Origin of the sequence: Gramella sp. MT6, from assembly GCF_019357415.1 — a bacterium.
Lineage (GTDB): Bacteria > Bacteroidota > Bacteroidia > Flavobacteriales > Flavobacteriaceae > Christiangramia.
In genome coordinates this window covers 1,153,429-1,268,771 of the sequence record NZ_CP048410.1, presented here as the reverse complement: position 1 = coordinate 1,268,771, position 115,343 = coordinate 1,153,429, and the positions used below count along the sequence as shown (strand labels likewise).

General features: G+C 38.4%; 99 protein-coding genes and 1 tRNA gene (2 of these 100 only partly in view). 41 read left to right on the top strand and 59 right to left on the bottom strand.

The window, feature by feature from the left end:
- The 4 genes from G3I01_RS05770 to G3I01_RS05755 form a co-directional block, all read left to right on the top strand.
- Positions 1–179, top strand: partial view of a succinate dehydrogenase/fumarate reductase iron-sulfur subunit gene (locus tag G3I01_RS05770; RefSeq protein ID WP_219551945.1) — the 3' end only. It extends 565 nt beyond the left edge of the window; the window shows 179 of its 744 coding nt (coding positions 566–744); its start codon lies off the left edge, out of view; its stop codon occupies positions 177–179.
- An 85-nt stretch (positions 180–264) separates the two neighbouring features.
- Positions 265–1,416, top strand: a complete 1,152-nt coding sequence (locus G3I01_RS05765; protein ID WP_219551943.1) for a methionine aminotransferase — start codon at positions 265–267, stop codon at positions 1,414–1,416.
- The gene (pdeM, locus tag G3I01_RS05760) at positions 1,417–2,052 is read left to right on the top strand and encodes a ligase-associated DNA damage response endonuclease PdeM (protein WP_219551941.1); all 636 of its coding nucleotides are present in this window, start codon (positions 1,417–1,419) and stop codon (positions 2,050–2,052) included.
- A 10-nt stretch (positions 2,053–2,062) separates the two neighbouring features.
- Positions 2,063–2,860 carry a tryptophan-rich sensory protein gene (locus G3I01_RS05755; RefSeq protein ID WP_219551939.1) on the top strand — a complete coding sequence of 266 codons (798 nt, stop codon included), beginning with the start codon at positions 2,063–2,065 and terminating at the stop codon, positions 2,858–2,860.
- On the opposite strand, the gene G3I01_RS05750 is transcribed toward G3I01_RS05755, so the two are convergent.
- On the bottom strand, positions 2,857–4,212 hold the full coding sequence (locus G3I01_RS05750; RefSeq protein WP_219551937.1) for an NAD(P)/FAD-dependent oxidoreductase: 1,356 nt from the start codon (positions 4,210–4,212) through the stop codon (positions 2,857–2,859). The two genes, G3I01_RS05755 and G3I01_RS05750, sit on opposite strands and share 4 nt — an antisense overlap.
- A 144-nt stretch (positions 4,213–4,356) precedes the next feature.
- On the opposite strand from G3I01_RS05750, the gene mfd reads away from it, so the two are divergent.
- Positions 4,357–7,737: a transcription-repair coupling factor gene (gene mfd, locus G3I01_RS05745; RefSeq protein ID WP_219552776.1), complete on the top strand. Its 3,381-nt coding sequence runs from the start codon at positions 4,357–4,359 to the stop codon at positions 7,735–7,737.
- A gap of 145 nt (positions 7,738–7,882) precedes the next feature.
- Here the strand turns inward: mfd and G3I01_RS05740 are convergent, their stop codons facing one another.
- Together G3I01_RS05740 and G3I01_RS05735 are read right to left on the bottom strand one after the other, a co-directional pair.
- The gene (locus tag G3I01_RS05740) at positions 7,883–9,262 is read right to left on the bottom strand and encodes a DUF5689 domain-containing protein (RefSeq protein WP_219551935.1); all 1,380 of its coding nucleotides are present in this window, start codon (positions 9,260–9,262) and stop codon (positions 7,883–7,885) included.
- An 11-nt stretch (positions 9,263–9,273) separates the two neighbouring features.
- Positions 9,274–12,099: a TonB-dependent receptor gene (locus G3I01_RS05735; protein ID WP_219551933.1), complete on the bottom strand. Its 2,826-nt coding sequence runs from the start codon at positions 12,097–12,099 to the stop codon at positions 9,274–9,276.
- A 175-nt stretch (positions 12,100–12,274) separates the two neighbouring features.
- Between G3I01_RS05735 and G3I01_RS05730 the strand changes: the two genes are divergently transcribed.
- On the top strand, positions 12,275–13,261 hold the full coding sequence (locus G3I01_RS05730) for an endonuclease/exonuclease/phosphatase family protein (RefSeq protein WP_219551931.1): 987 nt from the start codon (positions 12,275–12,277) through the stop codon (positions 13,259–13,261).
- A 71-nt stretch (positions 13,262–13,332) separates the two neighbouring features.
- On the opposite strand, the gene G3I01_RS05725 is transcribed toward G3I01_RS05730, so the two are convergent.
- The 13 genes from G3I01_RS05725 to uvrC all read right to left on the bottom strand — a co-directional run bounded on the left by G3I01_RS05725 (position 13,333) and on the right by uvrC (position 34,569).
- Positions 13,333–13,773 (bottom strand): hypothetical protein, encoded by a 441-nt coding sequence (locus G3I01_RS05725; protein WP_219551929.1) that lies wholly within the window; start codon positions 13,771–13,773, stop codon positions 13,333–13,335.
- Positions 13,774–13,821: 48 nt separating this feature from the next.
- A complete protein-coding gene (locus G3I01_RS05720) occupies positions 13,822–15,459 on the bottom strand; it encodes an Ig-like domain-containing protein (RefSeq protein ID WP_219551927.1) in 1,638 nt (545 codons plus the stop codon).
- Between the two features lie 110 nt (positions 15,460–15,569).
- Positions 15,570–17,285: a hypothetical protein gene (locus G3I01_RS05715; protein WP_219551925.1), complete on the bottom strand. Its 1,716-nt coding sequence runs from the start codon at positions 17,283–17,285 to the stop codon at positions 15,570–15,572.
- A 10-nt stretch (positions 17,286–17,295) separates the two neighbouring features.
- Positions 17,296–19,830 carry a TonB-dependent receptor gene (locus G3I01_RS05710; protein ID WP_219551923.1) on the bottom strand — a complete coding sequence of 845 codons (2,535 nt, stop codon included), beginning with the start codon at positions 19,828–19,830 and terminating at the stop codon, positions 17,296–17,298.
- A gap of 295 nt (positions 19,831–20,125) precedes the next feature.
- Positions 20,126–22,858 carry a TonB-dependent receptor gene (locus G3I01_RS05705; protein ID WP_219551921.1) on the bottom strand — a complete coding sequence of 911 codons (2,733 nt, stop codon included), beginning with the start codon at positions 22,856–22,858 and terminating at the stop codon, positions 20,126–20,128.
- Between the two features lie 175 nt (positions 22,859–23,033).
- Positions 23,034–24,668: a glucose-6-phosphate isomerase gene (pgi, locus tag G3I01_RS05700; RefSeq protein WP_219551919.1), complete on the bottom strand. Its 1,635-nt coding sequence runs from the start codon at positions 24,666–24,668 to the stop codon at positions 23,034–23,036.
- The gene (locus G3I01_RS05695; protein ID WP_219551917.1) at positions 24,669–25,904 is read right to left on the bottom strand and encodes a peptidoglycan DD-metalloendopeptidase family protein; all 1,236 of its coding nucleotides are present in this window, start codon (positions 25,902–25,904) and stop codon (positions 24,669–24,671) included.
- An 11-nt stretch (positions 25,905–25,915) separates the two neighbouring features.
- Positions 25,916–26,875 carry a tryptophan 2,3-dioxygenase family protein gene (locus G3I01_RS05690; protein WP_219551915.1) on the bottom strand — a complete coding sequence of 320 codons (960 nt, stop codon included), beginning with the start codon at positions 26,873–26,875 and terminating at the stop codon, positions 25,916–25,918.
- 2 nt (positions 26,876–26,877) lie between these two features.
- Positions 26,878–27,654 (bottom strand): DUF3108 domain-containing protein, encoded by a 777-nt coding sequence (locus G3I01_RS05685; RefSeq protein ID WP_219552775.1) that lies wholly within the window; start codon positions 27,652–27,654, stop codon positions 26,878–26,880.
- Between the two features lie 301 nt (positions 27,655–27,955).
- Positions 27,956–29,098, bottom strand: coding sequence for a 4-hydroxyphenylpyruvate dioxygenase (gene hppD / locus G3I01_RS05680; protein ID WP_219551914.1), 1,143 nt, complete (start codon positions 29,096–29,098; stop codon positions 27,956–27,958).
- Positions 29,099–29,202: 104 nt separating this feature from the next.
- Positions 29,203–30,375, bottom strand: coding sequence for a homogentisate 1,2-dioxygenase (locus G3I01_RS05675; RefSeq protein WP_219551912.1), 1,173 nt, complete (start codon positions 30,373–30,375; stop codon positions 29,203–29,205).
- A gap of 171 nt (positions 30,376–30,546) precedes the next feature.
- Positions 30,547–32,775, bottom strand: a complete 2,229-nt coding sequence (locus G3I01_RS05670; protein ID WP_219551910.1) for a patatin-like phospholipase family protein — start codon at positions 32,773–32,775, stop codon at positions 30,547–30,549.
- Complete coding sequence (gene uvrC, locus G3I01_RS05665) at positions 32,776–34,569, bottom strand: excinuclease ABC subunit UvrC (protein ID WP_219551908.1); 1,794 nt, start codon at positions 34,567–34,569, stop codon at positions 32,776–32,778.
- Between the two features lie 154 nt (positions 34,570–34,723).
- Here uvrC and G3I01_RS05660 point away from each other — a divergent pair, with 154 nt between their 5' ends.
- The 6 genes from G3I01_RS05660 to G3I01_RS05635 are packed head-to-tail and all read left to right on the top strand — an operon-like array spanning position 34,724 to position 39,512.
- Complete coding sequence (locus tag G3I01_RS05660; RefSeq protein ID WP_219551906.1) at positions 34,724–35,176, top strand: RimK/LysX family protein; 453 nt, start codon at positions 34,724–34,726, stop codon at positions 35,174–35,176.
- Entirely contained in the window at positions 35,145–36,017 is an 873-nt protein-coding gene (gene rimK, locus G3I01_RS05655; RefSeq protein WP_108171058.1) for a 30S ribosomal protein S6--L-glutamate ligase, read from the top strand. Before G3I01_RS05660 ends, rimK begins: the two co-directional genes overlap by 32 nt.
- A 3-nt stretch (positions 36,018–36,020) precedes the next feature.
- Complete coding sequence (locus G3I01_RS05650) at positions 36,021–37,022, top strand: succinylglutamate desuccinylase/aspartoacylase family protein (protein ID WP_219551904.1); 1,002 nt, start codon at positions 36,021–36,023, stop codon at positions 37,020–37,022.
- Positions 37,003–37,575 carry a 5-formyltetrahydrofolate cyclo-ligase gene (locus G3I01_RS05645; RefSeq protein ID WP_219551902.1) on the top strand — a complete coding sequence of 191 codons (573 nt, stop codon included), beginning with the start codon at positions 37,003–37,005 and terminating at the stop codon, positions 37,573–37,575. The genes G3I01_RS05650 and G3I01_RS05645 overlap by 20 nt, the downstream gene beginning before the upstream one ends.
- Positions 37,576–37,628: 53 nt before the next feature.
- Entirely contained in the window at positions 37,629–39,083 is a 1,455-nt protein-coding gene (locus G3I01_RS05640) for a PAS domain-containing protein (RefSeq protein ID WP_219551900.1), read from the top strand.
- A 12-nt stretch (positions 39,084–39,095) separates the two neighbouring features.
- Complete coding sequence (locus G3I01_RS05635; protein ID WP_219551898.1) at positions 39,096–39,512, top strand: response regulator; 417 nt, start codon at positions 39,096–39,098, stop codon at positions 39,510–39,512.
- Here G3I01_RS05635 and G3I01_RS05630 read toward each other — a convergent pair.
- The 7 genes from G3I01_RS05630 to gdhA form a co-directional block, all read right to left on the bottom strand.
- Complete coding sequence (locus G3I01_RS05630) at positions 39,509–40,132, bottom strand: lipoprotein signal peptidase (protein ID WP_219551896.1); 624 nt, start codon at positions 40,130–40,132, stop codon at positions 39,509–39,511. The two genes, G3I01_RS05635 and G3I01_RS05630, sit on opposite strands and share 4 nt — an antisense overlap.
- Positions 40,133–40,175: 43 nt before the next feature.
- Positions 40,176–40,751 (bottom strand): hypothetical protein, encoded by a 576-nt coding sequence (locus tag G3I01_RS05625; protein ID WP_219551894.1) that lies wholly within the window; start codon positions 40,749–40,751, stop codon positions 40,176–40,178.
- Between the two features lie 120 nt (positions 40,752–40,871).
- The gene (locus G3I01_RS05620; protein WP_108171052.1) at positions 40,872–41,255 is read right to left on the bottom strand and encodes a TraR/DksA C4-type zinc finger protein; all 384 of its coding nucleotides are present in this window, start codon (positions 41,253–41,255) and stop codon (positions 40,872–40,874) included.
- Between the two features lie 3 nt (positions 41,256–41,258).
- Positions 41,259–44,660, bottom strand: coding sequence for an isoleucine--tRNA ligase (ileS, locus tag G3I01_RS05615; protein ID WP_219551892.1), 3,402 nt, complete (start codon positions 44,658–44,660; stop codon positions 41,259–41,261).
- Positions 44,661–44,799: 139 nt separating this feature from the next.
- Positions 44,800–47,199 (bottom strand): TonB-dependent receptor, encoded by a 2,400-nt coding sequence (locus tag G3I01_RS05610; RefSeq protein ID WP_219551890.1) that lies wholly within the window; start codon positions 47,197–47,199, stop codon positions 44,800–44,802.
- The gene (gene recO, locus G3I01_RS05605; protein WP_219551888.1) at positions 47,200–47,919 is read right to left on the bottom strand and encodes a DNA repair protein RecO; all 720 of its coding nucleotides are present in this window, start codon (positions 47,917–47,919) and stop codon (positions 47,200–47,202) included.
- 77 nt (positions 47,920–47,996) lie between these two features.
- Positions 47,997–49,340, bottom strand: a complete 1,344-nt coding sequence (gene gdhA / locus G3I01_RS05600) for an NADP-specific glutamate dehydrogenase (RefSeq protein ID WP_219551886.1) — start codon at positions 49,338–49,340, stop codon at positions 47,997–47,999.
- A 199-nt stretch (positions 49,341–49,539) separates the two neighbouring features.
- Between gdhA and G3I01_RS05595 the strand changes: the two genes are divergently transcribed.
- Complete coding sequence (locus G3I01_RS05595; RefSeq protein ID WP_219551884.1) at positions 49,540–50,313, top strand: glutamate dehydrogenase; 774 nt, start codon at positions 49,540–49,542, stop codon at positions 50,311–50,313.
- Here the strand turns inward: G3I01_RS05595 and pncA are convergent.
- Genes pncA through G3I01_RS05575 form a run of 4 tightly spaced genes read right to left on the bottom strand, consistent with a single transcriptional unit; the run spans position 50,310 to position 53,328 of the window.
- Positions 50,310–50,924: a bifunctional nicotinamidase/pyrazinamidase gene (gene pncA, locus G3I01_RS05590; RefSeq protein ID WP_219551882.1), complete on the bottom strand. Its 615-nt coding sequence runs from the start codon at positions 50,922–50,924 to the stop codon at positions 50,310–50,312. The two genes, G3I01_RS05595 and pncA, sit on opposite strands and share 4 nt — an antisense overlap.
- On the bottom strand, positions 50,921–52,333 hold the full coding sequence (locus G3I01_RS05585; RefSeq protein ID WP_219551880.1) for a nicotinate phosphoribosyltransferase: 1,413 nt from the start codon (positions 52,331–52,333) through the stop codon (positions 50,921–50,923). The genes pncA and G3I01_RS05585 overlap by 4 nt, the downstream gene beginning before the upstream one ends.
- 14 nt (positions 52,334–52,347) lie before the next feature.
- The gene (locus G3I01_RS05580) at positions 52,348–52,884 is read right to left on the bottom strand and encodes a macro domain-containing protein (RefSeq protein ID WP_219551878.1); all 537 of its coding nucleotides are present in this window, start codon (positions 52,882–52,884) and stop codon (positions 52,348–52,350) included.
- 57 nt (positions 52,885–52,941) lie between these two features.
- A complete protein-coding gene (locus tag G3I01_RS05575; protein WP_219551876.1) occupies positions 52,942–53,328 on the bottom strand; it encodes a hypothetical protein in 387 nt (128 codons plus the stop codon).
- A gap of 407 nt (positions 53,329–53,735) precedes the next feature.
- Between G3I01_RS05575 and G3I01_RS05570 the strand changes: the two genes are divergently transcribed.
- The gene (locus G3I01_RS05570; protein WP_219551874.1) at positions 53,736–54,326 is read left to right on the top strand and encodes a peroxiredoxin family protein; all 591 of its coding nucleotides are present in this window, start codon (positions 53,736–53,738) and stop codon (positions 54,324–54,326) included.
- Entirely contained in the window at positions 54,313–54,759 is a 447-nt protein-coding gene (locus tag G3I01_RS05565) for a protein-disulfide reductase DsbD domain-containing protein (RefSeq protein WP_219551872.1), read from the top strand. The genes G3I01_RS05570 and G3I01_RS05565 overlap by 14 nt, the downstream gene beginning before the upstream one ends.
- 47 nt (positions 54,760–54,806) lie before the next feature.
- Here G3I01_RS05565 and G3I01_RS05560 read toward each other — a convergent pair whose 3' ends face one another.
- Complete coding sequence (locus tag G3I01_RS05560; protein ID WP_219551870.1) at positions 54,807–57,050, bottom strand: inorganic phosphate transporter; 2,244 nt, start codon at positions 57,048–57,050, stop codon at positions 54,807–54,809.
- Positions 57,051–57,120: 70 nt separating this feature from the next.
- Positions 57,121–58,326: a porin gene (locus tag G3I01_RS05555; protein WP_219551868.1), complete on the bottom strand. Its 1,206-nt coding sequence runs from the start codon at positions 58,324–58,326 to the stop codon at positions 57,121–57,123.
- Positions 58,327–58,844: 518 nt separating this feature from the next.
- Here G3I01_RS05555 and G3I01_RS05550 point away from each other — a divergent pair.
- Positions 58,845–60,053: a site-specific integrase gene (locus tag G3I01_RS05550; RefSeq protein ID WP_219551866.1), complete on the top strand. Its 1,209-nt coding sequence runs from the start codon at positions 58,845–58,847 to the stop codon at positions 60,051–60,053.
- Positions 60,054–60,169: 116 nt separating this feature from the next.
- On the opposite strand, the gene G3I01_RS05545 is transcribed toward G3I01_RS05550, so the two are convergent.
- Positions 60,170–61,534 (bottom strand): AAA family ATPase, encoded by a 1,365-nt coding sequence (locus tag G3I01_RS05545; RefSeq protein WP_219551864.1) that lies wholly within the window; start codon positions 61,532–61,534, stop codon positions 60,170–60,172.
- Positions 61,535–61,890: 356 nt separating this feature from the next.
- Between G3I01_RS05545 and G3I01_RS05540 the strand changes: the two genes are divergently transcribed.
- From G3I01_RS05540 to G3I01_RS05530, 3 genes are all read left to right on the top strand, one after another.
- Positions 61,891–63,432 (top strand): SulP family inorganic anion transporter, encoded by a 1,542-nt coding sequence (locus tag G3I01_RS05540; protein ID WP_219551862.1) that lies wholly within the window; start codon positions 61,891–61,893, stop codon positions 63,430–63,432.
- A 443-nt stretch (positions 63,433–63,875) separates the two neighbouring features.
- A complete protein-coding gene (locus G3I01_RS05535) occupies positions 63,876–64,511 on the top strand; it encodes a class I SAM-dependent methyltransferase (RefSeq protein ID WP_219551861.1) in 636 nt (211 codons plus the stop codon).
- A complete protein-coding gene (locus G3I01_RS05530) occupies positions 64,512–65,714 on the top strand; it encodes an MFS transporter (RefSeq protein WP_219551859.1) in 1,203 nt (400 codons plus the stop codon).
- A gap of 413 nt (positions 65,715–66,127) precedes the next feature.
- Here the strand turns inward: G3I01_RS05530 and G3I01_RS05525 are convergent, their stop codons facing one another.
- The 10 genes from G3I01_RS05525 to rseP form a co-directional block, all read right to left on the bottom strand.
- A complete protein-coding gene (locus tag G3I01_RS05525; RefSeq protein ID WP_219551857.1) occupies positions 66,128–66,442 on the bottom strand; it encodes a DUF6730 family protein in 315 nt (104 codons plus the stop codon).
- A gap of 12 nt (positions 66,443–66,454) precedes the next feature.
- On the bottom strand, positions 66,455–67,321 hold the full coding sequence (locus G3I01_RS05520) for a relaxase/mobilization nuclease domain-containing protein (protein WP_219551855.1): 867 nt from the start codon (positions 67,319–67,321) through the stop codon (positions 66,455–66,457).
- Positions 67,318–67,614, bottom strand: coding sequence for a mobilization protein MbpA (gene mbpA, locus G3I01_RS05515; RefSeq protein WP_219551853.1), 297 nt, complete (start codon positions 67,612–67,614; stop codon positions 67,318–67,320). The genes G3I01_RS05520 and mbpA overlap by 4 nt, the downstream gene beginning before the upstream one ends.
- A 119-nt stretch (positions 67,615–67,733) precedes the next feature.
- Positions 67,734–68,606, bottom strand: coding sequence for a toprim domain-containing protein (locus G3I01_RS05510; RefSeq protein WP_219551851.1), 873 nt, complete (start codon positions 68,604–68,606; stop codon positions 67,734–67,736).
- 273 nt (positions 68,607–68,879) lie between these two features.
- Positions 68,880–70,082 carry a primase-helicase family protein gene (locus G3I01_RS05505; protein WP_219551849.1) on the bottom strand — a complete coding sequence of 401 codons (1,203 nt, stop codon included), beginning with the start codon at positions 70,080–70,082 and terminating at the stop codon, positions 68,880–68,882.
- Positions 70,083–70,118: 36 nt separating this feature from the next.
- Positions 70,119–70,409, bottom strand: coding sequence for a helix-turn-helix domain-containing protein (locus G3I01_RS05500; RefSeq protein ID WP_219551847.1), 291 nt, complete (start codon positions 70,407–70,409; stop codon positions 70,119–70,121).
- A 124-nt stretch (positions 70,410–70,533) separates the two neighbouring features.
- Positions 70,534–71,208: a hypothetical protein gene (locus G3I01_RS05495; RefSeq protein WP_219551845.1), complete on the bottom strand. Its 675-nt coding sequence runs from the start codon at positions 71,206–71,208 to the stop codon at positions 70,534–70,536.
- Between the two features lie 189 nt (positions 71,209–71,397).
- Positions 71,398–72,477: a PAS domain-containing sensor histidine kinase gene (locus G3I01_RS05490; protein WP_257710800.1), complete on the bottom strand. Its 1,080-nt coding sequence runs from the start codon at positions 72,475–72,477 to the stop codon at positions 71,398–71,400.
- Positions 72,478–72,621: 144 nt separating this feature from the next.
- Positions 72,622–72,695 (bottom strand) — tRNA-Asn (locus tag G3I01_RS05485).
- A 233-nt stretch (positions 72,696–72,928) separates the two neighbouring features.
- Positions 72,929–74,245: an RIP metalloprotease RseP gene (rseP, locus tag G3I01_RS05480; protein WP_219551843.1), complete on the bottom strand. Its 1,317-nt coding sequence runs from the start codon at positions 74,243–74,245 to the stop codon at positions 72,929–72,931.
- A gap of 153 nt (positions 74,246–74,398) precedes the next feature.
- Here rseP and G3I01_RS05475 point away from each other — a divergent pair, with 153 nt between their 5' ends.
- From G3I01_RS05475 to G3I01_RS05460, 4 genes are all read left to right on the top strand, one after another.
- Positions 74,399–75,070 (top strand): SCO family protein, encoded by a 672-nt coding sequence (locus G3I01_RS05475; protein ID WP_219551841.1) that lies wholly within the window; start codon positions 74,399–74,401, stop codon positions 75,068–75,070.
- 75 nt (positions 75,071–75,145) lie between these two features.
- A complete protein-coding gene (locus G3I01_RS05470) occupies positions 75,146–75,376 on the top strand; it encodes a FeoA family protein (protein ID WP_011711045.1) in 231 nt (76 codons plus the stop codon).
- A gap of 1 nt (position 75,377) precedes the next feature.
- Entirely contained in the window at positions 75,378–77,480 is a 2,103-nt protein-coding gene (gene feoB / locus G3I01_RS05465) for a ferrous iron transport protein B (RefSeq protein ID WP_219551840.1), read from the top strand.
- Positions 77,481–77,512: 32 nt separating this feature from the next.
- The gene (locus G3I01_RS05460) at positions 77,513–77,662 is read left to right on the top strand and encodes a hypothetical protein (protein WP_219551838.1); all 150 of its coding nucleotides are present in this window, start codon (positions 77,513–77,515) and stop codon (positions 77,660–77,662) included.
- Here G3I01_RS05460 and G3I01_RS05455 read toward each other — a convergent pair whose 3' ends face one another.
- The 3 genes from G3I01_RS05455 to G3I01_RS05445 are packed head-to-tail and all read right to left on the bottom strand — an operon-like array spanning position 77,663 to position 79,646.
- Complete coding sequence (locus tag G3I01_RS05455; RefSeq protein WP_219551836.1) at positions 77,663–78,124, bottom strand: hypothetical protein; 462 nt, start codon at positions 78,122–78,124, stop codon at positions 77,663–77,665. It abuts the gene before it with no gap.
- Positions 78,125–78,166: 42 nt separating this feature from the next.
- A complete protein-coding gene (locus G3I01_RS05450; protein WP_219551834.1) occupies positions 78,167–78,988 on the bottom strand; it encodes a ZIP family metal transporter in 822 nt (273 codons plus the stop codon).
- A 1-nt stretch (position 78,989) separates the two neighbouring features.
- Positions 78,990–79,646 (bottom strand): metal-dependent transcriptional regulator, encoded by a 657-nt coding sequence (locus G3I01_RS05445; RefSeq protein WP_219551832.1) that lies wholly within the window; start codon positions 79,644–79,646, stop codon positions 78,990–78,992.
- 102 nt (positions 79,647–79,748) lie between these two features.
- Here G3I01_RS05445 and G3I01_RS05440 point away from each other — a divergent pair, with 102 nt between their 5' ends.
- Positions 79,749–82,106 carry a TonB-dependent receptor gene (locus G3I01_RS05440; protein ID WP_219551830.1) on the top strand — a complete coding sequence of 786 codons (2,358 nt, stop codon included), beginning with the start codon at positions 79,749–79,751 and terminating at the stop codon, positions 82,104–82,106.
- Positions 82,107–82,116: 10 nt separating this feature from the next.
- Entirely contained in the window at positions 82,117–82,584 is a 468-nt protein-coding gene (locus G3I01_RS05435; protein ID WP_219551828.1) for a thioredoxin family protein, read from the top strand.
- A gap of 37 nt (positions 82,585–82,621) precedes the next feature.
- On the opposite strand, the gene G3I01_RS05430 is transcribed toward G3I01_RS05435, so the two are convergent.
- On the bottom strand, positions 82,622–83,356 hold the full coding sequence (locus G3I01_RS05430) for a TerB family tellurite resistance protein (RefSeq protein WP_219551826.1): 735 nt from the start codon (positions 83,354–83,356) through the stop codon (positions 82,622–82,624).
- A 183-nt stretch (positions 83,357–83,539) separates the two neighbouring features.
- On the opposite strand from G3I01_RS05430, the gene G3I01_RS05425 reads away from it, so the two are divergent.
- The 3 genes from G3I01_RS05425 (at position 83,540) to G3I01_RS05415 (ending at position 85,436) form a co-directional block, all read left to right on the top strand.
- Positions 83,540–83,950 (top strand): BrxA/BrxB family bacilliredoxin, encoded by a 411-nt coding sequence (locus tag G3I01_RS05425; RefSeq protein WP_219551824.1) that lies wholly within the window; start codon positions 83,540–83,542, stop codon positions 83,948–83,950.
- Positions 83,951–84,041: 91 nt separating this feature from the next.
- Positions 84,042–84,773 carry a lysophospholipid acyltransferase family protein gene (locus G3I01_RS05420; protein WP_219551822.1) on the top strand — a complete coding sequence of 244 codons (732 nt, stop codon included), beginning with the start codon at positions 84,042–84,044 and terminating at the stop codon, positions 84,771–84,773.
- Between the two features lie 9 nt (positions 84,774–84,782).
- Complete coding sequence (locus G3I01_RS05415) at positions 84,783–85,436, top strand: HD domain-containing protein (RefSeq protein ID WP_219551820.1); 654 nt, start codon at positions 84,783–84,785, stop codon at positions 85,434–85,436.
- Between the two features lie 52 nt (positions 85,437–85,488).
- Here the strand turns inward: G3I01_RS05415 and G3I01_RS05410 are convergent, their stop codons facing one another.
- The 15 genes from G3I01_RS05410 to G3I01_RS05340 all read right to left on the bottom strand — a co-directional run bounded on the left by G3I01_RS05410 (position 85,489) and on the right by G3I01_RS05340 (position 104,062).
- Complete coding sequence (locus G3I01_RS05410) at positions 85,489–87,786, bottom strand: S9 family peptidase (RefSeq protein ID WP_219551818.1); 2,298 nt, start codon at positions 87,784–87,786, stop codon at positions 85,489–85,491.
- A gap of 118 nt (positions 87,787–87,904) precedes the next feature.
- Entirely contained in the window at positions 87,905–88,324 is a 420-nt protein-coding gene (locus G3I01_RS05405) for a hypothetical protein (protein ID WP_219551816.1), read from the bottom strand.
- A gap of 212 nt (positions 88,325–88,536) precedes the next feature.
- Positions 88,537–90,234 carry an AraC family transcriptional regulator gene (locus G3I01_RS05400; protein ID WP_219551814.1) on the bottom strand — a complete coding sequence of 566 codons (1,698 nt, stop codon included), beginning with the start codon at positions 90,232–90,234 and terminating at the stop codon, positions 88,537–88,539.
- A gap of 67 nt (positions 90,235–90,301) precedes the next feature.
- On the bottom strand, positions 90,302–91,084 hold the full coding sequence (locus G3I01_RS05395; protein ID WP_219551812.1) for a DNA-formamidopyrimidine glycosylase family protein: 783 nt from the start codon (positions 91,082–91,084) through the stop codon (positions 90,302–90,304).
- A gap of 94 nt (positions 91,085–91,178) precedes the next feature.
- Positions 91,179–91,850, bottom strand: a complete 672-nt coding sequence (locus G3I01_RS05390) for a hypothetical protein (RefSeq protein ID WP_219551810.1) — start codon at positions 91,848–91,850, stop codon at positions 91,179–91,181.
- The gene (locus G3I01_RS05385) at positions 91,825–92,712 is read right to left on the bottom strand and encodes a hypothetical protein (protein ID WP_219551808.1); all 888 of its coding nucleotides are present in this window, start codon (positions 92,710–92,712) and stop codon (positions 91,825–91,827) included. Before G3I01_RS05385 ends, G3I01_RS05390 begins: the two co-directional genes overlap by 26 nt.
- A gap of 60 nt (positions 92,713–92,772) precedes the next feature.
- On the bottom strand, positions 92,773–93,846 hold the full coding sequence (locus G3I01_RS05380; protein ID WP_219551806.1) for a PA0069 family radical SAM protein: 1,074 nt from the start codon (positions 93,844–93,846) through the stop codon (positions 92,773–92,775).
- Between the two features lie 155 nt (positions 93,847–94,001).
- A complete protein-coding gene (locus G3I01_RS05375; protein WP_219551804.1) occupies positions 94,002–94,784 on the bottom strand; it encodes an enoyl-CoA hydratase-related protein in 783 nt (260 codons plus the stop codon).
- 5 nt (positions 94,785–94,789) lie between these two features.
- Positions 94,790–96,244 carry an ATP-binding protein gene (locus G3I01_RS05370; protein WP_219551802.1) on the bottom strand — a complete coding sequence of 485 codons (1,455 nt, stop codon included), beginning with the start codon at positions 96,242–96,244 and terminating at the stop codon, positions 94,790–94,792.
- 41 nt (positions 96,245–96,285) lie between these two features.
- The gene (locus G3I01_RS05365) at positions 96,286–96,834 is read right to left on the bottom strand and encodes a CopD family protein (RefSeq protein ID WP_219551800.1); all 549 of its coding nucleotides are present in this window, start codon (positions 96,832–96,834) and stop codon (positions 96,286–96,288) included.
- Positions 96,834–99,935, bottom strand: coding sequence for a glycosyl hydrolase (locus tag G3I01_RS05360; protein ID WP_219551798.1), 3,102 nt, complete (start codon positions 99,933–99,935; stop codon positions 96,834–96,836). Before G3I01_RS05360 ends, G3I01_RS05365 begins: the two co-directional genes overlap by 1 nt.
- A gap of 58 nt (positions 99,936–99,993) precedes the next feature.
- Positions 99,994–101,334, bottom strand: a complete 1,341-nt coding sequence (locus G3I01_RS05355) for an MATE family efflux transporter (protein ID WP_219552773.1) — start codon at positions 101,332–101,334, stop codon at positions 99,994–99,996.
- A complete protein-coding gene (gene hemH / locus G3I01_RS05350; RefSeq protein WP_219551796.1) occupies positions 101,334–102,368 on the bottom strand; it encodes a ferrochelatase in 1,035 nt (344 codons plus the stop codon). The genes G3I01_RS05355 and hemH overlap by 1 nt, the downstream gene beginning before the upstream one ends.
- An 86-nt stretch (positions 102,369–102,454) precedes the next feature.
- Positions 102,455–103,165, bottom strand: a complete 711-nt coding sequence (locus G3I01_RS05345) for a ThuA domain-containing protein (protein ID WP_219551794.1) — start codon at positions 103,163–103,165, stop codon at positions 102,455–102,457.
- A 6-nt stretch (positions 103,166–103,171) separates the two neighbouring features.
- Positions 103,172–104,062, bottom strand: coding sequence for an AraC family transcriptional regulator (locus G3I01_RS05340; RefSeq protein WP_219551791.1), 891 nt, complete (start codon positions 104,060–104,062; stop codon positions 103,172–103,174).
- 202 nt (positions 104,063–104,264) lie between these two features.
- On the opposite strand from G3I01_RS05340, the gene hemA reads away from it, so the two are divergent.
- The 13 genes from hemA to G3I01_RS05275 form a co-directional block, all read left to right on the top strand.
- Entirely contained in the window at positions 104,265–105,521 is a 1,257-nt protein-coding gene (gene hemA, locus G3I01_RS05335; protein ID WP_219551789.1) for a glutamyl-tRNA reductase, read from the top strand.
- Entirely contained in the window at positions 105,518–106,435 is a 918-nt protein-coding gene (hemC, locus tag G3I01_RS05330) for a hydroxymethylbilane synthase (RefSeq protein WP_219551787.1), read from the top strand. The genes hemA and hemC overlap by 4 nt, the downstream gene beginning before the upstream one ends.
- A gap of 3 nt (positions 106,436–106,438) precedes the next feature.
- Positions 106,439–107,089 carry a uroporphyrinogen-III synthase gene (locus tag G3I01_RS05325; protein WP_219551785.1) on the top strand — a complete coding sequence of 217 codons (651 nt, stop codon included), beginning with the start codon at positions 106,439–106,441 and terminating at the stop codon, positions 107,087–107,089.
- Between the two features lie 13 nt (positions 107,090–107,102).
- Positions 107,103–108,137 carry a uroporphyrinogen decarboxylase gene (gene hemE / locus G3I01_RS05320; RefSeq protein ID WP_219551783.1) on the top strand — a complete coding sequence of 345 codons (1,035 nt, stop codon included), beginning with the start codon at positions 107,103–107,105 and terminating at the stop codon, positions 108,135–108,137.
- On the top strand, positions 108,134–108,529 hold the full coding sequence (locus G3I01_RS05315; protein ID WP_219551781.1) for a hypothetical protein: 396 nt from the start codon (positions 108,134–108,136) through the stop codon (positions 108,527–108,529). Before hemE ends, G3I01_RS05315 begins: the two co-directional genes overlap by 4 nt.
- The gene (gene hemF / locus G3I01_RS05310; protein ID WP_219551779.1) at positions 108,529–109,431 is read left to right on the top strand and encodes an oxygen-dependent coproporphyrinogen oxidase; all 903 of its coding nucleotides are present in this window, start codon (positions 108,529–108,531) and stop codon (positions 109,429–109,431) included. The genes G3I01_RS05315 and hemF overlap by 1 nt, the downstream gene beginning before the upstream one ends.
- On the top strand, positions 109,422–110,411 hold the full coding sequence (locus G3I01_RS05305) for a DUF4421 domain-containing protein (protein WP_219551777.1): 990 nt from the start codon (positions 109,422–109,424) through the stop codon (positions 110,409–110,411). Before hemF ends, G3I01_RS05305 begins: the two co-directional genes overlap by 10 nt.
- Positions 110,412–110,416: 5 nt before the next feature.
- Positions 110,417–111,406: a porphobilinogen synthase gene (gene hemB, locus G3I01_RS05300; protein WP_219551775.1), complete on the top strand. Its 990-nt coding sequence runs from the start codon at positions 110,417–110,419 to the stop codon at positions 111,404–111,406.
- Between the two features lie 62 nt (positions 111,407–111,468).
- Positions 111,469–111,825: a hypothetical protein gene (locus G3I01_RS05295; protein WP_219551773.1), complete on the top strand. Its 357-nt coding sequence runs from the start codon at positions 111,469–111,471 to the stop codon at positions 111,823–111,825.
- A 90-nt stretch (positions 111,826–111,915) separates the two neighbouring features.
- A complete protein-coding gene (locus tag G3I01_RS05290; protein ID WP_219551771.1) occupies positions 111,916–112,392 on the top strand; it encodes a hypothetical protein in 477 nt (158 codons plus the stop codon).
- Positions 112,393–112,522: 130 nt separating this feature from the next.
- Complete coding sequence (locus tag G3I01_RS05285) at positions 112,523–113,692, top strand: CNNM domain-containing protein (RefSeq protein ID WP_219551769.1); 1,170 nt, start codon at positions 112,523–112,525, stop codon at positions 113,690–113,692.
- Entirely contained in the window at positions 113,673–114,143 is a 471-nt protein-coding gene (locus G3I01_RS05280; protein ID WP_219551767.1) for a methylated-DNA--[protein]-cysteine S-methyltransferase, read from the top strand. The genes G3I01_RS05285 and G3I01_RS05280 overlap by 20 nt, the downstream gene beginning before the upstream one ends.
- Positions 114,144–114,205: 62 nt before the next feature.
- On the top strand, positions 114,206–115,343 hold the 5' portion of the coding sequence (locus tag G3I01_RS05275) for a serine hydrolase (RefSeq protein WP_219551765.1). It continues 11 nt past the right edge of the window; 1,138 of the gene's 1,149 nt are visible here — the first part of the coding sequence; the start codon lies at positions 114,206–114,208; its stop codon lies beyond the right edge, outside the window.

The following is a 115,343-nucleotide window of genomic DNA, read 5'->3' as shown; positions in this document are numbered from 1 at the left end:
TACCGCAAGGAGAAGTTGAAGCAGACCGAAGAGTTTTACAAATGGTAGAGCAAATGGATAAGGAAGGTTTTGGTAACTGTACCAACACTGGAGCATGTGAAATTGAATGCCCTAAAGGAATTTCTTTAGAGAACATCGCAAGAATGAACAGGGAATACCTAAAAGCGAGTATTAAGTAATTAACACTTGTTTATTAACATATACCTCATCCCGGACTTTGCAGTCCGGGATTTTTTATGCAACTTATTTAAAAATTAACCAATATTGGAAAACACTACCCATAAGTCTAAATTACCCGGAATTAAGACTAGTATTTTCTCAATCATGAGTAAAATGGCTAATGATTATAATGCCATAAATCTCTCCCAGGGATTCCCGAATTTTGAAACAGATAAGGCTTTAAAAAAGCTTGTGACCAAGGCAATGAATGATGGTCACAACCAATATCCTCCCGGCCCTGGCGTAAAAATATTACGAGAGCAGATCTCTAAAAAAATAGTATCATTATATGGTAAGACTTACGATCCAGACACAGAGATAACCATTACCTGTGGAGCTACCCAGGCGTTATATTCGGCGATCACGGCCTTTGTGCATAGAGATGATGAGGTGATCGTGCTTAAACCTGCCTACGACAGTTACGAACCAACTATTAAACAAAATGGAGGTATTCCAGTTCAGATCCAGTTAAAAGGAGAGGATTTTAAAGTTGATTGGGAAGAGGTTGGGTCGGCAGTAAGTTCTGCTACTAAAATGATCATTATTAACACTCCGCACAATCCTTCCGGAAAAATACTTACCGAAAGGGATATGCAAGAATTGCAGAAAATCCTTTCAGGAACAAAAATCATACTATTAAGCGACGAGGTTTATGAACATCTTATTTTTGATGGCAAAACCCATGAGAGTGCTTCCAGGTATCCAAAATTAGCCGAGAGAGCTATTGTTTGCGCATCCTTCGGCAAGACATTTCACAATACAGGCTGGAAAACGGGTTATTGCGTCGCCCCGGCTTCATTAATGAAGGAGGTAAGAAAAATACACGAGATCGCGGTCTTTTCAGTGAATCATCCAATGCAGGTTGCCTATGCCGAATACTTAAAGGATCCTGAACACTATCTCGAACTTTCAAAATTCTATCAGAACAAACGAGATCTTTTCTTAAATTTAATCAAAGATTCCAGGTTCAGTTATACCCCCTCTGACGGAACTTATTACCAGATATTAAATTTTTCTGCGATCACAGATGAGTATGATGTTGATTTCGCAGTAAGACTATTAAAGGAAGAAGGACTAGCCTCTATCCCAGTTTCTGTCTTCAATATAAACGAGAAAGATAACAGCCAGCTTAGATTTTGTTTTGCAAAAACTGACGAAACATTAGAAAAAGCTGCAGAAATACTTTGTAAGCTATAGATGAACTTAAATATTAAGATCCGGGAACAGGACTTCGTATTACATCCATATGGGGCTGCATACTGGCCAGAACAGGAAGTTTTACTCGTAGCCGATGTACATTTGGGGAAAGTATCCCATTTCAGAAAACACGGGAGTGCGGTTCCGTTAAAAGCGACTTCAGAGAATTTCATAAAACTGGATCAGCTGCGAAAAGAATTCGACCCGGAACATATCGTTTTTCTGGGAGATCTTTTCCATAGTTCCATGAACCTGGAGTGGAATATGTTTGAAGAATGGATTGCCAGTATAGATAACCGTGTTCATTTGATCGTTGGGAATCACGATATCATATCTCCTTTAAAATATCAAACTCTTGGTATCAGTATTTTTCCCGAAGTTAAAGTATCTGGATTCCATTTAACCCACCACCCTACTGAAACACCAGGTCATTTCAATATTTGTGGTCATATTCATCCAGGAATTAAAATGAAAGGTGCCGGAAAACAGTCTTTAAAACTCCCATGCTTTTTTAGAAGCAGCAATCAAATGATCTTACCTGCGTTTGGAGAGTTTACAGGCAATTACATTATGGAACCTGAAGAAGGAGATCGTGTTTTTGCTATTACGGGCAAAGAAGTTATTCTGATAAATTAAATCTCTACAGATGGTAAAAAGACTGGCCGTTCTCAATTTTCTATCAGTGATCATTGCTATTCTAACAAATTTCTATGCGCAAACCGGTAGAATAAATAACACGACCATTGGAGAATTAAGTAAAAAGTATTCCAACCTTTTTACCCCTGCTGATTATGCTTTTTCTATTTGGGGATTGATCTATATAGGATTACTTTCCTTTTCTGGATTCATGCTTCATCAGGCTTTTACCAACGGGAAATACACCGAATTTATAAACAAAACATCATTTTGGTTCATAATCGCTAATATCGGGACAAGCCTATGGGTCGTGGCATGGCTATACGAATATACTGGTCTTTCGGTCGCCATCATGTTCCTTATTCTGGCAAAACTACTCAAGATAGTTCTAAACAATGATATGGAACTATGGGATGCTCCTTTTAATATTATTGCTTTTTACTGGTGGCCAATATGCCTTTATTCTGGTTGGATAAGCGTGGCCAGTATAGCAAATATGGCGTCCTGGCTTACCTTGATAGGTTGGGATGGAGCTATATTTTCTGAAGTTGACTGGACGGTGATCATGATAGGGGTCGCTGTGATAATAAACCTTTTAATGATACATCTTCGCAATATGCGTGAATTCGCATTGGTAGGAGTCTGGGCTCTTGCCGCAATTTACGTAAGACATCAGGGAACCGAAGAATTTATCGCTAAAACAGCTTTAGCAGGAGCTATTCTTTTATTTCTGAATATTTCTTACCACGGATTTATAAACCGAAAAGAAAACCCCATGTACCGCTTTATTCACGGGAAGAAAAGCTAGACCATTGCTTTTATATCGCTCCCCCAGCTAGGATAAGAAAAGATCATACCTTTCAGGATTTCACAAGGTAATTTACCACACATGGCCATCACGAACATGTTGATCATTTCGCCTGCTTCTGGCCCTACTAAATGAGCGCCTAAAACAAGTCCGCTATCTTTATCAACTAGAATCTTATAGGCATAATAGGGATCATTGATCCTTTTGGCATTGAACCATTTTGGCGCCAGTTTCTGCTCTACTTTAAAATTATAGCCTTTTTCCTTCGCTTCCTTTTCGTTAATTCCTACTGAAGCCAGATTAGGAAGTGTAAAAACTACCGATGGTTGTGGCGGAAAATCAACCTTTTTAGCTCTGTCTTTATTCAAAATATTGGTCGCAACAACACGTGCTTCCTGGGAAGACAACGGAGTTAGAGGTAAACCTTCACTGGCCGAGACATCTCCACAGGCATATACATTCTTATTTCCTGGGTTCTGTAAATTCTCATTAACTGTGATTCCCCTCTTAGTATATTCTACATTCCCTTTCTCAAGGTCCAAATCTTCTATTGACGGAACTCTACCGGCAGCATTCACGACCAGTTTTGCCTTTATTTGCACTTTTTTTCCTTTTCTGTCTGCCGTAACTCTATAATTAGTTTGCAGCTTCTCAACTTTGGTCACTTCCGCATCAAAAATGAATTTTATACCAATATCTTCTGATGCATCCTGTATATGCTTCACCATATCTTCATCGAAATTATTCAATGCCCTGGATTCTCCATCGATGACCGTAACGTCCACCCCGCATCTTGCGGCAATATGGGCAAATTCCATCCCAATATAACCTGCTCCGATGAATATCATACTTTCAGGAAGCTCTTCCAGTTCAAGAAAATCATCACTGATAATAGGAAGATCACGTCCGTGAATAGGCAATTCAAAAGCCTTATTTCCAGTAGCGATCACGATCTTTTTTGCAGTAACTGTTTTTCCTTCGACTGAAAGTGTAGTTTCATCAAGGAATTTTGGTGATTGATGATACATTTTAATACCAAGCTTCTCCATATCTTTTTCTGTGGCAGCCGGTACCGCACTGGTAAATGTTTTCTTGAACTCCATCAGATCTTTCCAACTGAATTCTGGCATTTGCGTAATGCCGTGTCCCTTCATTTTTTCAGCTCTATCCAGGATTTCGGTGAGTCCAACTAAAACTTTCTTAGGATCACAACCACGGTTTGCACAGGTACCACCATATTCTCGATTATCGGCAATTGCCACCTTCAAACCTTCAGCAACACACTCCTTAGCAACACTTTTACCAGCCGTCCCGGTACCTATCACAAAAACATCAAATTCCTCAAATCCCATAATTCCTATTGATTTTAGGTGAAAGTAGCCAAGTTTGAACGCATTTTGCGTTAGAAAAATGGTAAAAAACAACAAATGCTATTTAATCGTTAAAAATCAATTAACTGGTTGTAAGGCAATTTGGAGGAAATTATCTTTGCGGTAATGAGTACAAGTCTTATCGCCCAAAATTTCGCACAGTCCCCTCAACAAAAGGAACTGCGAAAAGCTATTGCCGCTTCTGAAAAAAATCGCTCTAATATTCATCTTAAAGGTCTTGTAGGTTCAGCCCTATCCTTTGTAGCAGCAGATGCTTTTAAGGAGTCTGATCACCCTTTCCTGATGATCTTTAATGATAAGGAAGAAGCCGCATATTATCTAAACGACCTGGAACAATTAGTTGGCGAAAAGAATGTGCTTTTCTATCCCGGAAGCTACCGCAGGCCTTATCAGATCGAAGAGACCGATAATGCAAATGTTCTTTTACGGGCGGAAGTACTTAACCGGATTAACTCCAGGAAGAAGCCGGCCTTGATCGTCACCTATCCCGAAGCTTTATTCGAAAAGGTGGTGACCAGAAAAGAACTTGACCGTAGTACCTTAAAAATTGCCATTGGCGATGAGTTATCCATTGATTTTGTAAATGAAGTGCTTTTTGAATACCAGTTCAAAAGGGTGGATTTTGTTACTGAGCCGGGAGAATTTTCGGTTCGCGGTGGAATTATAGATGTGTTTTCTTTCAGCCATGATGAGCCTTACCGGATAGAATTTTTTGGAGATGAAGTAGACAGTATCAGGACCTTTGATGTGGAAACTCAGCTTTCCACAGATAAAAAGAAGAAGATCTCAGTCATGCCGAATGTGGAAAACAAACATTTGGACGAAGTAAGGGAAAGCTTTTTAAAATATATTTCAGAGAAGACCATTGTCTTTATCAAGAACCTGGATCTGCTTGCGGCACAGGCCGACAAGCTATTCAAAAAAGCCGAAGACGCATTCAGACAACTTTCTGAAGACATTAAGCATAGTGAACCTAAAGAACTGTTTTGTAATGGCGAGCTTATCAAAAAGCAATTGTTGGATTTTTCTTCAGTGGAACTTAGTACCCAGGCATTTTTTAAAGCAGACAGGTTTATAGAATTCAACACTAAACCTCAGCCTTCTTTCAATAAGCAATTTGATCTTCTAATAGAAAATCTTATTGAAAACCAGGAAGCCGGTTACACCAATTTTATTTGCTGCGTAAGCGAGCAGCAGGCAAAGCGTTTCCACGATATTTTTGAAGATCAGGAGAAAGAAGTAGAATATCAAACCCCGGTATTTTCGATGTTCCAGGGTTTTATTGATGAGAACTCGAAAACCGTTTGCTATACAGACCACCAGATCTTTGAGCGTTATCATAAGTTCCACCTTAAAAATGGTTACGCCAAGAAACAGGCGATCACTCTAAAGGAATTAACCAATCTTGAAGTTGGTGACTACGTGACCCATATTGATCACGGAATTGGTAAATTTGGCGGACTACAAAAGATCGATGTTGAAGGCAAAAAACAGGAAGCCATTAAACTGATTTATGGCGAACGGGATATTTTATACCTCAGCATTCATTCTCTTCATAAGATCTCCAAATTCAACGGAAAGGACGGAAAACCTCCCAAGATCTATAAACTGGGAAGTAACGCCTGGAAAAATCTTAAAAAGAAAACCAAGGCCCGGGTCAAACATATCGCTTATGACCTTATAAAGCTTTATGCCAGACGAAGAATGGAAAAAGGATTTAAGTATGATCCAGATTCCTATTTACAACATGAGCTGGAAGCTTCTTTCATGTATGAAGATACGCCAGATCAGAGCTCTGCAACTGCAGCAGTGAAGGCCGATATGGAAAATGAAAGACCCATGGACCGCCTGGTTTGTGGAGATGTCGGTTTTGGAAAAACTGAAATTGCCATAAGAGCTGCTTTTAAAGCTGTAGATAATAATAAACAGGTTGCAATACTTGTACCTACGACTATCCTCGCTTTTCAGCATCATCAGACCTTTTCTGAAAGACTGAAAGATTTCCCGGTAAGGATAGATTATTTAAACCGTTTCAGAACAGCAAAAGAACGTAAAGAAACACTAGCAGATCTGGAGGCAGGAAAGGTTGACATCATCATTGGAACGCATCAACTGGTGAGCAAATCGGTGAAATTCAAGGATCTTGGATTGCTCATCGTAGATGAAGAGCAGAAATTTGGAGTTGCGGTTAAGGACAAGCTGAAAACTATCAAGGAGAACGTGGACACCTTGACACTAACAGCTACTCCTATTCCAAGAACGCTCCAATTCAGTTTGATGGCGGCACGTGACCTTTCCACTATCACCACTCCTCCACCCAATCGTTATCCTATAGAAAGTCATGTGATACGATTTTCAGAAGAGACCATCAGGGATGCGATCTCGTACGAAATTCAGCGTGGAGGCCAGGTTTTCTTTATCCATAACCGGGTAGAGAATATCAAGGAAGTCGCCGGAATGATACAGCGCCTGGTACCGGATGCTAAAATTGGCGTGGGTCATGGGCAGATGGAAGGTAAAAAACTGGAGAAACTAATGTTGAGCTTCATCAATGGTGAGTTTGATGTATTAGTATCCACAACTATTGTTGAAAGTGGTTTAGATGTTTCAGAAGCGAATACGATATTTATAAATAACGCTAATAACTTCGGACTGTCTGACCTTCACCAGATGCGGGGCCGTGTAGGTCGAAGCAATAAAAAGGCCTTCTGTTATTTTATAACGCCACCTTATTCGGCCATGACCGAAGATGCCAGAAAGCGAATTACCGCCCTGGAACAATTTTCAGAATTAGGCAGCGGATTTAATATCGCAATGAAAGATCTCGAAATTCGTGGTGCAGGTGACCTTTTAGGAGGAGAACAAAGCGGATTCATCAATGACATTGGGTTCGACACTTATCAAAAGATCCTGAACGAGGCTATAGAGGAATTGAAGGAAAATGAATTCCGTGATCTTTATGCCGAAACCGAAGACCTGGAACATAAGGATTTCGTCAAGGATACCCAGATAGACACAGATTTCGAACTCTTATTCCCTGATGATTACATAAATAATATTACCGAAAGGCTTAATCTTTATACCAAACTGAATGAGCTTAAAACCGAGGAGGAGCTTCAGAAATTCGAAGCAGAATTGGTCGATAGGTTTGGTGAGTTACCTACTCGGGCGGTTGATCTGCTGAATTCAGTAAGAATAAAATGGATCGCTGCGAAAATTGGTTTGGAGCGTGTTATCATGAAGAAGAACAAGTTTGTAGGTTATTTTATTTCTGACCAAAAATCCAGGTTCTATCAGACCAATAATTTCACAAAGGTGCTGCAATATGTGCAAACGCACAGGCAGAACTGCACGATGAAAGAAAAAGAAACCCGAAACGGCTTAAAGCTACTTTTAACCTTTGACAGGATCACCTCTGTAGAAAAAGCTCTGAAGGTGCTGGAACCACTTGATTTTAGAGAGAAGAAGGAAGAGGTTGTGAGTTAAAAATTCACTTGGGTAATGAAATTGTGATCGGACCCTTCCGTCAGGCTGCGCCTGAAACCTTCCCTAAAATTTTAGGGAAGGAGCTTTTTTAAATACACCATTTCTGTATATGAGGGGTGTCCGCAAGATGGGGTGATCCGTTTTATTATTCTCCAATCACCCTTATATTATCCAGATCATAGGTAGTAGTTTTATCTGGGGCGGCTCCCAAGTACCTGAAACCAATCCACACCTCCCCTTCCAGGCAGGAAATATCGATCTTTGATTCCCTGAAAATGTTAGAATTTGCACCCGAAGGACCTAAAGGAATATTTGCATCCAGCTCAGTCCAATGAGTAGTTCGTGGATCTCCAGTGAAGTCTGAAGTAATAAAGACCTTCATAAAAAGTCCGTTATCATAGGACGAAAGCATATCAAAGATCAAAACTTCCATATTGGTTTCATCCAGATTGATCTCTGGAGTAACGAGCCAGGCTTCCAATGGACTTTCAATAGTATTGTAGGCCGAAATTCTCAGGACCCTGTTGCCCGCAGATAAGGTAGGTGCAAATTTCTTTTCTCCCCCGCTCACATTAATATTGGTCCAGCCACGAGAGTTCAAAGTGGTATTGGAAGTCACTCCATCGAAGTTTTCTTCCAGCAAGATTTCAGTACCTCCAATCAAATTATTTCCGCAATCAAGGTAGATAGGGTCACAGCGCTCCTCATACATCTTCAAAGCATCTGGAGTATTAATAACCACAACATAATGCTCATCATAAAAATCACGGGTTAGTATACCTTCAATACTGCCACTACCAGTTGGCAACAGTAAAGACTTAAAATCTGAAAATGTACTGGTACTTAAGATTGAAGTGGATCCTGTTTCGCAACTTATGAGTTGTCTTTTACCATCATATTGATCTACTGTATTAGAAGCAAAAGAATATAGATTATCTGTCCTTACCAGATTCGGATCGAACTGGACATTAGTTATTTTAATATATAGGTTCTTTAACTCTTCAGAGAAATCATCAATATTCACTGAAAGTGGTTTGATATCCTTTTTCACCTCCGTCCTAAAAACATGATCCTGGATAAGAGCATTTGGAATTGCCACGACATCGCCAAGATTCTGAATTCCCAATTGTAAAACACCATTATTAAAACCGAGACTTAAACCATCTAGTTTCACCAAAACTTTTCTGCCAATATCAAAAGTTTCATAGAGCGAATTATCATCTAAAAGGATCTGGATTCCTGAAGTGGGATCTTCAGGCTTATCCTGTAAAATAATTTCTTTATAAAAATTACCACCGGCATCACTTGAGATCACATAGCCTTCAAACCACGTTTCTGAATTCTGAAAGGTGTAAATCTGTCCGGTAACTGGATCAAAATTTCCTTTAACAGCCATTATCGAGGTGAGGTCACCTGTAATAGTAATATCTGGAATGCTGATATCTGGAGAATCATAATCATCTGTCTTCACGCAAGAACAAAGTAGTAAGACTATTACAATCATCAGTAAAGATCTATTCTTCATAACTAATCAAATTAAAATCTAAGGCTCAGATTCCCGAAAAAGCTGGTGCCGTAACCAAGCCAGTATTTATTTCCAAAAACCGGCATATCTCTATCCATATCCTCCCTCAAAGTTCTGTAATTCGAATTTCGAGCCTGCTCAAATCCTCCCGATTTATATTCCTTATCCAGAAGGTTATTTATACTCACGAAAAATCCCAGGTATTTATCTTTGATTCTCCATGACTTCCCTCCAACCACATTCACCAGGAAATAACTATCAAATTGTTCCTGCTTTAGTAGTTCCCGAGCAATCTCTTCGTCATATTCAAGCAAGGGAAATCCGTCATAATCTGTCTGAAAATTTGAAGTTCTACTAAGTGGATTAACATCTATAAATCCATGAGAAAAGTAATTCAAGGTACTGCCAAACCACCAATATTGAGGATCTCGGTATTCAAACCCAAATTGTGCAGCTCTTTGAGGGCCACCGGCCAGGTAGTAATCTTTTAAATAGGCCTTCCCATAATCTTTGGGACCGGAAAATGATGCCGAACTCAAATACAAAGAAGGATTATTTGCATAGGTAAATTGACCTAATGAAGCCACTGCCTTCAGTTTTATAGTAGAAGTTACCTGGTATTCACTCCCAAATTCCAAACCGAATAATTGTTTATCTATATCTGCAAGCACCTCCTGGACAAATGCCGCCGTATTTTCATTTCCCAAGTCTGCCAAACCATTGCTGAAATAATAAGATACTTCAGCGGCATTATTGATCTTAGTTAAATAGCCGGTTAAACGTAAATTGAACTTTGAAGATCGATATCTATAGCTTAGATCTGAAGTCTGGATGATCTCTTCTTCGCTATCTCTCACTATCTCATTATTCTGTCTAGGGTTCACGAATACATTTCTAAAACCGGGTGGCTTGTTAAAATAGCCAAGATTGAATTCAATATTCTGCCTGCCTGAAAATTTATAGATTAGGCCAGATTTTAATCCAAAATCGAGAAAATCTATTATTTCACTCTCCCCCAGCGAATTTTCAGAAAAGATCCCATTCTGGTATTTCCCTTCTCGTTGATATTGAATTGATCCAATTTTACCGGTAAGGCTCAATTCCACTCTTTTAAAATAATATTGCGCCTGGAGAAAGGCTTCGGCAAGATTAGAATTAACCTCATAACTATATTTATAAACATCTCCTGTTTCAACTAATCTGTTAGGATTCAAAAGGTCAGACTGGCTGGCAAGTATCAAAGGAGTGCCGGAGATCTCTTCCGCGAAAACATCTATATCCAGGAAATTATTTCCTCCGAAATTATCTTTGATACGCGCGAAATTTTCACTTTTAAAGGCACTATATCTAATTCCTGAATTGATCTTAAAATTATCCTGCAACTTCCAGTTCAGAATTATGTTTGCACTGAGTTGATCATCCTGATTTACATCCTCTGCCAAAGCATAGATGGAATTTGTTCCATTTTGAGAAGCAGTATGGTTTGCGAAGTATAATTGTTGCCAATCCAGCTGTCCATTTTCAACAAGATCATTTTGTGAGCGAAAGGCAGCTTCAAAATTTTCTGATCCATCGAACCGCAAATAATAACTGGGTAGCTTTTGATAATAAGCTGGATCGGGATTGGCTCCACCGCCAAGGTAAACCTGTTGACCGTCTAGCTCTACTGAAGTGGTCCCGCCATAATCTATCCTGGAATTGGTTACTTCACCAAACTGATAAGAAATATTGGTGTTGATATCAATATTTTCAGAAACCTGCCAGAAGTGATTCAGCATCAAAACAGGCTCCTTGATCTCCCTTATCCTGGAATTACGAATTTCTCCTTCCTGGTAACCCCAATACGGATTATATTTCCGGCCTTTTAGATCCAGTACTTCTTGGGTAAGCGGAGAAGATTTACCTCGAGTAACCGGCGTATAAAATCCGGTGAAATTAAGAGAATGCCGATCATTTACTTTTTTCTCGACAGAAGCAAAAAAGGAATTTGAATCATATAAAGTACCGTCAATATACCCCTCTTCGGCATAACGCCTTGCTATAGAAAATGCATAAAACCATCCATTCCCCTTTTCCCCGGAAGCGTAAGTTGCCATGATCCTTCCGGAATAAGACCTATTGGAACCTGCAAATGAAACTCTCGAACCCTGTTGATATTTTGAGGCCCGCATAAGGATATTAGAGGTCCCGCCCAAACCTCCAAAACCATATTCCATAGGGGCAATGCCATTGGTAAAAACCTGATTTCGCTGCACATCATTTAGTCCGCCCCAGTTGCTCCATTGTGGGCGACCGTCATAAAGCTTGTTCATTTCCACTCCGTTAATGAGCAACTTCCCATATTCGGAACCTAAACCCCGGACTCTGAAGAATGTCTGGCTAAAATCGAAAGCGGCAGCATTGAGATAAACATCCCTTGTGGATTGTAGCAGCCCTGAGATATTGTCGAATTCACCTTCTTCAGAAAGGATCTCAGATTCGGAAAGACTTATCGTAGACTGCTGACTTCTTTCATAGAACTCATCTGGCCGTAGTAAGATATCACCCAGATCTTTATTTTCAGAAGTTATTTTTAGCGGTAAGCGTTTGGTAATATATCCCGCCCTGCTAACCACCAGAATTATTTCATCAGACCCAGTTTTTTCTACCCCAATGGAAAAAGTTCCATCGGTATTGGTCAGGGTTTCAAGAAATGAACCCTGAATTGCAATTTTAACCTGTGGTAAGGGCACATCGGTGATTGCGTCTACTAACCTGCCCTGTATGGCCGGTTGCTGGGAACTCATTTTCAAACTTATTAGCATGAAGATGAAAACCCAGAAAATCGAAATTTTCATTTAGTGCCTTCTCATCGAAATGTAATATAATGTTAGTCAATTATATTATAACTAACAAAATATCAGTACTTTAAACTTCTTTATTCCCGACAATATTTTGAAGCTACACCTTATACCGATAATATTAGTTTTTAACCTGATCCTCTATTCCGGCAATGGCGTATATTGTCAGAATATGAAAGATTACCAGATCGAAACCGTAGCTTTCTACAACGTAGAGAACCTCTTTGATACCGTAGACGATACTTTGACCTTTGATGATGATAGGACAGCGCTAGGAAAAGATCGTTGGACAGAGGATCGTTATTCAAGAAAAATAGAAAATATCGCAAGGGTACTTTCAGAGATTGGGAAAGATGAAGCAGGAAACACTCCGCTAATTATTGGATTGTGTGAGATCGAGAACAGGTTGGTGCTGGAAGACCTAATCTCTCATGAATACCTGGCAGAATACAATTATGGAATTATTCACTTCGATTCTCCAGATGAACGAGGTATCGATGTAGCCCTGTTATATCGAAAATCAGGATTTACCCCCCTGAATTCGCAACCCAGGAAATTAATGATCTATGATGCCGATAAGCGGGATTACACCCGGGACCAATTAGTTGTAAGCGGATTGATGCATGGTGAAGAGATCCATTTTATAGTAAACCACTGGCCATCTCGGTCTGGTGGTGAAGCTAAAAGCAGTTATAAGCGTGAGAAGGCAGCAATACTGAATAAAAAGATCATAGATTCGCTGTATAGGCAGGATCCAAATGCGCGCATCATTGGAATGGGAGATTTTAACGATGATCCTACCAATAAAAGCTTTAAAAAGTTCTTACAAACCAAACCGGAAATTTCCGAATTGAAGGAAAGAGAACTATATAATCCTATGGAAATAATGCTCAAAAACGGAAAAGGCACCCTTGCTTATCGCGATTCCTGGAATCTTTTTGATCAATTCTATCTTTCTCAAAGCCTGGTTTCGAGAAATTTTGAAGGTTTTCAGCTTTATAAAGCCGGAATATTCAATCCTCCGTATGTAATAACCCAAACCGGACAGTATAGAGGCTATCCTTTCAGAACTTATGGCAGTTCAGGCTATGAGCCAGGGTATAGTGATCATTTTCCGGTCTACCTGTTCCTGATCCGGGAAGTTAAGAACGACCAATAAAAAAAGCCTCCATTTGATCGGAGGCTTTATTACATTCAGAATATCACATTTGGATATCGCTCAAAATTTTTCTAATTGAACCAGGCTGCCCATGGAATTCTTGAAAGCATAGCTATCAAAGCGAATCCATAAAAAATAGCCAGCATTTTGAATTTAGGCCTTGAGGTAAGTTTCTTTTTATGTTTGGAATACCCCATTGTGATCAAGACAATCGCAATAATCATAATTAAAGGATGCTCTACATTATATAGTCTTAACACTGAATCTTTCATAACTCCACCCATTCCTTCTTCGGCCCACATCTTAAAATACGGAGTGGTAAAGTAAAGAACGATTCCTATTAGCAGTTGAATATGCGAAACGATCAGTGTAAAAAGGGCTAACCTGAAATTGGTAGCTGAATACTCCTTGTTGGTAGCAAATCCAATGATCGCATTAAAACTCGATATCAATAACATGAACAGCACCAGGTATGCCCAATAAGAGTGAATGAATTGAACTGTTTCGTACATAGTAATAGTGTTTTTAAGTAATGGCTAAAATACTAAATGTATTTCTTTTTACTCCCATCTGTTTTCAGCATCCTCACCGCCCCAGATAAGGGTTGCAAGAAATGGATTATCGATAAAAGGATTTCTATTACCCTGTGCCGCTTCAATTACATTATTACGTTGCATTTCAAATTCTGAAACCGGGTCTTCTATATTCCATTCAAGGAACAGGTCAAGGTTACCTACGGTAGCAAAATCTTCACCATATCTCAGGTTCACGTACATTACCATCCTGGCAACATCTCCTCTCCAGTCGTCTCCTGGGAACCATGAATTATCATCTACAAGTTTATATTCTCCACTACCATCGGTAAAAGGGAAGTTCAATCTTTCAGAATTGATATTGACATCTGCCGCCCTCATATGGTGCATATCGTTCTTAGCTTCTTCTGAATTAAGTCTGGACTGGGGATAAATATGCTCGGTATTAAAGGTTTCTCCTGCATTAAGATCTCCAACCTGAATTTCATCTTCGGGTCTGCTTTCTCCTGAATACATCAGGATTACATTATCTGGATTATCAAGGTCCTCATCTGCATCATAAAGATAATCATGCCTCTGATAATATTCAAGAAGGTTAGTATGCTGGGTTGTTGTAAAGCTAGATAATTCCTGATATAAAAGTTCAGGATCCTGGGTAAAAGTTACCTCCGCATAATAATCTGATAAGCTGGCAGGCACATTAAAACTTACCGGTTCTACAATACTTACAGTGATCGTTGCTGTTACACAAGTAGCTTCAGCGTCATCGTCGCATAAGGTATAGGTAAAGGTATCGTCTCCCTCAAATCCAGCGGCTGGCCTGTAGGTGATCGTCCCATCTCCATTAAGCTCTGCAGTTCCAGAAGTCCCGGCAAGATCTATGGAAGTTATTTCTGCATCATCTATAGCGTCATCATTATTCAGCATTTTATCTATCACAACCTCTGTAGTTGTGGTAGTGATCACAACGGTATCATCGTTAGCTACCGGTGCTCCCTCATCTACTACAGTCATATTGATCGTAGCCGTTGAGCAGGTGGGTGTTTCATCTGAATCACATATAGTATATGTGAAAGAATCTTCTCCGCTAAAACCTTCATTAGGTGTATAACTGATGGTTCCATCCTCATTAAGGATCACGGTGGCGTTCCCGCTTTCAGAAGTAACTTCAGTAGCCACGGCACCATCTACAAGTTCATCATTATCAAGATAATTTCTGATCGTAAGATCCTGGTCTTCATCAATGCTATAGGAATCGTTATTAGCTACCGGATCACCAGCATCTGTAACCGTAAGTGTAACCACTGCCGTAGAACATCTACTGTCATCGCCAGGAACACAAAGGTCATATGAGAAACTATCTTCTCCAATGAAATCTGCTGGAGGATCATAAGTAAGACTTCCATCTCGATTATCGGTGATCGTACCACCTTCCTGAGTTTCGGCATCAAAATCACTAACCCTGGAGTTGTCTACTATATTATCATTGCTTGTTAGATCACTCAGGGAAATTTTAAGCTCCTGGTTCTCTCTTGCATTAAATGAATCGTTCACGGCTTCAGGATTGCTCACACCTGGAGTTGGATCTGGTTTTGGCGCCGGGTTCTCATCTGAACTACAACTTAAAAGGACAGCGAAAAGGGCTAGATAAATAATTTTTTTCATGGTAGATTTTTGTATCAGGAGTGCAAATATCATATAAATCAATGAATTAAAAAACCTCTTACCCATAGGATAAGAGGTTTTTAGAATAATCAATTATGTTTGATCATTATTTAGAAACGAACCCATTCACCACCTTCTTTAATAAGACTAATGTCTTCAGTAGTGTTAGATCCATTATAAATATCGAATGTAAGTACATACTTCTGTCCTTCTGGTGCACTTGGAGCAATCTCGTTAAGGAATGCCTGCATTGCCAGAAGAATTGAATCGTCACTCCAGTAAGCAGAAGCTCCCGGTCTACGATCGAAGTTAGAATAACGCTCCATACTGGCGATCTGAGTAGAAAGATCTGCATTTCCGCTCAATGCTTCAGCAATAATTCCGTAATCTGGTCCGGCAAGAGTGTACTTGATAGTGTTATCTGGAACCCACATTCCGTCTTCATAACCAAACTGAAGTGTTTCAGAAGTTACAGTTGGAATAGCCATCCACGATCCATTCTGGAATACATAGTTCACATATTCAGTTACAGTAGCTTCGCCATTATAAAACTTATAACCAACCGCTTTGTATTCACCTTCAACGGCGTAAGGAAATTCTCTACCTAAGAAAATACCGATCTTAGAAAGTGCTTCTTCCTCATCACCAAAGTTGCTAAAACGCTGACCGAATTCTTCTGTATAGCTATTTTCAGGTAGCATATAAGGCTCATCCCAGTCTCCGTTAGTATAAGCAAATACAGTAGTTTCTTCGATTGTAGAAACTGAAGCATCAGCATCGATCACATAATCATCACCACTTAATACCACGTTGGTGATAGCGGTGCTTACAGATCCATTGTAAATCGCATAAGAAACAACGAATTTGCTTCCGTCTGCAGCATCTGGATATGCAGTTTTCAGGGTGAAGTTGATAGCCTCAAGAAGCATATCTTCACTCCAGTAGTTATCGCTGGTAGATCTTACATCAAAAGATCCAAATTGAGCAGCATTTCCAGCTGGTCCAGGATATTCATCTGCGAATTCTTCACCAACAGCATCATAATCTGCATCAGAGAATTCGTAAGCCATTCCACCAACAGCAACATATGCATTCCCGTCAAACTGAACGGTCATACTCTCAGTTCCTGAACTACCATCGTAAATAGCATAGCTCACATTGTATTTTTGACCAGCAACATCTCCAAACTCTTCAGAGATAACTGCTCCAAGAGCTTCTACGATCATATCGTTGCTCCAGTATGCATCTCTATCGTCTCTTCTATCGAAGTTGCTGTATTGAGCAGCACTAGAAGCAGGCTCTGGATATACATCCCCAAGTTCATCACCAATCACATCAAAATCATCTGCAGTTAAGGTATAAGCAATCTCTTCTGCAAGGATGTTGTAAGTAAGCTCGATATATTCTCCTTCTTGTACCTGAGGGTACTTTTCATCTAGAAAATCGATAACTTCTCCTCTACCAGTAAAATAATCTGTCGAAAGATCTATTAAAGCATAGTCTGAAGAAGCTACAGTATATGATTCTATTCTTAAAGGATTGAATAGATCAAATCCTACGTTAAGGATAGATCCAGCTCCATAAGTTGGAAAAAGATCTGAAAGAAGCGTTGGAACTAATGTTCTTGCATCTTCTTCTGAACTGAAATTATTGAAGTCCAATCCCAGGTCTTCATAATCATCTTCAGTCAACACATAATCTGCCTGAGCGACTGCCAGTTGATTATCCAGCTCATTGTCAATTTCGTCATGAATGTCATCAAGAGGGTTACAGCTAACTACAACCAGCCCTAATAACATCAATAAAAGGTTAAAAGACTTTTTCATTATTATTTTTTTAGAAATTAAGTTTTGCTCCTACAGTGTAAGTTCTTCCGAAACCATACCATACCAATGCAGTACGTGCATCGTTTCCTAAACCATTCTGAGCGTTAGCAATATATTCTGTACCTGTAATGTTGTAAACATTCGCGTTCAAGGCAGTATCAAAACCAGCTACCGAGAAGTCATACGAAAGACCTACATCAAGAGTTCCGAAATCTGGAACCTGCCATACTTCAGGAGCCTCAGGATTAGTTCTGCTTACTGGATCGAAGTCAGAATAAAAGTCTCCAAAGAAGTTGTAATTAGCTCTAAGTCTCATATCTGCAAGGAATTCGTAATCTACACCAAGACCAGCAGTAGTTTGTGGAGTACCACCTACTTTAGTATCTCCAATATAAAGATTTATTTCATCTACAAGGTTCTGTTCCTCGTCAAATATCTGAACTCCAGTTACATCGTCTGCCCAAGTATAGTCTCCTAGGGAAGCGAAACCTGTAATGCTAAGTTCTTCGAAAGGACGGTATTCAAAATCTACCTCGATACCCTGGTGAAGTGCATTTACTCCAAGTATGTTTGCTACACCAAGTGAACCATCAGGATTGTTATAGCTATAAGTAAGAGATCTATCATTCCAGTTAGTTCTATATGCATTCACATTAGCTCTCCACTTGTCTGTTCTGAAAGTATATCCAACTTCAGCACTAAAGATCTTCTGGTTCTTAGCATCAGAGTTTATATCATTCTGGAAGTTAAGAAATACCGCATCAAAGAAAGGAGCTTTCTCGAAGTACCCAATATTGGCAAATACACCACTACTTCTAGTGAAGTTATAGTTAGCACCACCTTTTACCTGATATCCAAAGAAGTTCACGTAATCTGTTTCCTGTAATGGATCTGAATCTGTGTAGTTGAAATAATCGATACGCTTATAAGAAGTGTTAGAAGCGGCAAGAGAGATAAATGCATCAAAATCTGACTTTGTATACTCTGCCTGAAGGAATCCACCTTCCCAAAGTACGATACCGTCATTCCAGTAGCTGATCTTATCTCCAACCTGTGCAAGGTTTACCGGATCGTTTGCATTAGAATCATCATACCAGTACTGACCTCCTAAAAGATCTGTTACTTCCTGGAAGTGCTTACCTTTGTAGTATCTAAGATCGATACCTGCAAGTAATTCGATGTCTTCAGTGATATCTGTAGAAAGAGTAGATAAAGCTCCAAACCAGTTATGGTCGTTTCTAGAAGCTCTAAGGATAGTTTCAGATCCCTGAGCACCATTCGCGATATTTTCATCTACGATAAGATCAAGATTTACAGGCTGTAAATATCCATCTCTGTATTCAGAATCAAGACCGAACTTGTTTGTTCCGGCCCATCCGCCACCTCCACCAGTACCGAATGAAGCATAAACGGCAGTAGATAAAAGTGTATTTTCATTTATATCCCAGTAGTGGTTAAGTGACATTTGTGGCTTGTGGTAGAAGTTATCTTCAATGTGAGTAACCTGACCATTTAAGTAACCCCAGTCACCGTTGAATTTAATTCCTCTATCACTTTCACGGTAAGTCTCGATCAAATATCTGTTTTGACGTTGTCCGTGTCTTTGTGGAGCACCAAAAGCAGTAAAAGAAAGCTCATGGTTTTCTCCAAATTCCTTCGCAATGTTCACGAAGTAGTTATATCCAATAAATTCAGTTCCGTCAACATATCCATCACCAACAGTTCTTGAGGCAGAAACTGTAGCAGCAAGACCATTTTCTGTTCTACCAGTAGAAACGGTAGCTCCAAATTTAGTATAACCATCATTACCTGTTGCAGCATAAATGTTTCCACCTTTTTCAGCATCAGTAGACTTAGTTACGATGTTTACAGTACCACCAATAGATGGAACGGCAACTTTCGCAGCACCAAGACCTCTTTGTGTTTGCATAGTTCTGGTTACGTCTGAAAGACCAGCCCAGTTACTCCAGTAAACACGACCGTTTTCCATGTCGTTCACAGGAACACCGTTGATCATAACAGCAATATTCTCACCTTCAAAACCTCTCATACGAAGTTCAGCATCACCAAAACCACCCCCGGCTTTGTTAGCATATACTCCTGGAGTAGATTTTAGCACTTCAGGAAATTCCTGGTTACCAATCTTAGTTTCGATCTCTGCAGCACTTATTGTAGAAACAGCTACCGGTGTCTTACGGTCTATCGCAAGAGAGAAGCTAGTTACAACAACCTCATCCAATGCGTCTGCATCTGGGCTAAGGATTATACTTCCTAAATCTTTAGATCCTCCAGTAATGGAGAATTTTACTGTTTTTGTTTCATAACCTACGAAACTGATCTCAATAGACCCTTCAGCTTCAGATACTGTAAGACTAAAGTTTCCATTAAAATCTGTCATGGTACCATTGCTTGTGCCAGAAACTTTAACATTGGCACCCGGCAGTGGGCCATCCATTTCAGAATCTATAACTTTTCCAGTTATAGTTCCTTGAGCAAAAATTGTAGCAGATGTAAGGAACATCGCTAGCAGTAATAATTTCCTCATGTTTTAATTGTTTGTGTTTGATTAAAATTCGGTGCAAAAAAACACAATTCTTACATAACTAGCATTATCTAAGTGTTAAGAGTTTTAACTTATTACCTATGAATCTTGCCAAAATTCAAGGAATTTAGGACGGAAAGGCTAAAATAATCCTACAAAATTATTGTTAATCAGCTGAATATCAATTTTTAAGGAAGACCAAGTCCTATCAACAAGAGATTTAATAACAATTATTAAAAAAAATAAAAAAAGCTCCGGATTTCACCGGAGCTTCTTTTTAATTATCTGGAAATTAGGTCTAGAACCTAAAAGCTACACTTGCATTCCAGGTTCTTCCCCATCCAAAGAAAACGTTATTATTAACATTCACTCCGTCATAGGTTGTATCCTCCGGACCTGCAAGGATATTAGTATTGGATTCAGAAATATAAATATTATCTGTCACGTTATTCACGTTCAATCTAAAGCTCAATCTGTTATCTCCTAAATCAAGACCATAAGAAGCTCCAAGGTCTAAAAGACCGTAAGAAGGAACTTCAAACACTTCGAAATCTGGATCGTTCAGGGCATCTGTAGCATCGAAATCTGCATATAGATTATCTGCATATCTATAAGTTGCATCAACACTTAAATTATCGAGGATCTGATAATCTGCACCTAAACTAGCAGTTAATTGTGCAGCATTCCCAACTTTAACTCCGTCAAGATTAAGCACAGCATCGTCAACTCCAGGAATCGGGTTCTGGTTTTCATCAAAATATGAAGCTACCACATCGTCCTTATATTCCCAATCACCTATAGAAAGCATACCATTCCATCTGAATTTATCTCCAACTCTACCATAGAAGTCGAATTCAAATCCTTTATGAACCTGTGTAATACCAAGTAAGTTCGCTGTTCCTCTAATTTCATTTGGCGTATCCTCAAAGAAGGTTGCTGCATCAGACTCGAATCTATCAGCCCATGATGTTCTATAGATATTCACATTAGCATTGAAGTACTGAGAACGGAAACCATAACCTAATTCAATTCCAAAAACCTGTTCGTTAGTTAAATTCGGATTTAAAGTATTACCAAAGTTGATATAAACAGCATCGAATAATGGTTGTTTTGAATAGTAACCAACATTCCCGAATACGTTATGTTTCTCGTCTATATTATAGTTCATACCCCCTTTAATATTCCCACCAAGGATGTTCTCCCAGTCGGTTTCCTGAGTAGCAGGAGGTTCGTTAAAGTATTCTATTCTTTTGAATCCCTGGTTAGACAATGATCCCTGGATAAAAGCAGAGATCTGATCTCCAGCGTATTCTAACTGGCCAAAAACACCAGCCCATCTTACCAATCCATCATTATAATAGTCGATCTTCTCCTCATCGTCTATACTCTTGAATACATTCAAAGTATTACCTATGGTAGGCTCGTAAGTTTCATTAAGGAACCTGGTTGGATTATTGCTATCTGCAGTTGAAAGATAAGTATCTGCACCCATAAGGTCTACTAATCTACGGTAATGGAAACCTCTATAAGATCTTAGATCTGCTCCAAGGTCTAAAGTAATTTTATCTGTAAGTTCAGTTTCGAAGTTGGAGATAACACCAAACCAGTTGTGAGAGTTTACAGAAGAACGTTGTGAAATCCCATTTTCACCAGAACGATCCCCGTTTCCAGTATTTACAAACTGCCCCTGGTACTGGCCTTCACCAGAATATGGTTGTCTTGGGTCTCCAAAAGCAGGAACATCCTGACCAGAGTTCCATGCAAAAATATCATCCATAGGAATTAAACCATCTTCAGTTAATGGAAGGGCAAACGATTGTCTACCATTGATCCTACCAATAGAACCTATAGAACCACCCCTACCAAAAGAAGCATATGCGGTTGTAGATAATTTTGAAAGACTGGTTATATCCCATTCCCAGCTAAGAGAAGCTACAGGTTTATGATAGAAGTTACCAGCGAAAGTAAATTCTTCCCCGTTTCTGTATCCGTAGTCAAGATTGTATTTTTCATTTGGCTCACCATTTTCTCCATAGGCAAGGTAGCTTGAAAGTCTTGTGAATGCACCTCTTTGATTATGTTGCTGTGGAGCACCCGTAAGCATGAAGTTAAAGTCATGATCTTCATTTGCCTTATAACCAACGCCTATGAAGTAGTTATAGCCTTCAAATTCGGTTCCGTTCACATAACCATCTCCAGCTGTTCTGCTGAATAAAAATGATCCAGACCATCCATTATCATTAAGTCCGGTGTTGTAAGAAGCAACTGTTTTTAAGTAATTATCGTTACCAAAACTAGCTTTTACAAAACCACCTTCTTTTCTTTCTGCTGAACGAGTTACCACGTTAATAGTACCACCTACAGACGAAACGGCAAGTTTAGAAGAACCTAAACCTCTTTGTACCTGTACCGCTGAAGCCACATCGCTAAGACCAGCCCAGTTACTCCAGTATACCTGTCCGTTTTCCATGTCGTTCACAGGAATACCGTTAATCATCACGGCAGAGTTCTGAGTATCAAAACCTCGAATGGTAATACGCGAATCTCCAAATCCACCACCTTGTTTAGTAGCATAAATTGATGGAGTAGTATTAAGGATCTCAGGAAATTCCTGGTTCCCCAGTTTCTCCTGGATCTCTGTAGAACGAATAGTAGAAACAGCCACAGGAGTCTGGCGATCCTTGGCAAGGTCTACTACACCTGTGATCACAACTTCAGATAAGGCATTTGCATCTGGAGTTAAAACTATCTGACCTAAGTCCTGAGTTTGACCATTAGAAACATTGAACTTTACAGTTTTGGTCTGATAACCTACAAAGCTAATTCTAATTTGACCTGTAGCATCTTCAACGTCAAGGCTGAAATTCCCATCAAAATCGGTCATAGCACCTTGTTGAGTACCAACTACCAAAACATTTGCTCCCGGTAAAGGACCATCCATTTCGGAATCCAATACCGTACCGGTAACCGTTCCCTGGGCAAAAATCGAAGTGGTTGCTAGCAGCATCACTAAAAATAGAAACTTTCTCATTTTGAAAAATTTGTTGTTTGCTTTAAAATTTTTGCAAAAAAAGTCAATTCTGGAATTTAAATAAATTCACAAATGTTAATATTAAAAAATTTAACAAGCCGCTTTTTCAAAATGAGATATAAAAAAACAAGCCCTTGATTACAAGGGCTTTATAAGTGGCATATTGAAACTTGCACTATTTCTCCAGATAATATTTCAGAAGATTTTTAGTGGAAGAATCATGCTCATCGACCGTATTTGTTGCGAATTCTGAAAGTATCTTAGTAGCCAATTGCTTTCCTAATTCCACACCCCATTGATCATAACTAAAAATATTCCAGATCACTCCCTGCACAAAAATCTTGTGCTCATATAAGGCGATAAGTTTCCCCATACTCTCTGGAGTCAGTTTTTCAATAAGAATTGTATTTGTAGGATTATTCCCCTCAAAAACCTTAAAAGGACTGATTCTGTCTATCTCATCCTGACTCAATCCCTTAGACTTCAGCTCATGTTCTACCTCTCCAGATGTTTTACCGTTCAATAAAGCCTCAGTTTGTGCAAAGTAATTAGCCATCAACTGGTCCTGGTGAACTTTATCATCGAAAAGAGATTTCTTGAATCCAATAAAGTCTGCCGGAATTAATTTTGTTCCCTGGTGGATAAGTTGGAAAAATGCATGCTGCGAATTAGTTCCAGGCTCTCCCCAGATGATCGTTCCGGTTTCATAAGAAACTTTTTCACCATTGCGATCCACACTTTTACCATTACTCTCCATGATCGCTTGCTGAAGATAAGATGGAAACTTGCTCAGGTATTGAGAATAAGGGATCACCGCTTCGCTTTCTGCATCAAAAAAGTTGTTATACCAAATCGTTAACAGGGCTAACTGGACCGGCATGTTTTCCTTGAATGGAGTTGACTTGAAATGATCATCCATCTTTCTTGCTCCCTCTAGCAAAGAAGCAAAATTGTTATATCCTATCGCCAGGCTAATAGAAAGACCTACTGCACTCCATAATGAAAATCGGCCTCCAACCCAATCCCACATTGGGAATATATTTTCAGGATCTATCCCGAAAGCTTCTACCTTCTCCAGGTTGGTGGATACTGCAACGAAATGTTTGGAAACTTCATTTTCAGGCGCAGATTTCAGGAACCATTCCCTCACGGTGGTAGCATTACTCAATGTTTCCATTGTAGTAAAGGTTTTTGAAACTATAACGAATAAGGTGGTTTCTGGATTAAGATCTTTTATTGTTTCATGAACATGGTCACCGTCTACATTAGAAATAAAATGAATTTTAAGATGATTCTTATAAAATTCAAGACTTTCAGTAACCATATCAGGACCAAGGTCTGAACCGCCAATACCAATATTTACCACATCGGTAAATGCCTTCCCGGTATATCCCTTTCTGGTACCATTAATTACCTCATCACAAAAAGCACGAATATTTTCTTTCACTTCCTGAACTTCAGGAACCACATTCTCACCTCTAACCTTAATATTGGCGTCCTTACCTGCTCTCAATGCTGTATGTAAAACCGGACGGTTTTCTGTCTGGTTAATGGCCTCTCCAGAAAAATAACTTTCTATGGCCTCATCGAGTTTACATTCCTCAGCCAGTTTTAAGAGGAGATCTCTTGTATCTTCAGTAATCCTGTTCTTGCTTAGGTCTACATAGAAATCTTCCCACTTAAGAGTGAAATTATTTGCACGATCTTCGTCTTTAGCGAACATATCGCGCATATGTTCATTTTCAATCTTTTTATAGTGATCTTTTAATTCGCTCCATGCGCCTGTAGTGGTTGGATTGATATTTTTCATCTAAATATTTTTGTACGGTATTTCTTCAAGTTCTTCCTTCAAAGGTTCGATATATGCAAAATATTCATCCTTTAGGTTGTCTTCTATATGCTTTGCAGATGGTAGATTTTGACGATATGGATCTACCTGTCTTCCATTAACCCAGAATCTATAGCAAACATGCGGCCCGGTAGCTAAGCCAGTACTACCAACATATCCAATGACATCTCCCTGTTTTACCGTTTCTCCATTTCTCACCGCCCTTTTGGTCATGTGAAGATACTGTGTAGTATACTTACTGTTATGGCGTATTTTCACGTAATTCCCGTTACCCGAAGTATAACTTGAAGCGATGACCGTACCATTAGCGGTACTTACAATTGGAGTCCCGTAGTCTGCAGCATAATCTGTTCCCAGATGTGCTTTCCACCTCTTTTGAACCGGGTGAAAACGTCTTTTGGTATATCTTGATGAAATCCTAGAATAATTCAGTGGTGCTTTTAAAAAGAAGCTCTGCAAAGCTTTTGCCTCTTCATCATAGAAACTTGGTTTGCCTGAAATTGTATCATTCAAATAATTGAAGGCGTAGAAAGGCTTATCTGAATGTTTGAAAACCGCAGCATCAACTTTTTCTACACCTACAAAAACAGTATCATCTATATATTTCTCATGATAGATCATTTTGAACTGATCTCCCTTCTGAAGTTTAAAGAAATCGATGCTCCACTGGTAAATATTAGATAGTTCATATACCAGTAGATTACTTAACCCCTGTGCCTGCATAGATTCAGAAAGTGACGAAACGATCACTCCGGAAACTTCTCTTCGCTTTACGGTCACCGGTCTCTTTTTGGTTTCAGCATAGATACTATCACCTATAGAGACAACAGTGTAATTGATCTTATCATTTTCGTAGATAAAGTACTGAGGAGTCTTTGCTGAATCCTTAGCCTTAAGGATCATATATTTTTTACCGGCAGTAATTCGTGCAGGATTAAAAGTGTCTTTCACCTTATTGGAAATTTCAAAGACTTTTCCATGGCCAACACCATTTTTATCCATGATATAACCAAAACTGTCTCCAGCTTCGATCGTATCCTTTACCACTTCAAAATCATTTAGAACAAAACCATATTCCTTTTCAACCGGAGGTAACTTTTTTTCTTTAACCTCTTCGTTAACAGCCTGGTCTTTTTCCTCATCATTGCAGGCAACAAAAGCCAGCATCAACATTAACAGTAAGCCTAGTTTCTTCAATTTTTTTCTTTTTATTTTTCTGTATTAAACGTATGGTTCACCCATTGTTTGCCCCAATCTTGTTTTTCTTCCTCTGTCCATAGGTCTGGGAAGAAAGATATTCTTTGAAAACTTGGAGGAAGAAATTTTTTCCAGTTGGTACCTCCAGTCGCTTTCACGGTTGTTTTGTCTTTGCTCAAATATCTGTAGGCCGCCCCCATATGCATTAAAAGCCAATTGATATTTACATTTACATCAAGATTACGCATAGCTTTCACAAGGTCTTCATTATTGCGATCATCTTCATGCATCTTTAAGTAACGATGATATATAGTATTTCCATATACTCCATTAGCGATCCTTAAGAACCGGGGAGTATATCTCTTTTCGAATTGTTTTAAAGTGAGTGTTTTTTCACCGGTTTCCAAATCTATTCCGCCTTTTTTCCAGTAGATATTTTCGTAAAGTTCCTCTGGAGTGTTCCTCTCAGAAAAATTCTCACGGATATCTGAGGAAACAAGATTTTCCAGCGGGGTAGAATATAATTCTATCATTCTGAATTGTGCCGATTGAAATCCGCTCGCAGGAAGCAAAGCCATCCTGAACTTCAGGAACTGCTCTCTTTCCATTCCCTTGATCATCACGTCAAATGAATCTATCAAGATCCTGAAATAGCGATTTATTCTATTTAGCTTTTCAATAAAGTATGAAGCCGTTAAAGTAGCACTTTCTATGATCTGTTTTTGCTCATGGATAATGAGTTTGAAATACAGTTCGGTGATCTGATGATAAGTAATGAAGATCATTTCATCAGGAAAATGTGTATTGGTTTTTTGCAGACTTAAAAGAGTGTCTACCTCTATATAATCCCAATAGGATAAATATCGGTCGTAAAGAAGACCATCCAAATAGGACCCCATATCCTGACCCGAATTTTTAAACTTTTCTTCAAGTTTTATGATTCGTTCCGCGATCTCGGGTTTTATCTCCATGCTTAATTCATTATGATGCTAAACTGATGTTTGAGACCTTTATAAGCATCCAGATCTGCGTCCAGTGATCCAACTGCCAGATCTGCTTCGATCTTTACAGGAATTTTATTCTTATCATCACTAACCCAAAAAGTTAGACTTTCCTTTTCCTTAAATACACGACCCGCTAATACATAGGGTCTGAATTTAAGTGTTGCCAGCTTTCCGAATTTAGTTTTGATCACTTCCCTGCCTAGAAATACGAGTTTAAAATCGAGATTTTCATCATCGATGAACATGTTAAGGCGCATCTCTTTACCCGGCTTCAAACCATCAGTGTCAATTTGGTTGCGAATATAATAAAATGCCGATAACATATCGTGCACATTATTGGGTACCGAGTAGCTTTGCCGCTGATTATTTTCCTTATTATGAACATGAGCTTTGTTTTCGTCGTGATCAAAGTCTATTTCGAGATCTTTAGTATAACCACCCTCATTTATTTTTCTGATGAATTTGTAGGGTTTACCTGTCCTTTTATCTATATAGGTCTGATAATCATCATCAACCTTAAAAAAAAGGCTAAGGAGTCCGGTAGATTTACCTTTTCCTTTAATATGGTAAACCGGTTTGTTACCCAATTTAGTCTCGTCAACTTCAAGAGTTGCATAGCTGGCATTGAAAATACCGTAATGAATGCGAAATTTAAACCATTCGCCTTCTTCGAAAGCTTGCTGAGAATATAACTGGGCGGTACCAACCAGACAGAAAAGAATGGTAATTGCAAAGAGTTTTTTCATCATAATTTGTTACTAAGTATCAGTATTTCTGGGATTAATACCCTAATTACAATTACTATTCCAAAAGTATTAAAACAAAAAACCCCATCAAATTAATGACGGGGAATTTTATCTTATTAACCAACTAAAACTTAAATTATGAAAAAAATTTAAATATGATTTTTGGTAACCACTCCAAAAATGCGGTGCAAAAGTCTGATATTTCTACCTTACCCACAACAGCATAATTAAGTTTAACTAAAAATTTATTTAATTATCAATATTTCAATTTTTACACCTAAGTTTTAGCAATTTTTTAATCCTAATTTAATGTACCTCGTAAATCCTGCTCTCTTTCTATAGCCTCAAAAAGAGCTTTAAAGTTCCCTTTTCCAAAAGATTGAGCTCCTTTTCTCTGAATTATCTCAAAAAACATGGTTGGCCTGTCTAAAACAGGTTTTGTGAAGATCTGTAAAAGATAACCTTCATCATCCCTGTCTACCAAAACACCAAGTTCTTTTAAAGGCTCAAGATCCTCGTCGATCTCGCCTACCCTGTCTAAAAGATCATCATAATAGGTTTCTGGAACATACAGAAATTCTACTCCACGATCTCTTAACTGGGTAACGGTTTCGATAATATTATCTGTAGCCAAGGCGATATGCTGTACTCCTGCTCCATTATAGAAGTCTATATATTCCTCGATCTGTGATTTTTTCTTTCCTTCTGCAGGTTCATTAATAGGGAATTTAATACGACCATTCCCGTTACTCATCACCTTACTCATAAGAGCAGTGTAGTCTGTAGAAATATCTTTATCATCGAATGATACCAATTGCGCGAATCCCATCACTTTTCCGTAGAACTCAACCCATTTATTCATTTCATTCCATCCAACGTTTCCAACCATATGGTCAATGAATTTCAAACCTGTATCTGTAGATTTAGCTTTGGTATGATAAGCCCTGTAACCAGGTAAAAAAGGACCTTCGTACTCCCCTCTTTCAATAAAAAGGTGAATGGTTTCACCATATGTATGGATTCCGGAAATTACTGCCTTCCCGTTACTATCTTCGATCTCGTAAGGCTCAACATATGATTTCGCGCCCCTTTTGGTGGTCTCTTCATAACTTTTACGGGCATCGTCTACCCAAAGAGCAACAAACTTAACGCCGTCGCCGTGCTTGTTGATATGCTCATTGATCTCACCATCCTTTTCTAAAGGAGAAGTAAGAACTATTCGAATTTTTCCCTGTTGTAATACATAGGAAACACTGTCTTTTTTCCCGGTTTCCAGCCCAGCATAAGCTACCGGCTGAAATCCCCATGCATGCTGATAATAATATGCCGCCTGCTTGGCGTTTCCAACGTATAGTTCAACGAAATCTGTTCCAAGAATTGGTAGAAAATCCTCTGCTTCAGGAACTACTTTCTCTAAATTTAATGATGTGTTATCTGTAGACATTTTGTTTTAAGTTTTTTAGGATTATTGATATTGTAAAAAATTGAGGTTTAGTTTCAAAATTTTACCACATCGCTCTATCCTGTGCTGATAAATCTTCTTTCATCTTATTCTCTATCTTCTTCCTCCAACCATGATTTATGGTAAGTTTCATCTGCAATCTCCATGGCATCTTCAGTAAGCATCAAAGGCTTAAAAGTATCTACCATTACTGCCAGCTCTTCAGTCTCCACCTGGCCTATACTTCTTTCCACAGCACCTGGGTGTGGTCCATGAGGGATACCCGCCGGGTGAAGTGAAATATGACCGGCTTCGATGTCATTCCTGCTCATAAAATCTCCATCAACATAATATAAAACCTCATCGCTGTCTATATTACTATGGCTATATGGAGCCGGGATACTTTCTGGATGATAATCATATTTTCTCGGGCAGAAACTACAAACCACAAAGGCATCAGTTTCAAAGGTTTGATGCACAGGTGGCGGCTGATGTACCCTACCTGTTATGGGTTCAAAATCATGAATTGAAAAGGCATATGGATAATTATAGCCGTCATATCCAACCACATCAAAAGGATGGGTCGCATAAACCATATCAAAGATCTCCCCTTTTTTCTTGATCTTAATAAGGAAATCACCTCTTTCATCGTTAGTTTCCAGTTCATGAGGCTGCCTTAAATCACGCTCACAGAATGGTGAATGTTCCAATAACTGCCCAAACCAATTCCGGTACCTTTTCGGCGTGTAAATTGGTCTTCTGGACTCAACGATAAAAAGTCGGTTATTTTCATCGTCAAAATCTATTTTATAGATGGTCCCTCTTGGGATCAATAAATAGTCTCCATATTTAAAATCCAGATTTCCTAAATGAGTACGCAGCTTTCCGCTTCCTTTATGAATAAAAAGAAGTTCGTCTGCATCAGCATTTTTATAAAAATAATCCTGGGTAGAACCCTGGGGAGAAGCCAGGACTATATCGCAATCTGAGTTAGTAAGTACTGGCTTACGACTTTGCAGATAATCTGGATGTGGCGTTACCTGAAAACCCTTTAATCTATATGATTTCAGGTTATTCTCAATAGCTATCTTAGGTCTCGCATCATATTTTCCCTTGATCTCCTTGACCTGGGTTGGACGATGTTCATGGTATAAATTAGAAGACATTCCATCAAAACCGATGGTGCCAAAAAGTTGCTCATAATAAAGGCTACCGTCTGGCTTCCTGAATATCGTATGACGCTTATGTGGAATTTTACCTAGTTTATGATAAAAAGGCATAATTTTTAGTTTTTGAATCGATCAGAATCCATGAAATCTTTAAGATATTAGGATTTTTTCGACTTTATTTTTCGATTTATACAAATATCATGAAAATTTAGCGAAACATTCTTAAAAGTAGACTAAAAACAAGGCCCTGGATGATCAAATTACTAAAATCACTTAACATCTTTAAAACCAGAATCCAAGGCTAAAAAACCAGTAACTTTCCCCTACTTCAGGGGAATAGGTATATTTTACTTCCATAGGCCCCATAAATGTTTCAAGGCCATATCCTAAAGCATACCCGGTATAGTCTGGCCATGTGAACCAGTTACCGGTTGTATACAACCTATCTTCTACATTAGCGATATTAGCACTGGCGATAATATGGTTTTTACGGGCTATCTGATAATCAAATTCAAATAGAGCCTGAATATAACTATCTCCACTGAGGCTTAAAAAGTCGTAACCATAAAATGGTTTGACATTGTTTATAAAATCATTCCCATAGCCGCCGAGAAAAAAATCTAAAACCTCGGTACCGTCATTCCCTATTTTAAAACCTGTTTCCGTAGAAATTCGTGCGCTAAATCTATTGAATGGCGTTACAGCATACCCAATAGCTCCCTGCGCGATTGAAAATTCAGCAAAATTATTATTATAATCACTTGAGTACAGGTAAACATGAAAGTCACCATTGAAACTCACCCCTTTAGTTGGGAAATACTTATTATCGTAGGAGTCATATTTTAAATAACCAAACGCACTGGCGTAATGACTATTATCGAATATCAACTCATTATTCCGATTGCTAAAATCATTAAAACTGGTACTGCTAAATTTTAAATACTTATGCTCCAGCCCCGCACCGATAGAAAAAACCTGTTGAAATAAAGTTTCAGCATATAGCTGATTCGTTACATCCTCAAAATTGACTTCAAGTTCAGCAATGGAAGAAGGTGTATCGTCGCCTTCAATCCTTCTTATGCTATTAAGGTTTATGTACTTTTCAAAAGTATTATATCTTGAGTTCAAGCCTACGCTCCAGTAATAACCCTTATCCAGATAATAATTGAAATTATACCTGAGGTTATCTCCAACAATAAGATCTATAGATGCGACGTCATTGGTAAAAAGCAAACTCTTCCTAGTAAGGTTCACCAGGGCACTGCTCTTATATAGTTCGTCATAATGCAAACCCAACCTTAAAAGCATTTTGTTTTCACTCTCCTCGATTTGCATGGCGAGGATATAATTCCCATTCTCATCCTTCGGAATCAATTGGTAATTTATCCTGTCGAAGTTTCCCGTAGCCGAAAGGTTATTGATACCAATATTAAGATCCTCGAAATTATAAGGTTCATCGTAATCCAGCTTGAGCTTACCCTGCACATATGCCCTGGGATAGGTGTTGTTTCCTTCCAGGGTTAATCCACTAATATTGAACGTATCAATCTTCCTTACTTTTTCGCGATGAAAACCATCTTCAGTTTTCTCGGCCAGTTCCTTTAACTGAGGTAATTTTCTTGAGGCAGCTACCTTACCAGAATCTATGATCGCGTGACCATCTTCAAAGGACATTACTGAAAATGGAGAAATATCTGGTTTTATATAAATGTCGGTCATAGGGATCTTTTCCTTCATATCTCCAATCGTCCTGAAATTGCTGATCTGCGACATGATCTCAAAAACACTTCTCAATTTATCGCGTTTCACCAGGGTGTCCTGCACGTCTACCCCAATTATAATATCGGCTCCCCTGCGTTTTAATTCCTCCACTGGGTAATTATTAGCCACTCCACCATCTGTTAACAACTGGTCATCAATTTTGATCGGACTTAAAATAGTAGGGATCGCACCACTCGCAGAGATCGCCTTAGCGAGGGAACCGCTATCCAGGATCACAGCCTCTCCCGTTTCAACATTGGCGGCTACACAGAAAAAAGGGATCTGTAATTCGCTAAAATCGTTCACATCACTTACATGCATGGTAAGCCTGGACATAAGGTTATAGATATTCTGTCCTTTAAACAGACCTGTAGGAAATGAAATATCGAAATTGTCAAAAGGTAAGGTTATGGCATATTTTTCCGAATCCTCCTTTTCATAAAAAGTCTTGGCCCTTCTTGGAATATCATCCTGAATAAGGATATCGAAATTGGTCTGATTGAAGATCGAATCCAGCTCATTCGCGGTATATCCTGAAGCATATAATCCACCGATAATGGCACCCATACTGGTCCCTCCAATATAATCGATCTTAATACCTTCTTCTTCCAGTATCTTTAGCACCCCGATATGCGCCAGCCCTTTTGCTCCCCCTCCACTTAGCACAAGCCCAACTTTAGGTTTATCATTATCCTGACAGAACCCAATAAATGTTGAGAGGAAGAATAAAAAAGCTAAAAATTTACGCATTTATCCGGTGTGGTAATGGTTAAAAATTATTCCTGCCTTAGAAGCTCCAATTACTTCTGACAGGTCCTTTTTTGAAGCCTCCTTGACCCTTTTCAGGGACCTGAAATGCTTAAGCAATTCAACAACTGTTTTCTCACCAATCCCTTCTATCGACTCCAGTTCTGTATTAAGCGCTGTTTTACTTCTTTTATTGCGATGAAAGGTAATACCAAATCTGTGAGCCTCATTTCTTAACTGCTGAATAACCTTTAATGTTTCAGACTTTTTATCAAGATAAAGCGGAATAGGATCTTCAGGATAAAAGATCTCTTCCAGCCTTTTAGCAATACCTATAATAGCGATCTTCCCCCTAAGGCCAAGATCATCCAGAGCTTTAACACCGCTTGATAACTGACCTTTTCCTCCATCTACAATAATTAGTTGCGGGAGTTCCTCACCTTCATTGAGAAGCCTACGGTATCTTCTAAAAACAACTTCTTCCATAGAGGCAAAATCATCTGGGCCTTCCACGGTCTTAATATTAAATTTACGATATTCTTTCTTACTTGGCTTACCGTTCTTGAAAACAACGCAGGCGGCCACAGGATTTGTACCCTGGATGTTCGAATTGTCGAAGCATTCTATATGTCTCGGTTCTTTACTCAGCCTCAAGTCCTCCTTCATCTGTGCCATAACCCTGTTCACATGCCTGTCTGGGTCTACGATCTTCATTTGTTTGAACCTTTCCTGACGGAAATATTTTGCATTCCTCTCAGAAAGTTCCACGATCTTCTTTTTATCTCCGAGTTTAGGGACTGTTATCTTTACATCTTCTCCTACATCTACTTTAAAGGGAACGAAAATTTCTTTTGAATTAGAACTGAAGCGCTGACGGATCTCCACTATAGCCAGTTCCAGAAGTTCCCGGTCGCTTTCGTCCAGCTTCTTTTTCATCTCGATCGTATGAGAACGAATAATCGCTCCATGGGAAAGCTGAAGGAAATTCACATAACCATAACCTTCGTCGGTAACCACTGAAAATACATCGACATTATTGATCTTTGGATTTACCACGGTAGATTTAGACTGGTAATTCTCCAGTACATCGATCTTGTTCTTGATACGCTGCGCGTCTTCGAATTCCATATTTTCAGCATGCTCCTTCATCTGATTTCTAAAACGCTGCAGGGAATCTTTAAAATTTCCCTTAACGATCTGCCGGATTGCTTCAATATTGTTGTTATACTCTTCTTCAGACTGAAGAGCTTCACATGGGCCTTTACAATTCCCCAGATGGTATTCTAAACACAGCTTATATTTACCATTCCTGATTTTATCTTCAGCCAGATCGTAATTACAAGTCCTTAATTTATAAAGACCTTTAATAAGGTCTAGTAAAGTATTCACAGTTTTAAAACTGGTAAAGGGTCCGTAATATTCACTACCATCCTTGATCAATCTCCTGGTAGGAAAAACTCTGGGAAAACGTTCATTTTTAATACATATCCACGGATAGGTCTTATCATCTTTCAGCATCACATTAAAGCGAGGCTGAAGCTTTTTAATAAGGTTATTCTCCAGTAAAAGCGCATCAGTTTCAGAAGAAACCACGATATGCCTAATCTCATGTATCTTTTTCACCATCACCCCAATGCGATGGCTATCGTGATTTTTGTTGAAATAAGAAGTGACCCTTTTTTTAAGGTTTTTAGCTTTACCCACATACAGTATTTTCCCGTTCTTATCGTAATATTGATAAACTCCCGGGCTGTTGGGCAAAGTTTTTAACTGAACGTCCAAAGCAGGTTTTTCCATTAGTTCAAATTTAAACATAAAAAACCGCCAGCTAAATCTTTTTCAAGATGCCTGCTAAATTTTAAGAATATCTTAGAAAGGGATTGAAAAGTTGGATAATCTTTGCTTTACTTTGCAGTACCAAAGGTCTTAAGCCTTTTTAGTATATTGCAATATGGAAAAAATAGTGATCGGCAGGTTTGATAAAGCAGATTTCCCGGCTTTACAGCTTAACGACATTGCCATAAAAATTGATACCGGAGCCTATACTTCCTCTATTCATTGTGATAATATTATTGAAAAAGACGATGCAATACATTGTACTTTTTTAGATGATGAACATCCGCTTTACAACGGAAAAGAGTTTGTTTTCGATGATTATGATATCGTATTTGTTAGAAGCAGCAATGGGATTATCCAGAAAAGGTATCAGGTTCAGTCAAATATTAAATTGTTCGGGAAAATCTTTAAAATCTCATTATCTCTTTCCTCCAGGCAGGAAATGAGATTTCCGGTTTTAATTGGAAGAAAGTTTTTAACAAAAAAATTTATAGTGGACACAGAATTGATCGATGTGTCTTATAACAAAAAGCTAGATGAAGATACGAATTCTATCAAGAAACCCTAGACTATACTCAACAAGCAGATTGGTCGAAGCGGCTAAGAAAAGACATCATGAAGTAGAAGTGATAGATCCTATAAAATGTGATCTCATCATTGAAAAGAAAAAACCCACTATTTATTATAAAGGTCACTGGCTGGAAGAAACCGATGCGGTTATTCCCAGAATCGGAGCGTCAGTGACATTTTTTGGTACGGCCGTGGTAAGACAATTTGAAATGATGGGAACTTTTACCACTACAGAATCTCAGGCACTGGTTAGAAGTCGTGACAAGTTAAGAAGCCTACAGATCCTATCCAGAGCAAGATTAGGATTACCAAAAACAGTTTTTACGAATTACTCTAAAGATGTGACCGAGATTCTCGAGCATGTTGGTGGAGCCCCGGTTATCATCAAATTACTAGAAGGAACCCAGGGCCTTGGAGTGGTACTTGCCGAAACTCAGAATGCGGCAGAATCTGTAATCGAAGCATTCAATGGTTTACAGGCCAGGGTGATCGTTCAGGAATTCATTAAAGAAGCCGGTGGTGCAGATATTAGAGCATTCGTGGTAGATGGGCAGGTAGTTGGAGCGATGAAAAGGCAGGGGAAAGAAGGAGAATTCAGGTCCAACCTGCACAGAGGTGGATCTGCTTCGGTCATCCAACTAACAGACGAAGAAGAAAATGCTGCGATTAAAGCCGCTAAGGCAATGTCGCTTGGGGTAGCCGGTGTAGATATGCTGCAAAGTAGCCGTGGACCACTTATCCTTGAAGTGAACAGCTCTCCGGGACTGGAAGGAATAGAAGAAGCTACTGGAAAAGATATTGCAAAAACCATCATTAGATATATTGAACGAAACGTATAGTATATGCCTCGTATAGACAAGAACAATGTTCTTGAAATTTTAGGTGAAAAAGTACTACCCGGAAAGGGAGCAACCATAAATTTTAATATGGCTAAGCTCTACACCACTACTTCGGTAGAAGTTCCGGTTATCATTGAACGTTCTAAAAAACCGGGTCCGGTAGTGCTTTTAACCGCCGGTATCCATGGAGATGAGATCAACGGTGTGGAGATCGTTAGGCAGATCATTTCTAAAGGGGTAAATAAACCCCGAATTGGTACGGTGATCTGTATTCCTATCGTGAATATCTTTGGGTTTTTGAACATGGCAAGAGAATTTCCCGATGGTCGTGATCTAAACCGGGTATTTCCTGGAACCAAGCATGGTTCGCTGGCCAGCCGATTTGCTTACCAATTCGTAAAGAAGATCTTACCAATAGCAGATTTTTGTCTGGATTTTCATACCGGTGGAGCCGCAAGGTTCAACGCGCCGCAGATAAGGGTAAAAAAAGGAGATGAGCAGAGTATAAAATATGCCAGGATCTTTAACGCGCCTTTTACCATTCATTCCAAAACGATCACAAAATCATTCAGGGAAACCTGTTCAAAATTAGGGATACCCGTTTTACTGTTTGAAGGTGGTAAATCTTTAGACAGCAATAAGGATATCGCCAAGTATGGGGTTGATGGTGCTATGAGAATTTTAAGCCATCTAGATATGCTGAATCCTAAATTTGACTATCCAGATGTAAAAAAAGAAACCGTAGTAATTGCTTCCAGTTCATGGTTAAGGGCGAAATACAGCGGATTACTGCATGTTAAGATCCCTTGTGGCAAACATGTTACCAAAGGAGAATATATCGCTACCATTACAGACCCATACGGTAAATTCAGCCATAAAATAAAATCCCCCAGTGAAGGTTATGTGATCAACATCAATGAATCTCCTATCGTTTACCAGGGAGACGCTATTTTTCATATTTCTATGCAACCAAAGACCGAAGATCATGAACAAGGCACAGCTTAGAAAGAAATTCAAGGATCTGAGACTGGAACTAAAAGATGCTGAAATTGAAAAAATGAGCCTCGAGATCGCGAACAGGTCATTGGAATTGCCGGTTTGGGACTACAGATATTACCATATTTTCCTAAGTATTCCTGAGCAAAAAGAAGTAGATACAGAGTTTTTACTGCATATTCTGCAGGGTAAGGATAAAGAAGTGATCATTCCAAAAACCGATCATAAAACTGGAGGTCTTTTGAATTTTCTGTTGACAGATCAAACCGTGATCAAGAAGAATAGGTGGAATATCCCTGAACCACAGGATGGGATTGAAGTTCCCAGTGAAAAATTAGATGTAGTTTTCATCCCGCTTCTGGCTTTCGACAAATCCGGTCATCGCATAGGTTATGGCAAAGGATTCTATGATAAATTCCTGGCGGGTTGTAAACCTGAGGTAATAAAGATCGGACTTTCATTTTTTAAGCCGGTGGAAGAAATAAAGGAAATTTTTAGCAGCGATATCCCTCTGGATTATTGTGTCACCCCAGATAAAATTTATGAATTCGGCACAAAATAATTTTTGTAATGATAAGGTTATTACGTTATTTTTAACCTGAACAAATCACTTTGATGCTCAACGACCTACAGTTAAATAGCATACTGGAAGATTTTGATATAGCCTATTGGAAAATAAATCTTTTTTCCAAAGAGATATCCTGGTCTGAGCACTTCAACATTCTGGTTGGAAAACCGCAAATTGAAGAAGATAGATTTGAGTTCTTCATAAATCATATACTGCATCCAGATTACCGCTATGATTTTAGAATACACTTCGAAAAACTTATCAAAGAGAACGAGCCTTTTAGCTTTGAAATAAAGCTAAAGCTTGAGAATGGTAAATATCGCTGGTTCGAATGTAAGAACCAGAAAACAAGGAATTCTGAATTTCGGGAAACCGCGGTGCTCTTATTTGTGAATATTCACCAAAGTAAAAGAGATCAATATACCATTGAAGAAAATTTCTTTTACTACCGGGAAACGGCCGAGATGACCTCTACCGGTGGCTGGTATGTAGATACCGTAAACAAAAATATTTACTGGGATGATGTTTCCCTGAAGATCGTTGAATGCCCCCGCGATTTTCAACCGGCTTATGAAGACCGCATGAAATTCTATGCCAAGGAACATCATAACCGCATGCGCAATGCATTTGATAAGTGCGAAAATTTCGGCATACCTTTTAAACTGGAGCTCAAAATGGTCTCCTTTCAGCATCGTGAATTCTGGGTGCGATTAACCGGAAAACCCGTTTATAATGATGAGCAGGAAGTGGTTGGTATCCGCGGAGTCCTCCAGAACATAGATGAGAATAAGAACAACGAGCTTAATCTTCAGAATTCTTTAGATATCATTGCGACCCAAAATTCAAGATTATTCAATTTTGCACATATTGTTTCTCACCATTTAAGATCCCATAGCAGTAATCTAAGCCTCATTGTAGAGCTGTTGAGAGAATCTAAGACCGATAGGGACAAGTTTGATCTTCTGGCTAATGTCGAAGATGTCTCAGACAATCTTGATTCGGCTATTTCGAGATTGAATAATATTGTTAGTATCCAAACTTCCTTGAAAAAAGAACCTGTTCTAATCAGGTTTGAGGAAGCCCTTGAGATCGTTTTAGCATCGATCTCTTCGTTGATTAATCGAGAAAATGCAAAAATCGTCGCTGAATTTCAGGATTTGAAAGAAATTCGCTATATACCTGAATATCTTGAAAGTATTTTACTAAATTTAATCACGAATGCTATCCGGTATAGACAACCGGGGCGTAAACCAGTCATTTTTATTCAGACCTATGTCGAGAACGATAAAGAGTTTTTAGAAGTTAGCGACAATGGACTGGGAATAGACCTCGACGAGTATGGTGATAAGATGTTTGGAATGTATAAAACGTTTCATCCAAGTAATCCAGAGGCTAAAGGGATTGGTTTGTTCATAACCAAAAATCAGGTAGAAGCCCTTGGAGGGACCATATCTGTTAGCAGTACCCTAAACATTGGGACAACCTTTAAAATAAAATTCTAGATTCTATTTATTATGGGGCAAAAAGTAGAACTAGCGTGTATCATAGACGACGATAAGATATACGTGAACTTAGTAAAGAAGATCATAGAGATCAAAAAGCTTTCTGAGAACTTACTCATTTACAAGAACGGGAAAGAAGCACTGGATTACTTCAAGGAAATCATGCAAAATGTAACCGACGAAGATAAACTTCCAGACATTATTTTCCTGGATCTCAACATGCCCGTAATGGATGGTTGGGAATTTTTAAATGAATTTATCAAGATAAAGAACAATCTTAGCAAGAAGATCACCTTATATGTGGTTAGTTCTTCAATAGATCCACGCGATCTGGAAAGAGCAAAATCTTTTAATCTTGTTACAGATTATCTCATCAAACCTATCGAGCTGAAAAAATTCGAAAAGATATTCGATAGAACAGCTGCCTAATCTTTTTTCTTTTCAGGTTTATTTTCTTTTGGGAAAGCTCTTTTACTGAAGAGTAGCAACATCGCCACACCTACACTTATCGCAGAATCGGCTATATTGAATACCGGTTCAAAGAAAGTAAAGTACTTTCCTCCCCAAAATGGTATCCACTCTGGCAAATAACCTTTCCACAGAGGGAAATAAAGCATATCTACGACCTTTCCATGAAAAAGTGAGCTATAGCCTCCACCTTCGGGTAAAAAGCTTGCTACCTGCCCGTAACTTTCATTAAAAATAACTCCGTAAAAGACCGAGTCTATAATATTCCCGAAAGCTCCTGCGAAGATCAAAGCGATAGAAGTAATAAGGATCCTGGAACCGTTCTTTCTAACGGAATCCCAAAGCCAGTATCCAATCCCCACGATCGCTGCCAGGCGAAATAAAGTTAACGCCAGCTTGCCATATTCTCCCGGAATTTTAGTACCCCAGGCCATTCCTTCATTTTCAACAAAAAGAATCCTGAACCAGTCGAAGACTTCGATCTCTTCTCCTAAGGCGAAATTGGTTTTGATATATAATTTTGAAATCTGATCGATTAAAAGAATCAGTATAATAAGGAATCCGGCTTTTTTAAGGGACATGAATCAACTTTGTTTGAAAACGGGTCAAAAATACTAATATTATTTAGTTTTTACGCACCTTAATATTTCCGTCTATACTCTTAAGTCTTAACGGATTTCGGCCCGGCAGGAAATCTGGTATTTCCACAGTTCCATTCCGGCTTTCAGCTTCTATAAGGCCTGAAGAGGTTTCAACCGTAATATGTCCGGAATAGGTATTGATCACTGCATTTCCTGAAAAATCAGATAGATTGCAATAACCCTGTTTAAGATCTGCGTAAAAGGATTTGAAATCTCCATTTGCTTCTACCGAAGCGATATTAGAGCTAATAACGATCTCCAATCCTTCAGGAACCTCTAATTCTATTTCCAGGGAAAATACCTTATGAGCACTGAGCTTATCATATCCCCCGGTAAGTATTTCAGGATATTGAGTGCTTATATTTATAACTTCATTCAGCTGTTCCGTTTTTAAGATAATATCATCAAAATACTCTCCTTCTGAATGCGTATTAATACTGATCTGTGAAGTTTTGGTGGATTTGATCTTTATATGATAAACCTCATCAGTGTTTATCTGGATCTTTTTTACTCCTTCAGCATTAATGATCTCCCGGGTATTTTTTTGAGCATGACTCATACCGGTTATTATCACTATAAAAACTAATAAAAAATTCTTCAGCATCACCATTCTTATATCCAACAAAAAAACGTCCAAAAAGCAAATTCTGGACGTTTAATTTATAATTATGCTTTGCTACTATCGCTGCATGTTCTTTGCCTCGATACTTAAAGTAGCATGCGGCACTAAAAGCAATCTTTCTTTAGCAATAAGTTTACCAGTTACACGGCAAATTCCATAGGTTTTGTTTTCAATGCGCAACAACGCATTCTTAAGGTCTCTAATAAACTTCTCCTGGCGGATCGCTAACTGGGAATTCGCTTCTTTGCTCATGGTCTCACTACCCTCTTCAAATGCCTTGAATGTAGGTGAAGTATCATCTGTACCGTTATTACCATCATTCTTATAGGCGCTTTGATAAATTTCAAGTTGTTCCTGAGCCTTTTCAATCTTCTTCTTAATCAGAGTTTTGAACTCTGCCAAATCAGCGTCGCTGTAACGTTCTTTTACTTCTGTAGACATGGCTTAATGTTTTTTAATAAACAATCTGGTGGCAACTTCATCAAATTCGACTTCAGCACCTTCATTTACCACCTCTACGAATTCGAGCTTCGCAGTTAATGTTTCGTTTTTAATATAAGTTATATTATCGTTCACAGCATCCTCGATAATGCCGTCTTTTTGTAGGGTAACGTCAATCGTATCAGTCACTTCGTAGCCTGAATCCTTTCGGAGGTTCTGGATCCTGTTAACCAGCTCTCTGGCAACACCTTCCTTTTTCAACTCCGGACTAATACTAACGTCCAGGGCTACTGTCAAGCCACCATTGCTGGCAACTAACCATCCTTCGATGTCCTGAGAAGATATCTCAACCTCCTCAAGGTTCAATTTAACTAAATTTTCGCTAATTTCTACCTCTATCTCGCCTTCACGCTCGATTTTAGAAATGTCTTCTGCCGTGAATTCGTTTATCTTGCTGACAATCAGTTTTATATCCTTACCAAATCTTGGGCCAAGAACTCTAAAATTAGGCTTGATTTGTTTTACAAGTAAACCTGATGCATCATCGATTAGCTCGATCTCTTTGACATTTACTTCAGACTTAATTAGGTCTTCCACCGCTTTTATCTCCTGCTTCTGCTCCTCGTCAAGTACCGGAATCATTATCCTTTGCAGAGGTTGACGCACTTTGATCATCTCCTTTTTACGAAGCGAAAGTACCAAAGAAGAAATCGTTTGGGCTTTCTCCATCTTTCTCTCCAAAGATTTATCCACAAATTTTGGTTCATAAACCGGGAAATCTGAGGTATGCACAGATTCCGACTTATCTTTTCCAGTGGCAGCATTAAGGTCGCGGAACAACCTGTCCATAAAGAAAGGTGCTACCGGGGCTCCTAATTTAGCAACGGTTTCCAGACAGGTGTAAAGGGTTTGATAGGCAGAGATCTTATCCTGCTCATAATCACCTTTCCAGAATCTTCTTCTGCTTAATCTTACAAACCAATTACTAAGGTTTTCCTGAACAAATTCTGAAATTGCCCTGGTCGCTTTGGTAGGTTCATAATCTGCATAGAACTTATCCACTTTTTCAATAAGCGAATGTAATTCTGAAAGTATCCATCTATCTATTTCAGGTCTTTGCTCTAAGGCAATATCGTCTTCAGCATAGCTAAATTCATCAATGTTCGCATACAGCGTAAAAAATGAATAAGTATTATATAGGGTTCCGAAGAATTTACGTTGAACTTCTCCAATTCCCTCAATATCGAACTTGAGGTTATCCCATGGATTCGCATTAGAGATCATGTACCAGCGAGTCGCATCTGGACCATAAACCGCAAGGGTCTCAAACGGATCTACCGCATTACCCAAACGCTTGGACATTTTCTGCCCGTTCTTATCTAATACAAGACCGTTAGAAACTACATTTTTATAGGCAACATCATCAAAGATCATCGTTGCGATCGCATGAAGTGTATAGAACCATCCACGTGTCTGGTCTACACCTTCCGCGATAAAGTCAGCCTTACGCCATTTATCTTCTACTTTTTCCTTGTTCTCAAAAGGATAATGCCATTGTGAATAAGGCATAGAACCAGAATCGAACCATACGTCGATAAGATCTGCCTCACGCTTCATTGCTTTTCCGGAATCTGAAACCAGGGTAATACCATCTACCACGTTCTTGTGAAGATCTACTTTTTCGTAATTCTCCTCGCTCATATTACCTGGCTCAAAGTCTTCGAAAATATCTTTCTCAAGAACTCCCGCATCAACAGCTTTGGCCATTTCTTCCTTAAGCTGGGCTATAGAACCAATTACCTTTACCTCTGTTCCATCTTCGGTTCTCCAGATAGGTAATGGGATTCCCCAATACCTGCTTCGGCTTAGGTTCCAGTCATTAGCATTAGCGAGCCAGTTACCAAAACGTCCTTCTCCGGTCGATTTTGGTTTCCAGTTAATGGTCTGGTTCAGCTCATGCATTCTATCCTTGAATTCGGTCACTTTAATGAACCATGAATCCAGCGGATAATATAATATTGGTTTATCTGTTCTCCAGCAATTTGGATAGCTGTGAACATATTTTTCAACTTTGAATGCTCTGTTTTCTTCTTTTAATTTGATCGCAAGTTCAACATCTACAGATTTCTCTGGAGCCTGTCCTTCGTCATAATATTCATTCTTCACATACTTCCCGGCCAATTCACCCATTTCTGGTCTGAATTTACCCTGAAGATCTACAAGAGGAACCAAATTTCCATTCTCATCCTTCACCAACATTGGCGGCACTTCGGGAGTTGCCTGTTTTGCAACCAGGGCATCATCTGCACCAAAGGTTGGCGCGGTATGCACGATACCGGTACCATCTTCAGTCGTGACAAAATCTCCGGAAATTATTCTGAAGGCATTTTCAGGATTATCGTTTGGCTGGGCATATGGTAATAATTGCTCATATTTAACCCCAACAATATCCTTTCCTGAAAAGCTTTCACCTATCAGGTAAGGGATCTTCTTATCTTCTTTTGAATAAGAATTAAGATCTTCCTCAGATTCTGCTTTTCTGAATTTTTTATCGAATTGCTTTTCAGCAAGTTCCTTCGCTACAATGATAGTAATTGGCTCGAAGGTATACTGGTTATATGTTTTTACGGTAACGTAATCTATTTTAGGACCAACGGTTAAAGCGGTATTCGAAGGCAACGTCCATGGAGTTGTGGTCCATGCGATAAAGAACAAATTCGGGATATCCTTTAGAAAATCCGGAAGTGTTTCTTCCTTTACCTTGAACATTGCAGTTACCGTAGTATCGGTCACGTCCTGATAAGTTCCTGGCTGATTCAACTCATGCGAGCTCAATCCCGTTCCGGCTTTTGGTGAATAAGGCTGAATGGTATAGCCTTTATAGATAAGATCTTTCTTATAGATCTCTGAAAGCAGCCACCAAACCGTTTCCATATATTTGGATTTGTAGGTTATATATGGATCTTCCATATCTACCCAGTAACCCATCTTTTGAGTAAGATCGTTCCAGACATCGGTATAACGCATCACCGCATTTTTACAGGCTTCGTTATATTTCTCGATGCTTATTTTGGTTCCGATATCCTCTTTGGTAATTCCAAGTTCCTTCTCTACTCCTAACTCCACAGGAAGCCCATGAGTATCCCATCCAGCTTTACGCTTTACCTGGAATCCCTTTTGAGTTTTATATCGGCAAAAAATATCTTTTATGGCACGAGCCATTACGTGGTGAATTCCCGGTAGACCATTGGCTGAAGGCGGACCTTCAAAAAATATAAATGGTTCTTTACCTTCACGTGTAGACACGCTCTTTTCGAAAATATCATTTTCTTCCCAATAATTGAGGATTTCTTCTGCCACCTTAGGCAGGTCAAGACCTTTGTATTCAGGGAACCTTCTGCTCATTTTCTCCTTTTTTCAAATGATGTGCGAAAATAAGGATTTTTAACAAAAGATGATATTATTCTAAGGTAAAATACACGTGTTATTATTCTTATGGAAAAACTTAAAAAGCTGAAACTTAAATGCTTTTAATAAACCAAGATTAAAAAGTATAGGATAATGCGATGATCAAATTCCTTCCGGCAGCTGCTATCCCTGATGAATAGGTACGATATCGCTGGTCTGTAATATTCTCTACAGAAACAGTGGCCAGCCACTTCGAACTGAATTCATACTGCCCGGTTAGATTCAGAGTATACCAAGATGGGGAATATGGATTTCCATTTTCATCGAGGGCATATAAATAGGGTTTACCCTGTTCGCCAGGAGCAAGATCCTCAAAATCGAATTGACCATTATACTCAGTAAAAAGATCAAATTTCAATCGCCTTTTGTGCCAGATCAAATGCGTATTTCCAAACATAGGTGCAGCGTGTCTTAAAGGTACATACTCGCCACCTTCGTTTTCCTCTCCATGGGTATAACTAAATTGGGATTTAAGCCTTAATGCCACAGAAAAATCTACTTCCAGTCCCGCTTCAATCCCATAAACATAGGCATTGGCAGCGTTCTGAATTGCCTGTACCCTGCTTGGCTCGCCCTGGTATTCAATTTCTGTTACTCCATTCAGGTCATAGTCCCTTCTTACCATGGCATTATCCAGATAAGTATAATAACCCGTAAGGGCCAAACGGATATTATCATCAAAATTGAAATCGGCTCCAAGTTCAGCATTATAGGCGTATTCCGATTTTAGGTCTGGATTAGGAACCACTACAGATCCCGGTTCAGAATCAAAGATCTTCCCAACATCATCGATATTTGGAGCTCTAAATGCTGTTGAAAGGCCAAGCCTCCAGCCTACAAAATCATTCTGTCTCCAGTTTAGACCAAGACTTCCAGTGAGCGCCCCCGTACTGATATCTGCCCTGTCAAAAGGAAAATCATAGAACCTGTCATCAAAACTGGCATCTACCAAAATATGATTATACCTGATCCCAGATTGTAATGAAAATTTTTCGTTGAGTTTCCACTGGTAACTGGTATAAACCGCCATGGATTGCCATGTAGACCCATCGGGATACCTGCTGGCCGTTTCACCATTTTCTGAAGTCTGAATATTCCTGAAACTACCTTCAGAACTAACATTATTCAGCACATATTCAAACCCGTAAAATAATTTACTTTGAGACAAGCCTTTCTCAAAATCCAGGTTTGCGGAATAGGCATCTACATTTTCTTCAGTTGTAAATAATATATTTTCACCAAAATCCCGGTCATTTCTGCTTTCACCAAAGAATTGATAAGCGCCGGTAAACTGGACCTTATCATAAAATTCTGAATCGCTGCGGTGATTAACCTTCAGGTTTCCCAGGAACCATTTCTGAGGTCCGTAATACCATTCTGCCGCACGAAGAACCCCATCTCTTTTTCTAGATAACCTATCAAAGCGTGGAAAATCTGAAGTTTCTGAATATATAAGTCCCAGGTTTAGATCCCAGTCTTTAGATGGCATGAATTTTATCTTTTGAAGCAGGTTCAACTGCTCATATCCTGTTGGTTTTTGAACCAAGGGATCTTCATTTTGCAGCATCACATCAACACCATCCTGCCGGGCAGCATAATCTGGCCTTAAATAATCATCTGAGCCGTGCTCTCCCATTTTAAGGTCACCGAAATCTGAATAGGTCACACCTGAGACAAACGCCCAGCTATCCCTACCTATATTAAGATCTGCATGTACCGTGTTCTCATTATTCGCAGTTGCAAAGCGGGTATAAATATTTCCCGAAAAAGAGGTTCCTTCCTTAAAACTGAATTTCGGCTTTAAAGTGTAGAAATTCATAACTCCTCCAATCGCGTCACTCCCATAAACCACAGATCCAGGACCTAGTATAACCTCGGCTGCCTCTACCATCATAGGATCTACCGATATCACATTTTGAAGGTTCCCACTTCTGAATATAGCTGAATTCATCCTCACCCCATCCACGGTGAGAAGTAACCTGTTCGTTGAAAAACCCCTTATCATGGGACTCCCACCGCCAAGCTGACTTTTTTGAACAAATACCTGCCCCGTACTTTCTAGCAGGTCTGCGGATGTTTGCGGGCTGGCAAGTTGAATTTCTGAAGGGGTGATACTCACGATCTTTTGTGGGATCTCATCCTTTTTAAGTTTGAAACGAGCCACCGAAAGGGTTATTTGCTCTAATTGATTTTCACTAGAATGAAGCAATACGATATTCGAATTATTCTGAATTTCTCTTTTCCTGCGATAAGCCTCGATATAGGAATCTGAATTGAAAATGATGACCTCGGTATCTGAAAATCCCGAAATATCAGCTTTTCCAGAGCTATTTGTAATTGTAGATACAGATTTGTCATTATTGTAAATAGCTACCTCACCTATTGGTTCGCCAGAATTATTATCCAGAACGGTGATTTCCTGGGCATATGTTATTGAGAAAATAAAAAGAAATAGTGAAAGTAATTTTAATCGCATTTAGCCAAAAATTTCATTTAATATACTTAAAGACTTTGGTTTACGGAATCCTTCGATATGGAGTTCATAATACAACAAGAGCATATTAAGAAATTCATTTCGGGAGGTCTGGTTCATTTTTATTTGATGCAAGGTATCAAAATCGGTGCCCAGAAGACTTTTTAGCAAATCTACATTTTTACCTTCTATACAATAATCATTCGTTGGGATTTCCTGAAAAACACCGTCCAGCAAATTGAAGACAGGCAAATCTTTCATTCCAATTTCCGGCTGAAACCCGAGGTATCGCGTAAGATTCAGTAAAAATAGGAGATGAAAATTTGCAAATTTATCGGTCAGGTCCAAAAAGTGAAAACTATATTCCAGGTAATTGAAAAGCGGTTCATTATTTTCTTCCTCGTGAATGGAATTTCGTAACATTTCGGCCAAAAACATGGTCATTGCCTGTTTCACCGGGTGAGTATGCAGAGTTTGATAATTGCCAATTACCTTCGCTTCTCTCAAATATTCCATCTTACCGGTGCCGCGATGATTCGCAACGATCTCAAGCTGGGTGAGACTTTGAAACATGGATGCCTTAAATTTTCCCTTTTTCGATTTCAGCACACCTTTGAGCATATAGGTAAACAGACCATCAGATAAAGTATAAGCTTTCACTATCAGATCTGCCTCCCCATATTTTAAAGCACTAATAATGATCGCTTTGGTCTGGATGAGCATTCAGGAAAATTTGGGGTGAATTTATAAAAAAAGCCGCTTTTAAAAAGCGGCTCTTTGTAATTATATATAATTGATCTTTAAACTACACCCTGAGAAAGCATCGCATCGGCAACTTTTACAAAACCTGCAATATTTGCTCCCTTCACGTAATCTACAAAACCATCTTCTTCTTTTCCATACTCCACACATTTTTCATGAATATTGTTCATGATCTCATGAAGCTTTTTATCAACTTCTTCAGCAGTCCAGCTATATCTCATAGAGTTCTGAGACATTTCTAATCCTGAGGTAGCAACACCACCGGCATTTGAAGCTTTTCCGGGAGAGAAAAGAATTTTTTCTTTATGGAATACAGCGATTGCCTCTGGAGTACATGGCATATTAGCACCTTCTCCAACACAAATACATCCATTCTTCACTAATGTTTTTGCATCTTCTTCTTCCAGCTCATTCTGAGTTGCACATGGAAGTGCTACATCACATTTAATTCCCCAAGGAGTTTTACCTTCATGATATTCTGCTGAAGAATACTCATCAACATATTCGCTGATTCTTCCTCTCTTCTCATTCTTTAACTCCATAATGAACTGAAGTTTCTCAGCATCTATCCCGTCCTTGTCATAAATGAAACCTCCGGAATCTGACATGGTAACTACTTTAGCTCCTAACTGGGTCGCTTTTTCAACAGCATACTGGGCAACGTTACCTGCGCCAGAAACAACTACTGTCTTACCCTCAAGATTTTCATCTCTGGTTTTCAGCATATTTTGCGCAAAGTATACATTACCGTAACCGGTCGCTTCAGGTCTAATTAAAGAACCACCATAAGAAAGTCCTTTTCCGGTTAGAATTCCAGTAAATTCATTCTGGATCCTTTTATACTGTCCGAATAAATAACCTATTTCACGAGCACCTACACCGATATCCCCTGCAGGAACATCACAGTCTGCGCCAATATGTCTTTGAAGTTCTGTCATAAAACTCTGGCAGAATCTCATTACTTCATTATCTGATTTTCCTTTAGGATCGAAATCTGATCCACCTTTACCTCCACCCATTGGCAGCGTGGTAAGGCTGTTCTTAAATACCTGCTCAAAAGCAAGGAATTTAAGGATACTAAGATTTACTGAAGGGTGGAAACGCAAACCGCCTTTATAAGGTCCAATCGCCGAGTTCATCTGGATACGAAAACCGCGGTTCACTTGAATATCTCCATTATCATCTAGCCATGGCACTCTGAACATCACGACTCTCTCTGGTTCTACCATGCGCTCGAGAAGCATTTTGTTCTGGTATTTTTTATTTTTTTCTATAAAAGGGATTACCGTTTCTGCAACTTCATGAACCGCTTGCATAAATTCTGGTTCATTCTGGTTTCTGGTTGACACCTTTTCCAGGAAATTTTTGATGTTTTTTTCCATAATGACTGGCGCTATTATTAAATTATAAAAATTAGGTCCAAATTACGCTGCAAATATAAATATTCTTTAATGATTAAAAGTTTCATTCTGTCATTTGATATAAAATTAACTTTTATATGAAAAGCCCTATAATACTAAGTTCAATTAAAATTCCGTTATTGTATTTTGCTATATTTGCCTACACTGCTAGTCAACCCTCATGATTAAAACCAGAGCAATAATTATTATTACTTTGCTTCTCTCGCTTTGGTCGGGCAAGGCTTATAGTCAATTATATGTCTCACATGAAGTAGGTGTTATTACCGGCCCTGCAGGTTTCTTTACAGATTATGGAGAAAGATGGAATGTGAGAAATAACCTGGAAAATGAAGGTTTTGGAGTTGGACTGGTGTATTATGCTAATTTGGCTTACAAGCCCTATTGCAATTGTAAACCTACCAACCTATTTTTTAGAAAACACTTTAGAATTCGCGCCGAGATCGACTATATGCGTTCTAATTTAGACCATTTTGGACCTGTAGCTTCCAAAAATACTGAAGGAGGAAGACAACTAAGAGCGATGCACGGGAACACCGAACTCTACCAGGGTGGCCTGGCGCTGGAGTATCATTTCTTCGGAATAAAGGAAGCCAGGGATTTTGCTGTTCTTTTCGCTCCGTTCCTAAGCCTTGGAGCAAATTATGTTTATTATAATCCCGATGCCTATTCAGAACTTGGGCCTTTAGACGACCCTAAAGTGTTGTTCAATACCTTTGAAGATGGGATTTTTCTTGAAAGCGGAAGTACTTTTTCTATTAGTGGAAGTGCCGGAGTAAGGTACAGGCTGGGCAGACAGAATGACCTGCAGCTAGAAGCCAGGGCAATTTATTATGATTCAGACAAGATTGATGGGCTTGATGTACAGGGGCCCCAGAATAAATTCAATGATTTTGTTCTCTGGTTCAACCTGGGCTATATTTTATATCTTAATTAAGTTAATGAGAGTTCGGTAGATTTGATCACCTTTCCTCCTTTTCTCAAAATATCAATTCTGGCCTTTTCATATTCATCATTATTCAATGCCCTTGTTGCGTCTTCGATCAAAATCGATTTAAATCCTTCTCCCAAAGCGTCTATGATCGAAAAATAAACACAGTATTCCGCTGCGAGACCAGCAAAATACAGCTCTTCAACTTTCTTTTCTTTAAGATATCCGCTAAGACCGGTAGATTTTAAATGCGCGTTATCGTAAAAGCCACTGTAACTATCTATTTTCTTATTAGTTCCCTTTCTGAAAATCGCCTCGATCCTAGAAGTGTTCAGGTCTGGATGAAACTCTGCTCCTTGAGTATTCTGTATACAATGTTCTGGCCACATCACCTGGTCCAATCCATCTAACTTAATGGCTTCGAATTCCTTTTTACCTTCATGAGAGGATGCAAAACTAGCGTGACCGGTAGGATGCCAATCCTGGGTGGCGATCACCAGATCAAATTTTTCTTCCAACCTGTTTATTAATGGCACAATTTCATCTCCTTTGGGTACGGCAAGCGCGCCACCAGGCATAAAATCATTCTGAACATCTATAAGTACAAGTACTTTCATTTCAATTTTTGTTTTGAAGACCTAATAAGCTTTTCCCTTTCATCCCTTAGTCTTTCACTAATTCCAATTTTATAGATATGCGGATTATTGAATCTCTTATATTCTATAGGCAATTCTGAAAGACGGGTTAAACTATATTCTGAAATTTCTTTCAGACTCCTTTTATTTATAAGCATTTCACCATTTTCCATTACTTTTTGAAGTAAAGGTTCCTGATGAAAACTTTCAACTTTCATAGATTTATATGGCTCAAAAGGATGAAACATTTCAGAGATTTTTCTCTCCTCAAATAAACCAATGGCATCTGCACCAATGCATTTTCCATGATCATCTTTCATCCTGAAAACCTGCTTTTTATGCGGAAGCGTTACCTTAAAGATACTTTCAGAGATCTTGATCCTGGGTTTCCCATTGGAATAAGCAAGTTTATACACCCCATCCAGGGCGCCATCTGGATCCCCGGTAACGAGATTAGTCCCGACTCCAAAAATATCTATAGGAGCCTGTTGTTCCAATAAACTTTTAATCACATGCTCATCCAGTTGATTAGAGGCTGCGATCTGCACATAATCGAGGCCTGCTTCATCTAAAAGCTTTCGACTCTCTTTAGCGAAATAGGAGAGGTCGCCACTATCAAGCCTTATTGCTAATAACTTTTCTCCTCTCGCCTCCATTTCTTTAGCAACTTTAATAGCATTAGGAACACCACTCTTCAAAGTATTATAAGTGTCAACCAGTAACACACATCCATCTGGTCTTCCTTCAGCAAAATCACGGAAAGCTTCCAGCTCATCATCATAACTTTGAATAAAAGAATGGGCCATAGTTCCCGAAACCGGAATATCGAAAATCTTACCTGCCATAACATTACTGGTCCCATCGAAGCCTCCTACTACTGCTGCACGCGAAGCATAGAACCCACCAGTTGCCTGAGCTCTTCTAAGGCCAAAATCCAGCAAAGTGGCATCACCTGCAACCAATCTTATCCTACTTGCTTTCGTGGCAATTAAGGTTTGAAAATTAAGCAGGTTCAGGAGGATAGTTTCTATGATCTGGGCTTCAATAATATTCGCCTTCACCTGAAGAACGGGCCGGGTGGGAAAAACCACATCTCCTTCGCTGGCAGAATAGATCGTTCCCCTGAAACGAAAATCCCTTAGGTATTTTATAAAATCATCTTCAAATCCCTGTTTTTTCAAGAATTCAAGATCATTATCTGTAAACCTTAATTCTGAAATTGTTTTCAAAAGGTCTTCCAAACCTGAAAAAACAGCATACCCACCATCGTATGGAAGTTTCCTAAAATAATAATCGAATATCGCATTATGATCTCTATGACCCTTTTTAAAGTATACCTGGGCCATAGAAAGTTGGTACTGGTCTGTATAAGTAGCAGAAAAATTATTCATGGAATTGGAATTGGTTAGCTATCGCTTATCTCCTTTAATTTAGTTGTATATAGCTGGAGATCCTGGTCATTGAACACTACAAATTTAATCTTTTTGAGATGCTCGAGTTGCGGCAGTTCTCCTAAAACTGTATTAAAAACAACCTCTACGGCGAGATCTGGAGGATAACCGAAGATTCCCGTGGAGATTCCCGGAAAACCGATGGAAACGAGTTTTTCCTTTTCAGCTAGTCGTAAACTGTTCCTGTAGCAGGAAGCTAACAATTCCTTTTCAGGTTTATCACGACCATATACAGGACCCAGGCAATGGATCACCTTTTTATTAGGAAGATTATAAGCATTAGTAATTACAGCTTCTCCAGGATAAATGGGAGCAAGTGGTTTGCATTCTTTATAAAGTCCTTGGCCGGCTTTCTGATGAATTGCACCGGCAACTCCTCCACCCGGGGCAAGTTGAGCATTGGCTGCATTCACTACAACCTCGAGATCTGGCTGATCTGTAATATCGCCTTTAGAGACCTCTATTTGAATATTTTGATCGTTGTAAACCATACTTTTTAGGTATAATTTACGCAATATTCAAAAGAAGGGAAAAATATTAACCCGGTATTAATCTTTCAGATCTTCGGAGATCGAGATCTGGTACATTTCGCCATCGGTTGGATCCAATAATTTCGAACTTTGCAGTTCAATGGTATTTCCGTTTTGAACCCATGGGATTTCTTCAGAAGCATTTTCAGCATCATAGCCGGTAAACCAGGCAAAATCTATATCCTGATAATATGAAGTTACTTTAAGATTGTAGACCTCATTTTTCTTATCCCATTCTATAAGAAATTCACTATCGTTTGGGATAGGCTCAGCGGTGTTAGGGTCACCGTTATCAGAAATGTAAATTGTAGTCATTTCTCCAGGTTTGAACCATAAATAGGTGTTATCCCATTTATCTCCATAGCTAGCCGGATTCACCAGAGCCACAGGATTACATCCTGTCATTGATAAGAAAAAGACTACAAAAAAAATCAACTTTAAAATTCGACCAAAAAAACGGCCATTAAAAAGTGTTGGGGCAAATTTGTATTCAGAGAATACATTCTTTATTAATGTCATTTCTATTTTTCGATATAGTAGGCTAGATCGTAATAGATTATTGGGGCAGCGCGAAAATATATTTCTTAAACCCCGTAGAAAAACATAAGCCAACCTTTTCTATATACTCCTCAAAAAACTCGACAAACGACCTAAAAATGAACTTTTTAAGCGTAAGAACCTTACGATGTTAATTTCAGTTAAAACAACATAGTAGACGTAATTTTGCTAGTAATATTCCCATGAAAAATTATTTAATATTAAATTTATAATAATCTGTTTTTCAGACATTCAACCTATTAAATTTATGTTTTATGAACGCAAGATTAGAACTAAGAAGGTTGGCAGTTTTAATTATTTTCAACCTGATTTTAAGTTTCAGTTTTTCTAAGGAAATTTATGCTCAAACTGAAAAGGATGAAAAAGAAACCTCTGAAATAGACTACAAAAAAGAGGCGCCAGATTTTGAATTACCAAATCTTGAAGGAGAAATAGTTAAACTACAGGATTATAACGATAAAATACTTGTACTACATATTGCTACGACCTGGTGTCCTTTCTGTAACGCCGAAGCTCCGCATTTAGAAAAACTATATCAGGAATATAAAAGTAAGGGAGTTGAAGTATTAATTATCGACGTAAAAGAATCAAAAGAACTGGTAGAACAGCAACTAAAAAACAAACACAATCTGTCTTTTCCCATCCTGTTAGATACAGATGGCAGCGTTGCCGCAAGTTTCGCCCCGGAGAATATTCTTCCAGACCTGGCACGAGATGAAGTTATGCTTGCTTCCAATCTTATCATAGACCAAGAAGGTAAGATTAGGTTCATGTCCCTGCTGGATTCTAAGAATTTTGATGCTAAACTCCTTGACCTTAAAGCAAAACTCAATGAGCTTTTATAAGCTAATATTCATTACCTCTATATTCATTGCAGTACAAAACGATTTTGTGGTTCTGAAAAATGAAGAGACCACAATTAGTTCAAATAAAGATTATACCGAAGTCATATTATTATTTACCATAAAACCTGGATATCATATTCAAAGCAATAAAGAAGTACCAGAGAACATCATACCAACAAGTATATACTTTGAAACCTCCGAATCCTACACCATTTCACTACAGGAGCTCATTGTACCAGTTTACGACACCGTAGTTTTAGATGAAACCCCTCATATGGTGATCAGTGATGAATTCCAGGCTAAAGTGCATTTGAAAGCCTTAAATTCAGAAACTTCAGGTTCCAATTTATTAAAAGGAATACTTACCTACCAGGCCTGCGATGATAAAAAATGCTATTTTCCCAGGGAATTGAAATTTGACATTAGTATATAAAAAAACCACCTCCAATGAGGTGGCTTTTTAATTTATCTATTAATTGATTATACCTTTTTGTAGCTGGAATTATATTCTTCCATCAGGTTCATAATAGCATTCATCAATTCTTTAGTTTCAAGCAGAATGTTGAAGTATAGCGTCGTGTTCTTAGGACTGGATTCTTCTGTTCTGGTTCTTGAAACCTGTTTTTCTATCTTATCATTGATACTTTTAAGAATCTCTGCTTTAGAATCTACAATATCACTTATATATTCAAATCTCTTATCTGTAAATATCCGGTCGATCTTACCTAATAGATCACTTAAAGTATCATCGATCTCCTTAAGATCTGTAATTTGATTATATCTAAGCGGCTTATGGTTATTGTTGATATGCTTGTAGCTCTTTTTAGAAATATATTCCAGAGACTGAGCGATATCGGTTAAATGACCAAGTATCGTAATATAAAAACTACTTCCTCTTACACTTGTCTCATCAAGACTTTTGATAAAGAAGAAAATATGATCACGAAGGTCCTCAATTTCAGCCTCAAGCTTATCTACACCTTTCTTACTCTTTTTAAGTTTCTTTTTATCCTGTTTTGCCAGACCGGTCAATACATCTGAATAGATCTTATTAGACCTGGAAACAACGTTAGAAATATTTTCTGCACTTTCGGCAATAATTCCCTGTACGGTCTTACTTTCAGATTTTTTTAGTCCGGACTTATCTGCTTTCGCGATCGCCTTGTTCTTATGAGAAATATAGTTTCTCACCAAAAGTCCTATAGCTACTAATAATAGAATTGCTATCGCAGGTCCCTTTCCAAGGAAGATGATATAGGTAAGGATCCCGGCAGCGGTAAAAGCACTAAAAGCTGTAAAGAACCATCCACCAATCACGTTCAGTACACCAGCAACTCTATAGACTGCACTTTCTCTTCCCCAGGCTTTATCTGCCAGGGAAGTACCCATAGCCACCATAAAGGTTACATAGGTAGTTGATAATGGTAGTTTGTATGAGGTCGCGATAGATATCAGAACTCCGGCAACGGTAAGGTTAATAGAAGCTCTTATCATATCAAAAGCCGGTTGTTCTTCAGCCTTATCTCCAACCAGAATATCATCTGGTTTTTCAAAGCTCTTACTGATCCTCTTTTTTGTTCCAACAGGAAGGATATGTCTTAACCCATCTGCAAGTTTCGTACTTCCGGCAACTACTGCTCTGGAAAGCATATTAGGATCGAACTTTTCTGTTCCGTGACCTTGTCTTGAAAGACCAATTTCAGTTTCAGCAACACTTCTTGCTTTTTTAGAGAACCATAGGGTTAAAACCATAACACCTCCTGAGATAAATAACAGGATAGGTTCTGCCGGTACTTTCTCTCTCAGAACTTCCATAGAGAACGCAGATGCCGCCTGTCCAGATGCAGCCCATGCTTCATAAGAATGGTAAGCTGCCATTGGCACCCCGATAAAGTTCACCAGGTCATTTCCGGAAAAAGCGAGGGCAAGACCAAAGGTTCCGATTGCGATAACTATAATAAGGATACTTTTCTTGAAGATCTTCATGAACAACCATGAGAACAAGGTCCAGAAAACAAAGCTTACTCCTATTACGGCATAAACCTGGCTGGAAAGTATGTCTTTAAAGCTGTCATAATAAGGAGTTCCTTTAAGACCTTTAAAGAAAATAAAGTAACCTATAGCAGTTAAACAAACTCCACCAAAAATGGCTCCAAAATTTTTCACTTTCTTTTCATATTCAAATGAAAAAACCAATCTTGAAAGCCACTGTACAAGGGCACCTATAGTAAAGGCGATGATTACCGAGAGGAATATCCCCGAGATAATTTCACCTGCTTTGTCTGTATTAATATACCCCGCAAGGTTTGAAAGCGTTTCCGTATCTGAGGCACTTATTTTTATCAAGGCCATAACCACGGCTGCCCCCAGTAATTCAAATACAATGGATACCGTCGTAGAGGTTGGCATTCCAAGGGTATTAAAAAAGTCCAGCAAGAGAATATCGGTGATCATGACGGCCATAAAAATGATCATGATTTCATCGAAATAGAACTGACCTGGCATAAAGATCCCTTTACGCGCCACTTCCATCATTCCACTGGAGAATACTGCTCCAAAGAAAATACCCAGACTGGCCACGATCATAATGGTCTTAAATGAGATCGCTTTGGAACCAATAGCTGAGTTCAAAAAGTTTACAGCATCATTACTAACTCCAACCACCAGATCGGCGATGGCAAGAACCACTAATGCTACTAACATCAACAAATAAATATTTTCCATTTTTTATGTTTAAAAAGCGGTGCAAGTATCCAATCAAATTAAGGATTTACTGTTACCAAATTGTTAATTTTTAAAAGTGAAAATCAAAACCAGCTCTAAAAGCTATATAATCGTTAATATCGTCCTGTAAGGCATAGGTCAGATCTGCCTGAATCTTTAATTTATGCCCCACAATATATTTAGAACCTCCCAGAGTATATTCTTTTCTGCTCAATAAATTTGTTATTTCTTCAAAATCGTTGGTAGAATATCGCGCAGCGATCTCATAATTATTTTTGAAAACGTAACCTGCCTGTATGTTGAATGCGTCTCCTACAGCAACAACATAATCTGGAAGATTGGTCTCACCCTCTCTTATTGCCAGAGGTTCATCTGCGTCCCTGTTAGCATATTCAGCCTGCATAGACCAGCCATTATATTTAAAAACGGCATCCAGGAACAATGTGGTTATTTCTGTTTGATATAAAGTACCATCTTCCTGGATCATATATTCACCCAGGTTACTTCTTGTTTTTACCGCATCATCGTTAAAATCATAAACTGCACCCAACATCAGTTTTGGGGTCTGTTCTCTTACAAGGTCTGACTGAACATAATCTCCTTTATTAATGAATTCACCGAAAGGTAATAATTCAAGTCTACCGGTATACTGCAAACCACCAAGATTACCAACAGTAATATTTCTCCCCTCACCCTGGGAAAGGGCCAGTTTCTCTTTGATCACGAAGTTCTCCCCGATATTTATCTTGTGGTGAAGCTGCAATCCTATATCACGGTCTATATTGAATCTGCTATTCAGGATAGAACGATCTATGAACTGAAGATTGGCGGAAGAAACTACACGTTCGACGTTTCCGGGAAGCTTGGTCTGCCCTGCCCATAGTTCGAAATTCTCGTAGAAATTCCATTTAAGAACTGCATCAAGGATATATCTTGGAGAATTCCTAGTAAATTCACTGGCACCAGAAATATCATTATTAGATAATCCTAATTCGATCTTGTATTTAAGTTTTGGAGTAAGTGCCCAACCATCAAATTTCAATCTGGCTCTTCTAATAAGAAACGCCTGCTCTGGATCTTCAAAGTTTTCACCATCATAATCCCACGAGGTATGTGACCTAAACTGAATCCTTGGGGCAAATTTCACACTGAAAGAACTGTCTTTAGCCGTGAAATTGATCAATCCTTTACCGAATTTCGTATCGCTAATCTCCTGTGAATACAGGTTAAAAGAAGTCAAAACACACACAAATACTGCGCAAATCGCATTTTTCATCAAAATCGTTTTATTAAGTTTTTGTCGCCGGCAAAGAAACGACTCCAAGGTTAACTTAATGTTTCCAAACAGTTAAGACTACGGCAAGTTTTAAGTGAAAAAAAAGGGCCGTCCTGTAGACAGCCCTTACACACTATACTAATCAAGTCGACAAAAACTTAAACGATTTTAAGTGTGTATCATAAAGACAACAAATAAAACCCACAAGTTTAAACTTTGCATCAACGGTATATTAAATAAAAATTAAGGATTCCCTTTTCTGAAGGGACATTTGAGAGGACTCACCTAAATACAAAAAAGCCATTCGAAAAACGAATGGCTTTTTTTGCTCCTCCTCTTGGGCTCGAACCAAGGACCCTCTGATTAACAGCCGCTAAAATGGTGTTTCAGATAATTTCATTTAGCTTCTTATATATTGATTATCAGTATTTTATAACTTTTCCCTTGTCATTTAGTTTTACAATATTTACCTTTATTTGCCCATTTGTTGTACCTATGTTGTACCCAATTTAAGCCGCATGATTACTATAAAAATTGTACAGAGAACAAAGAAATTAACCGATGGGTTGTACCCAATCTTCTTACGTGTTACCAAAGATCGGCAAACTAAATATTATAAAACCCCATTTAGCTCAGAGATTTCCAATTGGTCGGCCTCCACAGGAACCTTTAACAAAAAGACGAAAAATCATTTTCAGTATAATCGGTTACTGGTAAAAATAAAGGATCGGGCATACCATGTCGCCTCGGAAATTGAAGTTCAAAATCCTGATTATACTCTTGAAGATTTTGATAAGCTTTATAGAATTACCTTCAATCCGATAAAAAATGATGTCTTTGCCTTTTTTGACGAAATAGTTCAGGAAATGACCTATGCCGGCCGTGTAGGAAATGCGAAGTCTTATAAAGACACCAAGACATCCGTACAGATTTTTCATAGAAGCAAAAAACTTAGTTTTCGCGAAGTGAATTCTACCTTTTTAAGCAAATATGATGCGTTTCTAAGATCTAGAGGTGGAACCGACGGAGGTGTTGGCGTAAAGATGAGAGCTATTAGGGCATTATTCAACAAAGCAATAGAGCGTGGCATTGTTAAAGAAAGTTTATACCCCTTTAAAAAATATAAAATTTCAGGTTTGAGAGGTAAAGGTTTTAAACGTGCATTGGATTTTGAAGAAATAATGCGCATTGTTAATGTAGATTTGAGCAATCATCCCCATTTAGTTGATACCAGAAATTATTTTGTTTTCAGTTTTTATACCAGAGGAATGAACTTTGCCGACATGATGGGTCTGGAATGGAAAGATGTGGAAAAAAATGTTATCTATTACACCAGGGCTAAAACCAAAGGAAATTTCTCAATTGCCATTATGCCTCCAGTTAGAGAGATTCTTGACTATTACCGAATTAATGGGTATGGGAATAAATATGTATTTCCACTTCTGTATCGTGAAAACTATACTCCTACCCAACTTGCCGATCGAAAACATAAAATGTTAGGGATCTACAATAAAAATCTAAAGGAACTAGCTACAATTTGTGAGATCACAAAAAATGTTAGCAGTTATGTGGCCCGGCATAGTTTTGCTAATTGCCTGAAACAAAAAGGGGTGGCTACCGATGTAATTAGCGAATCATTAGGACATCAAAACCTAACCGTAACCCAGGCTTATTTAAAAGAATTGGATACTCAGGTTGTAGATAGCGCTCTGGAAGTCCTGTTATAATTCTCGATGTGATTAGCGTATCTAGGGGACATAAAAAAAATCTCTCCAATTCACAGGATTATCTAATAGAATTAGATGATTCCATATTGGATGATGCAAGTGAACTGTTGCTCTAATCACTGAGTTAAACTATAATTTTTCACGAAGTAGTCTACATATTTTGGAAGTTGTGTACCCAGGTAATAAGGTAAATTCATCAATAAATAAGGTGTTCCATCCTGGGTTTTATCTTCTTCAATTTTAAAGTTTCCTCCATATACGCGTATTGTATAAGGGTGGTTTGCCCTTATGGTAAATTGGTGTAAAGATTTTAAAGTGCCTTTTGCTCCGGATTTTATTTCTATGGGAATCACTTTGTCCTCAAAGGGATATACCAAATCAACTTCTGAAGATGCCTGATTTTTCTCCCTTACCCAGAAATTTGGTTTTGCGTTTGTTATGGTATTCAATGAAATCAACTCCTGAGTAATTAAATGTGGAATTATAGCTCCTTTAAAGGAGTTGCTTAGATCTTCCATTCCCAACATTTGCCCTTGAATTCCAAGGGCGTGATTTATCAATCCCGTGTCCAGAAACTGAAGCCTGGGAGACTTTTTTAAATTTGATTTTATAGGATTCTCTGTATCTGTAGTAGGATAAATAAGCTGAATTATTTTGGCATCATCTAAATTGCGCATAGCTTCCCCAACTTCTCTTGATCTATAGTTGGAATTTCCAAAATTCTGAAATTTGATACGTTCATCTACATATAAATGAGCTACTTCCATGATATGTTTTATTACACGCCTTTCTGTAGCATTCGAAGTGTATTTTTCCACATCATTTCTATAAGTACTCCAAATGCTTTCATAGACCTTAGGCAGGTCGGCCAAACTTTTGGTTTTTAGATCTGCTTTCACCACTTCTGGCATACCACCTATAATAGCATATCTATGAAATAGATCCATTAAAGTAGTATGAGCATAAGGCTTTATTGGAATAGTATTTAGTTGGTCTAATGCTGTTTCGTGTTCTAAAGCTTTTAAATATTCAGCAAAATTCAGCGGATAGAGATATAAATATTCAATACGCCCTACGGGAAAACTTTTTACATCTTTAATGGCAAACTCAAGCAAAGAACCAGCAGCAATAATATGTAATTGGGGTTTATCCTCGTAAAAATATCGTAGTAATTGGATAGCTTTGGGCAGCTCCTGAATTTCATCTATAAATAAAAGGGTGTCGCTTAATTCCCGCACAGATATATTATTAGTCAGGAACAGCGCTTCGACAATTGTTTCAACATCATCATGTTCTTCAAATACCCTTCTATCTGCAGACTTCTCCAAATTTAAAAAAATAGAATTCTTATATTTTTTTGCAAAATCTTTAACTAATGTAGTTTTACCTACTTGTCTCGCGCCTCTAATTACCAAGGGCTTCTTGTCCGAATTTTTTTTCCAATTCTCTAGATGCCCACTTATATGTCTATGGAAATTCATCTTTTTTTGTTATATAATAAGGGTAAATATATATTTATTTTGTAATATAATAAGGGTTATTTATAATTCATTTTGTGATAAAATAAGCGTATTAAGGTCCAAAAATTAGTTTTATTTAATTTTAAAGGATTTTGGCCAGTCTCTTGACTTCTTTTCAAAAAACTATCTATTAATTTTCTTATTCCAAAAGAAAAATTAATTTTGCAGCTCCTATATGAGAAAAGTAATTTCCTATACTACTTTTAAACTTACTCCGCCTTGATAAAATAAGGCCGGATTTTTCCTCATTATCCCCTCTTTCTTTTTTATACCTGTAGACCAGGTTTATACTTTTATAAATTCTTATTAATTTTCTTATGAAGAGATATTTAAATCTTTTCGATTTTTCACAAAAAGTCGATTATAAAACAGAAATCCTCGCCGGCTTAACTGTAGCTCTGGCATTAATTCCTGAAGCTGTCGCTTTTGCATTAATTGCTGGGCTTTCCCCGCTGACAGGTTTATATGCAGCTTTTGTTATGGGACTTGTTACCGCAATTTTAGGAGGTCGCCCCGGAATGATCTCGGGTGCTACCGGTGCAGTTGCCGTCGTGATTGTTGGTACGGCACTTATGCATGGACCAGAGTATGTTTTTGCTACGGTAATTTTAGCAGGGATTATCCAAATACTTGCTGGAGTTTTTCGACTGGGTAAACTGATGAGGCTGGTACCCCACCCTGTAATTTTCGGATTTGTAAATGGGCTGGCGGTGATCATTTTTATGTCCCAGTTAGGACAATTTAAAGTTTTAAACGACGCAGGAGAACAGGTGTGGATGGAAGGAACCCAACTATACTATATGTTGGGGCTCGTTCTCATTACTATGTTAATTATATGGGGTCTGCCCAAATTAACTAAAGTAGTTCCAGCCACTCTGGTTGCGGTTTTGGTGACTTTTGGAATAGTGTTATTGGCAGGAATCGACACGAAAACGGTAGGCGATGTAGCCTCCATTCAGGGAGGATTTCCTCCTTTTCATATTCCCATGGTTCCCATCAATTTTGAAACATTGAGGATCATTGTACCCCCTGCAATTATCATGGCAGGTGTTGGCCTTATAGAAAGTCTCTTAACCCTTAACATAATTGATGAGATCACTGAAACCCGCGGAAGGAGTAATAAGGAATGTGTAGCCCAGGGTTCGGCAAATATTCTTTCGGGAGTTTTCTCAGGAATGGGTGGATGTGCAATGCTTGGGCAGAGTTTAATAAACGTTTCTTCGGGAGCCAGGGCTCGATTGTCTGGAATAACTGCAGCAATAATGTTACTGGTTTTTGTAATGTTTGGTGCTGGGTTAATAGAAAAAGTGCCCATGGCTGCTTTGACCGGCCTTATGATTATGGTTGCAATTGGTACATTTGAATGGGCCAGCCTTAAAACTTTAAATAAAATGCCAAAATCAGATATTATGGTTATGGTATTGGTTACGGTAGTTACAGTGATCCTGCATAATCTAGCGTTGGCGGTGCTTGTAGGTGTCATTATTGCTGCGCTTGTTTTTGCCTGGGACAATGCAAAAAGGATTCGTGCACGCAAACATGTTGATGAAGATGGGATAAAACATTATGAAATTTATGGTCCCTTATTTTTTGGTTCAACAACTATGTTTAACGACAAATTTGATGTGCTTAATGACCCAGAAGAAGTCGTGGTTGATTTTCGAGAAAGCCGTATTGTTGATATGTCAGCCATTGAAGCTGTCAATAAATTAACAGAGCGCTATAAAAAACAGGGTAAAAAATTGCATTTAAGACATTTAAGCACTGACTGTAGAAAACTTCTTTCTGATGCCGACGCTATTATTGATGTAAATATATTAGAAGATCCAACTTATAAGGTGGTAACAGACAAGTTTTAAAAAATTCCGCGCCAAAGGATTGTTGGAATTTAAAAAAAGAATTTGTTCTGAATTTGAGTGAATAAGGGAGATTGTAATCAGATCCTAAGTAATAATTGGATCCGGGACATTTAGCCATCTAAAATCCTTTAAAAGTCCTTCAATATTCATTCGCAGCATAGCTCCAACATTCCGTAGCCTTGATAAAAATTCTGCTTATTCTTAAGTATTATCCAGTCAAATTTAATCGAAAGAAATTAGGAAAATTAGATAGAACATGGTTATAAAGAATTATTTAATATCTAGTCTTCAATTATTAGAAAGGTTACTAAAATCTTATGGTAAGATATGCTGTGTACGCTGCAATTCAAAACTTAGCATTTGGCAGTTAGTATATGATCCAGGAACATCGTTATGTCTTAACTGTAAATTGAGACCTATATATAATAGATTAAAGTAATGCTATGGAAAGTGACTGTCCACTTTGCCAAAGTTCTGGGAAACTATTCTTCAGAAATAAGTCGCATACATATTTGAAATGTACCTATTGTTTTGGCATTTATATGTGTGCCGATCAGCTGCCAAAACCTGAAGAAGAAATAGTTCGGTATCTCAATCACAATAATGATGTAAATGATGTCAAGTATCAAAATTTTGTTTCACCTATAGTTCATTCGATTTTTCAGGATTTTAAACCTAATTCTTCAAATGGCTTGGATTATGGCGCAGGTACCGGCCCAGTGATTACAAAAATTTTAAATGACCACAATTATAAAATTACTATCTATGACCCTTTTTTTGCAAATAACAAAGGCTTATTAAATCACACCTATGACTATGTAGTTTCCTGTGAAGTAATTGAACATTTCCACAATCCTTCTGAAGAATTTAAAAAATTATATAAAATGCTGATAAAAGGAGGCAAATTATACTGTATGACCCATTTATATAATTCTGAAATTCAATTTGAGAATTGGTATTATAAAAATGACCCTACGCATGTTTTCTTTTATTCTCAAGAAACCATGGATCATATAAAATCTAATTTCCGGTTTACAGATGTTTTCATTAAGGATCGATTAATAATATTTACAAAATAGATGTTCAAAGAGTTCTTTTTATTTTTTAAAAATAATTTTAGAGAAGTGCGATTTGGCTGGACCCTTACCCTTCTCTCCAGTTTTGGCCAAACGTTCTTAATTTCTTTATACGTTCCAGAAATCATTAAAATATTTGGTATTTCGGAAGGGTATTTCGGAGGGATTTACGCTATCGCTACAGTAGTAGCATCTTTTCTTCTAATTTCCTTAGGTCACCTGATTGATCATAAACCTACCAAAAATGTAACCTTTTACACAATATTTGGACTGGCATTATCCACAGCATTTCTAGGGTTCTCAGAAATACATATATCAATATTGTTGGTTGCTTTAATTGGCTTGCGTTTAACAGGTCAGGGGCTTTTAAGCCATATTAGTCAAACGATACTATCCAGAAGGTTCAACCGCGACCGCGGAAAAGCCTTAAGTATAGCAACAACAGGTTATTCTATTGGTGAAGCTTTATTTCCTATTATAATATCCAGTTTATTATTATGGTCCAATCTTAAAACTACCACCCTGCTCTGTGCAGCTTTCCTTATATTTTACTTAATGAGGTTGTTTTTTCTGGATACCAGAAAATTCGATAATGATCTTAATTTAGAGAAAAAGGTAGCCGGCAAATTTTTGCTGAAAGGCTTTAAAAATATAATAACTGAACGGAAATTCCTTGTAATCATGCCCGCAAGTTTTGCACTTAGTTTTACATCTACGGCCTTTTTCTTTTATCAATACGTTTTTGCCGAAAAATTAAACTGGTCAATTACCTTATATGCATCATTTTTCATGGTATATGCAGTAACACGATTTTTTATGAGTTTTGTGGGCGGATTTTTGGTCGACAGATTTTCAGCCGAAAAGGTTTTTAAATTTTATCTTATTCCTATGGCAATTGGTCTCATCCCTATGATATTTAATGATAGTATCATAGCGGCGTTATTTTTTCTTCTAATGGCAGGTGTAACCACAGGTTTGGCCGGCACCGTAAAAACTTCCTTGATTGCTGAAATATATGGAACAGCTCAATTAGGCGCTATAAGAAGTTTCTTTAATATGTTTATGGTTTTAAGTACTGCTATAGGGCCTTTATTCATTGGGATTATGATAGATACAGGCTTTAGTTTTCACTATATAGTATTGGCATTATGCTCATTAATTTTTATTGCCGTTTTAAATTGTCAAAGAACAATTAATAAAATATAGTAACTCATGCTTGAGCGTCACTTTTATTTATTAGCAAAACATTTCAATTAGAACAATTTGTAGACTTAAATTTTCAGTCCCCAAATCTACCATAACTAAACTTGCGCGAGGTTCCTATGCTGTTTTTATAGTGTTCCGTAGATAAACGTTAAATAAAAACAGCATAGGGCGCAATTACCTATTTAAATTTCCAAACTAGTTACAAGCATCCTTATTCAACCTCGGTTTAGAAACTGCTATAATCAACAACAAATACCTAAATTAGATTTTATTTGCAACTAATTAAAAAGTAGCTGCTTTCCCCATCCAAATTTTTCCCTCAATATCGCTCCTCACAAAAACATGGAGTGTATTGAGGGAAAAATATTAATCCAATCTGTAGTTCATACTCTCCATACTCTTTTTTTGAGATTCTAGAGAAATATAAAATACATCAATAGAAAAAGTAGGATTATGATAATGCCTCCAAAAAGTAAAAGAATATACTTGGGAATTAGTATAGCCCCTTGTAGTTTCCCATTGATTTCCTTCAAAGTATCGATTTTCAAATCATTTTCTTCTTTCTGATCTTTAAGAAAATCGTTCAGGTGTTTATCCAAAACTTCAGTGGTGATTGGTATACTCATATTTTCAAGCTCTTTTGAATATTCCTTAAGTTGAAGAATCGCTGCTTTAAAATCGGTCATCTCATCGGTCATCAGCTCCATGATCTCATCTAACTTTTTCATAACTTAAACTGTTTAAATTCCTATTCCATTATCCAGTCCTCTTTTGAGCACCTGTTTTATTAAATCCTTAGCAATTTTACCGGCCATATTTGTACTAAGCTGTACCGTCTTATTCATTAGGTTCAACGTATTGGGGACTTCTTTCAGTCTGGTTAATTTTTTATTCTGGCAGATTTCGGTTATCAGTTTCCCACCCGTCATCGAACGGTGGATCTCACTCCCTTTCAGGTTAGCTCCTTTATACTCAAACCGGAACCCTTGTAATTGGTTGGATTTATTTATAGAAGGAATTACCTGTACCTTACAAGACTTCATTTTATTGATATATTCATCTAGTGATTTAGGCCGGGTTTCCATAACTTTATTATTGATATGACTAATGGCCAATCGCTGCCAGTTAAATTCTTTTAGTTTTTCCTGTTGTACATCTCGAACCCTGGTAAGTCCCAGCTCTTTTGCAACATTGTCGGCGGCGAGCTGACTTCGTTTGCCTATAAAACTGTCATTATAGGCTTTCCCATCAAAACCGATCCTGTTCACATATACATGAACATGGGTATGTTCCTTATCCCGATGAACAAAAGCGATAGCCTGCCTGTTTTTTAATTCCATTTCTTTAAGAAATCTGCTGGTAATCTCTTTCAGTTGGGCTTTGCTCATTTCCTGTCCATCTTTAACGGTGGGACTTAGTATAAAACTCAGCGTATTTTGAGTACAGCGTTCATTTTGCGACTGGATGATCTTAAACTCCTCGGTGATCTCTTTCGGGGTTTCTCCGGCAAGGTGGTCTCTAAATACCACTTCGGCCTCTTTCTCCTGGTTCCATCCATAATCTATAGAGGCTCCAGTGCTTGCTATGGAATGTCCTTTCCCGATCATTTTTTGAAGCTTTTTAAATGGTTCCTGATTTCTTCAGCTAATTGCTGTACTTCCTTCGAAAGTTTGGGATTGCTTTTTTTAAACATATTGCTGATCCGGCTAAAGTTGTTTTTATATTGAACCAGCAGCTGATAGCATTCTAATTGCTCTGGGGTAATGCGTTCGACCATATTAATTTTAAAAGCAGTAGCTCTAAGATATTCTGAAAGGGAAATTCCAGCCCTGACCGCTCTTTTTTTGAGCAGCTTTTTCTCGTAGATCGAGCAGCGTATCTGGATGTATTCCCGTTTCATTTTCCTATTTTAAATCTTTGCAACCTCCGGGCGCAAAGCAAGATTGTCATGACAATGACACATCTTGCTTTGCCCTTTAAACTGAAATTTTACATTAGACATTACTACTTATCCACTTATCATTTTTTCCAACTTCCTTCATTGATCAATTTTTCATTGATATCCACATAGCCCGAATAAGAATCACTACAATCCATCACATTATCAAATTGTTCTAAAAGTGAACTAGTAGCCTTTTGACCTGCGGAGTCATTATCCAGATAGAGTAAAATCCGTTTATATTTCGGAATCAAAGTTTCGATTCTCCTAATAAAAGCCAGGGAATTTAAAATAATGCAGTCCGAATTTTGTACTAAGTCTTCATCGATTGTAGCAAGGGATAGAAAATCAAACATCCCTTCTATAATAAGTAACTGATTGGAGCCTCTTTCAATCAGAGAAAAAGATTTAGGACTACTTGAATTTTTATAATATTTATTTCGCAGTTCCCAGCCTCCCCGGTGGTTTTGAAGTCCAATGGCAAAAAATCGTTTTGTTGTAAAGCCATACCAAATCTGTCTGCAGTATTTTCTACCGATCTCAAAAGGTATATTCCGTGAGTTTAGATACTCAATTAAACCCTGCAGGTAGATAGCTTCAACATGCAGGATTCGAATTTGTGTTCGCTTCAACCGATCTTCAGTTCTTAGAGGGCTAAAAGAAAAAGCAGTCATATCGTTCTTTAAATATTCCAGCGCTTTCTTTATGGTGCAGGATTTCATTGCCATAATAAGGTCTATGATGGAACCACCTTTTCCCATTCCGAAGTCATACCACAGGTTCTTGTGCAGAGAGACGCTAAAAGAGGCTTGCGTTTCTGACCGTAGGGGACTCAGAAACCAAGCTTCTTTTTCCGTTGTCCTGCTGGGAAAGTGCCCTAATTTTGCAAGCGTTTTTACGATGCAAATATTACGGGCTTTTTCCCAGCTTTTTGATGTTTCCCAATTTTCCATTTTTTACTGTTTTTGCTTCAAATTCCATCAAATCCAACCAAATCTCAGCATCGTTTTATTTTTGATGACAGAGTGATGACAAAACGATGTGGGGCAAAACCCTTGCTATCATTGGGTTATTTTATTATCTATCATCATTCATCAAAAAAAGAATAAATAATAAAAGTATATTCTAAGAGGGTTTGTTTACGGTTCTAGTTTAATCGGGAATAATCCCTCCTAAAGCCCCCTGAATAAACAGCTTTTAAGGGTCATCATTTACGCATCAATTCATCACTTTATATCTTCCCTGAAATGCTGTAATAAGAATGATTTTTTAACCGTGTAATAGCGTCCTTTGCCATCGATAAGTCCGAGCCCACCCTCCTGCCACATATATATTTTTTGATATTTCAGAGAATTGTCTTGATTGGTGAGCTTCCAATCTTTCTTTAATATCTGGCGCAATTGGGTTAAATCAGTTTTCACCCGGGTTTTATTCAAAATCTGCAAGGCATCCAGAGGACAAATAGCCACTTCCTCAAGGTCAAATGTTTCCATAGCATCCAGTATCATGTTTGCTAATTCCTTTTCCACCCGGTTCCGGTTATTTTGCATCAGGTTCTCCAGTGCATTGGTTCTTATCTCTCTAGGGGTAAACCACATTCTGGTTGTATGAGTTGTAGCTAATTCCCGCTGCTGCAAGTAATTTAAAAAAGCAGGAATTTCTGCTCTCAGATGGTCTAAAAAATGAGTTTCTTCTTTTTGTAGGGATGGAATCTTCAATACCCAAAAGCGTGTTTCTTCGTTATCAATCTTAATAAAGTTATCTTCATTATTACTACAGAGAATAAACTTGCCAAAGAATTCCACCTCCCTCTTGTCTTTACCTTTAGCCTCAAGTTTATTAAAGTCAGTTGTACTTAGGTATTTAATTCGTTCGGTCAATTCCTCCCTATTAAATAGAACTTCGTCAATACAGATAAGGAGTTTATGCGTCCAATCTGCATTAAACTGACTGCTAAAACTATCATTGGTTAGATATGTGAGGTTATTTTCAAAAATAGCTTTGAGCCATTTTAGAAAAGTAGTTTTTCCAGTAACTCGTTCTTTAGAAACCAGGCATAGTATGGGTAACATCTGGATAGGCTTTGTGTATAAGAGTTGCAGGTAATCAAGGCCTAATTCGAATTGGTTACCGAAAATGTGTTTAACGAACTGCAGTGAAAAATCCACTTTACCGCTATTTGGCAAAATGGATAAGGGATTATAAGTATTATAAAAACCATAGTGTACCTGTTTAAAATCCAGATGACTTGGGATACAGGTAAAGCCTTCATATTTTTTAATACTTCCAACAAAACCTTTACCATGATCCTGTCGTAAGGTCTCAATATTCCAGGGAATTAAAACTTCATTGAAATTCCCGGAAATTGTAGGCATCACTACTATTTTATAGTAACTCGTACCTACACGGATATAGGATGAATTTTTCATCAGCATATTTTTTAAAGTTGAGTAAAAAGCAAGCGCTTACTTGCGGTTCTTCAATAAGTTCTTGTTGAATTGATCCTCCAAATAGGTATCGGATAGGTCCGGCTCTCCAAGGAGCCAGGCATCGATCTTCTCCTTATCAAAAAACTTCTGACGAATGTTCGGGTTGTTCCCCATTGGGATCAGCTTTAAATGGGTAAGCTTATAGATCTTACTTTTGGAGAGACCCGTATATTGAGCCAGGTCTTCCACGTTCATTACTTTTTTAGTGTGGGAAAGCAGAACTTTGATATCTGCAAGTAAATCCACAACTTCTTTATGCTCATTCATAACTGTATGGTTAAAATTAAAAATGAGTAAAAGGCCTTTTACATTTTTGTACAGAACAAACTTAGGAAAGCAAATACCTATAAATCAATAGAATAATTTAAATAAGAAGGAAATTATGCTATAATTATTCTTTAGCTAGCATCTGCCGGATGAATTTTCGCTGGTTTCTGGAATTTATTTTTTCCTGGTCGTTTTTCCAGATGGAAAAACTGGTTTTTAAAGTGTTTTCTTTGAGCGGTTCGTTGTTCATTAAAAAGGAATTCATTAATAGTTGGAAAAAATCACGTTTCCTTTCTCCGGAGAAATCTTGAATTCCACCAACTAACAATTCATCAAATAAAACAAACAGTATTCTGTGGTTTGCGGAATCCCCACTTTTATTCCCAACGGTGAAATTGATTTTCTCCTGAACCTTTCGCCCTTTAAGTAACCTATAGAATTGCTCTTTAGCGTTTTTATTAAGATTGATGTATTCAAATCTTATCCGGTATTTATTAATAGGTTCCACCTTAAAATTATGCCGATCGGTTTCTAGGTGTTTATCTGATTCATAGAATATGGCCAGCCAAACTAAAACTACCGCCAGCACTATAAGAAGAATTAAAAAATAGACATAACCCTCTATTATAGTTTTGATACCAAAAATCAAACTGAAACTTAAAACGAAAAGTATGAAGAAAGAAAGAATAAAAAGGATCAGATTAGTAGCACTCCCCTCAATTCTATCCTCAATGAAAAAATTTATTCTAGCTCTTAACCTAGCAAGTGCTTTTCCAGATTCAAGAATAAATTTTTCCATGGTTAGTGATTCTTCAGGTTATTAAATTAACCAAAAGAAAATAAATGTGAAATTATAACAGTGCTGAAGTACCCTATTGTAAAATCTTAAATTCTTAACCGAAGTTATTCTAGACTTTTATTTAGGTGCGTATTAATATTTCCAAGGGACAAAAATTGATAATTGCCAGCCGAAGTTTTGCGTTATTCCTTAATCTTTGAAACATAAGATAAAAGTAGTCCCAACGCCTATTTTGCTCACAACGTCAATATCACCTCCTAAGCTATTCATATAACTTTTTACCAGATACAGCCCAATACCCTTGCTGTCGTTATTATCTGTAAACGTCTGGTGCAATTGAAATAGTCCTTTCTCACTTTTCTCCATATCGAAACCAATTCCGTTATCTAAAAAATGAATTTGAGAACCGACTTCATTTCTTTTGGAAATAATTGATATTCTAGGTGGAATTCCTGGTTTAGCATATTTTATGGAATTAGTTATAAGGTTTAGAAAAATGCTGTTTAGGTAAAAATGATTCGAATTAAGGAATTTAATTTCCGAAAAATCAATCTCAACAATAGTCTGGGTCTCTTCAATCAAAGAACGAAGTGAATCTAATATGGTGTAAATAAGCTTTTTCAAGTTTACAGGTTTCGCACTCGGTTTTAGCCAATGATTTTCTTTAAGATGGTCAACCTGTTCATTTAAAGTACTTTTTAATTTGTGAACCGACTTTCCTAATAACTCCAGATATAACAAGGTTTCTTCATCCTTAATTTTGGAGTGGTCTATTAAATTAACAAGGGAAATCAGGTTATTTACCGGAGACCTTAAATCATGAGCAGTAGTATAACTCAATTGTGTAAGCCCCGAATTTTTTGATGTGAGATCTCTTATTCGAATGTGACGATCTTCTTCTAACTTTTTAAGATGGGTAATATTCTTGGAAATGGCGTAGATTAACTTTTTATCGAGAACCGGAATTGATGTCCAGGTAAGCCAGACAATTTCACCCGATTTTGTAAGATATCGGTTCTGAAAATGTACCAAAGGCACTCCTTCTAAAATCTTTGCCCTAGTTTCGGCCGTACTCTTTCTATCTTCAGTATGAACAAAATGGCTAATGGGATTCGCAAATAACTCTTCCCGGCTATAGCCCATTAATTTTATGAAAGCCGGATTTATTTTCCTGAAGTATCCATCAAACCCAGCAATACATAAATAATCATAAGAGAGCGAAAAGAAAGGTTCTAGGTCATATTCGCCTTCAATATATTTTACATCCATGTTAGTTTGGGTCTTCAGAAGTAAAAATAGAAAAAAAAATAAGGAATGTTTGAATTAAATCTTGGCCGAAAGAATGTTGTACCTATGTTGTACCCACTAAAAAAAGAAAGCCATTCAATTTCTTGAATGGCTTTCTTTACTAAGCTCCTCCTCTTGGGCTCGAACCAAGGACCCTCTGATTAACAGTCAGATGCTCTAACCAACTGAGCTAAGGAGGAATGTTTTGCTTTGTAAGCGGTTGCAAATATAAATCAATTTTTAAATGCCGTCAAAAGATTTTTTCGATTTTTTTTGAAGAATTTTCTGAGATTTTTGAATCCCTCAGAATGTCAATATTTTAGGTAGCATGAGCAAATTATTATTATTTTAAATTTCTTCATTAGAAAAAGTAAAAACAAAAAAAGGCAGTGCCAACGCACTGCCTTTTTTATTTTATAATTTTATGATCTGGTTATTCGAACAACCAGCGATATATATCATTTCCATTCGCGTAAAGGACCAGGGCGATCAATAAGAAGAACCCAACCATTTGCGCTACTTCCATGAACTTGTCGTTTGGTTTTCTCCCGGTTACCATTTCATACAACAGGAACATCACATGCCCACCATCCAAGGCCGGGATCGGCAGGATATTCATAAATGCCAGGATAATTGATAATAAAGCTGTGGTATGCCAGAATCCAGCCCAGTTCCAGGTATCAGGGAATAAACCTCCAATAGCTCCAAAACCTCCTAATTGAGAAGCTCCTTTCTTGGTGAATACATATTTAAATTGATATACATAATCGCGAAGGGTCCAGTACCCATAATCGAAACCTTTATTAATACTTTGTAAAAAGCCATAGCTTTTACGCTGGATATCGAAATCGTAATTCTTTACAAAACCTAGTCTTCCCTCTTCATTAGGAGTTATAGAAGTACTTTCAATCTTTCCATCCCTTTCATAAACCAGGCTCACTTCCTTCCCTTTATTCTCCATAGAAACAGGAGCCAATTCGTGGTAGTATCCAATTTCAATATCATTTAAAGAGATAAGTTTATCACCTTTTTTAAGACCTGCTTTTTCAGCTGCAAGTCCTGGTTGTACAGAATCCAGCACAGGAGCCATTATCGGCACGAACGGTTGCATTATTCCCTGTTCGAACATTTTTGCACCAATCTCATCTGGAACACTTATGGTTTCCTCTGTCCCATCCTGATGCAGTACCGTGATATTTTCAACATCTCTCATAAAAAGATGTTTATTAATATCGAGGCTGTTTTCAAAATCTTTCCCATTCACTTCAAGGATCCTGTCTCCATCTTCAAAACCATATTCCTCAAAAGAATCTACTACAGCAAAACCTTCAGGCATATCATCTGGCCCTACATAAGCAGTTCCCCATACATACATGATCATCATATAGATAAGAAAACCTAATACAAGGTTCACCGTGACCCCGCCAAGCATAATGATAAGTCTTTGCCAGGCCGGTTTACTCCTGAATTCCCATTCTTTAGGCGGAAGAGCCATCTGCTCCTTGTCCATGCTCTCATCGATCATTCCGGAGATCTTCACATAACCACCTAAAGGCAACCATCCTATCCCGTAAACGGTATCACCAATTTTCTTTTTGAAAAGGGCAAATTTTACATCGAAGAACAGGAAGAATTTCTCAACCCTGGTTTTAAAAAGTTTTGCCGGAACAAAGTGACCAAGTTCATGCAGAACGATCAAAAGGGACAGGCTAAGTATTAATTGTATGGCTTTTACTAAAAATGGATCCATCAGGTAACTTCAAATTTAAAATCGCACAAAAGTAAGTTTTTATAAGCTCCTACAAAAGTTTATGTTTCAAGTGATTTGTCCTCTTCTGAAAATTTCATCAACAGAATTCGACTATTTGATCGCCAGGCTATAACTTTGCAGAAATTTAAACTTATGCTCAAGTTTTTTGCTAGATACAAAACCTTTGCCATAGTTTTCTTTATAATCTCAGTAATTATAATTTTCTGCATTTATACATTACTGAAACCCGAAGAACGCCTTCCCGTTTACCAGCCAGACATGGTAAATGCTGAACTGGTAGACTCCACCAAACAATACGTTAGAAAATATCATAAAATCGCCGATTTCGAACTGGTAAATCAAAATGGAGATACTGTCACCCAGGAAGATTATAAGGATAAGATCTATATAGCCGACTTTTTCTTTACCACCTGCCTTACAATTTGTCCAATTATGACAGATCATATGATCAATATCCAGGAAAAGATCAAAAATGATGATGAGGTATATTTGTTATCACATACTGTCTTTCCAGTTACTGATAGTGTTCCTGTTTTGAAGAAATATGCAGAAGAGAAAGGAGTCATAGATGAAAAATGGAATCTGGTTACCGGTGATAAAAAACAGATCTATGACCTTGCCCGCAAATCTTATCTCGCTACAAAATCTACCGGTGATGGCGGAAAATATGATATGATCCACACAGAAAACTTTGTCCTGGTAGATAAAGACAGGCAAATTCGAGGTTTTTATGATGGCACCGATCCTGAGGCTATAGAGACTCTTATGCACGACCTAAAAGTGCTGAAAGCAGAGTATCACTAATAATTTAGCCTTTAACTTTTGTATTGGTCTAAATTCCATTACTTTTGCCTTGTTTAAAATCAATCTAAATAAAAAGTGAAGGTGACGGTTGCTAATTTAAAACGAGGTCAGCGGGGGATCATCAAAGAATTCTCGGCAGATATGGTACCTCTTAAGCTTCTTGAAATGGGTTGCCTTCCCGGTAACGAGGTAGAACTGGTTCAAACTGCGCCATTCCATGATCCAATGTATCTCAATATAAATGGAAGTCATCTGGCCATAAGAAAAGAAACCGCTTTACTAATAGAAATTGAATTAATAGGCTAATATGGGTAAGCAAATTAATGTTGCTTTAATTGGTAATCCCAACACCGGCAAGACTTCTGTATTTAATCAGTTAACAGGCCTTAACCAAAAGGTTGGTAATTACCCGGGTATCACGGTTGAAAAAAAGGAAGGAATCTGTAAACTTCCGCGTGGTCTTAAAGCCCATATTCTTGACCTTCCTGGAACCTATAGCCTTAACGCCTCTTCTTTCGACGAAAATGTGGTAATTGAACTATTACTGAACAAGAACGACAAGGACTTTCCAGATGTTGCAGTAGTAGTAAGTGATGTAGAAAACTTAAAAAGAAACCTCCTTTTATTTACTCAAATAAAAGACCTTGGCATCCCAACCATTCTTGCCATTAATATGGCCGACAGAATGGACAGAAAAGGGATAAGCCTGGATGTAGAGCTTCTGGAGGAACGGCTAAAGACAAAAATTGCCTTGGTAAGTGCCCGAAAAAGAATGGGAATTGATTACCTAAAGGAACTTATCATCAATTACAGGCATATTCCAATCGAACCTTGTGTAAATGCTTCAATTATAGATCCGGAGTATTTTGGGAATCTGAGGAAAGCATTTCCTAATCAGTCTTTATACAAATTATGGCTGGTGATCACCCAGGATGTGAATTTCGGAAACATCAATCGTGGTGAGCTAAAGAAGAATTCAGATTTCAGCACTAAGTCTGTGAGTGACCTAAAAAGACTTCAGCAGAAAGAAACCATTTTGAGGTATCAATTTATTAATGGGGTCCTAAGGGAAACCATGAAAGTTGATAAGAATGCGGCTACAGATCTAAGGTCAAGATTAGACAGGATACTCACCCACAAAGTTTGGGGTTATTTCATCTTCTTCGGAATATTATTATTGATATTCCAGGCGATCTACAGCTGGTCTAGTTATCCTATGGATATGATCGATGCTGCCTTTGCCTCTTTAAGTGAATGGACAAAGGACACTTTACCATCCGGTTCATTTACAAATCTAATATCTGAAGGGATCGTGCCGGGATTAGGCGGAATTGTAATATTCATTCCTCAGATCGCTTTCCTGTTCCTTTTTATATCTATCCTGGAAGAATCTGGTTACATGAGCCGGGTTGTTTTCCTAATGGACCGTATTATGAGGCGTTTTGGCTTAAGCGGGAAAAGTGTAGTTCCATTGGTTTCTGGAACCGCCTGTGCAATACCCGCAGTAATGGCAACGAGAAATATCGAGAACTGGAAGGAAAGACTTATCACTATTCTTGTAGTGCCTTTTACCACATGTTCAGCAAGATTACCTGTTTATTTAATAATTATCGCGCTGGTAATTCCCGATAAAACTTTCATTGGACTTAATTTACAGGGAATCACCTTAATGATCCTATACCTTTTAGGATTTGGAATGGCAATATTTTCAGCCTGGATCCTTAATAAGATCATGAAAACAAATACCAAGAGCTATTTCGTGATAGAGATGCCGAATTATAAACTACCTATGATCAAGAATGTCGCGATCAATGTGGTAGAAAAAACGAAATCTTTTGTCTTTGGTGCTGGAAAGATCATTTTAGCTATTTCAGTTATATTATGGGTTCTGGCCAGTTATGGTCCGGGAGATAATTTTGAAAATGCCGAAGAAATAGTTACTTCAAATTATAGTACCGAAAACAGCATTCCGCAGGATGAACTTGATGAAGAGATCGCATCTTTTAAATTAAAGAATTCCTATATCGGTATTATGGGCAGAGGTATCGAGCCTGCCGTTGCTCCACTTGGTTACGACTGGAAGATAGGAATTGCTATTATTAGCTCATTTGCTGCCAGAGAGGTTTTTGTTGGAACTCTGGCAACCATTTATAGTGTTGGTAGTGATGAGGAAGAAACAATAAAGAACAGGATGGCTGCAGAAACCAATCCGGTATTGGGTGGGCCATTATTCACATTCGCCAGTGGAGTCAGTCTCTTATTGTTCTATGCATTTGCCATGCAATGTATGAGTACCCTGGCTATTGTGAAACGAGAAACCAACACGTGGAAATGGCCTTTATTACAATTGATCATAATGAGTGGCTTCGCATATGTAGTGGCCCTTATAGCATTTCAATTGCTGAAATAGTAAGGAATAGAATTGAAAACGACTTAAAGAATATGGAAATCTTACAGGAAATACTGGTATTTATAACCTTTTTGTATGCACTTGGTTACATCATCACCAAATTCGTTTGGAAACCTGCGTTCCTGGGCGGAAAAAAGAAATCTGGCTCTTGTGGTGTATCAGATTGCGGTTGCGGTGATTAATTAATTACTTACGGCATTAGAAACTAAAAGCTCTACACTATATTCTTCCTGAGTGATCTTATGACCCGCTTCAGGATAAGGAGTCACTACAACTTTCTTAATATTAAAATCTGAATTTTTAAAGAATTCAGCGAGTGAAATATCCGCTGAAGAAACGATATCATTGTTTCCAAAAGCGATATTTGTCCCGGTGATGACCTTTTCACCTTTTAATTTTCCATCTTCAAAAAATTCCACCAAAACCTTTACTTCTCCTGCCCAGATACAGGAAACATTCTTAGGACATCTGGAATCGGAAACTATCTTTTTAAATCTAATCTCTCTATCACCCAGATGCATATCATCTCCCTGGCAAAGTGTTGCCTGCTGAACATCATATTTTTGCGGTACAGGATCCTGGCTCCCCAAAAATACTGAATGGAATAAAGCGAGAAAGAATATGCTTATTTTCAAAATTGTCATTTATCTAATGACGATTTAATCTGGGGAATGTTGCAAGTTATTTTAACCAAGTCCTACATCAAGGGTCATCATCACCATGAATCCACCAATAAATCCCATAGTAGAGATATCGGTAAAATTACCCTGCTGGGCTTCTGGCACCACTTCTTCTACCACTACGAATATCATAGCTCCTGCAGCGAAACATAAGGCATACGGCAGAATAGGTTGAAAAGTAAGTACTGCCCAGGCTCCCAAAACTGCTGCTATAGGCTCTACAATTGCAGAGAGCTGACCATAATTAAAACTTTTCCACCTGCTTAACCCCTGTCTTCGCAATGGCATGGCCACGGCAAATCCTTCCGGGAAGTTTTGAAGCCCTATTCCTATGGCGAGTGCTACGGCTCCGCCGATACTGGCACCTTCAAAGCCCGCGGCTACACCACCAAAAAGAACTCCTACAGCAAGCCCTTCGGGAATATTGTGCAATGTGATCGCTAAAGTTAATAATACCGATTTATGCCAGGGAGTTTTTATACCTTCAGATTCACTCATTTTGAAATTCACGTGCAAATGAGGTAGGATCTTATCCAAACTAAAAATGAACAAGGCACCAAGACCAAAACCTACCAGTGCAGGAACAACCTTTTCAAAACCTTCTCCGGGACTCATCTCTATCCCGGGAGCCAGTAGACTCCAAAAACTCGCTGCCACCATTACCCCACCGGTAAACCCTAGCATCCCGTCAAAAAAGGCACGGTTCATACCTCTAAAAAGAAATACAAGTGATGCGCCTAGAGCAGTAAGTCCCCAGGTAAATAATGTGGCCAGAAATGCAGCATATACTGGATCAAGTGATTCAAAATAGTTAATTACAATATCCATTCTATGTCGTTTTTATAAACAGGTTTGCAGATATCTGGTTAGATATCCTTAATTCATTTCCATCCATCCTGATAAGCATGGACTGATCAAATTCTTCTTTTTCCTGGACCTGGATCTCTTTACCAAGCGAGATATTATGTTTGTCCAGATATTGCAGAAACTCCGCTGAAGAATCTTTCACGCCAACACAAATCCCGATCTCTCCCTTTTTAAGATCAGATAAAAGGGCACGATTTGCTACGGCAAAATTTCCCTGGGCATCTGGAATTGGATCTCCATGAGGATCTCTTTTTGGATATTCCAGAAATTTATCCAGTTCATTGGTAAGCTTTTCAGACTTTATATGTTCAAGTTGTTCCGCAACTTCATGAACCTCATCCCAGCTAAAACCCAGTTTATCTACAAGAAAAACCTCCCAAAGTCGGTGTTTCCTTATCACTTCGATCGCAGCATTTTTTCCCGCCTCGCTTAGTTTAACACCTTGATACTTCTTATAGTTTACCAGATCCTTGTCTGATAGCCGTTTGATCATATCGGTCACAGAGGAAGCCTTGGTTTGCATTTCTTCTGCCAGGGCATTTGTACTAACTCCACTTTTATAGGCCGTTTCCAAATGGAAAATCGCTTTGAGATAATTTTCTTCAGATAAGCTGAACATGAATTAAATTTTAATTGCCCAAAAATACATTTTTTAATTTAATTAATCAATTTTTTAGATAAGCCTAAATATATTTTATAGTTTTGCATAAAAACACACTAAGTGAAGATATTAGCAGGAATATTACTCAGCATATTAAGCACAGTTGCTATGGCGCAGCAAAGTGAAATTTCCGGTTTGGTTTCTCACAAAGGTCAGCCTGTTCCATTTGCGAACGTAACAATTTCAGGAACTAACCAGGGAACGAGTGCTGATGCTAAAGGAAGATTTAGCATTCGGCTAAAGGAAGAAAAAGCAGAACTCATTGTCCAGGCGATCGGTTTCAAAACCAAAACCATAAGTATAGTGCGTGAAGAATATTTAGATAAAGAATTAAATATCAAATTAGACGAGGACGCATTGGGACTGGACCAGGTTGTTATAAGTGCAACCAGAAACAGAATAGATCTCAAGCAGTCACCGGTGATTGTTAACGTGTTGAATTCAAAATTATTCAATGCCACCCAATCTTCATCGGTCGCTGAAACTTTGAATTTTCAGCCGGGAGTAAGAGTAGAAACCAATTGCCAGAACTGCGGTTTCACCCAGGTTAGGCTTAATGGCCTTGATGGAAGCTATACCCAGATCCTCATAAATAGCCGGTCTGTATTTAGCGCGCTGAACAGTGTTTATGGTTTAGAACAGATCCCTACCTCTATTCTAGACCGTGTAGAGGTCGTTAGGAGTGGAGGATCTGCATTATTCGGTTCCAACGCGATTGCTGGTACCGTGAATATCATCACCAAGGAACCGGTATTAAATACTTGGAATATCGCATCGAATATTTCTTTAATAGATGGTGAGATCCCAGACAGAACTTTAAATTTCGCTGGATCTGTTGTGGCTGAAGACTTGAATAGCGGAGTCACCATATACGGAATGAATCGAGATCGTTCCGCATACGACGCCAATGGAGACGGTTTTACCGAGATCACTGAACTTACCAATAATACTCTAGGAGCAAAAGCATTTCTGAAACCAAATGATCTTAGTAAACTTACCCTCGATCTTACTGCGCTAAAAGAATACAGAAGAGGAGGTGATCGCCTGGACCTTGCCCCGCATTTAACCGACATAACTGAACAACTGGACCATAATACATTCATCGGCGGACTTACCTATGACTTTTCAAATACTGAAAGAAGTAATAATTATTCCATATATATATCTGGCCAGCATACTGACCGAAAAAGCTATTATGGAGGACTCGGTGGAGGCCGTACTGCACAGGATAGTATCTCTGCTTCCAACGCTTATGGTAATACAACAGACCTGGCATTATTAGGTGGTTTTCAGTTTACCAAGAATTTTAAAAATAATGATGTTCTTACTACAGGAGCTGAATACAATCATAGCAATACCGAAGATGATATAGCCGGTTATAACCGTTTTATAGACCAGGAAGTGAATTCATATGCTGCATTCGCGCAATATGAATGGAAACCAGTTGAAAACTTTACAGCCTTATTAGGTGCGAGGCTGGATAATATTAATATTACAGGTAATTACGCCGTAGAGAATATTGCCAGGACATCTAATATAAACCAAACCGTTCTAAGCCCAAGGATCACTTTACTGTATGATATAACTGAAGAATTACAATTTAGAGGTGGTTACGCCAGGGGTTTCAGGGCTCCGCAAGCATTTAATGAAGACCTGCACATCTCCTCGGTTGGAGGAGAACCACAATTCGTAATCTTATCCAATGATCTGGAAACTGAATATTCAAATGCCTACACTGCATCTTTTAATTACTCAAAAAGCAAAAATAAATTACAGACAGATTTTCTTCTGGAAGGATTCTTTACTGAACTTAAGGATCCTTTTACAACCGTAAGTACCGGGGCAAGTCTTCCCAACGGTTCTATTCTGAAAGAAGTTAGAAATGGAAGCGGGGCTTATGTGGCAGGAACAAATTTTGAAATAGGGGTTTCTCCAAATTCAGATCTTACCTTCCAATTGGGTGGAACTTACCAAAGATCAATTTATAAGGAAGATCAGATCTTATATGAAGCAAACCCCAATTCAGAAACTGAACAAGACATTATTATTTCAGAATTTGTAAGAAATCCTGATTTTTACGGCTATATAAATGTTAACACCTCCCCTTTTGAAAATTTTGCCGTTGATCTTACAGGAACTTATACAGGCAAAATGACCATACCAAGGGTAATTAACCCTAACGGTATGTTAGATTTGATCGAGTCCCCGTCTTTTTGGGACATGAATATAAAATTTAGTCAGCATATAGATATAACAGAGAATTTTCACATGAATCTAGGTGCGGGCGTCCAGAATGTGTTCAACCAATATCAAGATGACTTTGACTCCGGCCCTACACGGGATTCAGATTTCATCTATGGACCATCCAGGCCCCGTACCTTTTTCTTTGGGATAAAATTTGGAAATCTGCATGAGTAATTTCTGAAGTATGAGAAGAATCATTTTTATAATCTTAATTCTTATCTCAGAACCTGTCTTAGCTCAGCAAGATGAGATCCAATGGATGGGATTTGAAGAATTGGAATCTTCTATGGAGCATGAGAGCAGACCTATACTAATATATTTTTATACAGATTGGTGTGTTTACTGTAAAAAGATGGACAGAAATGCTTTTAAAGATCCCGAGATTGTTTCTAAACTGAATCAGAATTTTTATCCGGTAAAAATGAACGCGGAAAGCCTTGAGAAAATTGAATTTGACGGACAGGAATTCATAAACGATCAGGCCAGGACCAAACGAAACGGGATACATCAAATTCCCTTGCTATTGGCTAGTCGCGATAATGAATCTCTTACTTTTCCGGTTCTAATGGTTCTCGATGAAAATTTTAGAATAAAAATCAAGAGTTACGATTACCTGACTTCAGAAAGAATGAAGAAATTGATAAAAGGTTAATCAAAGGCACTTTGCCAATAGTCTCGCAGGTAAACTTTTAAAGTCCTCTTTCTTTCTGGATCTGTTCGTAAGCCTCCTGAACTTTAGTGAATTTCTCCTGGGCTCCTTTTCTATAAGCCTCATCCATATGCCCTAGTTTATCTGGATGGTATTTCTTGGCCATTTTACGATAAGCCTTTTTCACCTCTGCATCAGTGGCAGATTTATCGATCTCCAGAATGGTATAGGCACTATCGGTATTTTTAAAGAACATCGCCTTGATGCTTTCAAAATCCCGTCTTCCAATTTGAAGATACCCGGCAATCTCGCTTATTACTTCAGCTTCAGCTTCACTAACACGACCATCTGCCTGGGCGATTCCGAAGAGAAAATGGATGATCTGCAGCCTGGTTGGATATTTTGTTCTTGCGGCAAGATATCTGGCAATATTCGAAGCCGAAACCTGCCTGTTCTTCACCACCTCGTTAAAAGTTCTAAAAGTGGCATTAGCTCGCTCCTTACCATAAGCCTGTATAAAATAAGAACGAACATAGTCCAGTTCCTGTTGGGAAACCTGGCCGTCTGCCTTGATCACAATAGAACTAAGGGATAAAAGATTCAGTTCAAAATCACCCGGAGAAACGGTTTGTTTCCTCTCTCCCATCATAGAATTGAAGATACCTCCAGATGACCGGATATAATTATCCAGAAGGGAACCTATAATAAATCCAAGAATAGCGCCGGGAAACCTGAAGTACATATATCCCAGAACTGCGGCAAGCCATTTGATCATCGGGCAATTTTCTTTGCCGCTAAGATAACATTTTCAATATTTAATTGGTAATCTAAGCCCACCTGTTCTCAGCATCTGTTATAAATTGAACCTATTAGCACATAGTAATTTGAGATATGCAAGCTGAACTTAATTTGGTATCTTTGTGCCTCACTAAAGTTTAATACAAAAATTTTAATATATATGTATCCAGCAGAATTAGTAAAACCAATGAGAGAAGATCTTACTAAGATTGGTTTTAAAGAATTACACACTGTAGAAGATGTTGAAAAGGCTATGGAATTGAAAGGAACTACTTTGGTAGTTGTGAATTCGGTTTGTGGTTGTGCTGCAGCGAACGCACGTCCCGGAGCAAGACTTTCTCTACAAAACGCTAAGAAGCCAGATAACCTGGTAACTGTTTTTGCAGGTGTAGATAAAGAAGCTACCGAAAAAGCAAGAGATATGATGGTACCATTCCCTCCATCTTCTCCATCTATGGCTCTTTTTAAAGATGGTGAACTGGTTCATATGCTAGAGCGTCACCACATTGAGGGGCGTCCTGCAGATATGATCGCAGAGAACCTGATTGGAGCTTATAACGAATTTTGCTAATAAGTTTTAAATAGTAGATCAAACCACGCTTTACGCGTGGTTTTTTTATGCTCCTATTTTGAAATAGTTATTTTTGTACTTTTAATTTAAGATGAAAAGATTTTTCTCCTATCCCTTATCGGTCATATTCTATTTTTTCTTTTTTCTAAGTATGCTTATTTTTCATCCTATCCAGTGGATCTGTTTGAAAATTGGAGGTTACCAGGCGCATAAGAAAAGTGTGGATATCTTCAACTGGTTTTTACTCCGCAGCCTGAATATCCTGGGAACTACTTTTACTATTGAAAATGATTATGATATCCCGGTGGACAGGACTTGCATCTTTGTTTCCAATCACCAGGGAATGTATGATATCCCGCCAATTATCTGGTACTTTAGAAAACATCACCCAAAATTTGTTAGCAAAAAGGAATTGGGTCATGGAATCCCGAGTATTTCCTTCAATCTTAGGCATGGAGGTTCTGTTTTGATAGACCGTAAGAATCGCCGGGAATCTTTATTGAAAATGAGTCAGTTTGGAGATTATTTAAAAGAAACTAAAAGATCTGCCGTGATCTTTCCGGAAGGGACCCGAAGCAGGACTGGAGAGCCGAAAGAATTCAGAAAGAATGGGATGATGATGCTTTTCAAGAAAATACCTGATGCCTTGGTGGTACCCATCACCATCAATAACTCCTGGAAACTTTTCAAACACGGGAACTATCCCATAGACCTGGGCGTGAATGTTAGACTGAAAACTCATAAGCCTATCCCCGTTAATTCTGAAGAACCGGAAAGCCTCGCTGCAAAAGTAGAGCGAATTATTACCGCCGATATTATTTAAATCCTACTTATGTCTGAAAATACCCTGATAGAGAACACGATCAAATTCGTGAAAAAGCGTCTTGAAAATGCCGAAGGAGGCCACGACTGGTTCCATATTGAACGTGTGCTTAATAACTCCAGGTTAATAGCGGAAGGTGAAAAAGCAAATCTCAAAATTGTTGAATTAGGCGCTCTGCTACATGATATAGCAGATTCAAAATTTCATGGTGGTGACGAGACGGTAGGCCCCAAAGTAGCTTCAGAATTCTTAAGATCTCAGGTAGTTTCAGAAGATATAATAGATCATGTTATTAAGATCATCCAAAATATCTCTTTTAAGGGAGGAAATGTAGATCAAAAATTTACTTCAACAGAGCTTGATATCGTTCAGGACGCCGACAGGCTGGATGCTCTTGGAGCAATAGGTATCGCCAGAGCATTCAATTACGGAGGTTTTAAAGGAAGAGCTCTTTATGATCCTGAAATAGAACCTAACCTGAATATGAGCAAAGAAGAATACAAAGCTTCAACCGCCCCAACGATCAATCACTTCTATGAAAAATTGCTCATCCTGAAAAATCGAATGAATACCGAAACAGGTAAAAAGATTGCCGCAGAGCGCCACCAGTTCATGGAGTTGTACCTGGAACAGTTCTATGGAGAATGGAAGGGTAAAAAATAAAATGACCGGTACAATTCGCACCGGCCAGTTTATTTAATTTTCAGTATTCAAATTATCCCTTTACAGGTTTCAGATTCTCATCTTTAAGATGTTCGGCAAAGAAGCCCATCATAGCTTTATAGAGATCCAGCCTGTTCTCTTCTTTCCCAAAACCATGTCCCTCATCATATTTAACCATATAAGGCACCTCAACTCCACGCTTTCTTAAGCTTTCAACGATTTGATCTGCCTCATCGATATTTACACGAGGATCATTTGCTCCCTGCACTACGAATAGCGGTTTTTTTATTTTTTCTACATGCAAGGCAGGAGAGATCTCGTCCATAATTTCTTTCTCTTCAGGAATATTTGGGTTATACCAGATCTTATAAAGTATCTCGCGGTATTTTTCCCAATATGGAGGGATGGTCTCCATAAATGTGTTCAGATTACTTACACCTACATAATCCACTCCGCAAGCATATTTTTCAGGGGTTTTAGTCATTCCCCTTAGAACAGCGTAACCACCGTGACTTCCGCCATAAATAGCTACTTTATCTTTATCTACCCATCCCTGGTTGATCACGTAGTCGATACCATCTTCCACATCGTCCATGGCCTTTCGGCCTATCTCTCCAAAACCGGCTTTTAAGAATTCTTTCCCGTATCCACCGGAAACTCTAAAATTAACATGCAAAGTTGCATATCCCCTACTTGCAAAAAGTTGTGCTTCAGGATTAAAGCCCCAGTTATCACGAATTCCCTGAGGACCACCATGAGGATTTACAATAAGAGGAACTTTTTGACCATTTTTATAATCGTTTGGTAGGGTAATATACCCGTGAATATTAAGCCCATCACGACTCTTGAAGCTAATTGGTGTCATTGAAGCCATATCCTCCGATTTTAATTGAGGCAAAAGCTTATATAACAGCTTCACTTCATCCTTCTCTACATCGAATAAATAATACTCTCCAATGATCTTATCGCCGTTAACAAGAACCATGTATTGCGTTTCATCGTCTGTTTTTCCAACAGTGAAGAATTGCTTCTCACCAAACTCCTTTTTTAAACGGGCATGGATCTTTTTATAAGTATCACTTACCGGGACAATCACTGTCTTTTCTCCGGTATACCTGAAATAGTCAATTTCATAGTCGCGCTTTCTGGAAAGCGATATCCCTGATACATCGAAAGTATCATTGCTGAATACAGTCTTTATCTTTTTATTTTTCTTCAGGTCATAAAGCTGTATTTCGGTTTTATCACCCTCCAGGTTAGATACTACATAGGCGTCATCAGGATTTTCAGAATTTGTATTAAAAGAGGAAATTCCAAAAGAGTCTCCAAATTCAGTAAGTTTCACCCTTTGAAATTCACCATCAATCTTATATAAAAGTTCAGTATTCACTCCATCTACAACACGCGTAATAGCACGAAGGTTTCCTTTTCGATCAAAATCGTAAGCTGCGACGGGCGCATCCCCTTCTTCAACAGTATAAAGCTTAGTGACCTCTCCGGTATTTATATTCAGCCTATAAGGCTCTTCCTGCCGAGGATTATCCTTATTCATTTGTACAATAACATGCTCCTCATCTTCTTTTAAGGTAGCAATGATATTCACTCTAACGCCATCAAAAGGAGTCAGATCGCTATCGTTTTCACCGCTAACATCTACGCCATAGACATGGTAATTTTCATCTCCGCCCTTATCCTGGAGATATAAAATACGGTCCTTGGTTGACCAATAGAATCCGCGTATCAAATCCTCCCTTTGTTTTTTAAGCAAGGTTTCCTTCTGGGTGTCTGTTTCTTTTATGTAGATATCCCGCTCTCCGGAATCTCTACGTTTCATATAAGCGATATATTTTCCATCTGGAGACAGCTGAAATGAATAAGCTTCCGGAGTTTTAAAATAATCCTCTACAGAATATTTATAATTTCCGGTTTCTAAAGCTTCAAGCTTTTCCAGTTCGGCTGTAGTGGATGGCAATGCAGTGTTTCCAGGTTTTTTCTTCACAGTTTTCTCTAGGTTTAATGGATATTCTTTCCCCATCTGGTTATACGTTCCTTTAATACTACCATTTTCAAATTCCCCTTTATAAGTCATTTGTAACTTGGCAGAGTTAATTGTCACAACCTTATCCTGCAAAACTACCGAATCGAGTTCGAATCCCGAAGCTCCCTGGGCAGGAACATCCAAAGTAGCTGTATAACCATTATCTGTTGGTGTAAAGTTGAAAACCAATTCCATTTCCATACCCTGAATTTCAAGGTTTCCGCTATAGGAGCCTTTTAATTCCTGTGCCTCCAGCGATGTTGCGAAAAGCATTATGATCAATGTCGTTGCGTATTTTAAAAGTGATATCATAGTGTTTAATTTAAAAAAAGAGTTTAATGAATAAGTAAATAGTAATACCGAATATGACGCCAATAGCCGCCTTAATAATCTTTATGCGCTTTGCTGTGCCGATTTTCATCTGCTTGTTTTAGATTTTACCGGTTTCGAGTAAACAGCCTTCTTTGAACTTTACAGTGCTTTGTTGATATGAATTTTTGAACTGAAAAGTGATCAGGTCCAGAGAGTCATAATTTTCAATATCTCTTTTCAGCATATCATTTAAGCGTATCGCCTCAGTTTCTATGGAAGTCGAAAATGTGCAGTTCTCTAAAGTATAGCCTGCCGTAGAATTACTGAAGCCGTCTTCAACACTAAACTGAATTCCCACAGAACTTACATCTGAACTTACAATTTCACAATTGCAATTCTTCTGAAGTTTGGTTTCAATCGCATTTACCAATTTATTATTAGCCATGATACCCTGAGCAACTCCAAATCCAAAAGTGAGTCCTATTGACCCAGCAATTATTATGGTGAAGATTAATTTTACTGGTTTTCTTAACTTCATAACTGAAATGTTTAGTGGTTGATTTCCAGAACCAAATCTGCAACACAAAATTCCATTTAAAAAGAAAAGTCTACCCAGTTTTAAAAAAATAGGGCAAACAAACTACAGCTTTAACAACTGCAATTAAGGGAGTTACGGAAGAATTAACTTAGATGAAAAAGCGAAAATTTTTCCAACCCTATTTTTATAAATTTAGGGTTCAAAAGCACATTTTAGCTTATATTCTTGATCTCTTTGATGTAAAAAGAAGGATTCAAACCGGTATTTAGTTTAAAGTATTTACTGAAAGAATCAGCACTTTTATAACCTACCTCCTCGGCTATAGATTGAATTGAATAGGATCGAAAGATCGCATCATTCTTTAATCGAAGGATAGCATAATTGATTCGCAGATCGTTGATATAAGTATTGAAGTTTTTACCAAAATGTGAATTAACGACCTTGGAGAGATAAGATGTATTCGTATTTATCTTTTTTGCAACATTGTAAGAATTACAATCCTGTCTTAAGAAATATTCCTTTTCTTCCAGTTTTTTGAGACCCTCCAGAATATGTTGTTTAGTCTCTTCAGGTATATCATTACTGCTTTTCTCTTCTAATACCTGATCTTTGGTGTCGGTAATCCGTTCTGATTCATTAGCATTCTCAATTTTAAGAAACAATTCTTCAAATTTCTCTTCGTTCTTTTTTTTATTTCTATAAAAGCGAAGTAATACAACCAACAAGAAGAGAATGATTATAGAAGCTCCCAAAAAGAGGTAGTTAAGATAGGTCTGTTTTAAATTCTTTTCCTCCTTTATTGAGGATAACTCATTCTTAAAATCCTCTACTTCCTGAAGCTTTAAAGATTGGTTTACAGTATCCTTGATTTTACTAAACTCGGCTACAGTATTTATATACTTTTCAAGATAAAAATTAGATTTTTCTAAATCACCAGTATGTTTATATGCTTTGGCTAAAAGTTTATAATAGTCATCCATAAAACCCTCTTCTCCTACTTTGACCTGGTAAATATCGATGGCGGCCTGAATATAGGTTTGGGCTTTTTTATATTCTTTTTTAGCGAGGTACACTTCACCTAAGTCCTTATAAAACACTAGGGTATCACCTTTAGAAGAAGGCTGACAGAGCTTAAATGCCTTTTTCAGATTATTCTCTGCGTTAGAGAGATCATTATTTAGTATCTGGATTTTTGCCTTACTTCTCAGGAAATATTTCCTTCTACAGGAGTCCTTTTCCTGTTGGGTTAATTTTAAAGCCTTATTGATATAATGGGAAGCAGAGTCGCGCTGCTTAATATCGGTAAAAGCTATTGAGAGATAATAATAGGTTTGTGAAGTAGCCTTTCCTAACTCCTCAACTTCAAAATCTGAATCATCTAAAACATCTAAACTTTTATTATAAATTCTAATAGCCTCAGTATGATCGTTAACAGATGACCTTATGTATCCTATTTGTAGCAGTAATTTATGCTGAACATTTTTATCATTTATTTCTTCTGAAAGGGCAAGTGCTTCGTTATAAATATCCAGTGCTTTTCCAAATAGTCCTTGATAATAATAAGCCAGGCCAATTTGAAATAAAGAACTAACGGTTTGAGATTCTAATTCATGTTCGGCAGAAAAATCTCTTAAAGGCTGTAATGAGTCCTGAGCTCTATCAAAATTTCTATCCCAGATAGAAGCTTCTATAAATAAACTTTTAGCTGCAAATTGCTGCACAATATTTCCATCCTTCTCGGCTTTCCTGCGGTAATAATTTATGAGGTTAAAGTTGATATTCTCTTTTTCAAAACTACCTATTAAATCTCTAAGCTCTTCATAAGTCTTAGCTTCTAAAGAATCTTTTTGAGCAAATAGACTAAAAGAAATGAATAGGCAAAGAAACAAAGCAAGTTTGAAAAATTTCATAGAATTATAAAAATCACCGGGATTTTGAAGGACGCTAAATATACCTAATTAAAAATAAAGGCAACTTCTATTTTATCTCCTGGCATTTTGGGCAAAAATAGGTGCTTCTGCCTCCTACCTTTATCATTTCGATTTTCCCCTTTCCATTAGGGCAGTCTTCTCCTTCAGTTCTGTGGGTTTTTAAATATGAATTAGGAACTGGAACACCTTCTGTTTTACATTTTGTTACCGTCTCCAAAATGTCGACCATGTTTTTATACATCGTGTCCAGATCTTTTTTATCCAGGTTCTCCGATTTTGTTTTGGGATGAATGCCACTTTGGTACAACATTTCATCCACATATAAATTACCGAGCCCGGCAATAAAAGACTGATCCATTAAAGCGGTTTTCACACTTCCTTTTTTCTTTTCAAATAACTTATGAAAGTCATCTTTTTTAAGCTCGGTAGCATGCGGACCTAAATTCTGTTGTTCCTTAAAAGCTTCAATGCTGTTGGTAAGAAAAAGTTTCCCAAATCTCCTGGGACAAACAAAAGATAGTTTACCTCCATTTTCGAAGCTAACGGTTAGCTGTGCATGTTTCTGGATCTCATCATGCTGGAAATAGTCCATCTTACCGGTCATCCCAAAGTGTATGACCAGAAAGCCATTTTCCTTTAGTTCCATCAAAAGGTATTTACCAATCTGATGGCTGGAAACGAATTCATTCCCCGTCAGGGCCTCTTCAAAATCCTTTTTTGGAGATTGAAAGATCTTATCTGCTCCAAGATCAACTTTCACGATTTTTTGATGCAGGCTGGTGGAATCTACATATATTTTCTGGTACGCTACTTCTGGTAACTCGGGCATAATTGTTCATTTTAATTAAGTGTATTCACTAATTTCTATTTAACTAATTTAAGTTCAAAATAGATCATAGCCATATGAGATTTAACTTTTTACTTTACAGCTCCAACCTGGTAATCTGCTTTTTCCTTTTTCTTCTCCCTTGAAAAATAAGACATTCGCCATCATTTAGAATTAATCCATTTCCAGCAGAAAATGACACATCGGATTCATCATCTTCAATAATCTTCTTGTAATCCATTTTCCCCGCATCATTCAGACTAATCGCATATAGGTTCATTTTTTTCAACAAAGGTATTCCGAACTCGATACGATCATTTGTCATTTCTCTCACCTCTTCACTTCCGTTTATAAAAAAGTAGATTTTCCCATTTCTGTAAACAGATGTATAGGATAGGTATGGTGAAATTTTTCTACTGGCTTGGGATTTATTAATATTCCTTGCCCAGATGAGCTTGCCAGAGCTATCCAACTTAGCACTAATTATGTCTTCGTAATGATAGATTATATAGTTCTGCATATTCATAAAGTGAGAAGTAACATATCTCTCCTCTCCATTTAGGATCAATTCATTTTTTTCGTTCACATGAACTTCCTTGAATCGAATATTGCGTAATTCCTTCTCCTTCTCCTTTCCATATTTATCAAAAATGAACTGATCTGTAAAGGGTGAATATCTCCAAGATTTAATGGATAAATTATCATTATCAATACCAAAATGAACCAGTCCTTTAAATCGGTTATCATTTTTTTTCAGAATAGAAGCCAATACAAAACAATTCGCCGTCATTGATTACAGTAGTTAAGGAACCCACGTATTTTTCTGCGGAACTGAAAGTTAGCTTCTCTCTTTTTTCTCCATGAATTTTATACAATTCATACTGATATTTACCTCCCTCATCTTTGTTTTCTGCTTTTTCGGTTTTAACCTTTCCAAGCATATAAACCGTTCCATTTTTATCTATATCTACATTCTGGAGCTCAAAATCCTTATCCTTGATATTCCTTTCAAACAAATGGGAGTACAACTTTTTCATTTTCTTATTAAATACGTGAACCTGCCTAAGTTCACTATCCTTATCCTTAATATCCTGGGTGATCACAAAATGTTCACGATCTTTTGAAATTACCATATTTCCAAAAAAATCACCATCTACACCCCCAAAGTTAATAGGTACAAAAGCAACGACTGCAGCCAGCTTCCTAAACTTATTGAAATCTATACCTAGCATTTTACTTGCTTTGAAGTCGAAATTTTCAATTTGGGTTTGATGAGCCAAGTATTGAAGTTGATTTGCATCTCTATTATAATTCGCTTCCACCACGATGAGTTTTCCTTCATCTACAAAAGCTTCTAGTATTTTACTGTGCTTATTATCCAATTCAAAATCGTAGGAGCTTAAAAGATCTAAGCTGGAATCATAATGTTCTATATAGCAGCCTCTTTTGTAGGACCGGCCTATGAATAATCCTCCCTTACTGTCATCAACAGAGAAACTTAATTCGGTAAATTTCTTATCATCTTTAAAAACCTTGGAGAAAGTGGTTTCAATTTCTAAGTCATTAGATTTTTGACCATAAATTAGACCCGCACCGTTTATAAAAATAAACAGCAAAAAATAATACTTCATAAAAAATGATTTGTTTAAACCGGGGAAGATATAATTTTGGATATAAAATAACGCCCGAGCCTAAAATAATTTCATCTGCCCGTCCTTGTACTCCTCATGAAGTTTGCAGTTGAGTTTTGGTTTTTCACGATCTTTCAAGTATAGTTTTCGTGCTATCACGAACTGTTGCTTCACTTGATCTGCAAATTCTCCCTCACCCTTCATCCTAGTTCCAAACCTGCTATCATTCAAACTACCTCCGTGAATATTCTCAATTTGATTCAACACCCTGTCTGCCCTGTCTGGCATCGTTTTCCTTATCCAGTCACTGAAGATCTCGCCAATGGCACCATTAAGCCTCACGATCGTATAACCTACCCCAAGAGCTCCTCTTTCGGCTATCTCTTTTACCAGCGGCATGATCTCATGGCTATTGATCGAAGGAATTATTGGCGCCATCACCACGCTTACCGGGATATTCGCTGCCGATAATTTTTCAACCGTTTCCAGTCGTTTTTTAATACTTGCAGGTCGAGGTTCCAGGATCCTGCGTGTTTCTTCCTGGAGCGAGGTGATAGAAATATTAACGTGAACCAGGTTATCCTGTGCCAGCTCTTTAAGAATATCCATATCTCTCTGAATGAGCGCGTTTTTTGTGATCATTCCCACCGGATGCCGATACTTTAAAAAGGTGTGTAATAAATTCCTGGTGATCTTCAATTTTTTCTCGATTGGCTGGTAGCAATCGGTATTTCCTGAAAGAACGATAGGAACAGCCTTCCAGCTTTTACTTTTCAGTTTTTTCTCCAGCAATTCCACCGCATTTCTTTTCACCAGGATCTTTTGTTCGAAATCTTTTCCCGCACTGTAACCCCAGTATTCATGAGAATTACGAGCATAACAATAAATACAGCCATGCTCACATCCCTGGTAAGGATTCAGGGAAAAATCCATCCCCACATCGGGGCTGGTTACCTTGTTTACAATGGTCTTGGGAAAGGTTTCTATAATCGTGGTGCGATTGCTTTCAGCTTCCTCACCTTCTGAAGCGCAATAGTTGAGAAAATCGTCCCTTGTCTCATGACTGTGTTCGTGAAACCTATTAGAAACGTTCAATTGTGCTCCTCTTCCTTTGATATATTCCTCTGACGACATAAAGCAAAAATATGGAATTTTTCCTTTTTAAAGGATTATTTCCAAGTTTTGTAATAATAAAAAAGAGGTGATCGCTATATTTTTTTCGTCAAGTTTTCCCGAATCGTCGGGACAGAATGAGGTTTTAAAACTAACGATCGCCTCTTTAGTTGCTTCTATTTATTCGGGAAATCTGCTTTTCTCTTATTCAAGAATGCTGTAGTTCCTTCTTTAAAGTCTTCGGTACCAAAAGCACGCCCAAATTCATTGATCTCGGTTTCAAAACCATTTACTCCATCATCGTAATTTGCATTGATCGCCTTGATCGCACCAGAAATCGCCACCATGGAGTTCTTCATGATCTTAGAAGCTATTTCTTCAGTGAATTCAAGTAAATCGCCCAACTCCACCACATGGTTCACAAGATTATATTGCAAGGCCTGGTTCGCATCTATCATCCCCGCTGTCATGATCATTTCCATGGCGCGGCCCTTACCAACAAGCTGAGGAAGTCTTTGCGTACCTCCGTACCCCGGAATAACCCCAAGAGAAACTTCTGGAAGTCCCATTTTTGCGTTATCGCTGGCCACCCTGAAATGAGCCGCCAGGGCAAGTTCAAGTCCGCCACCAAGAGCGAATCCGTTTACCGCGGCAATGACCGGTTTTGGGAAATTCGCTACGTAATTGAATAGTTTTTCCTGACCATCTGCCGCAAGTCTTTTTCCTTCTTTAGGAGAATAATCTGCAAACTCACTAATATCTGCACCAGCTACGAAAGCTTTTTCACCACTTCCGGTGATGATCACCACTTTCACCTCATCATCGGTTTTTGCTTCCTTAAGAGCTTCATGCAGCTCCTGTATGGTTTCCCGGTTAAGGGCATTCAGTTTCTTTGGTCTATTAATAGTAATCGTTAAGATATTGTCATCTATCTCTTCTAATATGTTCTTGTAACTCATATATTTTATTTTGGAAATCGTACGTTAAATATAGTGCCTTTATTTTGTTTTGAAACAAAGCTGATACTTCCATTATAGGTCTCCACGATGTTTTTAACCATCGCCAGGCCAAGTCCCATTCCACTCGATTTGGTGGTGAATTTTGGTTCAAAGACCTTTTCTTTATTCTCTTCAGAAATTCCCGATCCATTGTCTGAGACAGAAACCAGCACGGTCTCTTCCTCTTCTTCTACCATGACAAGTATATGGGGATTCTCCACATCTTTTAAAGCCTGGGTAGCATTTTTAACGAGGTTGGTTATCACCCTGATCAGTTGGGTACGGTCAAATTTTGCTAATATCTCCTCTTTCTCTGATTTAAACTCAATGTAGTTCTCGTTGAAAATATCCAGCGCGAGCTTTACGATCTTTGGCACATTTAAAGTTTCGCTCTGCTGAGCCGGCATTTTGGCAAAATTTGAAAATGCAGAAGCAATAGAACTCATTGTATCTATCTGGTTGATGAGCGTATTACTGTATTCCTCTACTTTAGATTCTATATTAGGATCGTTCTTATCAAAATTACGCTGAAAGCTTTGCACGCTTAAACGCATTGGAGTAAGCGGATTCTTGATCTCATGCGCAACCTGCTTAGCCATTTCCCTCCAGGCCTGTTCACGCTCACCCGTAGCCAGTTTTACTGCACTTTCTTCAAGTTCATCGATCATACTGTTATAGGCTGAAACAAGAGCATAGATCTCCTCTGTGGCATTAGATAATTCGATCTTCTGATTTCTTTTATCCAGCCTGGTCTGGTTGATCTTTTCTGAAACGATCTTTAAGGATTTGGTGATGTATTTTGACAGGAAGAATGATAAGATAATTGCGATCAAAAGCATGAAAAGGTAAACCTCACCCATGCGTACAAGAAAATTATTCAGGTCACGGTTTAGCAAAGTATCATCCTGAATATATGGCAAGTAAAGTATCGCTAACGGTTTAAATTTTCCGTCGGTAACGTAACTGTAAGAGGATTGATATTTCTGACCGTTGACCTCAGATTTTTTTAAATAGCTTTTATCTGAAGAGTTTTCCAGCTTTCTTAGAATTGAGTTGGAAATTTTCACTTCTGTAGTATCCTTAAAAAAGGACTCCCCAGATTTAATGATCAGGTTACCTTCCAGATCATAAATATGGATTTGCATTTCGTGAACCTCAGCCATCTCATCGATCTTATCATTATCTCTGAAGATCTGCTCCATATTCTCTGTATCCACGACGTAGGTAGTACTGGCCAGCACGAATTTGATATTTTCCAGGATGGCTTTTTGTTTCCTTTCCAGCCTTTCTTCGTGATAATTTTCGGCCTCCTGTTTATACTGATAAACCGTTACACCAAAAATGAGGATCGAGGCTCCTAGCACCAATAAGATCATGGAGATAAAAATCCGCGTTCGTAAAGATAATTTAAGCAGTTTCATAGTTGCCGGCTTGCCTCAATTGTTACAATTATCGCACCATTTCAGGCATCTGGATTTTTTGCACGTATTCTTTTGTAAAGTTTTATTCCCAGCATGAGTATGATCGCGAGGACAAAAATACCAACAACCCCATAGATCCAGTTAATGGCATCTCTAACGATAACAAGGAAAATGACTGAAAATAAGATTAACGTAGAACCTTCGTTCCAGATCCTCATTTTATTGGAATTCCATTTTACCACGTCTTTCTGAAGCTCCTTGAAAATAAGGTGACATTTAAAATGGTAAGCGTATAATAGCACTACAAATCCCAATTTTACATGCATCCATGGTTGCTGAAGCCAGTCCGGGATCATAATAAGCAAGGTAAAGGCAAAAAAACTGGCGAGTATTGCCGAAGGCCAGGTGATGATAAACCACAATCTTTTAGTCATCAATTTTAACTGATTTGTGAGAATACTCTGCTCAGGTTCATCTTTCTGATAAGCCTCGATCTGATATATGAATAACCTCGGGATATAGAAAAGGCCCGCAAACCAGGTGATCACAAATATGAGGTGCAGTGCTTTTATGTAATTATAATACTCCATTATTCTTCAGCCTGTACAAATACATAGTTCAGATCCATTTCATTGAACTGTTTGTTAAATTCTTTGATCTCATCTGCCAGCAAGCTATCAAATTTATCCAGTTCAGCATTGATCTTTGCTGTAAGTTCATTCTTCACCATAACATCCTGGGTTGTTGGTGGGAAATCATCCATACTTACCAGACTGTTTAAATGCGCAAGTTTATTTGTTAGCTTGATTGGGAAATTCAACGGATCCTGATTACTTCTGTTCTTTGTTTGATAAAGCGCATTCTCGATCTCAGAAAGTTGCTCGCTAAGAGTTTCAGCCTTTTCGATGAGGGGCTGCACCTTATCGTTTCCTTTATACTGTTTCTGAAAATCCTTTAGCTGAGCTTCGATATTTCTAATTTTCCTGATAGAATTATGGGCTTTATCTACTGTCTTATTCACATCGCTAATAAAATCATATTGCTTCTGCATGCCTGCAATATCCGCTTCAGCATTTGCATCAGGTAATATTTCAAATTCCTGCGTTAATACCTCATCACCAACTTCCAAAACCACCTGATAGGTGCCCGGAACTGCCTGCGGAGCTTCGGTACTTGCCCACCAAAGGATCATACCTTCTAGTTTCTCAGCTCCTTTACCTCGCATATTCCAGGTATGCATATTCGCTCCTTCTTCGACCTCAAGTTTATTCTTGTCATCTGCGGTGCTAAAACTTTGAATAGTATCGTTAGAGGTGGTCAGATAACTAAGTTTTACTTCTTTATCCTTTGGATCCTTAAGATAAAAATAGGTCATCACTCCTGCCGGATGATTGGTCCCGGCCGTAAGAGATTTAGAAGAGCTTCCGCTCATCCTGTAACTATCTTTCGGCTTGAAAAGAAAATTTGAACCATTATCTGCTTTACTTAACTGATGAATAAGCGTTAGATCATCAATGATCCAGAGACTTCTGCCCTGTGTTGCCACTATAAGATTATTGTCTTTGATGGCAAGATCTGTAATAGGTACGATTGGCAGATTCAACTGAAACTTTTTCCAGTTTGCTCCATCGTCAAAAGAGATGTACATCCCGGTTTCGGTCCCTGCATAAAGCAGTCCTTTTTGCTCTGGATCTTCTCTCAAGACCCTTGTGAAATGTTCATTTTCTATTCCGTCAGTGATTTTTTTCCAGGACTTCCCATAGTCGGTGGTTTTATATAAATATGGTGCAAAATCTCCAAGTTTATATCGTGTCCCGGCAACATACGCAGTTCCCGCATCAAAAGAAGAAGGTTCAATACTGTTAATCATCATCCATTCCGGCATTCCCTTAGGAGTTACATTTTCCCAGTTCTCACCACCATCCTTAGAAACGTGGATAAGTCCGTCATCACTACCTGTCCAAAGAACTCCCTCCTTTACCGGGGATTCTGCGGCGGCAAAAATGGTGCTGTAATATTCTACGGAAGTATTATCCTGGGTAATTGGACCTCCGGAAGACTTTTGCTTTGACTTATCATTCCTGGTGAGATCAGGACTAATTTCTTTCCAACTTTCTCCTTCATTGGTAGTCAGGTGAAGGTGATTTGAAGCCGTATAAAGTTTATCAGGGTCATGAGGAGAAAAGAAGATCGGGAAATTCCACTGAAATCTGTATTTAAGATTCTCGGCTCCATGCCCCATGGGATTATCGGGCCATACACTCACACTCCTTACGGTACCATTCTCATGATTATATCTCGTTAAAAACCCGTCATAACTTCCACCATAGACGATATCGCTGTTTTCAGGATCTACGGCTATATGAGCGCTTTCTCCTCCTGCGGTAGATTCCCAATCGCTTTCATCGATATTTCCACCTTCAGTTCGATGTCTAATTCTTACTGTTGAATTATCCTGCTGTGCAGCATAAATTCGATATGGAAAAGCATTATCTGTGGTGACCCGGTAAAATTGTGATGTTGGTTGATTGTGATAGGTGCTCCAGGTTTCTCCGCCATCATAGGTCACCTGTGCTCCACCATCGTCACCCATGATCATGCGCTGAGAATTTTCAGGGGCGATCCAGAGATCGTGGTGGTCACCATGTGGAGCCTCATCTGAGGTAAAAGTTTTACCTCCATCTGTACTTTTATGGTAGTCTACGTTCAGTACATACACTATATCTTCATCTTCTGTATCGGCATAAATTCTGGTATAGTACCAGGCTCTTTGCCTCAGGCTGCGGTCATCATTAATTAGTTCCCAGGTAGCTCCACCATCATCACTTCTATAAACTCCGCCTTTATCTTTATTTTCTACAATAGCCCAAACCCGTTCGCTGTTAACCGGAGAAACAGTTACCCCAATGATTCCTAAGGTATCCTGCGGAAAACCTTTATTTTTTGAGATCTCTTTCCAACTCTCACCGCTATCTGTACTTTTCCATAAAGCTGAACCTTCTCCGCCGCTACTCAGGCTGTAAGGCGTTCTTTGAACGTTCCAGGTAGAAGCGTAAAGTATCCTTGGATTATTAGGATCCATGGTAAGATCGACCGCTCCAGATTGCGAGTTTGAGAACAATACCTTTCTCCAGTTCTTACCACCATCGGTAGATTTATAGACTCCACGTTCTTCTGTTGGCTTATAGATATTCCCCAGAACGGCTGCGTAAACAGTATTATAATCTTTGGGATGAGTTACTATTCTAGGCAGATGTCTGCTTTCTTTTAATCCACCACTGGTCCAAGTTTTGCCGGCATCTTCAGATTTCCAGATTCCGTATCCCGAAGATACATTCCCGCGAACGGTCTTTTCTCCTCCTCCAACATAGATCACATTATGATCGCTTTTTGCAACTTCAATCGCGCCAATAGATCCACCAAAATAACCGTCAGAAATATTTTCCCAGCTTCTGCCACCATTTTCTGTTTTCCATACTCCTCCTCCTGTAGCTCCAAAATAGAAAAGGTTTGGTTTATTTGGAACACCGGTCACAGCGGCACTTCTACCCCCTCTAAAAGGTCCTATCAGCCGATATTCCAGAGCATCGTATAATTTTTCATCATAGTTTTGAGCTGAGGTCTGCTCAATAAAAATTCCGTTGAAAAATAAGCATAGAAGAATGCTTAACTGAAATAGATTTTTATTCATAGAGGTGCTGGTTAGATAAGTTTTAAAGATAAGGATTTAAGTCAATTTTCAATAAGGCTTATTTCAGGGTCCTTACGATCTCACGGTTTAGAAAATAAGCGGTGATAATGGTTGAAAGAAGATCTGCTATAGGAAAGGAGATCCAAACACCGATCTCACCATAAAAATATGGCAATACTAAAACCAGAGGAATAAAGATGAATCCCTGCCTGGATAACGTTAATAGAAATGCTGGAATAGCCTTCCCAATGGCCTGAAAATAGGCCGCCCCGATCAACTGAATGGTCACTATAGGTATTGCTGCAAAAACCCAACGCATTGCTGAAGGGGTCTGTTCAATTATCGAAGCTTCATCGGTAAATATCCTTACGATATCTGGCGCGAAAAACATAATGCCCAGAAAGATCAAAAGGCCCATTACTGAAGAATATATAATAGCGGTATTTATACTTTTTCGAACCCTTCCAAATTTTTGCGCCCCATAGTTAAAACCGGCAATTGGCAGAAATCCCTGTGTTACTCCCAGCACAGGAAATAACGCAAACATTAGCATTCTGGCAATAATCGCATATACTGTTACCGAATCTTCACCTCCCAGATCAAAAAGAATATTGTTCATCAAAAGATAGGTAATGCTCACAACCGCCTGTCGCGCCAGGGTAACCGCACCAAGGGAAGACATTTCCTTTAAGATCGGGATATCCAGTCTAAAGTGCGTCGCACTTATCTTTAATTCTGAATTTTTAGATAAGAAGAACCATACGATATATCCCAGACAGAAAACGTAAGATGCTGTAGTAGCAAGCGCTGCACCCTGCATTCCCATATCCAACTGGTTAATAAGAATATAATCTAGGATCAGGTTGGCAACAGACGGGATGATCATCGCGGTCATCGCAAACCTGGGTTTTCCCTCTGCCCTTATCACATTATTCCCCATCATAGCCAGCGCCAGAAATGGGACTCCGCATAGAACAATGATATAGTATATTTTGGCAGGATCGAATATTTCCCCTTTTCCACCAAAAGCGGGAATCAGACTATCCACGAATATGAGACCTGGTATTACCAGCGCACTAGAAAGTAAGATAGTAAGCGTGATCTGGTTCCCAAAGGTCTTAAGCGCCTTATAATTATCATCGGCACCAAGGGCTCGTGAAATAATCGAAGAACCACCTATCCCAATGGCCATTCCCAATGCGGCTATAAAAAATGAAACCGGAAGCACCACATTTATAGCCGCAATAGCTATAGGTCCTATCCAGTTTCCAACAAAAATGGTATCTACAAGAATATTAAGGGACATAACCAAGATCCCGACAGATGCGGGAACGGCTTGCTGAATTAACAGCTTCCCAATAGGCTTTTCACCCAGCTCTTTAGAATTCCGAACGGCCATTAAGCCTCGACCGGCTTTTGGTGAGCCCATTCATCGATCCATCTCGATAAAACTTTTACCCATTCATCTCTGTCATTAAGACAGGGAACAACAGTAAATTCCTTTCCACCAACTTCATGAAAGATCTCTTCGCCTTCCATCGCGATCTCTTCTAAAGTTTCCAAACAGTCTGAAACGAATGCCGGCGTAACTATAGCCAATTTCTTCATCCCCTGTTTGCCGAATCTTTCAATAGTTCTATCTGTATATGGTTTTAACCACGGATCGAATCCTAGCCTGGACTGGAAAGAAACGCTATATGTATTTGGTTTCATCCCAAGATATTCAGCCACAAGACGGGTGGTCTCATAACATTGATGGCGGTAACAGAACTGATGAGCCGTAGAAGCCGACTGGCAGCAGGAGCCATCTATCTTACAATGCGAATTGGTAATATCACTTTTTCTAATATGTCTTTCTGGTACCCCGTGATATGAAAATAGAAGGTGCTCGTATTCCACATCCTTCAGGGATTCAGCAATACTGTTTCCAAGGGTTCTTATATAATCTGAATGGTTATAGAAAGGCGGAACAGTTGTAAAGCTCATTTCAGGGAAATGCTCTTTTCTAAGTTCTTCAGCAAGGACCAGAATAGTTTCGGTGGTGGCCATCGCGAATTGAGGATATAATGGAAAAAGTAAAACCTCATCTACTCCTTTATCATGTAATTCCTGAAGCCCCTGCTTGATACTCGGTGTGCCATACCTCATGGCCAAAGCAATTGGAATAGAGGTTTGATCATCGATCTTAGATTGTAGTCTCTCCGAAAGCACAATTAAAGGTGAACCTTCTTCCCACCAGATCTTCTGGTAGGCCTCTGCAGATTTTTTAGGACGTGTGTTCAGAATAATTCCTTTAACCAACAGCGTGCGTGCCCAGTAAGGAACATCGATCACGCGCTCATCCATAAGGAACTCACCGAGGTATTTCTTTACATCTTTTGGGTCGGTACTATCGGGGGAACCCAGGTTAACCATCAGTACACCTTTACTCATAATTTTTCTTTTTCAACTCAAAAATAATATTCTGTATAATTCTTTGTCCTTCTTTGCTATCGTAGTTTTCTATGATAGAATAATTTTTAATCCATGGTTGCAAATTCAATACACTTGCTTAAATGTTCCAGGAAATTTGGTTCAGAATAGGATTCTGAAGTATGGCCTAAACCTGTATATACAGATTTTCCGCCACCGCGATAATTCTGAAACCATGCAATGGGATGAAAATCCCCATTTTCGCCTCCTTCATATGAGTTTTCATCGACGGTCATTAAAATATTTAATCCACTACCAATATTTTCATAATTATACCATTCATCTCTTCTTTCCCAGGGTTCAGGTAAATGTTCCACCGTCAAATGCTGAGGCATTTTTATATTAATAACCGCCTCCTGGATTGGTGGATGTCCTGTAAAATAAGCTCCTACCAGCTCACCATACCAGAACCAATCCTGCTCTGTATCTGCAGCAGCATGAATACCGAAGAAATTACCGCAACTATCCATATAATTCTGAAAAGCAGTTTGTTCCTCCATATTCAAAATATCTCCCTCTGTATTCAGAAAAATTATAAGATCCAGAGAATTCAGGTCATTCTCGGTAAAAAAATTACTGTCCCGGCTAACAATGGTTTTGAAATTGTTCTCATCTCCTATTTGTTGAATCGCCTGAATTCCATCCTCAATCGACTCATGCCTGTAATCCTCGGTTTCATGAAAGATCAGAACTTTCTTCTGGGCAGTAAGGCTAATAGAAAATAGTAAAGTGATAAAAACGGTAAGAAGTAATTTCATTGATATTTAATTTACTGAAAGTGTATACTTTTTCGGGGTAGTACCGAATTTCTTTTTGAACCCGGCGATAAAATGGCTGGCAGTACTATAGCCAACTTTCAACCCCACTTCATTCACATTATATTCACCTGTTTCCAGTAATTTCCGGGCATACTCCATTTTATAATCGAACAGAAAACTATAAACCGAATCGCCGTAGATCTGCTTAAAACCTTCTTTCAGTTTTTTCAAACTCAATCCAATTTCTTCGGAAAGTTCTTGCAACGAAGGTGGTTCAGCCATACGGGCTATTACAATATCCTTAGCTCTTCTTATCTTTTTAATATTTTCTTCATCGCTTAAAAAAGGACATTGCTCAAGATCTGGGTTTTCAGCTTTATTAAAGTATAGACTCAATAATTCAAAAGCCTTGGCCTTGAAATATAAATTTTTAATACTGGGCGTTAGATTGAAGTTCATTAACTGGTTCAAAACCACTGCCATAGATGGAGAAATCGCCGCATCCTTATAATATTTCTTGTCCTTATTATCTGCACTTAAAAAAGTGATATAATCTGCCTCTTGTGAAAAAAGTGCGTGAAATTTTTTGATAGAGATCACCAGTGATATAAGCCAGGATTCAGGTTCTAAAGAAACATTCAAAGGCAAGTCCCTTTGAGGGTTATAAAGCAAAAGTGAATTCTCTTCGGCCAATGGCAATTCGTAATTACCATTATTAAAAAGAAACTTACTGGCACCTTTTACATTGAAATGGAACTGGATAAAACTATTATCTATTTCCCTGGACATGAGCTTGGTATCTGAAGTATCATTCTGAAACTTAAGAATGAAAAAACCATCTTCGATCTTTATCTCTTCAGAGATACTTACAGCGTTATTTTTTAAGTGATCTTCCATAGGATCCAATTTTTATTTATTTAGAATCAATCTAAACTAATCGCTCTAAACCGACTATCATTACTACAAAAGTAGGGCATTTTCATCTTTTCAGTCTTATTTTCATGATAATTATCATCTATCGACACATTTAGTGCCTCAAGCGTTACTTTTTGATTTAAGCTTATATTAATTTTGCTGCCGTGTCCACCTAAACAGATACATGGAAGATTATCACATTTCTAAAGGAAAACACTTTTATACCATAGGTTTAAGCTACAAGAAGGCCGATGCAGAGATAAGAGGCCACTTTAGCCTTACCGAGGAATCTAAGCAAAGACTTCTTGAACAGGCTAAAGAGGAAGGTATTGACGGTATTTTAGTGACTTCTACCTGTAACCGAACCGAGATCTACGGATTCGCGCAACATCCATTTCAGCTAATAAAACTGCTTTGCGAACATACTCACGGTACCGTGGAGGAATTCGAAAAAGTAGCTTATGTATTTAAGAACAAACAGGCGATCTCACATATTTTTAAAGTGGGAACAGGTTTGGACAGTCAGATCCTGGGGGATTTCGAAATTATTAGTCAGCTTAAAGTTGCTTTTATAAGATCTAAGAAATTAGGCCTGGTAAATGCATTCTTAGAGAGACTTGTAAATGCGGTTATCCAGGCCAGCAAGCGCATTAAGAATGAAACCGAGATCTCCAGCGGAGCTACTTCAGTTTCATTTGCCTCGGTTCAATACATATTAAAGCATATTGAAAATATTTCAGAAAAGAACATCCTTCTTTTTGGAACCGGTAAAATTGGAAGAAATACTTGTGAAAACCTGGTAAAACATACCAGGAACAACCATATTACTTTAATAAACCGGACTAAGGACAAGGCCGAAAAGATCGCCGGTAAATTTAACCTCATCGTTAAAGATTATGCAGATCTGCAGGCTGAGATAAGGAACAGCGATATTCTTATTGTGGCTACCGGAGCTCACAACCCTACTATCTCCAAGGAGCTTATTTATCCGAAAAAAGAGCTTTTAATTCTGGATCTTTCTATTCCAAAGAATGTTTCAGATGATGTTCATGAACTGGAAAATGTAAAGTTGATCCATCTCGATCATCTTTCTCAAATGACCGATGAAACCCTGGAAAGGCGCAGACAATTTATTCCTCAGGCGAAAGAGATCATTGCAGAGGTAGAAAATGATTTTAACAAGTGGCTGGAAACCAGAAAATTTGCACCAACCATTAAGGCTTTAAAGAAAAAGCTAAAAATGATGAAGGATGCTGAACTGGATTTTCAACGTAAAAAGATATCAGACTTCAATGATGAGCAGGCTGAAATTGTAAGTAACAGGATCATCCAAAAGATCATGAAACACTTCGCCAATCATTTAAAAGAAGACAGCCAAACCACAGATGAAAGCCTGGAGCTTATCCAGAAAGTCTTTCACCTAGAAGAAGTTACAAAATGAGCAAAGTAATAAGAATTGGTACCCGCGATAGCGAATTAGCGCTCTGGCAGGCCAAAACCGTACAAAATGCTCTTGAACACACAGGCCATAAAACCGAACTGGTCCCTGTGAAATCTACCGGAGATCTGAATCTGGATCAGCCTTTATACGAAATGGGAATTACCGGAATATTCACCAAAACCCTTGACGTAGCTATGATCAAGGGCGAAGTTGATATTGCTGTGCACTCCATGAAAGATGTTCCCACGGCTTTACCCAAAGGAATTGTAGAAGGCGCTGTGATGAAAAGAGCCAGCAATAAAGATATCCTGGTTCATAAAGGTGTTCATTTTTTAGAGGAAAAAGAAGGAACCATTGCTACAGGAAGTTTAAGGAGAAAAGCGCAATGGCTTCATAAATACCCAGATCATAAAGTGGTGGATCTTCGCGGAAATGTAAATACCCGCATGCAGAAGCTTGACGATAATGACTGGAATGGAGCAATCTTCGCTGCTGCAGGCCTGGAAAGGATCGAGATAAAACCAGAGAATTTCATTGATCTTAACTGGATGATCCCGGCACCAGCACAGGGTGCCATGCTAATTGTCGCGATGGAAGATGACGAATATTGTCGTGAAGCACTGAGGTTGCTGAACCATAAGGAGTCTGAGATATGTGTTCACGTAGAGCGCGAGTTCCTGAAAGTGCTTGAAGGTGGTTGTACAGCCCCTATTGGAGCTTTAGCCAGGATCGTAAATGATCATATTCATTTTCACGGAGCTTTATTCAGCTTAGACGGAAAACATAAGATAGATGTAGAGAAAAGTATTCCGGTTACCGAAGTTGAGAATTTAGGTAAAGATTGCGCTCTTGAAATATTGAAAAATGGCGGGAAAGAATTGATGGCCGAAATAAAGTCGGTTTTAAATAATTGATCAATGCCTACGGTTCTATCCACCAAAAAACTCGCACTTAACCAGAAAGAGTTATTGCTGAACAGCAGGATTGGATTGGTAGAATATGATGCCATCACTATTAAGTTCATTGATTTTAAATTAGAGAAAGACAAAATCCAGAATGCAATTTTTACCAGTAAGAATGCGGTGAAAGCAATTGAAAGGAAGGAAATTGAAATTGAAAATTGCTTTTGTGTTGGTGAAAAAACGGCTGCTATTGCCGAAGCCTATGGCTTGAAAATTTCGACAAAAGCGAATAACGCGAGAGAGCTGGCTTTGCAAATAGTAAAAGAGCATTCTGAAAAGGAATTTCATTTCTTCAGCGGAAATAAGCGAAGAGAAGAACTTCCAGAAATATTAAAAGAAAATAATATAAAATATAACGAGACCCGGGTTTACGAAACCAGCCTGAACCCAAAGAAATTCCAATCGGAATTTGACGGCATTTTGTTTTTTAGTCCCAGCGGAGTCAAGAGTTTCACTGAAAAGAACCCGTTAAATACAACGGCATTTTGCATTGGAGAAACTACCGCTTCAGAAGCCAGAAAACATACAGATAAGATTATTATCGCCTCGAAACCCACGATTGAAAATGTGATTACGAGAGTGGTCTCGGAATTAAAGAACAAATAAAACACTTCAGGAAATGATAAAGAACGACCTGTTTTTAAAAGCACTAAAAGGAGAATCTGTTGAACGTCCACCGGTATGGATGATGAGACAGGCCGGTAGATATTTACCAGATTTTATGAAACTAAAGGAGAAATATGATTTCTTCACTCGTTGCAGAACTCCGGAGCTGGCTACAGAAATTACGGTTATGCCGATCAGGCAAATTGGACCTGATGCCGCTATTCTTTTTAGCGATATCCTGGTGGTGCCACAGGCGATGAACATTGAAGTGGAAATGAAGCCAGGAGTTGGACCATGGTTACCAAACCCCGTAAATACTGCAAAAAAGGTTGAGGATGTTATAGTTCCAGATGTGAACGAGGAATTAGATTACGTTTTTGAAGCTATAAAACTAACCAAACAGGAACTGAATGATGAAGTTCCATTAATAGGTTTTGCAGGTTCTCCATGGACGATATTGTGTTATTGCGTGCAGGGCCAGGGTTCAAAAACTTTTGACAAGGCGAAAAGATTCTGCTTTATGGAACCTATCGCCGCGCATACATTACTTCAAAAGATCACCGATACTACGATCGCTTATCTAAAAGAAAAGGTAAAAGCGGGTGTAGATGCCATTCAGCTTTTCGATTCATGGGGAGGACTTTTAGAACCAAAAGATTACCAGGAGTTCTCCTGGAAATATATGCAACAGATAATCGACGCATTAAAAGATGAAGTTCCTGTGATCGCCTACGGGAAAGGATGCTGGTTCGCGTTGAAAGAAATGTCACAATCTGGCGCAGCTGCACTGGGAGTAGACTGGACTTGTGAGGCTAGAAATGCAAGGTATTTAAGTGGCGGACAGATCACTCTTCAGGGTAATTTTGACCCGGCGAGATTATACTCTAAGCCAATTGAGATAAAATACATGGTGAACGATATGATCAACGCTTTTGGTAAAGACAGGTATATCGCCAACCTTGGCCATGGAATCTTACCGGATATCCCGGTAGATAACGCAAAGGCCTTTGTAGATGCTGTAAAAGAATACCAGTCTGTGAACAGATGATACGCAGTAAAAGTTTTAGGGACGATGAAAATGAAAAGGCCGGGGAAGTCCTAACCGGTTTGCTGCAAGAAGACTTTATGCCAGATCTCTGGAGAAAAAGCCAGAGAGAAAAGGTTGATAAAGCGTTGGAGGAAATTATAGAAACCGGTCTATCCGGACTCTATGAAACTTTACCCGATGTATTGCTTCTAAAACTTCAAAGTAAAAGATTCACTGCAGACCAGTATGAACATTTTGGCGATCTTATGCTGAATATTTCACTTGTGGAGCCAGACCATACACAACAATTGGCCAGCCATGCGTTATTCTTTTACGAATATTCTCAAACTGAATCTAAAACATTTTCCTTCGGCCTGATCGAAAAAATAAAAGAAGCAAAATCCTTAAGTTAATGCGGAACGAGTTTTTAAAATATATAAAGGAACTACAGGATAAGATCACCTCAAAAATTGAAGAAATCGATGGTAAGGCCAAATTCCATGAAGACATCTGGAAGCGCGAAGAAGGCGGTGGCGGAAGGACCAGGGTTATCGAAAATGGAAAGGTTTTCGAAAAAGGAGGGGTTAATATCTCTGCAGTTCACGGTCCCTTGGCTCCGGCAATGCAAAAATATTTTAAGGTTGGTGACGTAGATTTTTTCGCCTGTGGGCTTAGCCTCGTGCTTCACCCAAAAAACCCGATGGTTCCTACAGTACACGCGAACTGGAGATACTTTGAAATGTATGATAAAGATGGTACCGTTATAGACCAGTGGTTTGGCGGTGGGCAGGACCTTACCCCCTATTATCTTTTTGAAGAAGATGCAAGACATTTCCATAAGGTCTCTAAAAAGGCCTGCGATTCTCATGGTTTTTCATTGTACTCAGACTATAAACAAAAATGCGACGAGTATTTCTGGAATGCACATCGTGATGAAGCCCGCGGAATTGGCGGACTTTTCTTCGATTATTTAAAAGGTGACAGCCATATGAAGATCGAAGACTGGTATGATTTTGTGACCGATATTGGAGATTCCTTCCTGGAAGCTTATGTTCCTATTGTGGAAAAGAGAAAAAACATGTCTTATACTGAAGAGAATAGAAAATGGCAGGAAATAAGACGTGGCCGTTATGTTGAATTCAATTTAGTACACGATAAAGGAACTTTATTCGGATTAAAAACCAACGGAAGGATCGAAAGTATTTTGATGAGTCTGCCACCTCACGTTCAGTGGGTTTATGACCATCATCCGGCAGCAGGCAGTCCTGAAGCTAAATTACTGGAAGTCCTTAGAAAACCAAGACCATGGGTTTAAAAGCTTTTTTTATAGTATTTCTTCTATTTGCTGCTTCATTTTCGAACGCACAGGATATAGAACTGGATTCTATAAAAGAGCTTAATTACATTCAAAAATTCCCAAACAAGATCACCGGAAGACTTTTTTATATAAATACTTCAAATTCTTTCGAATTTAAGGGAAGGCTTACGGACCAGCGGGTTTCACTTACACCGAATAAACAAAATAGGATAGGTGCCTCCATAGCTTTCAAAGCGATAAAGCTTTCTTATTCATTTGCGCCAGATTTTATGGCCGAAAATCAGGATAATGAGGACTCTAAACTATTTAATATTGGCCTTAGGACATATTTAGGTAAGTGGATGCAAACCCTGAACCTCTACAATGAAAAAGGGTTTTATCTTGAGGCGTACGGCCAGGAACTATATCTTCCAAGAACAAGCTCCCTGAAAATTGGCGGTAGCACAGGCTATATTTTCAATGAAAATTTCTCCTTCAGGTCAATCACCAACCAGGATGAAAAACAATTGAAAAGCGCAGGTTCATTCCTACCTCAGCTTATTTATTACTATACGAAATATGGGATCAAAGGGGATGGAGATAGTGGGCAGCAGGTCGATGAAAAATACCATTCGGTAGATGTGGCACTTTCTCCCGGCTATTATTACAACTGGGTTCCTACTAAGAATTTAATGATATCGGCCGGTGCAGCTGCCGGATTAGGCGTTAATTTTTCTAACGGCACAGATTCTGAAAGTTTGACCTCATTACTATATGATCTTAATTTCAGAGGAGCCATAAATTATGATTTTTCAGATTTTTACGCAGGAGCGCAGTATAGTTATCTCATTTTAAATCATAATACAGATCGCACCACATACACCGAAGATAATATTCCTTATTTTGAGGCTTTCATCGGATACAGATTTAAAGCTCCAAAGAAAATTTTAGACATTTCAGATGATGTCAATAAAAAGATTGATTCAATAAAAAATTAAATAACATGTTTCCATTAAGGAGAAATCGCAGGCTAAGAACGAACGAATCTATTAGATCACTGGTTAGAGAAACCATTATCTCTCCTAATGATTTTATAGTTCCGTTGTTTATCGTTGAAGGAAAAAATGTAAAAGATGAGATCGCATCTATGCCGGGATATTACAGGTATAGCCTTGATCTTATCGAGAAAGAAGTAAAGGAACTCTGGAACCTGGGCTTGAAGTCGGTTTTGCTCTTTGTAAAGGTGCCTGAAGATCTTAAGGACAATGCCGGTAAGGAGGCAATAAATCCTGAAGGCCTGATGCAACGAGCAATAAAAACCGTAAAGAACGCTGTTCCTGAAATGCTTGTAATGACCGATGTTGCCCTGGATCCTTATTCCGCTTATGGACATGACGGGATCATTGCTGACGGAAAGGTTTTGAATGATGACACTACTGCACTTCTTGCTGAAATGTCTCTTTCACACGCCAAAGCAGGAGCAGATTTCGTAGCCCCAAGTGATATGATGGATGGTCGTATTTTTGAAATACGCAGCCTGCTTGAAGATGAAGGTTTTGACGAAACTGGTATTATGAGCTATAGCGCGAAATATGCTTCAGCTTTTTACGGACCTTTTAGAGATGCTTTGGATTCGGCACCGGTAGACGCTAAGGATATCCCAAAAGATAAAAAGACCTACCAGATGGATCCTTCAAATCGCGATGAAGCCATTAGAGAAACACTGATGGATATCGAAGAAGGTGCCGATATAGTCATGGTAAAACCTGGATTGTGTTACCTGGATATCGTTAGAGATATCAAGAACGTGGTAAATGTACCGGTTGCGGTTTACCAGGTTAGTGGAGAATACGCGATGATCAAAGCTGCAGCTGAAAAAGGCTGGTTAGATCATGATGCCGTGATCCTGGAACAATTAACCGCTATTAAGCGTTCAGGAGCGAATATGATCGCTTCCTATTTTGCGAAAGAAGCAGTGAAATTAATTTCCTGAGAACCTGAAAAATATAACTAAATTTTTCAGTGCTGAATTTGTTTTCTCAGTAGATTTACACCGTGAAAATTAAGAAGTCTTCTTTTTTTAGTCTGTTCCTGCTGCAGGTTATTTTCCTAACCTCAGCCACCAATGCTTTTGCTTTCACCAAAGTAACTCCAGATCTTGATTCAAGACAGGGAGAATATTTAAGAACAGAGCAAAACACCAAGGCTGTAATTTTTGAAGAGAGTATTGCTGAAGTTAACTTTAGATCTTCACAGGAGAATGAAAATAATTTCTTCCCCCCGCATCTTAGTTTCAGTTTTACCGAAATTCAACATCAGGTAATTTCAGATGAAAAATCTTCTTCAGAATTTCAGCCTAACCAAAGAAATATATTAAAAACACAAATCTTTCCCTTCCATTTTTTCTGGTAATTAAACAGCTTATTTACAGGCTTTAAAAAAGCAAAATTTACTCGTTCCTTTTATGACCGGGTAGTTTTTCAATTACTTAATTAAAATAAAATGGATAAATCATCTTTAATGATCGGAACACTGTTGTTCGTGATCTTCATGTTCCCAATAATATACGTTTTGCTAAATCAAAAATCCAAAGAAGCGAAACAAAAAAAAGCCCTTAATACAATTGCCGGGAAACACGGCCTTACACTGGATAAATTCGAAACAATTGGCCACTTAAGTCTTGGGCTCGACAGTTCAAATAAAATTCTGGTAGCAATAGATCCTAAAATGGAAGTAGATCATTTAGTGATAGACCTAAAAAAGGTGAGCAAGGTAAATATTTCAAAAAACACTCTTCGTGTTGATTCCAATAAAGAAAGGATCATTCATCTTGGACTTCAGCTCGCAGAGCAAAATTCTTCAAAGATCACCGAACTGGTATTTTATGATGAAGAGGATTATGAAAGCACCGACGCTGACATACGCCTGCATGAAGCTAAAAAATGGGATGAGATCATCCATAAGAATCTTGCTGTATAAGCGTATTTTAGGTAAATTATTAACAGCCTTTCGTAACCCGAAAGGCTTTTTTAATTCCCTTTTATCATTTCTTTTTTAATAATTGCATTAAGAATATATAAATTAGCCAGTCTAACAGTCATTTAAGCGTATGGGCTTATTATTTTTATATGCATTCTTATCTATCTTCTTTTCTTTCATGTGCTCAATACTTGAAGCGGCACTGCTAAGTATTACTCCTTCGTACATTAAGATCAAGAAAAAAGAAGGGAAACCTTATGCTAAAATTCTAGCAAATTTAAAGCAGGATATAGATAAACCTTTAATTGCCATTCTTACTATCAACACGATCGCGCATACGGTAGGTGCAATCCTTGTTGGGGTACAGGCAGAAAAAACTTTTGGAGACGGAGGAAATTCTGTTGGGATCGTTTCTGCGGTAATGACCCTGGCTATTTTAATTTTATCTGAGATCATCCCGAAAACTATTGGAGCCACTTACTGGAAATCCCTTGGAAATTTTACGGCAAGATCGCTTACCCTAATGATCTTCCCGTTAAAATACACCGGAATTCTTTGGTTACTAATGTTAACCACAAAACTTATAGGTAAATCTGCTCATGTTAGTTCTATGAGCAGGGAAGAGTTTGCAGCTATAACCGATGCCGCCGAAGAAGAAGGCGTTTTTGAGGAAAGCGAAACTACCGTGATCAAGAACCTTCTGGTCTTTAAATCTGTGGAAGCAAAAGATGTGATGACACCATTTTCTGTTGCGATAACTGAAGATGAAAGCCTTTCTTTAAAGGAATTTCATCAAAATCATAAAAACCTGAAATTTTCGAGAATTCCGGTTTATGAAGGAAAATCGACAAACATCTCTGGTTTTATCCTCAAAGACGATGTGCTGGAAGAGGTTATCGATGAAAAAGGACATCAGCCACTTAGCGAAATAAAGCGTGATATCCTGGTCACGAACGATAATACCCCAATCCCGGAACTTTTCGAAATTTTTGTTCAGAAAAGAGCGCATATATCAATGATCGTAGATGAATATGGAAATGTTACCGGTATCGTAACCATGGAAGATATCATTGAAACCCTTCTTGGGCTTGAGATCATGGATGAAAGTGATAGTGTGGAGGATATGCAGATGCTGGCCAGAAAGAACTGGGAAAGACGAGCAAAACGACTTGGATTGATCCAGAGAAAACAGGATCAGGAAACAGAAGATTCCGAGGAGAAAAAAGAAGAACCGAAGGAAGAACCGAAAGACGAAGAGAAATCTGAGGAAGAGGAAAAGAATGAAAAAAGCCAAAATTGAGACTCCGTTGGGCATCGCTGAACTAACAGGAGATTCAGACGGTCTGTCCTCTGTTAAAGTTCTGGATGAAGGAATTATCTCTGCCGAGATACCTTCAGAATTAAAGGAAACAGCACTCCAATTGGAAGCTTATTTCAAAGGAACTTTACAAAACTTTGATCTGAAATTAAATCTTCAAGGCACAGATTTTCAGAAAAAAGTATGGAAAAAACTCCTGGAGATCCCATATGGTTCTACTACTTCGTATCTGCAATTATCAAGGGATCTGGGAGATGAAAAAGCCATCAGGGCTGTAGCTTCAGCAAACGGGAAAAATCCGCTTTGGATCATTGTTCCCTGCCACAGAGTTATTGGCAGCGACGGTTCTCTAACTGGTTATGCCGGTGGATTGCATAGAAAAAAATGGCTGCTGGACATGGAAAATCCACCCGTACAACAAAGTCTTTTTTAAAAAGTAGTATTTTAAAGCAACCAGAACCGGGATTTATTTCTGGTTCAGTTAAAATATTATTGATGAAAAAGCTATCTAAAGCAATTTTACTCTTCGTTGCATTCTTATTTCTAGCCTCCCTGATATTATATATTTCCGGTTATGAATACCTTTTTAAAGGCATCACCACCACCTACCTCACGGGCCATAAAACAGCCTTTATAGACGATTATACTTATTTTGACAATCATGTAATTCAAAAACCAGAGAAAGTTCAGGAATGGGCTTTATCTAAAGAATACAATGAGGCCACGGCCACTTCAACTCTGGATAGCCTTAACGAAGAATTGGAAACAGCTGCCTTTCTCATTATTAAAAATGATAGCATCTGGTTCGAGAAATATTACAACGGTTACAATGAAAAATCCCGGACCAATTCATTTTCAATGGCGAAAACCATTGTTTCTGCTTTAATGTTCAAGGCTATCCAGGATGGATATCTCGAAAATATCAACCAGCCTGTGGCAGATTTTTTTCCACAATTCGATGATAGGCTTACTATTGGAGACCTCTCCTCTATGTCATCCGGACTAAACTGGAACGAGAACTACTACAATCCTTTCGCCTCTACGGCAAGAGCCTATTTTGATGACGATATTAGAGAACAGATCCTAGACCTCGAAGTAGTAAGCGAACCGGGAAAAGAATTCAAATACCTCAGCGGAAATACCGAGTTGCTGGGCATGGTGATCGAAAAAGCTACCGGAAAAACACTGAGCAAATATCTAAGTGAAAGTTTCTGGAAACCCCTGGGGATGAATGATGACGCACTTTGGCAGATAGACAGCAAGGAATCTGGCATGGAAAAAGCGTATTGCTGCATCGCCAGTAATGCCAGGAATTTCGCCAAATTCGGTAAGCTATTCATCAATAATGGAAAATGGCAGGGGAAACAGTTACTAGATTCTGCATATATCGCTAAAGCTACTGAACCAAGATTTGAAGCAACTCCGTATTATGGATATGGTTTCTGGTTAAGTGATCATAACAAAAAGGATATCTTTTATATGCGCGGAGTTTTAGGCCAGTACGTTATAGTAATTCCTGAAGATGATCTCATTATTGTGCGGCTGGGAAGAAAACTTATAAGAAGCACGAACGGCGATAAACATTACAAAGACTTTTATATGTATATTGATGAGACTTATAAAATGTTGAATC

Bases quoted from the DNA above. Each gene is read 5' to 3' on its own strand.
- pdeM (WP_219551941.1), top strand. From the start codon at position 1,417: ATGAACTTAAATATTAAGATCCGGGAACAGGACTTCGTATTACATCCA.
- G3I01_RS05755 (WP_219551939.1), top strand. From the start codon at position 2,063: ATGGTAAAAAGACTGGCCGTTCTCAATTTTCTATCAGTGATCATTGCT.
- G3I01_RS05750 (WP_219551937.1), bottom strand. From the start codon at position 4,212: ATGGGATTTGAGGAATTTGATGTTTTTGTGATAGGTACCGGGACGGCT.
- mfd (WP_219552776.1), top strand. From the start codon at position 4,357: ATGAGTACAAGTCTTATCGCCCAAAATTTCGCACAGTCCCCTCAACAA.
- G3I01_RS05740 (WP_219551935.1), bottom strand. From the start codon at position 9,262: ATGAAGAATAGATCTTTACTGATGATTGTAATAGTCTTACTACTTTGT.
- G3I01_RS05735 (WP_219551933.1), bottom strand. From the start codon at position 12,099: ATGAAAATTTCGATTTTCTGGGTTTTCATCTTCATGCTAATAAGTTTG.
- G3I01_RS05730 (WP_219551931.1), top strand. From the start codon at position 12,275: ATGAAAGATTACCAGATCGAAACCGTAGCTTTCTACAACGTAGAGAAC.
- G3I01_RS05725 (WP_219551929.1), bottom strand. From the start codon at position 13,773: ATGTACGAAACAGTTCAATTCATTCACTCTTATTGGGCATACCTGGTG.
- G3I01_RS05720 (WP_219551927.1), bottom strand. From the start codon at position 15,459: ATGAAAAAAATTATTTATCTAGCCCTTTTCGCTGTCCTTTTAAGTTGT.
- G3I01_RS05715 (WP_219551925.1), bottom strand. From the start codon at position 17,285: ATGAAAAAGTCTTTTAACCTTTTATTGATGTTATTAGGGCTGGTTGTA.
- G3I01_RS05710 (WP_219551923.1), bottom strand. From the start codon at position 19,830: ATGAGGAAATTATTACTGCTAGCGATGTTCCTTACATCTGCTACAATT.
- G3I01_RS05705 (WP_219551921.1), bottom strand. From the start codon at position 22,858: ATGAGAAAGTTTCTATTTTTAGTGATGCTGCTAGCAACCACTTCGATT.
- pgi (WP_219551919.1), bottom strand. From the start codon at position 24,668: ATGAAAAATATCAATCCAACCACTACAGGCGCATGGAGCGAATTAAAA.
- G3I01_RS05690 (WP_219551915.1), bottom strand. From the start codon at position 26,875: ATGGAGATAAAACCCGAGATCGCGGAACGAATCATAAAACTTGAAGAA.
- G3I01_RS05685 (WP_219552775.1), bottom strand. From the start codon at position 27,654: ATGAAAAAACTCTTTGCAATTACCATTCTTTTCTGTCTGGTTGGTACC.
- hppD (WP_219551914.1), bottom strand. From the start codon at position 29,098: ATGTCTACAGATAACACATCATTAAATTTAGAGAAAGTAGTTCCTGAA.
- G3I01_RS05675 (WP_219551912.1), bottom strand. From the start codon at position 30,375: ATGCCTTTTTATCATAAACTAGGTAAAATTCCACATAAGCGTCATACG.
- G3I01_RS05670 (WP_219551910.1), bottom strand. From the start codon at position 32,775: ATGCGTAAATTTTTAGCTTTTTTATTCTTCCTCTCAACATTTATTGGG.
- uvrC (WP_219551908.1), bottom strand. From the start codon at position 34,569: ATGGAAAAACCTGCTTTGGACGTTCAGTTAAAAACTTTGCCCAACAGC.
- G3I01_RS05660 (WP_219551906.1), top strand. From the start codon at position 34,724: ATGGAAAAAATAGTGATCGGCAGGTTTGATAAAGCAGATTTCCCGGCT.
- rimK (WP_108171058.1), top strand. From the start codon at position 35,145: ATGAAGATACGAATTCTATCAAGAAACCCTAGACTATACTCAACAAGC.
- G3I01_RS05650 (WP_219551904.1), top strand. From the start codon at position 36,021: ATGCCTCGTATAGACAAGAACAATGTTCTTGAAATTTTAGGTGAAAAA.
- G3I01_RS05645 (WP_219551902.1), top strand. From the start codon at position 37,003: ATGAACAAGGCACAGCTTAGAAAGAAATTCAAGGATCTGAGACTGGAA.
- G3I01_RS05640 (WP_219551900.1), top strand. From the start codon at position 37,629: ATGCTCAACGACCTACAGTTAAATAGCATACTGGAAGATTTTGATATA.
- G3I01_RS05635 (WP_219551898.1), top strand. From the start codon at position 39,096: ATGGGGCAAAAAGTAGAACTAGCGTGTATCATAGACGACGATAAGATA.
- G3I01_RS05630 (WP_219551896.1), bottom strand. From the start codon at position 40,132: ATGTCCCTTAAAAAAGCCGGATTCCTTATTATACTGATTCTTTTAATC.
- G3I01_RS05625 (WP_219551894.1), bottom strand. From the start codon at position 40,751: ATGAGTCATGCTCAAAAAAATACCCGGGAGATCATTAATGCTGAAGGA.
- G3I01_RS05620 (WP_108171052.1), bottom strand. From the start codon at position 41,255: ATGTCTACAGAAGTAAAAGAACGTTACAGCGACGCTGATTTGGCAGAG.
- ileS (WP_219551892.1), bottom strand. From the start codon at position 44,660: ATGAGCAGAAGGTTCCCTGAATACAAAGGTCTTGACCTGCCTAAGGTG.
- G3I01_RS05610 (WP_219551890.1), bottom strand. From the start codon at position 47,199: ATGCGATTAAAATTACTTTCACTATTTCTTTTTATTTTCTCAATAACA.
- recO (WP_219551888.1), bottom strand. From the start codon at position 47,919: ATGCTCATCCAGACCAAAGCGATCATTATTAGTGCTTTAAAATATGGG.
- gdhA (WP_219551886.1), bottom strand. From the start codon at position 49,340: ATGGAAAAAAACATCAAAAATTTCCTGGAAAAGGTGTCAACCAGAAAC.
- G3I01_RS05595 (WP_219551884.1), top strand. From the start codon at position 49,540: ATGATTAAAACCAGAGCAATAATTATTATTACTTTGCTTCTCTCGCTT.
- pncA (WP_219551882.1), bottom strand. From the start codon at position 50,924: ATGAAAGTACTTGTACTTATAGATGTTCAGAATGATTTTATGCCTGGT.
- G3I01_RS05585 (WP_219551880.1), bottom strand. From the start codon at position 52,333: ATGAATAATTTTTCTGCTACTTATACAGACCAGTACCAACTTTCTATG.
- G3I01_RS05580 (WP_219551878.1), bottom strand. From the start codon at position 52,884: ATGGTTTACAACGATCAAAATATTCAAATAGAGGTCTCTAAAGGCGAT.
- G3I01_RS05575 (WP_219551876.1), bottom strand. From the start codon at position 53,328: ATGACAGGATGTAATCCTGTGGCTCTGGTGAATCCGGCTAGCTATGGA.
- G3I01_RS05570 (WP_219551874.1), top strand. From the start codon at position 53,736: ATGAACGCAAGATTAGAACTAAGAAGGTTGGCAGTTTTAATTATTTTC.
- G3I01_RS05565 (WP_219551872.1), top strand. From the start codon at position 54,313: ATGAGCTTTTATAAGCTAATATTCATTACCTCTATATTCATTGCAGTA.
- G3I01_RS05560 (WP_219551870.1), bottom strand. From the start codon at position 57,050: ATGGAAAATATTTATTTGTTGATGTTAGTAGCATTAGTGGTTCTTGCC.
- G3I01_RS05555 (WP_219551868.1), bottom strand. From the start codon at position 58,326: ATGAAAAATGCGATTTGCGCAGTATTTGTGTGTGTTTTGACTTCTTTT.
- G3I01_RS05550 (WP_219551866.1), top strand. From the start codon at position 58,845: ATGATTACTATAAAAATTGTACAGAGAACAAAGAAATTAACCGATGGG.
- G3I01_RS05545 (WP_219551864.1), bottom strand. From the start codon at position 61,534: ATGAATTTCCATAGACATATAAGTGGGCATCTAGAGAATTGGAAAAAA.
- G3I01_RS05540 (WP_219551862.1), top strand. From the start codon at position 61,891: ATGAAGAGATATTTAAATCTTTTCGATTTTTCACAAAAAGTCGATTAT.
- G3I01_RS05535 (WP_219551861.1), top strand. From the start codon at position 63,876: ATGGAAAGTGACTGTCCACTTTGCCAAAGTTCTGGGAAACTATTCTTC.
- G3I01_RS05530 (WP_219551859.1), top strand. From the start codon at position 64,512: ATGTTCAAAGAGTTCTTTTTATTTTTTAAAAATAATTTTAGAGAAGTG.
- G3I01_RS05525 (WP_219551857.1), bottom strand. From the start codon at position 66,442: ATGAAAAAGTTAGATGAGATCATGGAGCTGATGACCGATGAGATGACC.
- G3I01_RS05520 (WP_219551855.1), bottom strand. From the start codon at position 67,321: ATGATCGGGAAAGGACATTCCATAGCAAGCACTGGAGCCTCTATAGAT.
- mbpA (WP_219551853.1), bottom strand. From the start codon at position 67,614: ATGAAACGGGAATACATCCAGATACGCTGCTCGATCTACGAGAAAAAG.
- G3I01_RS05510 (WP_219551851.1), bottom strand. From the start codon at position 68,606: ATGGAAAATTGGGAAACATCAAAAAGCTGGGAAAAAGCCCGTAATATT.
- G3I01_RS05505 (WP_219551849.1), bottom strand. From the start codon at position 70,082: ATGAAAAATTCATCCTATATCCGTGTAGGTACGAGTTACTATAAAATA.
- G3I01_RS05500 (WP_219551847.1), bottom strand. From the start codon at position 70,409: ATGAATGAGCATAAAGAAGTTGTGGATTTACTTGCAGATATCAAAGTT.
- G3I01_RS05495 (WP_219551845.1), bottom strand. From the start codon at position 71,208: ATGGAAAAATTTATTCTTGAATCTGGAAAAGCACTTGCTAGGTTAAGA.
- G3I01_RS05490 (WP_257710800.1), bottom strand. From the start codon at position 72,477: ATGGATGTAAAATATATTGAAGGCGAATATGACCTAGAACCTTTCTTT.
- rseP (WP_219551843.1), bottom strand. From the start codon at position 74,245: ATGGATCCATTTTTAGTAAAAGCCATACAATTAATACTTAGCCTGTCC.
- G3I01_RS05475 (WP_219551841.1), top strand. From the start codon at position 74,399: ATGCTCAAGTTTTTTGCTAGATACAAAACCTTTGCCATAGTTTTCTTT.
- feoB (WP_219551840.1), top strand. From the start codon at position 75,378: ATGGGTAAGCAAATTAATGTTGCTTTAATTGGTAATCCCAACACCGGC.
- G3I01_RS05460 (WP_219551838.1), top strand. From the start codon at position 77,513: ATGGAAATCTTACAGGAAATACTGGTATTTATAACCTTTTTGTATGCA.
- G3I01_RS05455 (WP_219551836.1), bottom strand. From the start codon at position 78,124: ATGACAATTTTGAAAATAAGCATATTCTTTCTCGCTTTATTCCATTCA.
- G3I01_RS05450 (WP_219551834.1), bottom strand. From the start codon at position 78,988: ATGGATATTGTAATTAACTATTTTGAATCACTTGATCCAGTATATGCT.
- G3I01_RS05445 (WP_219551832.1), bottom strand. From the start codon at position 79,646: ATGTTCAGCTTATCTGAAGAAAATTATCTCAAAGCGATTTTCCATTTG.
- G3I01_RS05435 (WP_219551828.1), top strand. From the start codon at position 82,117: ATGAGAAGAATCATTTTTATAATCTTAATTCTTATCTCAGAACCTGTC.
- G3I01_RS05430 (WP_219551826.1), bottom strand. From the start codon at position 83,356: ATGATCAAATGGCTTGCCGCAGTTCTGGGATATATGTACTTCAGGTTT.
- G3I01_RS05425 (WP_219551824.1), top strand. From the start codon at position 83,540: ATGTATCCAGCAGAATTAGTAAAACCAATGAGAGAAGATCTTACTAAG.
- G3I01_RS05420 (WP_219551822.1), top strand. From the start codon at position 84,042: ATGAAAAGATTTTTCTCCTATCCCTTATCGGTCATATTCTATTTTTTC.
- G3I01_RS05415 (WP_219551820.1), top strand. From the start codon at position 84,783: ATGTCTGAAAATACCCTGATAGAGAACACGATCAAATTCGTGAAAAAG.
- G3I01_RS05410 (WP_219551818.1), bottom strand. From the start codon at position 87,786: ATGATATCACTTTTAAAATACGCAACGACATTGATCATAATGCTTTTC.
- G3I01_RS05405 (WP_219551816.1), bottom strand. From the start codon at position 88,324: ATGAAGTTAAGAAAACCAGTAAAATTAATCTTCACCATAATAATTGCT.
- G3I01_RS05400 (WP_219551814.1), bottom strand. From the start codon at position 90,234: ATGAAATTTTTCAAACTTGCTTTGTTTCTTTGCCTATTCATTTCTTTT.
- G3I01_RS05395 (WP_219551812.1), bottom strand. From the start codon at position 91,084: ATGCCCGAGTTACCAGAAGTAGCGTACCAGAAAATATATGTAGATTCC.
- G3I01_RS05385 (WP_219551808.1), bottom strand. From the start codon at position 92,712: ATGAAGTATTATTTTTTGCTGTTTATTTTTATAAACGGTGCGGGTCTA.
- G3I01_RS05380 (WP_219551806.1), bottom strand. From the start codon at position 93,846: ATGTCGTCAGAGGAATATATCAAAGGAAGAGGAGCACAATTGAACGTT.
- G3I01_RS05375 (WP_219551804.1), bottom strand. From the start codon at position 94,784: ATGAGTTACAAGAACATATTAGAAGAGATAGATGACAATATCTTAACG.
- G3I01_RS05370 (WP_219551802.1), bottom strand. From the start codon at position 96,244: ATGAAACTGCTTAAATTATCTTTACGAACGCGGATTTTTATCTCCATG.
- G3I01_RS05365 (WP_219551800.1), bottom strand. From the start codon at position 96,834: ATGGAGTATTATAATTACATAAAAGCACTGCACCTCATATTTGTGATC.
- G3I01_RS05360 (WP_219551798.1), bottom strand. From the start codon at position 99,935: ATGAATAAAAATCTATTTCAGTTAAGCATTCTTCTATGCTTATTTTTC.
- G3I01_RS05355 (WP_219552773.1), bottom strand. From the start codon at position 101,334: ATGGCCGTTCGGAATTCTAAAGAGCTGGGTGAAAAGCCTATTGGGAAG.
- hemH (WP_219551796.1), bottom strand. From the start codon at position 102,368: ATGAGTAAAGGTGTACTGATGGTTAACCTGGGTTCCCCCGATAGTACC.
- G3I01_RS05345 (WP_219551794.1), bottom strand. From the start codon at position 103,165: ATGAAATTACTTCTTACCGTTTTTATCACTTTACTATTTTCTATTAGC.
- G3I01_RS05340 (WP_219551791.1), bottom strand. From the start codon at position 104,062: ATGGAAGATCACTTAAAAAATAACGCTGTAAGTATCTCTGAAGAGATA.
- hemA (WP_219551789.1), top strand. From the start codon at position 104,265: ATGGAAGATTATCACATTTCTAAAGGAAAACACTTTTATACCATAGGT.
- hemC (WP_219551787.1), top strand. From the start codon at position 105,518: ATGAGCAAAGTAATAAGAATTGGTACCCGCGATAGCGAATTAGCGCTC.
- G3I01_RS05325 (WP_219551785.1), top strand. From the start codon at position 106,439: ATGCCTACGGTTCTATCCACCAAAAAACTCGCACTTAACCAGAAAGAG.
- hemE (WP_219551783.1), top strand. From the start codon at position 107,103: ATGATAAAGAACGACCTGTTTTTAAAAGCACTAAAAGGAGAATCTGTT.
- G3I01_RS05315 (WP_219551781.1), top strand. From the start codon at position 108,134: ATGATACGCAGTAAAAGTTTTAGGGACGATGAAAATGAAAAGGCCGGG.
- hemF (WP_219551779.1), top strand. From the start codon at position 108,529: ATGCGGAACGAGTTTTTAAAATATATAAAGGAACTACAGGATAAGATC.
- G3I01_RS05305 (WP_219551777.1), top strand. From the start codon at position 109,422: ATGGGTTTAAAAGCTTTTTTTATAGTATTTCTTCTATTTGCTGCTTCA.
- hemB (WP_219551775.1), top strand. From the start codon at position 110,417: ATGTTTCCATTAAGGAGAAATCGCAGGCTAAGAACGAACGAATCTATT.
- G3I01_RS05290 (WP_219551771.1), top strand. From the start codon at position 111,916: ATGGATAAATCATCTTTAATGATCGGAACACTGTTGTTCGTGATCTTC.
- G3I01_RS05285 (WP_219551769.1), top strand. From the start codon at position 112,523: ATGGGCTTATTATTTTTATATGCATTCTTATCTATCTTCTTTTCTTTC.
- G3I01_RS05280 (WP_219551767.1), top strand. From the start codon at position 113,673: ATGAAAAAAGCCAAAATTGAGACTCCGTTGGGCATCGCTGAACTAACA.